Genomic DNA, 115343 nt, shown 5'->3' on the forward strand with positions numbered 1-115343 from the left:
GGCTCGGCGGCTATCATGACGCCGACGACCAGCTCTTCCAATCGGTCAATGTCTCGGCCGCGGCCACCGGCGCCACCCTGGGATTCTGGTACTGGTCCACCACCGACGAAAGCAGCGCCAGCTTCGACTACTTCGCGCTGCAGATCATTGATCCCGTCAACGGCTCGCACTACGTGGATGCGGTAGACATTGACGCGGTGCCGCCCACCGATGCCTGGCAGTACGCCAGCTACACCCTGACCCCCAGCCAGGTGACGGCCATCCGCGGCAAGACGGTGCGCGTGCGCTTCCGCGTCGTCACCGATGACAGCGTCCTTTCCAGCTTCTTCATTGACGATGTCAGCTTCGATGTGCAAAGCGGCCCGCCGGCCACTGCTACCGTCACACCAACCCCCACCGCCACCCCGATTAGCGGCGGCGGCCCCCTGCGCATCACCCTGGCCTGGTTGGACTACCCCGCCAATCCCGGCACTACGCACGCCCTCGTCAATGACCTGGATCTGGAAGTGACCGGGCCCACCGGCACGGTCTACCACGGCAACGGCGGCGGGTCGGCCGACCGCAACAATGTGATCGAAACCGTCTTCCTGGACAACGCACCCAGCGGCGCCTACACCGTGCGCGTCAAGGGCTTCAACGTGCCCCAGGGCAGCGCACAGCCGTTTGGTCTGGTTGCCAGCGGCAAGAACCTGACCGAAGGCGGCGGCGCAGCCACGGCCACACCCACCCCCACGCGCACGCGTACCCCAACGCCAACGCCCACCGGCGGCGCTTCGCAGCGACGCAGCTACCTGCCCTACGTCGCACCGTAACACAAGCCTCCGGCTTGTTTGTTACCGCGTCATCTTTGGTACACGGATTTTCACAGATCAACACAGACACGAAAGCGATCAGTGTCAATCTGTGTCAATCCGTGTACCTCTCCTGTCTGGCAAGAAATGTCAGGTATCGCGGCCGCACTCGTGGTAGACTGGCGTTCAGATCATCCGACGATTGCTCGGCCCACAGCCGGGAACCTGGCTGGCCATCGGTGACCTGGCCGTAGACGCGTCCGGGGAACCAAATGCGTGCGCAGTGTCAGCGCAGGGCCACTACTTATGGCGCCATCCCGACGCGAAACGACACTTATCCCAGCACCGGCGCCCTCCGGTGCTTTCTGAATTAGTTATCCCGCTTCCCTAAGGAGAGTACCATGTCTCACCCAATCCCGGTTCGTACCCTACTGCTGAGCCTCTGCCTCAGCCTGCTCATCTGCGCGCCCGTCCAGGCCGGTGATGATCCAACCGCCCAACCTGGCGCGCCAGAAAACCCGACCACCCTGCCCTACCCGATCCTGTTTGTCGCACAACCGCCCATCCGTTCGGACTTCACCACCATCGGCTCCACCTTCGGCAACCAGGGCACCGACATGTCAGCCGTCGCCCGTGGCGGCGACCTCTGGATCCGCTATCCGGACGGTAGTCTCAAGAACCTGACGGCCGCGGCCGGCTACGGTGCGCCCAGCGCGTTCCAGGGCGCCACCGCCATCGCCGTGCGTGATCCGGCTGTGCATTGGAGCGGTAGCAAAGCCCTCTTCAGCATGGTGATTGGCGCGCCCACGCAGCGCTACCAGTGGATTACCGTCTATTGGCAACTCTACGAGATCACCGGCCTGGGGCCTGCCGACACCCCGATCATTACCCTGGTGCCCAATCAGCCGGCCAACTTCAACAACATCTACCCGCTCTACGCCAGCAACGAGCGCATCATCTTTGTCTCGGACCGGCCACGCGATGGCGCGGCGCATCTTTACCCCCAGCGTGACGAGTACGAACTGGCGCCCACCAACACCGGACTCTGGAGCCTTGATCCCCAGACCGGCGACCTGCGCCTGCTCAACCACGCGCCCTCCGGCGATTTCGGTCCCATCATTGACAGCTTCGGCCGCGTGCTCTTCACCCAGTGGGATCACCTGCAGCGTGACCAGCAGGCCGACGCCGACGCCAACTATGGCACCGGCGCCAACTGCGCCAGCAGCTACTACGGCACCTTCAACTATTCTGATGAATCGGCCGCGGCCGTGCGCCTCGATGACCGCAGCGAAGTTTACCCGGAGCCGCGCCCCTGTCGCGGTGATCTGCTCGGCGGCACCAACCTGGCCGGACACACCTTCAACCAGTTCTTCCCCTGGCAAATCAACGAGGATGGCAGCGAAGGCGAGACCATCAACCACTTGGGGCGCCACGAACTGGCCGGCTGGATCCCGCGGGCGCTGACCGATGACCCCAACCTGATTGACTACTACGGGCAGATCGGCCGCTTCAACCCCAATCTGATCAACAACATGTTCCAAATCAAGGAAGACCCCCTGCACCCCGGCGCCTACTACGGTGTGGACGCGCCCGAATTCAGCACGCACGCCTCCGGCCAGGTCATCAGCATGACGGTACCGCCCGGGCTCGATGCCGATCATGTCGCCGTGACCTACGTGACCCATCGCGCCACCGCCAGCTATCGCCAGGATAACGACCCGCCCAACCCCAATCACTCCGGTCACTACCGTGAGCCGCTGCCCCTTGCTGATGGCACCCTGCTCGCCGTGCATACGCCGGAAACACGCGCCGAAGGCAACCAGGGCGGGCCACATGACACCCGCTATGATTTTCGCCTCAAGACCCTAACCCTCGGCGCCAACGGCTACTGGGTCGGCGGCCAATTGCTCACCACCGGCATCACCAAGACCCTGGGCTACTGGTCGCCCGACGAGTACATCAGCTACAGCGGCCCCCTCTGGGAGCTCAACCCGGTTGAAGTTCGGCCGCGGCCCATCCCCAGCCGTCCCACACCGCCGCTGGCTGCGCCCGAGCAGCAGATGTTCGATCAGGCCGGCGTCACGGTGGCGGAGCTGCGCGCCTACCTGGTGCAAAACCAGCTCGCCCTCGCTGTCAGCCGCAACGTGACCACCCGCGACGACCTGGATAAACAGCAGCCGTTCAACCTGCGAGTGCCCGGCGGCGCGCAGACCCTGGGCACAGGCGGGCGCATCTACGACCTGGGCCATCTGCAATTCTTCCAGGCCGATCAACTGCGCGGCTTCAGCGGCTGCTGTGGCGAGACGCCTTTCCCCGGTCGCCGCGTGCTTGCCCAACCCCTGCACGACGCCGCCGCGCTCAACAACAACCCACTGACCGGCGGTCCCACTGGCAGCGTCGCCGTCGCGCTCGATGGCTCGACCGCGGCCTTTGTTCCCGCCCGCCGCGCCATGACCTGGCAACTGACCGACGGCAGCGGCGCCAGCGTCATTCGCGAACGCTACTGGATCACCTTCCAGCCCGGCGAGGTGCGCGTCTGCACTTCCTGCCACGGCCTGAACACCACCGACCAGGCCGGGCAACTGCCGCCCGCCAATCCACCGCAAGCCCTGCTGCAACTGCTGCAATACTGGAAGGCTCAGCACAATGCCACCGCAACCCCCACCCCCCTCAGCGCCACGCCGACCGCGACCCCCACGCCGGCGGTCGTCACCGTTACGCCCACGAGCACCGGCGTGCCCGCATCGGCAACCCCCACGCCGTCGCCCACGGCAGCGCCCGTCACCCCGCCGCCCACGCCCAACCTACCGCCCGATCATCCACGGCTGTGGCTGCGCCCGGCTGACCTACCGCGCCTGCGCGCCTGGGCCGTGCCGTCCAACCCCATCTACGCCCAGGGCATTCAGGCCCTCGCGCTCGACTACAAAGCGCGCATGGACGATGGCCGCCTGTTCACCGAAGACTGCGGCTGCACCTTCGGCGCCTACTATGCGTACCCCGTCGAATGGGGCGCGGAACTGTTCGCCTTCATGTCGTTGATTGAAAACAGCCCGGCAATCCGTGCTGACTACGCGCAACGCGCCCGCACCCTGCTCATGACCATCATGGATCAGGCGGTGCTTGGCCCCACCCCGGAGGACAGCCATTACCGGGGCGCCAACTTCTCTACCAATATGCGCTCCCTCTTCTTCGGCGAGGCCTTCCCACTCACCGTTGACTGGATCTACCCCTCGCTGACGGCGCAAGACAAGGTCACCATTCGCACCGTCTTCTTGCGCTGGCTCAACGAGAATCTGGTCGCCACCACCTCCGGTCTCGATCACCCAGAGCCGGTGTGGCTGCTGAACAACCCGGCCCTGCTCGCGGATGCGGACCGCTTCCGCACCGCGGCCAACAATTTCTTCGATGCGCACATGAACCAGATCGGCCTGATGGCGATGTCCCTGGACGCGGCCGATGATCCGGGCAATCCAAACGTGGTTGGGGATCAGGTGCAGGATTACCTGGCGGATGCCACCGGCGCCTGGCTCTACATGCACCGTCAACTGACCCTCAGCCAGGCTGGCGGCGGCATCTCGCCCGAAGGCGCTGCCTATGGCCCCACCGGCCTCGGTCGCGCGGCCGAACTGATGCTGGCCCTCTACACGGCCGGCCAGGCCGATCCCGCCGTCTGGGGGCCGCAGGTGCAATTGGACGGCGATCCCTTCTGGGACGCGGTCATCCCCGGCCACATGCAGTTGCTCAGCCCCGTGCCCAGCATCCTGCCAGGGTTGGAGTACATGGGGCCGGTCCATCTGCCCACCGATTTTGGCGATGCGCAGGATGTCTGGATGCGCGACACGATGACCCTCTTCGGCGCCCTCGGCCTCTACGCCGATTATCGCGGCGATAGCGCCCGCCGCGACGCCATCCGCTGGGCGCAGACTCACCTGGCGCCCGGCGGCGCCGCACACCTCGTTCAGCGCGCCGGCGATTTCAACCATGTGCGCGACTGTGTGCTCTACTTCATGCTGTTCGATCCGGCCGCTGCTCCAGTCGCAGACCCACGCCCGGCCCTGCCCACCGAGTATCTTGCGCCGGGCGTCGGGCTGCTCTCAGCCCGCACCGGCTGGGATGCCCAGGCGCGCTGGTTCACCTACAAGCTGGGCTGGAACAGCATTGATCACCAACACGGCACCGGCAACATGTTCGAGTTCTACCGCAAGGGCGAATGGCTGACCAAGCAATGGGCCGGCTACGGCGTTTTCTCGGGCAACTCCGACTACAAGAACACCCTGGCTCTGCAAAACGACCCGCCGAACACCGGTATCAGCTTCTGGCAGGCCAACTACGCGCACGGCTCGCAGTACGCCTATGGCCCAGGCGGCGATCCTACCTGGCTCGCGCACAGCCTGGCGCCGCATTATGTCTACGCCAGCGGCGACGCTGCCAATCTCTACAACAACCCGGACGCCAACTCCAGCGCCATCCTGCAGGCGCAGCGCGCCATCGTCTGGCTCAAGCCTGACACTATCGTGGTTTACGACCGCGCCGCGTCAGCCAGCGCCAACCGCTTCAAGCGCTTTTGGCTCATGCTGCCGGCCGCGCCGATCATCGTTGGACATCACGTCACCGTCACCACGCCTGCCGGCCAAATCCTGGCCGTAGATACGCTGCTGCCACCCACAGCCGCCTTGAGCTTCGACAACAGCGTTCCCAACGGCGCCGGCTACGATGAAACAGCGGTCGGGGAGATGATGCACTACCGGCTGCAGGTGGAAGCGCCGGGCGGCCCGGCCGCGGTGCGCTTCTTGCACGTGCTGCAGGGCCTGGACGCGGGCGCGGCGCCCGCGCCGGTGACCGCCGTGCAAAGCGCCAGCGGCATCCCCTACGCTGGCGCGATCATCAGCGATACCGCCGTCCTGTTTCCCGTCAACTTTGGCGACAGTGGCGCGTTCAGCGTCAGCCTGCCGGCCACTGTCACCGCCTTCTTGATCACCGGCCTGCTGCCCAATGCCGGCGTCACGCTGACCGTGCAGCCGGCCGGCGCCGGCCAGACACTCAGCGTGACGCCCGGCGGCCAAACCTACCGCGCCGATGGCGGCGGCGTCCTGGCCCTGGGGCGCCTGGCCTCGCCGGCCTGCGTAGACCAAAATCAGGACGGCCGCAGCGGCGCCGATGATGTGCAACGCGTGGCCGGCTCTTGGAACACCCATCTCCTCACCCCTGGCTGGGATGCCAGCCTCGATCTGAACTACGACGGGCAAATTGACCTGCTCGATGTCACGCTGGCCGCATCCGCCTGGGATCAGGCGTGTACGGTCAACCAGATTTGGTAGGAAATGTCAAGTCTCGTCATGCTTTCATGCTTTCATGCTTTCCTTGACAGACTATCAGCACCCGCGGCATGGTTGGCACAGACGGAGCCAAAGTCAGTGTTCTTACAGAATCGCCGACCGTGGTCTGTTATAATCTCGTTACGTTCCCGAATGTTTGTACCACAGTCCCTACCATCCCGTCGTCAACCCACCAGGTGGGCGTACTCCAAGGTCATCACCGCCACATGACGCCCAAACACAGAAACCAGGCACTGGCAACTGCAAGGAGGCAGCGAACGACCTATCGAACAACATTTGGCTGACCCCTCGGATCTTTACCACGTGTCCCCTCATGCCCCCTCATATAAAGTCCAAAGACGATTGTCGGTTTCCCGCTTGGTGATGATAGCGAGGCAAGCCGGCGCGTCGAGTTTAGTTTGCATCTGTCACAGGAGGATCGTATGAGTCTCTTTAGTCGTCGCTTGCGGGCCATGAGTCTGGCCCTGATCGTCATGGTCGTCTTGGCCGGCATGCCGCTTTATGCGCAGCGCAGCCAGGAGGGCTTCGTTTCCACCGAAAACGTTGGTACCGCTGTGGCTGCAGCGCCGTTTGAAGAAGTCGCAGAGTGGTCGGACAAGATGCCAGAATTGAGCAGCGAACAGCAGGCTCAGTTGGATTTCAACATTGACCGCGTCAATCTGCCGGGACCAGCCCGTGATCTCGACTCTGCCGAGGCCAGCGATGGTCTGCAGTTGGACGTCGCCCCGGCCGCTGATTCCGAGACCACGTTGGCCGAAGCGGCCAACGCCGACAAGGCGCCGCTGGCGCCTGGCGATGCCCAGCTCTATCGTAACGTTGCCTTCGGCGGCACCATCCCCAGTGGCAATAAGTCGAACGTGCTCGAGCCCAGCCTGGGCGTCGGCGGCAAGTACGCCTTCTACAGTGGCAACTGGTTTGCCGCGCGTTCTGTTAACGGCGGCTCGACGTGGAGCTACATCAACGCGTACACCAACATGTCCGACTTCTGCTGTGACCAGATTGTGCAGTACGACAAGGCGCGTGACATGTTCCTGTGGCTGCGCCAGGGCGTAGCCAATGCCTCCGGCGTCAATCGCTTCCGCCTGAGCGTCTCCACCAACGGCGCGGCCTCCTTCTGCGCCTATGACTTTTACCCCACCAACACCAACAGCGGCTGGACGAACCAATGGTGGGACTATCCGCACATCCAATTGGGCGCAGACTACGCGTACATCGCTTACAACATGTTCAACGCCAACAGTTCCTGGACGCGCACGGTAATGCTGCGTCTCCCGCTGGATGCCCTGCGCTCCTGTTCCGGGTTCAGCTACAACTACACCTCCAGCACCTCGTGGTTCACCTTCGTGCCGGTGCAGGGCGCGGACCATGTCATGTACTTTGCGTCCAACAACCCGACCAGCTCGCCCTACAACCGCATCAGCATCTGGCGCTGGCCGGAGAATTCGACGAGCACCTACCAGGTCATCAACAGCGTGGCGGCGTGGACGTATGGCAGCAGCCATCAGTGCGGCAGCAGCAGCGGCAACTGGATGGGCCGCTCCAGCGACCGCCTCTTGGCCGGTGCACGCTACGAACTGCACCACGCCAACCTCAACGTCAACGGCCGTAAGATTCTCGGCTGGTGGTGGAATGTGCAGCAGGGCGGCAGTTTCACGCAGCCCTACATCAATGGCTACGCGGTCTACGAAGACACCCTGTCCCAGGTCAGCGGTAGCCAGGGACGGCCCTACATCTGGAGCTCCAGCTACTGCTACGGCTACCCCAGCGTGGCGGCCAATGCACGTGGTGACCTGGGCATCGTCATGGACTACGCGCAGAGTAGTGATAGCTGGAAGTCGCGCGTCGGCTACATCATCGCCGATGATTTCACCAACGCGCCGCCAGGCTTCAGCCTCCATGGCGTCATCTCCAGCAGCGCGCGCCCCTCTGACAACAAATGGGGCGACTACAACACGGTGCGCGTCTTCCAACCCGGTCAAAATAACTGGGTGGCCGGCGCTCACTACATCCCCGGCAGCACCAACTGCAGCGTCTGCAGCGCCCCGGTCTACTTCGCCTTCGGCCGCTCACGCGACTACTACAACTGGAGCCGCTGGGCTGGCTACTAAACCCTGAGATAGACCTAAGATGGCGGCGGCCCCTCGCCCGCCTCCTGAGCCACTGACGGACCAGAAGTCCGGCGTCGCACATGCGACGCCGGACTTTTCTGTGGCCTGCGCCGTGCGTCCGCAATTGAACAAATCGCGCCAGGCAAGCGTCTTGGACGCGGCTCAACGAGAGTGAGACTTCGGAAGTCTGCAAGACTTCGGCAGTCTGCGAGTCAATCATCCAAAGGAGTCAGTACAACATGATGACAACAAGACAGTGGAGCACTTTCAAGATGTGTACCATCGCCAATATCGTGGCGCTTGCCCTGGGCGCCTGCACCTTCCAGGCCCCCATGAGCAATACCGGCGGTCAAGCCGACCAAACCGGCTGCCCCACACCCACGGCTGTGATCGGAGATAGCCTCGGCGCTGAAGAGAGCGGGCAGGCCAACGCCAGCCCTGTCGGCGTAGACGACCTGACCGTTGCCGCAGGGCCAACCGAACAACTCAGCCCGGCGGAACGCGAGGCAATACTGGACCGAGTCAATCAAGGCCCAGCCCGGCCTGACAGCGCAGATACTGCGTCGGTTCCTCCTGTACCTGGCACCGAATCTCACCCCGGAGACGCAACCACAGCCGATGCAGCCACCGACCTCGATGTTGCGCCCACGCCCACCCCCTGCCCGTAGTCCGCGCTTTGGTCACGCCTCGGGCGCGACGGCCGTCCGTTGCCCATTCGGCATCGCGCCCGAGGCGCTGACCACCGATAATTTGGCGGTTGTGTTACTCCATGTTATAATCGCCAATCGTGCGTCAACACGGCAATAAACCATGTGCGAAGTCTGACCCGGCGGCCCATGCCACCGGGTTCCGCTTGTCATAAAGGGCCTGCTGCGACCGGGACTGCAAGCGTCAGAGATCATTCGACGCAAGACCAAAAAATGGCAAAGACAGACCGTAGGAATCATAAGAAGAAAGGGTCATCATGACGAATACTTTGATGCTTTCAGTAGAGCAAGAACAACTGCGCAGCGACATGCCGGCGCTGAGAATCGGTGACACGGTCAAGGTGCATCAGCGCATCATCGAAGGCAACCGCGAGCGTGTGCAGATTTTTCAGGGCGTCATCATGCGCCTGCAGGGCGGCAGCGGTGTCAATTCATCGTTCACCGTACGCCGCATTGCATCGCACGGCATTGGCGTCGAGCGCACGTTCCTGTCGCACTCGCCCCGCCTGGACAAGATCGAAGTCCTGCGGCACAGCAAGGTGCGCCGTGCCCAGCTTTACTTCCTACGTGAGCGCCGCGGCAAGTCCGCCCGCCTGCGTGAGCTGCGCGACTAGTCCGTCGTCGCCGCTCGTTCGCCGGGGTGCGGGGTGCCTTTCACTTCGCCAAGCGTGAGAGCGCAGGGATGTTCCCTGCGCTTTGTTTTTGGAGCGCGCAACTATGCCTGACCTGAGCGAAGAAACCCAGCTCTGGCAACTGGGCTACGGCACCGTGGCCGGGCTGGATGAGGTGGGCCGCGGGGCGCTGGCCGGGCCGGTGGTCGCAGCCGCCGTGGTCTTGCCCATCCTAAGCGATGTGCCGCCGGCGCTGGCTGAGGTCAATGACTCCAAGCAGTTGAGTACACGCCAACGGCAGCGCCTGGCCGTCGCCATTCACCGGGTTGCGCGTGGTGTAGGTGTCGGTTATGTGGCCGCCGCTGAGATTGACAGGATTGGCATCGTGCCGGCAACCCGGCAAGCGATGCAGCTCGCGCTCGCACAATTGCATGCCCTCGGCATGCCAGCCGATTTTCTGTTGATTGATTTCTTGACCCTGGAGCTTCCGGTGCCACAAAAAGGAATTGTCAGAGGGGACAGTTGCTCGCTCTCGATTGCCGCGGCCTCGATCGTGGCCAAGGTCACGCGCGACCGCTGGCTGACCGCTCTGCACGACACCTTTCCGGCCTACGATTTTGCGCACAACAAGGGCTATGGCACGCCTGCGCACTTGCGAGCGCTGGCCACCGTCGGTCCATGTCCTGAGCACCGACTGAGCTTTCGTCGCGTGCTGCCAACGCCCCAACCGCCGGCAACTTGGGCGGCAGAGCAGCAGGCATGACCACCGCACGCCAGGGGCTGGGCGCTCGCGGTGAATTATTGGCGGCCGCCGAACTGCAACGCCAGGGTTACACGATTCGAGCCACCAACTGGCGCTGCCGTTTTGGCGAAATTGACCTGGTGGGGGAGGATGCCGGCGTCCTGGCTTTCGTCGAAGTGCGTACCCGGCGCGGCGCCGCCTTCGGCACACCCGAAGAATCGGTCACGCCCGCCAAGCAGGCGCGCCTGGTTGCCACCGCGCAGACCTATGTCCAAACCACCGGCTGGACCGGCGCCTGGCGCATTGACGTCGTCGCCATTGTGCTCGATCACGCCGGTCACCTGCAGCGCATCACGGTGCTCCAAAATGTCGTCGGAGAATGAGACACGCCCGCCCGACCCTGCCCTGCCTCCGCTGATTGCCGTGGTGGGACCGACCGCCGTGGGCAAGACGGCCCTGGCCATCCGGCTGGCGTTGGCCCTGGACGGTGAAATTGTCTCGGCTGACTCGCGCCAGGTTTACCAGGGGATGGACATTGGCACCGCCAAGTCTACCGCCGCCGAACGAGCATTGGTGCCCCATCATCTGCTGGACATCGCGCCGCCGGAGCAGGCGCTGACCCTGGCTGAGTTTCGGGACCTGGCCTACCAAGCGATTGATGATATTCTGCGCCGCGGGCGCTTGCCCTTCCTGGTGGGCGGCAGCGGCCAGTATGTGCGGGCCGTGCTGGAAGGTTGGACGCTGACCGCGATCGCGCCTGACCCTGACCTGCGCCTCCGCCTGGAAGCGGACGCGGTCCGGCACGGGGCCGCGGCGCTGCATGAACGCCTGGCTGTGCTCGATCCGGTTGCCGCGGCGGCCATAGATGGGCGCAACGTGCGCCGCGTCATTCGGGCGTTGGAAGTGTGCCTGACCAGTACACAGCCCATCAGCCAATTGCAGACGCGACAGCCGCCGCCCTATCGGGTCTGGCAGGTTGGCCTGCAGCGGCCCGTCGCTGATCTCTACGCACGCCTCGATGCGCGGGTGGATGCTATGTTGGCCCAGGGGCTGGTGGCCGAGGTGCAGCAGGTGCGCCAGCGCGTGCTCGGACTTGGCTTGCAAGCGACCCAGCCGGCGCTGACTGGCCTGGGCTACCGGGAGATTGGGCAATACCTGGTCGGTGATTTGACCCTGGATGCGGCCGTGGTGGAAATCAAACGCAACACCCGCCGCTTCGTGCGCCAGCAACGCAACTGGTTCCGCGCCACCAACCCGGCCATTCACTGGTATGAAGCGGAACCCGACCCGACGGCCCGCATCCTGGCTGGCATCCACGGCTGGCTGACCGCGAGCGCCCTGCGCGCCGATGAGTGCTGACATTGGCGCCGATGATTTTATTATGTAAACAAGCGAGAGACACGAAAGCGAGAACCGCGAAAGGAAGGCGAACATGATCGCTGCGCAAAAAGTAACGACGTCCTGCCCTTATTGCCGGGCGTCCGTACCGGTTGAGATTCACAGTATCATTGACGTGGGCCAGAACCCCGACCTCAAGGGGCAGTTTTTGTCGGGCCGCCTGAATTCAGCGACCTGCCCGAACTGCCGACGCACTTTCCAGATGGGCGGCGCCCTGCTCTACCATGATGGCAGCAAGGACTTCCTGGGCATTTTCCTACCACACGAAATCAACCTGGCCAACAGGGATCGTCAGCGCATGATCGGCGATCTCAACCGACACCTGGTGGACAGCCTGCTGCCGGAGCAGCGCCGGGCGTATCTCTTCCAGCCCAAGGAATTCATCACGCTCAACGGTATGGTCGAGGCCATCCTGGCTGCCGACGGCATCACGCCGGAGATGCAGCGCGCCCAGCGTGAGCGGATGCAGTTGCTGGAGACCATTTTGCGCGGCGCGACCAGCGCGGACGCGCTGCAGGCCATGGCCAAAGAGTACGATGCCAAATTGGACTTGAACTTTTTCACCATGCTGGCGGCCATGGTGGAGCAATACGCAGCCGAGGGCGACACCCAGTCTGCCAACATGTTTGCCGCGCTCTATCAACAGATCCTACCGCAGACCTCGTTTGGTGACAAGGCCAGGGCACAGCAGGAAGCCGTCGGCCAGATCAACCAGCAGACCACGCGGGAGCAACTCCTGAACATGATCGTGGCCGCCGAGGACGATCAACTCGAGGCCTATGTCATGGCCGGTCGTCCGCTGATTGACTATGGTTTTTATCAAGAGCTGACCGGCCGCATCGAAACGGCGCAGGCGGCTGGCGACACCGCAACAGCCCAGCGCCTGACCTCGCTGCGCGAGCGCATCCTGGCGCTGACCGCGCAACTTGACCAGGCCAGCCGCCAGATGCTCGAAGAGGCCAGCACGTTCCTGCGCGACCTGCTGCAAGCGCCTGACCCGCAGACCCTCCTGCAGGAGAACTGGGATCGGGTGGACGATGCGTTCATGCAGGTGCTGGAGATGAACCTGGAGGCGGCGATGCAGCGCGGCAACCGTCCTGTGGCCAACCGTCTCAACGCGATCATGCAGACGATCATGCAGCAGATGCAGTCGGCGCAACCGCCTGAAGTGCAATTCATCAACGAACTACTGACCACCGAATACCCAAGCGGCACCCGCAAATTGCTGGTTGAGCGGCGCGCTGAACTGACACCTGATTTTCTGGCCGCCCTGGATGAAGTCGCGGGCATGATGGAACAGCAGGGGCAGGCCGAAGTAGCCAAGCGCCTGCGCGACGTGCGCGGGCAGGCTGCCCTGGTGGTGTGACAGCGCGTGCCATCTTGTCAATTCCACGGTGATCGTGTATAATGACGTCGTTTGTATCATGCTGGCGATTTTCCCGGTTTGCCACCGCAGCCAATGCAGGGGTCACATCATCATCAGATAGGCTCGATAGAAGACGGCGCCTTCGGCGCTGGTCTTTTTTTTGTTTCATTGCGCGCCATAGCGCGCCATAGCCCTGGTCAACGCCGTGACCACAAGAATGCACGAGAGAGGACGATGGCGAATAACAAGGAAGTATACTTGACAGTAGAAGGTATTCAGAAGCTGCGCGAAGAGCTGGAATACCTGCAGACCGTACGACGGGCGGACGTGGCCCACAAGATTCACGAAGCCAAAATGGATGGCGACGTGTCTGAGAATGCGGGCTACGACGAAGCCAAGAATGAGCAGGCGTTTGTGGAAGGACGCATCAAGACCGTTGAGCGCCTGATTGCCGGCGCGGTCATGATCGAGAGCAATCACCACAAAACCCACGTCGTGCTCGGCGCTCGCGTCACGGTACGCGATATCGAGTTTGACGAGACTGACACCTATGTGATCGTTGGTTCGGCCGAAGCTAACCCAGCAGAGGGGCGAATTTCGAACGAATCGCCTATGGGCCGCGCCTTGATGGGCGGACGGGTGGGTCAGCACAAACAGATCAACACACCAGGCGGCACCATCAACGTGGACATCGTCGAGATCGAGTGACCCGTGTTTGAAAATCTGAGCGATCAAGAGCAGGCCCGCCGCGAAAAGCTGGCGCGCTTACAAGAACTGAACATCCCTGCCTATCCCGCACGCTGCCAGCGCACCCACACGGCGCAGGAGGCAGTAGCGGCCCTGGAAGCCGCCGAGGCAACCGGCACAAGCGCGGCGACCGTCTGGTTGACCGGCCGCCTGGTGGCGCTCCGGATCATGGGCAAGGCGTCCTTCGCCCATATCGAAGACGGCAGTGGTCGTTTCCAGTTGTTCATTCGACAAAACGACGTGGGCGCTGAGATCTACGAGAATCTGCTCAAGAAACTCCTGGACCTCGGCGACTTCGTCGAGGCCAGCGGCGCCCTTGTGCGCACCAAGACGGGTGAACCGAGCTGCCAGGTGCAGTCACTGCGCCTGATCAGCAAAGCGCTGCACCCCTTACCAGATAAGTGGCATGGCCTGCGCGATGTCGAGACCCGCTTTCGCCAGCGTTACGTGGACCTGCTGGCCAATCCAGAGGTGCGCCAAACCTTTGTCACGCGGGCGCGCATCGTCAGCGCCATCCGTCGCTACCTGGATGAAGTCAGTTTCCTTGAGGTGGAAACCCCCATCCTGCAGCCGCTCTACGGCGGCGCGGAGGCGCGGCCTTTTGTAACCTATCACAACCAGCTCAAACAGAATCTCTACCTGCGCATCTCGTTCGAGCTGTACCTCAAACGCCTGCTCGTCGGTGGCTACGAGCGCGTCTATGAGATCGGCCGCGACTTTCGCAACGAAGGCATCAGCTTCAAGCACAACCCGGAGTTCACCCAGCTTGAGTTCTACGAAGCCTATAGCGACTATGGCGGCATGATGCGACGCTGCGAAGAATTGATCACGTCGGTGGCGCGGGCGCTGAACGGCCATACCCGCCTCACCTACCAGGGTCATGAGCTTGATCTCACCCCGCCCTGGCGCCGGCTGACGATGCGCGAGGCCATTCGCACGGCCACCGGGCTGGACTACGCGGATTACGCCGATGCCGCCAGCCTAGCCGCCGCCATGCGCGGTCTGGGGCATCCACCAGAAGCCAACGCCAACCGAGGAAAACTGATCGAGAGCCTCTTTGCCACGCACGTCGAGCCAAATCTGGTGCAACCGACGTTCATCCTGGATTATCCGGTGGAAATTTCGCCACTGGCCAAGAAAAAGGACACGGATCCCACCACGGTCGAACGCTTCGAATGCTTCATCGGCGGCATGGAAATAAGCAATGCCTTCTCCGAACTCAACGATCCGCTCGATCAACTGCAGCGTTTCGAAGACATGGGGCGCGCGCTGGCTGCCGGTGACGAAGATGCGCATCCACTCGATGAAGACTTCATCACCGCGCTCTGCTACGGCCTGCCGCCCACCGGTGGTTGTGGCATCGGCATTGATCGCCTGGCAATGATCTTCACCGATCAGCCCACGATTCGGGAAGTTATTCTCTTCCCCCACCTCCGTACAAAAGAAACATGAAACCAAGGCGCTGAAGAGGTATCGCCGACTTCAGCGCCGCATGACTCGATGAGGTCAACGATGCCCTATCCACTCTACGTCGCCTTCGTCTGGCACATGCACCAGCCCTACTACCGCGCGCCTGGGCAGACTGAAGCCCTGCTGCCGTGGGTGCGTCTGCATGCGGCCAAGGACTACCTCCACATGGTTGAAGTCCTGGCGAAGTACCCCGCCGTCCACGCCACCTTCAACCTGGTCCCATCCCTCACCGAGCAACTGCTCGACTACGCCGCCGGTCGCCTGACCGACCGCGTCATGTCCCTGGCGCAGCGCAGCGCCTGGACCGAGGAAGAAAAGACGTATCTCGTCAACATCTGCTACAGCGTCAACTGGCCCAACATCGCGCGCCGCTACCCCCGCTTCAACGAACTGATCGAACAGCGCGAGCGCGCCCTGCTCAATCCGCTGACCCTCAGCGATACCGACTACCGGGACCTCATCACCTGGTTCAACCTGGCCTGGACTGATCCCAACTGGTTGGAAAACGACCCTGAACTGTCCGCCCTCGTGCGCAAGGGGCGCCATTTCAGCCTGGCCGACACCATGGCCGTCATCCACAAACATCTCAAGATGTGCGGCATGGCCCTGCAAAGCTACCGCGAGCGCGAGGCCCAGGGGCAAATCGAACTGACCACAAGCCCCTACTACCATCCTATCCTGCCGCTCCTGCAAGACAATCGTCATGCCCTGCGCCATTCGCCCGGCCTGCCCTTGCCGCCGTCCGGCTACAACTTCAGCGCACCGACCGATGCCGAAACCCAAGTGCGGCTGGCCGTTGCCCATCACAGTCAGCATTTGGGTCGCCTGCCGCGCGGACTGTGGCCGGCCGAAGGCGCCGTCTCCCCGGAGATTCTGCCCTATGTCCAGGCCGCGGGCCTGCGCTGGCTGGCCTCGGATGAAGAGATCCTGGCCCGCAGTCTCGACATCCCCGTGGTTCGTGACCATGAGAAGCTCAACACCAACCCGGCCGCTTTCTACCAGCCCTATCGCCTGCTCGTTGACGACCAGCCCGGCCCCGCCATGATCTTCCGCGACCATGAGATGTCGGATCGCATTGGCTTTCTCTACCAGAACATCCACGGCGTGCAGGCGGCCGAAGACCTGGTCACCCGCCTGCAGTGGGTGCATTGGCGCCTGGGCGACACGCAGCCGTTCCTGCTGCCCATCATCCTGGACGGCGAGAACTGCTGGGAATGGTACGAACACAATGGTGATATTTTTCTCGACAGTCTTTATCAGCGCCTGCAGCAGAACCACGAACTGCGCGCCGTCACCGTCAGCGAATACCTGGACACGCACCCCACTCGCGCCACCCTGCCGCACCTGGCAACCGGCTCCTGGATTCGCGGCGACCTGACCACCTGGATCGGTGACCCTGAGCACACGCGCGCCTGGAGCGCCCTGGCCCGTACCCGCGCCGACCTGATCGCCTGGCAACAGGCGACCGTGGACATCGAGCCGGCGCAGTTGGCGCGTGCCTGGCAGGCCATCTACATCAGCGAAGGCAGCGATTGGTTCTGGTGGTATTCGCGCAACAACTCCTCCGACCAGGACCTGCTGTTCGACCAAACCTTCCGCGCCAACATGGCGGTGGTTTATGAAATCATGCATCAGGCCATTCCAGAGTGGGTGATGACACCCATTGCCCAGGGCGGCCGCCTGCTGTGGAACCATCAACAGCCAACCGCGCAGATCACCCCCAGACTGCGCGCCGCGGCGGATGCAGCCCCCGAGTGGAACGGCGCGGCCATCATCCAGGCCCGCGCGGTCAGCGGCGCCATGCAGCGCGCCGACGATCGCCCCAGCCCGCTGCAGATCATCCGCGTCGGCTATGACAACAACGCCCTGTACCTGCGCCTGGAACTTGCCACCAGCACTGCTCACACCGACATTGGCGTCAACCTGCGCACGGAAGCGCCAGGGCGGACATCCACAACGTGGGGCGTGCGCCGGATGGCAGCCGCGACGACAGCCTGGCTGCACCAGCAGACGAGCGACGGCTGGGAGCATGTAGGTACGGCGCCCACAGCCGTAGGTGAGCGCGTCATCGAAGTGGCCGTGCCCCTGGAGTCACTCGGACTGACCTTCGGGATGACCATCCATGTACAAGCCGACGCCAGCGACGACCGCCAGCGCATCGTCAGCCTGCCGTCCGAAGGCCCGCAAGCCATCCTCTTTGCGGCCCTGGCCCCACCCGCCTGATGGTTGTTTCGTGTCAATTCGTGGCAAAAGTCGGCCCGGCGGGCGTGGGGGGGGGACAGAGCTGTTAACGAGTCGAGCATATCACGCGCGGCGATCTGCCAAGAGGCAAAATTTGGGGCGGGGGTGAGCGGGCGACCGGGCCGCGGTGAATTTGGACGCTGCGCAGATTTCGAGTAAGATGGCGCTACGTGGAAAACGAACCCAAGCAGAGGAGTCAGAGAGCAGATCATGGAAGTGCTTTTATTGAAAGACGTGCCGGCCCTGGGCCATGCCGGTGACATCAAGAAGGTAACGGGCGGCTATGCGGCTAATTATTTGATCCCACGTGGGCTGGCTACACCCGCGACCGGTGGTGTACGTCAGCAGGTCAAAGACATCAAGGATGCGACAACCCGCCGCCAGACACGCGAACGTCAGCAGGCGCAATCCCTGGCCGAGCGCATGACGGCCACGACACTCACGTTCACGGCCAAGGCCGGCGAGTCAGGCCGTCTCTACGGGTCGATCACTGGCGCTGATATTGCCACCGCGCTCGAAAAGGCATTGGGGCAGCCGGTGGACAAGCGCACCATTTTGCTTGAACACCCCATCCGCGAGGTTGGCACGCACAGCGTGGGCGTCAAGTTGCTGGGGGACATTCGACCCGACGTCAAGGTTGTGGTCAATCACGAGGAGCAGTAAATCTTCGTCCGCTTTCGGGAAATGCCCGGTTGAGTCAGGGAGCCTGCGAAACGCCCGTTTCGCAGGCTCTCTTTATTGCACCGATCAGGCGCGTGGGCTGTCTAGGGTTCGATCGGTATCTGAATGCTGCCCAGGTTCTCGAAGCTGCCGCTGTCAAGCTGACGGTAGATGACGATCTGCGCCGCATCCGGACGCTGCTGATCGGGCAAGGGCAGGCGAAAAACGTCGGTGATGGCTTCGCCGGCGCTCCACGCGGTGGTGGGATACAGGCCGGCGACCGGGTGGCGTACATCGAATTGAACGAGCTGATCTGCCGCCTGCAGTGCCTGCCCCTGGCGAATGGCGCGTATGGACACCGCCCAGTCCGCGGCCGGCCGCGCCTGCGCCAGCCAGGTGACGCGCACTTCAAGGCTCGGCGTCAACGGCCTGGATGGCGCCCATCCGGGCCAATCGTCTGCGCGCTGCGGTTCGACCAGGCGCGCGGTGACGCTGAGCAAGGCCAGACCATCGCCGATGACCTGGGCGTCTGGTTTAGCGGCGGCCAGCGCGGGCGCGGCCATCACCTCAATCAAGTTGGCGCTGACGGCTCGCCAATGCGGCTGCGCTGTGACCTCCTGCGCGACCAGGGGCGCGGCCGCCACCGAAGTGAAAAGCCGCCCGCCCGTGATCAAGATGTCGCGGGCCTCCGCGCTTGTCAGCGGGCGCACGTCTGGCCGCACGCCGCCGATGATGGTCAGGTAGCGCAGGGCGTCAGCCTCGGCTGTGGTCGCCAGGATGTGCGCCGCGGACGGCGCATCCGCCAAGAGATCCCAGCCTGGCGCCAGCCCCGTGTCGGTGATTCGATCGGACTGATCGGCGCGCCCAAAGTTGAACAGCAGGCGGCTGCCCAGCAGCAGACCGAGCGCCAGCAGCAGCAGCGCCGGCACGCGGCGCGCCCAGCGGCCGCTGTACACTGCGCCGGCCGTGGCGCGCTTCCAGACCCGGTCGGCTGCCACGCCTAACCCCAACGCCAGCAGGGCATAGACCGGCATCACCACCTGGTACCAGTTGCCCAGGCGGTCAATGAAACTGAAGGCGACGTAGATGAGGGCGGCGCCGGCCAGCAGGCCACCCAGGCGCCGACCGAGGAGCGCCCAGCCCGCAAGACCGGCCAGCGTGCCCAGGGGCGTCAGCTCACGCCAGAGCAGCGCGGGCCATTCGACCGTCCACGGGGGCGTGAGCGACCAGGTCAATTCGCTGCGGCCCTGGCCGGTGCTGATGAAATGCCAGAACCAGTCCCAGGTGCTCAACCAGACGCCGCTGCCGCGCCATTCCGGATGCTGCGCGCCACGCAGGTAGATGAAGGCGTAGCTGAGCAGCGGGAGCAGGGCGATGACCAGGAGCTGAGCGAGGAAGCGCGGCCGGCGTAGGAGATCAGGCTGCTGGCGGAGCACCAGCCAGGCGATGGGTGGGACAATCGCCAGGACTGTGACCATGTGGCTGAGCGCAAGCCCCGTCAGGAGGGCGATGAGCATCAGCCAGCGGTCGGCCGCGTGAGGGGAGCCGACGGCTGCGCCTGCGCGTGGTGCAGCTTCCAGCCAGCGACAGGCGGCCCAGACGAACAGCAACGTGTGCAGCACGGCCGAGGTGTACTGTTCGGTGGTGACGGCGTAGAACCAGAAGAAGTAGGTGGTGGCGTAGATGGCGGCGGCGAGCCAGGCCAGCGGCCAGTTGTGCTGGGTCAGGCGCAGAAGCAGCCGATAGAGCAGGGCCAACGTCAGCAGCGCCCACCATGTGGAGTAGCCGGCCAGCAGGCTGACGGGGTTGACCTGGGGCAGCAGCAGGCGTCCGCCGTGGAACCAGAGCCAACCGCCCAAGGTGTAGAGCGGATAGCCGGGCGCGTTGCTTGGTCGTGCCTGCACCTGGGCATACTGGTGCGTGATCAGGTCGCCGCCGGCCAATTCACCGGCGCGCAATCCATTATCCAGCGTGGATAGGTAGAGGCAACAAGCCCCAATCAGCAGCACGATCAGCCCCATGCGGGCCGGCCGTCGCGGGTGTTGCAAGCGCGAGTGTTGATGGAAAGCCACGAAACGAGTCTGCCAGATCATGGGCTGCACTGTAGCATTGCTCACAGGCTTTGTCAACCAGCAAACGTTACATTTTAGGGGTAGTCCATGTACGCGGACTTTGACTTTGTTGCGGCGGCTTGGTGTCGCCCGGCTTATGCATTATCACAATGTGCTGGTCTATGATATACTTGCATACAACTGCTTTGCGTGTAAGCAGCGCGGAGGGATGAACGATGTTGGATCTACGAACAGAAGCGCGGCCAGTCGGCTTTGACTTCATGATGCTCGAGTTACCTACAGAGGATGGTGTCCCCTTGGAATCAAATTGGCATCGTATCGAGATGAACCTGCTGATTGACTCGCTGCACTATCATTGGCGCCAGCGCACCGACTATTTTGCCGGTGGCAACATGTTCATCTACTTCAGTGCGGAGCAAGTGCGCAATCGAGACTATCGCGGGCCTGATTTTTTCATGGTCACTGGGGTGGATGGCAGCCGTGATCGGGGCGCCTGGATCGTCTGGGAGGAGAACGGCCGCTATCCGAATGTCATCATCGAGCTGGCCTCTCCATCCACGATTCATACCGATTTGGGATTCAAGAAGGACCTGTACGAGCGGGTGTTTCGCACGACGGAGTATTTCTGCTATGACCCCGGCGGACCTGAGCTACTGGGGTGGCGTCTGGACGCCGGCGAATACCGCGCCCTGAAACCGAATGCGCATGGTTGGCTCTGGAGTCATGAACTCGACGCCTGGTTGGGCGCCTGGCAGGGCGAGTTCCTGCGCCTGCAGCAGACCTGGCTGCGTCTCTATGGGTCGGATGGGGCTTTGATTCCCGTTGTTGGCGAGGCCGAAGCCCAGCGCGCCGCGACTGAAGCGCAGCGCGCCGCGACTGAAGCGCAGCGCGCCGCGACTGAAGCGCAGCGCGCACACGAAGCCTTGCAGCGCGCTGAGGTGGCCGAGACAGAGGTTGCCCGCCTGCGAGCGCTCCTGGCAGGGAAAAACGGAACCCATGGCAACGGTTGAGCAGGCACGTCTCATGCCGGGCCAGGCGGGATCAGGCCGCACGTGGGCGCGCTGACTGAACGGAATCAGCAAACAAGAGAGTCGGCAAGCAGAGAGAACAAAGGTAGAGAGTCATGGGAGTGAACGGAAACGGATCGCGGCCGCGACAGGCATTGATTGGCATTCCGAGCGCGCGCGATCGCTCGCAGCGTTATTTTGGCCTGTCCATCTATATCCAGAATCGCATGTACGTCCAGGGCGTCACCCTGGCTGGCGGCGCACCTATTACCATCCCCTTGGAATTGGACGAGGCGACGCTGCGCACGATCTACGATAGCCTGGATGGCGTTTTTCTGCCGGGCGGAGAGGATATTGATCCCGCGCTGTACGAGGAAGAACCGCACGAACTCCTGGGCGCAGTGGACGCGGAGCGCGACCGCACCGAATCATTGCTGACGCGCTGGGCGTTGCAGGAGAACAAGCCGATCATGGCCATCTGTCGCGGCGCCCAGATGCTCAATGTGGTGGCCGGTGGCTCTCTCTTTCAGGACATCACCGCACTGCGGCCCCAGTCCGAAAAGCATGACTACTTCCCGCCCCAATTCGAGCGTTTCCGTATCAGCCACGAGATCGAGGTAGACACGGGCAGCCGGCTGCACGACATCATCGGCGGCGAGCATTCGGTCAACAGTATGCACCATCAGTCGGTCAAGGCGCTGGGCAACAACCTGCGCGCCGCCGCCTGGGCGCCTGACGGGGTCATCGAAGCCGTCGAGGCGATCAATCACCCCTTTGCCATCGGCCTGCAGTGGCATCCTGAGGAATTGGCCCCGCGCAATGATGCCGCCATGCTGCGCATCTTCCAGACGTTCGTGCAGACGGCGGTCGAGTCGCGGCGCAACGGGCACTGAGCCATCTGTGGCATCCATCGGTATTTTTGATTCTGGTGTAGGCGGTCTCTCGGTTTGGCGAGAGATCGCCTTTTTGCTGCCTGACGTGGACTTGATCTATTTTGCCGATCAGGGCTACTGCCCGTATGGACCACGCACGCTGCCCGACATTCGTCAACGTGTTGAGAAAGTGGCTCGTTTCTTGCTGGCCCAGGAAATCGAGCTGCTCGTCGTCGCGTGCAATACCGCCTCGGCCGCGGCGCTGTCGCACTTGCGCGGGCTGTTCGATCTGCCCATCGTAGGTATGGAGCCGGCGCTGAAGCCGGCCGTGGAGAAAACCAACAGCGGCAAGGTGGCGGTCATGGCGACACCGGCCACCTTTCAGGGCGAACCCTTCGGACGCTTGATGGCGCGCTTTGCGCACGGCGTGCAGGTGTTCGTGCAGCCCTGTCCGGGCCTGGTGGAGCAGGTGGAGCAGGGTGATTTGGACGGCCCGGCCACCCAGCGCCTGCTGCACCGTTACCTGGACGGTCTGCCGGCTCAAGGCGTGGATGAGTTGGTGCTGGGCTGTACGCACTACCCGTTTCTGCGCCCGGCGATCGAGGCGGTCGTTGGGGCAGGCGTCCAGGTGATAGACCCAGCGCCGGCCGTCGCCCGGCAGGCGCGGCGCCTGTGGGAGCGGCTGGAGACAAAACCGCTGACAAGCTCAGTCCCACAGCGGCGCTTCTACACCACCGGGCCGGCTGAGCGCCTTCGCCAGCAGCTCTGGCAACTGCTCGGCCCCAAAGCGGCGCACCAGGCCAACGTGCAGACAGCGTCTCTCCACGAATAACCAATTCGTGCCAATTCGTGTAATTCGTGGCGAAAATATCCCCACTTTTATCCCAAATTTATCCCAAACGCTTTTTGGGTTATTTCAGGATGCGCATTAGGCTGCAAGCTGGTAGATGATAGGTCGGTAACGGGGTGGGGGAATGGGTTTGCCGGCGGCGCGGGCGGCGTCGAGCCAGGCGTGCTTGGCGATCTCGGCTTGGGCCAGGGCATCGGCGGGGGTCAGGCCGAAGGCAGAGCACATGCGCAGATCGGGGATATCGGCGATATACCCTTCATCCTCCTCGCTGTAGAAGATGTTGATGTGATAATCTTGTGGTGTCACAGTTCCTTCGTTATTTCAGGACGTAGTACGTACCCTTCTTGTCGCCTACTTTCAGCAGGATGCCCTTGTCCACCATGTCGGCGAAATCGAGGCGCAGGGTTTCGGCGGACACGTCGGGGCACAGGTCGCGATAGTCACGGTTGGTGATGCGGGTGCTGGTTTGGATGAATTGGATGGCGCGCAGTTGGCGCTCGTTCATGTTCTGCTGCCAGACCGGGATCGGCCGCGAGGTCTGGATGTTCCTGAGCACGACGGAGAACGCGTAGGGCGTTGGTTTGAACTCCGGCTGCGGGTGGCCGTTCTTGACCATATCCTCGATCATGCGATCAATGCCCAGTCCCAGCTCTTCGATGTAGCCCCACTGGAACAGGCCGTTGACCAGACGTGGATTGCGGCTGAAGTGCTCCTCGACGATATTGTCCAGGGTGATGTAGCCGGGCAAGCCGCCGGGGCTGCTCATTTCCAGGCGGTCGTCGAACATGCGCCTCGATGCGGCGGCCGCACCCGGTAATCGCGGTGGCACACCGCGCTGACTAACGCCTCGCGCACGGCAAAGGGCGGGTATTCCGATTTTTCCTCGCGCTGCAAGCCGCGCACCACCGCCTGCACGCGCATTTCGCTCCAGATGATCTGCCACAGGCGCTCGATCAGGCGCGCCAGCGGACCGACGATCTCCTCGCGGCGGCCGTAGCCTGGTAGCCCCTGCGGCCCCCGCGCCTCCGTGCCGGTGAAGCGCACGAACACCGCGCCGCTGTGAGGAAGGAAAACCTGGGGATCGCGGCCGAACAGCAGAATGCCAACCGTCGTGGGCGCCAACTCGGGCGTCAACGCGCCGATCTGAACCAGCAACTCCTGACGCGACAGCGTCAGCTTGCGCCGCTGACGCTCCTCGCGCTTCTCGATGTATTCGGTGATGATGGCCTCGTCCAGGTCAGCCAGGGTGGCGCCGGCGATCGGCTCCGCCTCGAAGTCGCTGCTCGACTTAGTGGCCGCCAACTGCCGGATCTGCTCGCCGCCCAGTGGGCTGTTCTGCGCACCACTGCGCACGATCACCCGACCATCGGCCAGGCTGTGCAGCTCGGTGCTGCGCGGTACGAAGACGCCGACAACATCGCCCTGGCCTGTTGACACCAACTGCCACTCCGTTTTGACCGGGGGCCGGCAGTTGACCAGCGCATGGCGTAAGGCGCCCTCCACTTCTTCTTCCTGCAGATTGCCGATGACATGGCCGGCCGGCGTTACACCGAGCAGAATGTGGCCGCCATCGGTATTGGCGAATGCAACCAATGTTTCAGTCAACCGCTCTGCGTCCACTGTGGGCATACACTCAATCTGAGGGCCGGACCGGCGGCCGATGAGATGGGTCACAGACATGATGATGTTCCTATCGCCTCACGCTGTGGCTGACGCCGTCTCTTCGATTTTGCAAGGGGGGTGGCAAAGGGGCTGGCAAAGGGGCTGGTAAGGGGAGCGGCGGAAGGGCAGCGGTTGGCGTGACTGGCTCCGCCGTCGGCGCAAGCCCCAGGCGCACCATCACCGCCACTGTGTCATCCTTCTTCAACTGCACCAGGCGCACACCGCTGGACGCGCGACCGTGGCGCGGGATGTCCCTGACACGCAGGCGCAGGGCAATGCCGCCGGCGGAGAAGAAGGCCACTTCTTCATCCTCCTGCACCACACGCGATGAGACGATGCGCCCGTCCTTTTCCAGGCGTGATTGTGACAGGGTGACCACACCGCCAGTGTAGCGGCCCCTCGGCGTATACTCGCTCAGCGAAGAACGTTTGCCAAAGCCCTGCGGCGTTACCACCAGCAGATCACCGCCTGGCTCTATGACATCGAGCGATGTGACCCGGTCGCCCTCGCCCAGGCGGATGCCCCAGACGCCGCTGGCGGTGCGTCCCATCGCGCGCACCTCGTTTTCGTCGAAGCGCAGCGCCTGCCCTTTCTCCGTCACCAGGATCAATTCCTGCTTGCCGCTTGTCACCCTGGCCCAGCCGAGCTCGTCGCCATCTTCCAACGGCATGGCGATGATGCCGTTAGGCCGCACCGAACTGAATTCGCTCAGCTCCACGCGTTTGATGCGACCGCCGACGGTTGCCATCGTCACATAGGTGGCGTGTTCGAAATCGGGCACGGCTACCATCGCCGTTACCCGTTCATCTGGCGGCAGATTGATGAAGTTGACAATGGCCAGGCCCTTGCCGGTGCGGCTGGCGTCGGGCAGGTTGAACGCGCGTTCGGAATAGATCCGGCCTTTGTTCGTAAAGAAGAGCACGAAATCCAGGGTGCGCGCGCTGAGCGCCTGCACCACCTGGTCCTCGTCACGTGTATTCATGCCGACGACACCGCGGCCACCACGTCCCTGTGCCCGGTAGACACGGGTCAGCGTGCGCTTGACAAAATTGTCCTGTGTCAGCGTCACCAGGACGTGCTCTTGTGGAACGACATCCTCGTCGTCCGCGCTGCCGTCCGGCAGAATCTGCGTCCGGCGGCGGTCGCCGAATTTCTCCTTCAGTTCCAGGATGTCGGTCTTGATGATCTCCAGGATTTTTTCGGGATGATCGAGCAGTGTGCGCAGGTGGGCGATGCGCGCCATCATCTCCTGGTATTCGGCCTCGATCTTGGCTCGTTCCAGGGCTGCCAGGCGCCGCAGTTGCATGTCGAGAATGGCCTGCGCCTGCACCTCGCTCAGGTTGAAGTGGGTCATCAGCCCCGTGCGAGCATCATCGGCGCTCTTGGAAGCGCGGATGAGCGCAATCACCTCGTCCAGGAATTGCAGAGCGATGCGCAATCCTTCCAGGATATGCGCACGTTCCTGGGCCTTGCGCAGCTCGAAGCGTGTGCGCCGCGTCAGCACTTCCTGGCGGTGTTCGACATAAATCTGCAGGGCGCGGCGCAGCGAGAGCAGGCGCGGCTCGCCTTCAACCAGGGCTAACAGGTTGACCCCAAACGTACTTTGTAGCGGTGTCAATTTGTAGATCTGACTGAGCACCTTGCGCGCCGAAGCGCTGCGCTTCAGTTCGATCACGATGCGCATGCCTTCGCGATCGGACTCATCGCGCAGGTCGCTGATCTGATCGAGCCGTTCCTCACGCACCAGTTGGGCGATGCGTTCGAGCAGGGTGGTCTTGTTGAGTTGGTAGGGGATTTCAGTCACGATGATGCGGAAGCGCCCGCCCTTCGTGTCTTCGATGGAGGCCACGCCGCGCATGATAATGCGCCCTTTGCCGGTGGCATAGGCGCTGCGAATGCCCTCCGTGCCCATGATCAGGCCACCGGTGGGGAAGTCCGGGCCGCTGATCAGTTCCATTAAGTCCTCAACGGTCACGTCATCCCGCTGTTCCCATCGTTCGATCAGGTAGGCGATGGCATCGGCCAGTTCAGCCAGGTTGTGCGGCGGAATGTTGGTAGCCATGCCGACGGCAATGCCTGATGAGCCGTTGAGGAGCAGATTGGGGAGCTGGGCCGGCAGAACGGTCGGCTCCTCCAGGGAGTCGTCGAAGTTTGGCCCCCAGTCCACCGTTTCTTTTTCGATGTCACCGAGCATGTAGTCAGACAAACGGGCCAGGCGGGCCTCGGTGTAACGCATGGCGGCCGGGCTGTCACCGTCAATCGAGCCGAAGTTGCCCTGGCCGTCAATCAACAGGTAGCGCATCGAGAAGTCTTGCGCCAGGCGCACCATCGAATCGTAGACGGCCACGTCGCCGTGCGGGTGATACTTACCGAGCACTTCACCGACGATACGGGCGCTCTTCTTATACGCGGTACCCGGACGCATGCCCATGTCATGCATCGCATACAGAATACGCCGATGCACCGGCTTGAGGCCGTCACGCGCATCGGGCAGGGCGCGCGCCACAATCACACTCATGGCATAGTCAAGATACGCACTGCGCATCTCGACATCTATGTCAATAGGCTGGATTTTTCCGATTCGCGGATCAACACCGCTGGTGCCGACTTGTAGATCAACCCCGTTTGTGCCGGGTTGGAGACCCGTCAGTTCGTCCGTCAAGGCATTGCTCCCTCATCCATGCAAAAACCGCACCCGGTAACATGACCGAGGCGGCTTGTTGTTCCTCAGCGGCGTATTATAGCAAATTTCGCCTTGTTTCGCAATGTTTGTGTTTTCCACACTCCCTATGGTGACATGGGTACTCAATTTCGAAGCGCTGAGTTCGAATCGTTCATGTAAGCAGCTCGATGTCGTAGTCCACGACCTCGCAGTCGAGACGCCAGTGCTCGACGGCGTCGGCCACGGCTTGCAGCAGCCCGTGCGCATAGTCCGAGCTGACCGATACGCACGCGACGCCAATCACCGCGCGCTGCCAGGCGTCGTGCGCATCCACTTCAGCGGCCGAGACGTTGAACTCATGCCGCAGCCGCGCGAGAAGCGACTTCAGGATGCCGCGCTTGCCCTTCAAGGAACCGTTTCCTGGTAGGCGTAGCTCGAGACTGAGATAAGCGATAGATGGTGTCATGACGTCAGTTCTTGCCGGTCCACGCGGGATGGCGGTAGCGCTCGCTGAGCAGACGCTCGACGCGCTGCTGCTCGCGGGCGCTGAGTTCGCCTGGCTCGAAGCTCAGGTGCAAATGCTCGGCAAATGCGCCGGCGAGCGCGACCATGGCCGCATGGATGTCAATGGGTTTGCCCAATTCGGCTTCGACGGTGGTGGCGCGCTGACCCAGCGTCAGGCGTAGGGCCTCGCGTTCGTCTGCTGACGCCACGGCCAGGCCGTCCACCACGCGGGTGATGTCCCCGGTCAGCGGCAAGGAGCCGTGCTGTAACACCCAACCCTGGCGCCGGCTCTGTGCACTGCCGATCAACTTGCGGCCATTGACCGTGATCTCATAGGCCGACGGCACTTCGAAGCACGCGGCGCTGACATCAGCACCGGTGCGGGTGTCACCGGGCGCCTTCTTGACCGTCAGCCCCATCCGCTCCAGCCCCAACTCCAGGGCCTCGGCCAGGCGCAGATACGCATCCAGCACGCCGCCGGTCAGGCGCGGCTCGGACGCAGGGCCGGTCACGCTGTAGGTCAACTCGTCGGTGTGCAGGATGCTGCGCCCCCCAGTGGGTCGCCGGACGATGTCGTAGCCCAGGCGTTGACAGGCCGCCAGATCCACTTCTGACAAGGGCTGATTGCGACCCAGTGACAGGCATGGCGGCGCCCATTGGTAGAAACGCAGCGTCGGCAGGCTCTCACCCGCTCCGGCCGATTCGGCCAGCGCCTCATCCAGGGCCATATTGGTGGCGCCATCCAGCGGCGCGCTGCTCAGCAAGCGCCAACGGTCGGTCATGGCCGTTCGAATGGCAAGTCAACCACCTGCCCCTCGATCGTCTCGTCGCCGCTGCGCACCATGACCGCTGTCCCGGCCGTCGCGTAATCCCGTTTGACGAAGGCCAGGGCGATGGGACGTGCAAGCGCCGGCGAGTAGACGCTGCTGGAAACCGTGCCAATGCTGCGACCTTCGACCTCCAGCGCAGCGCCGGGCGCCACCATTTGCGCCAACAGCAGCCCGCACAGGTGACGCGTCACCTTGTCATAGGTGAGCTGGCGGGCGATGATCTCCTGACCGGTGTAGCAGCCCTTGGTCTGACTGATGTACGCCAGCAGGCCGGCTTCGAGCGGGGTCACGGCGTCTGTCATCTCGATGCCAGGCGCCGGCATTCCAGCTTCGACGCGCAGCCGATTGTAGGCCTCCTGCCCGATGGGGCGGGCGCCCGCGGCGGTCAGCGCCGCCCGGACCTCCGTCCAGCCCGCGGCCGGCGTCAAAAGGCGCCAAGCGTCAGCGCCTGGTCCGGGCAGGCGCACAACGGTGACCGAGTGACCGGCCAGGCTGATCTCGCGCCACTGAAAGCGCGCCAGGGCAGCGATGTCCGGTTGACCGCCGGCTGCGGCCAGGCAGTCGGGCGCCTGCGGGCCAAGTAATTCGAGCTGATGCGTCTCCGCGTTCAGGTCGGTCACCGTCACCTGATCCATGAAGAAAATCAGGCCGCGCAGATGACGCACCAACCGCTCACGCAGGGGCGGCCCGTTGAGGATGATGAAATCATCCGGCCGCGCCAGCACCGTGAGCGTATCGAGGATGCGCGCCTGCGGATTGGTCAACACCGTGATTGTGGCCTGGCCGGGGCGCAACGCCTTGACATCGTTGGTCGTCTGGCGCTGCACGAAATCAACCCGCGTCGCGCCGGAAAGGCGCAGCGCACCCATCTCCGCGCGCTCGATCAGCGCCACCGTGGCGCGAGCGGCTTCATATTCAGAGATGCCGACTCCCGGAAAGTTGGCGTCTCTATCGGCTCCCGATACAACGGGTTGTGTCATCGTGTGCAACACCTCGGCAAACACTCGAATGCTGTCAGCGGGGGCATTGTCTACTGCAAGCGGGAATAGAGTTCACTTTTCTGTTTAGGGAAACAGGCGCAATTCGTGCCCGCTTGCAGTATATCATACGGGCAGACGATTTGCCAACTTGATTTATTGGCGCACGCCGCCGTGGTCGCGATCCGCACGCAACGGCCTGCATATGTTATAATTCCGCTATCCATGCCCATGCTGCCGGGCGCAACGGGCGGCGCAGAGGTGGTCACGTGATCGAAGGCAAACGGATTCTCTTGGGTGTCAGCGGCGGCATTGCTGCGTACAAGGCGGCCTTTTTAGCCAGCCGCTTGACGCAGGCCGGCGCGCGGGTAGATGTTATCATGACTTCTGGCGCGGCGCGTTTCGTCACGTCGTTGACCTTTCAAGGCGTGACCGGCCGACCGGTACATGACGACGTGTTCGGCTCGCTGCCTGATGGCCGCATCGCGCATGTCAACCTGGCCCGAGACGCTGACCTGCTCATCATCGCACCGCTCACCGCGCACACGCTGGCCCGCCTGGCGCACGGGTTGGCAGACGACCTGCTGACTGTCACCGCCCTGGCCTGCACCGCGCCGCTACTCCTGGCCCCTGCGATGGAAGAACACATGTGGCAGCACCCGGCCACGCAGGCTAACCTGGAGACGCTGCGCCAGCGCGGCGCCTTCATCGTCGGCCCGCTCAGTGGTCACCTGGCGTCGGGCGCCAGTGGCAGCGGCCGCATGGTCGAGCCAGACGACCTGCTGAGCGCCGCGCGCTACCTGCTGGGGCGATCAGGGCCGTTGGCCGGCCAGCGCGTGGTCATCACCGCGGGTGGCACGCACGAGGCGCTCGACCCGGTTCGTTTCATCGGCAATCGCAGCAGCGGCAAGATGGGCGTGGCGCTGGCCGAAGCGGCGCTCGACCTGGGCGCAGAGGTGGTGCTGATTCACGGCCCGCTCGCGGTCTCACTGCCCTGGGGCGTGGAAACGGTGGCGGTCGAGTCGGCGCAGCAGATGTGCGACGCCGTCCTGGCGCAGCAGCCAACCACCGACGTACTCATCGGCGCGGCGGCTGTGGCCGATTTCCGGCCGGCGGCCGTGGCCGAACAGAAGATCAAGAAGCAGCCGGGCGGCGGCGGCCTGACCATCGAGCTGGTGCGCACGCCTGACATCCTGGCGATAGTGGCTGCGCAGCGCGCCCTCAGTGGACGGCCGCGGGTAACAGTGGGCTTTGCCGCGGAAACCGAAAACCTGCACGCCAACGCCCAGGCCAAGCTGGCGGCTAAAGGCATGAACCTGATCGTAGCCAATGACGTAACCGCCAGCGATGCCGGCTTTGGCGTAGACACCAACCGCGTCACCCTGCTCACCGCGGACAGCCCGCCGGAGCCATTGCCGCTGCTGAGCAAGGCCGCCGTCGCCGCGCATATCATGCAGCGGATCGCGGCGCTGCTGAGCTAGGCTTCGATTTTCGCTCTTCGCTCTGTCCCTGCCCTCACAACCGGTCCGGATACACCCCTGCCGCCAGCAGGGCTTGGATTGCGGCTTGAACTCGCGGCCGATCAGCCCGGTAGGTGACGCCGAACCACTGCTCGTGCGTGGGCAGGACCTGCACCCGCGCGGCCTGCGCCTGCACCAGTTCGCCAACGACATTAGGCAGGAATAACTCGCTGCGTAGGAGGGCTGCGTCCTCCCGGTGCAGAAAGTGCGCCAGACGCTGTTCCAGCTCGCCAAAGAGGGCGGGCGTAAAACCCCAGAAGTTCATCGAAACGTGGGTGTCGGGTGCGAGAGGCGTCCAGTCGCTGGCCTCGTGCCAGGTCTTGATGCCATCGCTGAAGGCCTGGATGCGGGTGTGCTCCTGGATGCTGATCAGGGTGCCATCGGCAGCCACCTGGCACACACCGCGGGCCACGTGTCCATGGGCAGACAGGGTATTTTGCAGTGGGTAGCCCACCATGCTGAAGTCGTAGAAGCCGGGCTGATCGCTGGCCTGGCGGAGGTGCTCGGCGATGGCCTGAAATGAGGTTGCGCCGTAGAAATCGTCGGCGTTGATGACCGCAAAAGGCGCCTGGATGGTATGGCGGCAGCACCAGACCGCGTGGCCGGTGCCCCAGGGTTTGACGCGGCCGACCGGCGCCGGCGCCCCGCCGGGCAAATCGTGCAGTTCCTGAAAGACGTAGTCCACCGCGGCTTGCGCCTCGACCATGCGGCCGATGCGTGCGCGGAATGCGTCTTCGATATCGCGGCGAATGACAAAGACGATGCGGTCGAAACCGGCGCGCAGGGCGTCATAAACCGAATAGTGAATGATCAGCTCGTCATGTGGCCCCACCGGATCAACCTGCTTAAGCCCTCCATAGCGGCTGCCGATGCCTGCGGCCATGATGACCAGGCTAATATCGGGCATTGGTTCTCTTCTCTCCTTACGTAGTTCAGCAATTCCCGCAGGGGGAAGTTTCATCCTTATCATACCCCGCACGATGAAAAAAGCCAAGCCACGCCGAGGGAACAGCAGCGAGTCGCATCATCCCTACGCAAAGCATGTGATCAGGATGAATCGGCCATCCGGTTCGGCGCAGGCCGACCTGGCGGCGGAACGCCCCTTCGCCCCGAATTCATTCGGCGGCTGAATAGTCACGCGCCAAAGCAAGAACGCCAGGACCGTCATTAGCACAGTCCTGGCGTTCTTCGTTTCGCAACAAATTTGATCGTTGACGTGCTACCTGTCGCGGAAGACCTCGGTGCCCAACGCAGCCTGGGCGGCGGCCAGACGAGCGACGGGGACGCGGAAAGGCGAGCAGCTCACGTAGTTCAGGTCAATCATGTGGCAGAACTCGATGGAGCTGGGATCGCCGCCATGCTCGCCGCAGATGCCCACTTCCAGGCCGGGCCGCGCAGCGCGACCTTCGGTGACGGCCATGCGCATCAGGCGACCCACGCCTTCGCGATCCAATTGCTGGAAAGGATTGTTAGGCAGGATCTTGTCTTCGACATACTTGAGCAGGAACTTGCCCTCGGCGTCGTCGCGTGAGTAGCCGTAGGTGGTCTGGCTCAGGTCGTTGGTGCCGAAGCTAAAGAACTCGGCCTCTTTGGCAATGTCACCGGCGGTCAGGGCCGCGCGTGGCACTTCGATCATCGTGCCAAATTTGTATTGGACACTCACGCCCTTGTCACGGCAGACCTGCTCGGCCAGCGGGCGCAGCGTCTTCTCGACGACCGACAGCTCGTTGACGTGGCCGACCAGCGGGATCATGATCTCCGGATGCACCGCCTTGCCTTCCAGGGTGATGTTGCATGCGGCTTCCATGATGGCCCGCACCTGCATGGCGATCAGGCCGGGCAGCATGATGCCCAGGCGAATGCCGCGCAGACCGAGCATCGGGTTCATTTCGCGCATGCTCTCGACGGCCTTGAGCATCGTCTCGGTCTCGTGCAGCTCAGGCCCGGTGATGCCCTTGGTGCGCAGCTCCGTCACCTTGACCAGCAGTTCTTCGAAGCTGGGCAAGAATTCGTGCAGCGGTGGGTCAATCAAGCGGATGATGACGGGGTAGCCGTCCATCACGCGGAAGATGCCTTCGAAGTCACTGCGCTGGAACGGCAGCAACTGATCGAGGGCAGCCTGGCGGATGACGTCATCCTTGGCCAGAATCATTTGTTGGACAATGGGCAGGCGCTGCTGTTCGAAGAACATATGCTCCGTGCGGCAGAGGCCAATGCCCTCGGCGCCGAAGGCACGTGCGCGCACGGCGTCGCGTGGGTAGTCGGCGTTGGCCCACACCCCCAGGCGCTTGACCTGGTCGGCCCAGCCGAGCAGGGTCTTGAGGTCCACTTCCTCGTCGAAGTTGGGATCAATCCGGTTGATGGCGCCGGTGAAGATTTCGCCGGTGGTGCCATCAATGGAGATGATGTCGCCTTCCTTGATGGTCTGGCCGCGTGCAGCAAAGGTGCGCGCTTCCAGGTCAATGCGTAGTTCTTCGCAGCCGGAGACGCAGGGCAGGCCCAGGCCACGGGCCACCACGGCCGCGTGACTGGTGGCGCCGCCGCGCTGCGTCAACACACCCTTGGCCACCAACATGCCATGCACGTCGTCGGGGTTGGTCTCCGGGCGCACCAGGATGACGGGGTAATCCTTGCTGGCCAGGGACTCAGCACGGTCAGCGTCCAGGGTGGCATGCCCGACAGCGGCGCCGGGGCTGGCGTTGAGGCCCTTGGCCACCAGGCGGCCGGCCTTCCTGGCAGTATCCTGGTCTATCGGGTCGAAGCGCGGCAGAAGGGCTGCACCACCTGGCCCGGCTCCACACGCATGAGAGCTTCTTCCCTGGTGATGATGCCTTCGTTGGTCAGATCAACCGCCACCTTGACGGCGGCGGCCGCGGTGCGCTTGCCGGCGCGGGTCTGCAACATCCACAGCTTGCCGCGCTCCACCGTAAACTCCAGGTCCTGGATGTCGCGGTAGTGGCGTTCGAGCATGTCGCAAATCTTGATGAATTCGTCGTAGGACTTCGGCATTTCCTTGGCCATGTCATCAATCGGATGCGGCGTGCGGATGCCGGCCACCACGTCTTCGCCCTGCGCGTTGATCAGATATTCGCCATAGACATGCTTTTCGCCGGTGGCCGGGCTGCGGGTAAACGCCACGCCGGTGGCAGAATCGTCGCCCATGTTGCCAAAGACCATCGTGCAGATGTTGACGGCCGTGCCCCAGTCGTGCGGCAGCTTGTTGAAGTTGCGATACTCCATGGCCGGCCGCCCAAACCACGAGTGGAAGACGGCCGCAGTGGCCTGCTTCATCTGCTCATAAACATCGTCCGGGAAATCTTCGCCCAGCGCTTCCTTGTAGATGGCCTTGAACGAGGCTACCACATCCTTGAGCTGGGCCGTGGTCAGGTCGGCGTCGGTCTTGGCGCCCACTTGCGCGCGCAGGTGCTCCAGCGCATGCTCGAACTTCTGGCGGTCCACACCCTTGACGGTGTTGCCGAACATCTGGATCAAGCGGCGGTACGAGTCCCAGGCAAAGCGCTCGTTGCCGGTCAAGCCCACCATGCCGGCCAGGGTTTGCGGATTCAAGCCGATGTTGAGCACCGTGTCCATCATGCCAGGCATGGAGACACGCCCGCCGGAACGACAGGAGACCAGGAGCGGATTGGCGGGATCGCCGTAGCGCTTGCCGGTCTGCGCTTCGACAACTTTGAGCGCCTCCAGGGTTTGCTCCCACATGCCGGCGGGGAACTCCTTGCCGGCATCAAAGTACGCGTTACAGGCTTCGGTGGTGATGGTAAAACCAGGCGGAACCGGTAAGCCAGCATTGGTCATTTCAGCGAGGCCGGCGCCCTTGCCACCCAGCAAGTTGCGCATATCCTTGTTGCCTTCGCTAAACAAATAGACCCACTTCTTTGTCATTTTTCCTCCTCGGACATAAAAAAAGAGATCAAATCGGGTCAGATCATCATCATTATAGGTCAGAAGCGCGGATTGTGCAAGGAAGCACGCACACAGGTCATAGGCCGGTTGAGGTGATTCCAACCCCAGACCCAAGGCGGTTTGACGGCGCATGAGCTTACCCATTATAATCCCGGCCCTACCAAGACAATGGACAGTGACCGCCGCGACCGTGGGCGCGGCTCTGCGGGGGAGATGCTGACCATGCGCAAAATGCGCAAAATGAACGCGACCGTGCTCTACCTGGTGTTGACGATCACCGTGGCTTTTCTGGAAGGGATGATCTTCACCGTCAGCTCCGTCTACCTGGTGACGATGGTCGGCCTCAGCCCGCTGCAACTGGTGCTGGTCGGCTCCGTGTTGGAAGCGACCGCCTTCCTGGGCGAGGTGCCGACCGGTGTCGTGGCCGATGTCTACAGCCGACGCCTCTCCATGGTCATCGGTTATGTCGTGATGGGCTGCGGTTTCATTCTTCAGGGTGCGGTACCACAGTTCGGCGCCTTGTTGGTTGCGCAGGTGGTGTGGGGACTGGGCTACACCTTCACCAGCGGTGCAACCGAGGCCTGGCTGGTGGATGAGATTGGTCAGGAACAGGCGGGGCGGGCCTTCTTGCGGGCGACGCAGCTCAGCTCACTGGCGGTGCTGCTCGGCATCGGCGGTGGCACGCTGCTCGCCCAGGTTGGAGGCCTGCAGCTCCCCATTGTGCTGGGCGGGGCCGGCCTGATCGCGCTGGCTGCGGGGCTGGCGCTGGTGATGCCGGAACAGCACTTCACGCCGACGTCGCGCGCGGATCACACCACCTGGCAGACGATGATCCACACCACGCGCAGCGGCTGGCGGGTTGTGCGCTCACGGCCGGTGCTGTTCACCCTGCTGGTGGTGGGAATGATCAATGGCGCGTTCAGCGAAGGCGTGGATCGCCTGTGGACCATTCATCTGATACAAAACCTGACCTTGCCCCAGGTGTTTGGCTGGCAGCCCATCGTCTGGATTGGGCTGATTCGGGCTGCCTGGCTCATCCTGAGCATTGCCGCGGCTGAGGTGGTGCGGCGGCGCCTGGACATGCGCAGCGATCGGGCGATTGCGCGTACGCTGTGGTGGATGACCGCGGGCATCGTGGCCGGCGTCCTGGGTCTGGCGCTGGCGCCCAGTTTTGCGCTGGGGGTGATTGCGTTGGTGGCGATCATGATGCTGCGCCGCACGATGGGGCCGATCCTGTCCATCTGGACGAATCAGCACATTGGGACTGCGGATGCCGGCGTGCGCGCCACCGTGCTCTCCATGGTCAACCAGGCGGATGCGATGGGGCAGATTGCCGGCGGGCCGGTGGTGGGCGCCGTCGGCAACTTCTCCCTGCGCCTGGCGCTGACCATGTCGGCCCTCATCCTGACGCCCGCGCTGGCACTCTATCGCCGGACGCGCTTGCCGCCATCGCAGGTGTAGCTGGCCAACACCGTGCTTCCCTGCTTCACCTGCTGCAGCCGGTTCTCCGCATCGTAAACCAGCGTGTAGGTCACGCCGCCCACCGTGCGCCCGGTCATGTTGCCGTTGCAGGACGGAATCAGCCACGAATGACACGAATTCCAGGGCCTTTTCGTGTCAATTCGTGCAATTCGTGGCAAGAATCCGTCCAGCTTTCTCTGCCACGAATTTCACTAATTTGCACGAATTTTTGGGGGCCTTTCGTGGCAATTCGTGCAATTCGCGGCAAAAATCGGACTGATTGCGCCACTCATGGTAGATCACGGCGATGGCGTCGGGAGTGATGCCATCGCCGCCTCCCACCGATCATCGAGTTTGACCAGCAACTCGCCCAACTCATCCTCGTCAAGGGCCAGCGGCGCCGCGGGGGCAATCTGGGCCGAAAATCGTACGACGAACTCGCCATATCGCGCCAGCATATGGCAGAGTTTGGCGCCTTCCGTGTTGGGCGCAATGTAACTTGCACAGGCTACATACGCCTCGTCTGCAAAATCCATTAGTGTTGTCAATTCGGGCTTTTCCTCCCAGGCGTCGTTAGCCTGTCTACCAGAATAGAACACGTCCAGTTGACGCTTGTACTCACGCTGCGCACTGCGCACGAATTCGTAACGATAGATTTCATGACCCACTACGCCGTCTCCACTCATGCCTCGTCGCGGATGCTCCAGGGCGCCATGCGAGTCTGCGGTTGGAATGATGGGCCGATTACTCCAGCCAGGAGGGAACAGCGTAGCATCCATCAGCATGGATTCAGTGGTAAAGGGCCGCAACGGCGCCGGGGCGCCGGGTGTGCAGATGAAGCTCAAGACAGCCACAGCGAGGCAAGTCGTCAGTGTCAGGACCGCCAAACGCAATCTCCGTGTGTTCATGGCGTCACCTCGGCCTGTTATCGAAATGACCAACGTCATAAGGCGCACCAGACCCCCGTACTGGAGCATAGTTCGGCGTCCCAGCCGCCAGGAAATCATGGTATTCTGCCACCTGCGCCGTTGATGATGACATTGGTCGCGTTCATGGGGTGTGGCTGTCTAGGCTGGTGGAAATCTTTTCGTCAATGGCGCGGAGGATACGCTCAAAGTCCGCCGGGGACATATTGTATTCGTTTCCAACAACTGCAGTAAATTGGGAAATATACTCACCGTACTGCCCAATAGCCGTACAGGCTGTCCACCTTTCTTCGCCTTTGATTTGGAGAGTCAGCTCTTGGAGCGTGCAGTATAGTCGAAATCGGTCGGCCACTTCGCTGTGATAGGCCGCTCCTCCCAGTTGTTCGATAGAAAAGGAAGAGTCTGGAGGTCGGAACCTCCTACGGAATTCCCAAACAGCCTCAACACTGCTTTCAAAGTTCCATATGACTTGATTAGCACCCAGAAAGTCGAGATGGTCATCTGGCGAAGCGAATCCCACATCAGCAAAATCGATTGCTCCCTGATCCATTAAGATGTCTAGACGATCTCGCGCCGAAAAAGGTGGTAAATCAACAGTCCACCCGGTTGGAAACAGGGATAGATCATCAATAAGCAGGTCCTCAGCAGGCACCCGTATGGAGCGCGCTCCACAACTTGTCAAACCGATCAACAATGCCACAGCTTGGATTAGAACTGTAGTAATTCCAGCTAGCTTTCTCATGTTGGCCTCCCTGCTGTCTAGGAGCAACTACCGGATTGCCAAGCCAGGCGTGCGCTCGATCGCATCGATGATGTCCATCGGGGTGAGCGTCAGGTTGTAGGTGTTCCACAGGTCAATACCGATCTGGATGCCTATCTGATCTGCGGGATCGTCGAATGCACGCCAGCCCTGAACTCCTGAAGTTCGTCGAGGCAAGTATTCGAGACTACGCTCCTTTACCGTATAACCGAGGCTGCTCCCGATTTGTTCGGCGCCCGCGCCTTCGAGCAATGCATCCCCCGAGAAAGCCGATGCTGTTCCCAGGTAACCATATTCGATGTTTCCCCAAACATCGTAGTAGTACTCGACCTCACCTAATGCGGCCCAATAAGGAGAGATTTTGCTGCCGCGAAATTCGGCGACTAACTTGGGCTTAGGATCCCACTCACCACCCTGGCGGACTTTCCAGGCAAAGATAGCCATGGCCTTGAGACGATTGACTTGATCGCTCATACGTGCTACTGATGGTGCGCCGGCAATTGCAGGAACTCCACATCCCATGCATTGAGAGTTGAGGTTCGCCAACTGTGAAACAGTACTTCCCTTTGCGTTGTCGTAGTATCTCGCGTTGTAGAAATACAACCCGCCCGCCACCTCGTCCAGCACCTGCCCGGTGAAGCGTCGCTGCGTCGGCGTCGTCTGATAGGGCGTCCCTCGATTCTCACCCCACGGCTTGTACCACAACTCCCCCGTGCGCACCCCGGTCGCGTCCGCCGTCACGCTGGTGCTGCCCAGGTGATCCCCGAACAGGTAGCTCACCGCACCGTTCTTGCGCAGCGCCACCCGCTGACCACCCGCCTGGTAATACTTCACCACCTCCGACACCACCAAATTGTCGAACAGCACGTTGGACGCATCGGTGCGCAGCGAAAGGTAGCTCCCGCTGAGGAGCGGCGTCGTGTCAGTCCAACTCCCCAGGTAGACGTTGTCTCGCCACACTTGCACCTTGCCCGTCAACGGATCGTAGATCACCTGGTAGCTGTGCGTCTGCCCGGCCGTATTGCTCGCCGTGAAACTGGCCCGCTGCGTGGCGGTGTTGCCGGTGCTTTCGTAGATCTTGACCGAGGTCGCATCCTGCCACACCCGGTAGCTGTTCCCCCGTTCCGCACCCGTGGTCGCACTCGCCAACAGGTACATCCCCGCATTCACGCCGCTGGTAAAGGTCGCTTGCCACCGATAGACCAGCAATTGGTTCTGCGTCTGCGCCCGGTACGCGTTGGTGTTGTTGGCGGTTCCGCTCTGCCGGTAGCCGCCGGTCGTCACCGCCCATGCCCCACTGCTCGCGCTCCAGCCCTGCGCTTGCCCATCGCTGAAGTCCTCACGATAGATCGGACTGACCTCCACCAGCTTGCTGACATAGTTCGTGATGCTGGCGCTCTCGCCGCTGCCAAATGTCGCCTGCACGCGGGCGCCGTCTGCATCGTAGAGAAAGCTGGCTGTGGCCGCACCGCTGACACTCGTCAGCCGATTCTCAGCGTCGTAGCCCAGGGTGTAAGTGCTGGCCCCAATCTTGCGCCGCCGCATGTTGCCATTCTGGTCGTAGCAATAGCTGTTGCTGCCCGCCGTCACCACCGCATGCGGCTTGCCCAGCAGGGTCAAGATGCCATCGGGACAGTCCGCTGCCTGCGCGCCGTAGGTGTAGCTCACGCCCGCCTTGCTCGTCAGGTTGCCGTTGGGATCGAAGCCATAGGTTTCGCTGTTGTAATTGCCATTCGTGCCGCCGCTCGCCACCGCGTTGGTCAATCGGTTCAGCGCATCATAGGTGAAATCCTGCAACTGTGGATTGCCGATCTTGTAATCCTTGATCCAGTCCACATTGCCGGCCGCATCATAGGCATACTCCAGCTTTTGCAGGCTCTCGTACGGGCTGGCTGTCCCTGTGCGCAGCCATTGCAGGCGAAAATTATCGCTGCGATAGCTGTAGTCGGTGGTCAGGATGCCGGCGGTGCTCCCAAGCCTGCGCAGTTCCACCTGGCCCAGCACATTGTAGGCTGTGTCGCCAACGTAGGTATTCGTACCGATGGCGGTCTTCACCAAACCCTGTGCCGCGTACGTGTAGTTGACCACCTCACCGCCGGGGTAGGTCAGGCTGGTCATCCGATCGGCCGAGTCGTAACTCCACTGCGTGACGAATGTCCCGCCTAGCGTGCCGCTGATGACCTTGCTCTCCTGCACCATCCGCCCGCGGCCGTCGTAGGTCCAACTCGCGCTGCCGGAGCCGGCGCTCATCCCTGTGCGCCGGCCCTTGCCCTTGTTGCCGCTGCCGGTATCGTCGTAGGTGTAGCTCGCCAGCAACGTTCCGTTCCCATTCGTCAACCGCTTCTGCGTCAGCCGGTTCAGCCCGTCGTAACCAAACCACAACACCGTGTTCCGGGCATCGGTCTGCGTCTGCAGATTCCCGACCGCATCGTAGGCATAACTCCACGCGCCCATGTCCGGGTCGCTCATGCTCGTCTTGCGCCCCAACAGATCGTAGGTGATATCGGTCACCGCGTTGTCCGGCCCAATCATCCGCGTCAGCCGATCCCCGATGTCATAGAAGTAGGTCGCCTTTGCATACACCGTCGCGCCCCAGTCGGGTTGCCCATTGACCGTGGCCTGGTACTGCTGCACCTTGTACAGCCGTCCCACCGCGTCGGTCTCCGAAATCGTCTGCCGGTTCAGCGCATCCAGCACCGCGGTCTGCCGATTCTGGTAGAAACTCTTGACCGTCGTGCCGTCCGGTTGGGTCACCTGCGTCACGCGGCCCAGGCTGTCATACTGATACGCCGCCTGTGGTTGCGCCCAGTCTGGCGCCCGGTACCCGCCCAACGCCGCGGTGTAGGTGTAGGGTACGCTCGTTCGCAGCACCCCCAACGGCTGGTATTGCGTGTTGACGAGGATGCTCTGACTGCTGCTCGCCGCCTCCCCCTGCGTCTGCGCCACTCGCCCCATGCCGTCGTAGAAGGTGCGACTCTCCAGGTAAGAACTCCCGCTCTCCTTCTGCTCCTGCTTCACCCAGTACGGCGACCCCGCGCCGGCGTAGTGGGTGTAGGTCAAGCGCAGCGTCGGGTTGGTCGCATCGTCGCCGGGTTTGATCATCTGCGTCTGCCGCCCCCACTGATCGTAGCTGTAGCTGGTCGTCGCCAGGTTCGGGTCCGTCACGCTCGTCACCTGCCCCAGCACCTTGTCCCAGGCGTAGGTGGTTGTCCCTACGAGCGGCGCAATCATACTCGTCGGCAAGGCGTACAGCATCGGCCAGGCGCCGGCCGTCGTATCGTAAGCGGTCGTGGTCACGTGGCCCAGCGTGTCGGTCACGATCTTCGAATTACCCCAGTCGTCGTAGAAGTATCCCGTGTCCGCCCAACTACCCCCGCAGCTCGTCTGCGCCACCCGCACCTTCGTCACATCCCCCTTGCTCGGCGTCTGTGCGTAGGATGTCTTGTTGTCATAGAAATAGCGCGTCTCCCCGTTGCACGCGCCCGTTGCGTCTTTCAGGAACTGCTGCGCCGGCCGGTTCACGATGTAGACGCTGCCACTCGTGTTGGCCGGGAAGTAGATCATCTCCTGCGAGCGGTACAGCGTTCCCACCGTGTTGCTGTAAGTGCGCACAGCCGTCACGTTGCCGTACTGCACATTACTCTGGCTCGCCACCTGGTATTCGTAGGTCGTTTTCTGACTGCTCGTCCCCAGGGTGTTGGTCGTGTCGGTCTGGTAAACCCAGTTGACTCCCTTGACCGTCGCCGTGACCCAGGTCGTTGCGCTGCTGTTTTTGATGATCCAGGCTGAACCGTTGGCCCAGGTGGCATTGCTGCCCGTGACGCCGCCAAACGTGTACTTGACGCCGTCTGGCGACCACACCTCCCATTTGTTCCCGCTATCCAGGTTCCCCGCATGCGCAATGCGCACGAAGCTCTGCGGCTCGGTCTGCCAGCCATCCGTCGTTTGTTTCAGCTCGAACCCGCCGCCCGCATACCCCAGGAATGCCCGGGCCGGCGTCCCATCCTGCGCCAGAGACATTGTCACCTGCCCCAGGCCGTTCAGCGACCACCCCCAGCCCACGAAACTGGCCTGGCGATTGAACGTGATCGCATTCAATGCATCCTGATTCACATGTTGTGGCGTTGCGGTTGGCGTTGGCGTGTTCCCCGGTGTCGCTGTGGGTTCGACGGTGGCCGTAATATCATACGACGACGACCCCTGGCGGATACTGTTCACCCCTTCGCTGCTGTAGCCCAGGCTCAGATTCAAGCCCAGCCCGCCCGGCCCCGGCGGCAGCGCCAGCGGATAGCCCAGGCTGCTGTTGCCGCTCCACTCGTCGGTCACGAACCCATGCACCGTCGGCAGATGCTGCGCACCGTAGCTGAGCGATGCCGGTGCGCCCAGGCCAAACAGCCCAGGGCCGTCCAGCCGCGCCGTCAACTGCCGACCGGCCACACCCATCTCGCTGTCGAGCACCTGCCACGCCTCGGCCGCATCCTCCCACCGGTACAGGCGGATGGTCTCCGTCAGCGCCGCGCTCGGTGGGAAGCGATAGGTCAAACTGACCAGGCTCTCGAACGCTGTCACCGCCGCGCCCTGCTCATCCTGTGCCTCCAGGCCAAAGTGCATCGTCAGCCAGGCCGGCGTCTCGCCCACCCGCGGCTGCGGCAGATAGCGCAGCAGCGTCCGTTGGCTCACCGCGCCCGGCCGCGCCTCCACCTGCACCCGTCCATCCGCACTGAGCAGCACCCCGCCCTCGCCCGGCGTCAACCACACCTCATCCAGCCCAGGCGTCGCCGTCGGCGTTGGCGTACACCCCTCATCATCCTGGCAGGGCGGCGGTGTGGCCGTCGGCGTTGCCGTGGCCGTCGGCGTCGGCGTACACTCCTCGTCTTGGCAGGGCGGTGGCTCTTCCGTGGGCGTCGCCGTCGGCGTGGCGGTCGGCGGTTCTTCCGTGGCCGTCGGCGTCGGCGTACACTCCTCATCCTGGCAGGGCGGCGGCTCGACCGTCGGCGTGGCGGTCGGCGGTTCGGCCGTGGGCGTCGGCGCACAGTCCTCGCCCAGGCAGGGCGCCGCGGTGATCGTGATCGCCGCACTGGCCTGCACCCCCGCGCCCACCTCCTCGCTCACGATGGCGACCGTGTTGGTGATGACCTGCCCGCTGACCGCGCCCAGCGCCTGCGCCTGGAACGTGCCGGTCAGCGTCGCGCCCGCGGCCAGTTGACCGATGACCCATTCCAGTCGGCGTTCGGCCTCCAGGTAGCTGAAATTCCCCTCCCCGGCCGGCCAATAGGCCAATTCCAGCGGCAGGGTGTCGCTCACCACCAGCCCGCCCAGGTCGCGGTCGGCCAGGGTGTTGGTGATGACCACGGTGTAGGTGATGACGCCCGCCGGCTCCACCTCCTGCGGCGCCGCGGCCAGCGTCAACTGCACGACCGAAGGCGCCGGCGTCGCACCGGGGTCGGAAATGAGATCGAAATTGGGATCAGGGGACATGAATTTAGCAGCGGTATTTATCTGGGGGGGGGGGGGTAGCAGCAGCCGCCGTGGAAAAGAGCAGACTGCACACCACCAACAGATGAACCAACGACGACAGGCGCGGCGCGAGCCGGCCGCGAGACAGGAAGGTGTGGTGAAGAGAGATGAAATAGTGAGGAACACCAGCGTAACATAACAACGGACTCCTTTCGTGCAGCAATCGAAAACGGATGGGGTCAGGGACATTTTCCTGACTGCTGAAGGAGGTCGCGGGCGGGAGAGAGCGCGCGGCGCTCTGTCAAGAGGCAAAATTTGGGCGTAGCAATTCCGAATTGGGCAGACGATTGACCACAAGGAACGCATAGAACACAAAGCAACGGCAGAAGATTCGCAGATTGGCGACGTCTTTGCGCTCTTTGCGTTCTATGTGGCAAGGAGCCGCCCATCTGTCTCTGCCACGAATTTCACTAATTTGCACGAATCGAGCTTCTGCCTTCGTGTCAATTCGTGCAATTCGTGGCAAAAATCCGCCAACCTCGCTCGCCCGGAAGTCATTTGGTTGGCCGCCCGATTGATGCTATACTCTCGCTTCGGTGTCCCCACGCAGCCGGCAACGGTCATGGTGGACAAACGTCATTCTGCCCATGGTGATGTCACCTTGAACGAACCATCACGTCCAACTTTTTCATGGCGCTCGCGCGAGATGCTCAGCGGGTTGTTCATGTTCACGGCGCTGCTCTTCCTGGCCTTCGCGGCCGGCTTCGGCGCGCACTGGCTGCTGACACGCGCGTCCGGGACAGCCAGTGACGCGCCAGGTTCGGTGACGATCCTCACCGATGCCCAGCGCCTGCTGCGCGACAATTTTCTGGGCCAGCCGCCGGCCGAGACCACGCAGGTGTACGGGGCCATCCGCGGCCTGGTGGAGACCTATCAAGATCCGTACACCGTTTTCATCGAGCCGCAGCCGCGGGCACGGGAAAAAGATCAACTGCGCGGGCGCTTTGGCGGCATCGGTGCGTACGTGGCAGTCAGCACCACCGGCCAGGTCTTTCTAACCCCCATGCCGGGACGACCGGCCGAGAAGGCGGGCATCCAGGCCAACGACGAGCTGCTGGCCGTGGACGGCAAGAGCGTCAGCGGCAAAAATCGTGACGAAGTGGTGGACATGGTGCGCGGCGAGGTCGGCACCCAAACGACGCTGCGCATCGGGCGCGTCGGCGCCGACCAGCCGTTTGACCTCGTCGTCACGCGTGAAGAGATCGAAAACCCGTCTGTGGAGTGGCGCTTGTTGGAAAATGACCCCCGCACCGGCTACGTGGCGCTGCACATCTTTGGTGAACGCAGCGTGCAGGAACTGAAAGACGCGATCAACGACCTGCGCGGGCAGGGCGCGCAGCGCCTGATCCTGGATCTGCGACACAACCCCGGCGGCCTGCTGGAGACGGCCGTAGATGTCGCCAGCCAGTTCCTCGCCAGTGGACGTGTGCTCAATGAACGGCACGCGGACAGCGAGACGACGTACGATGTGCGCGGCGCTGGCGTGGCGCGGGATCTGCCCCTGGTCGTCCTGACTGATGAGGGCACCGCCAGCGCCGCTGAAATTGTGGCCGGCGCCCTGCAAGACGCCAAACGCGCGCCGATCATCGGGGCCAAGACCTTTGGCAAAGGCTCGGTGCAGCTCGTGTTCGATCTGCGCGATGGTTCATCCCTGCACGTGACGACCGCACGCTGGTTCACACCGGCCTATCAGCAGATTGACGGCAAGGGCCTGACGCCCGACGTGCCGGTGGTCACTGGTGACGCGGCAGCCGGCGGCGATCCGGTTCTGGACGCTGCGCTGGCCTGGTTCGATAAACCATGAGACTGAGGCTTGGGCGACTGCAAGTCGCTGCAACCATGACGAAGTCCACCGGCGTGGACTGGCGAGGAATCTGGCAATGACTTCATCTAACTTCACACGCTGGTTGCTGGCCGGCTGCCTGGTTGTGGCGCTAACCACCACTGCCTTTATGGCCGGGCTGGCCACCGGCTTTGGGCTGGGGCGCTGGACTGCGCCCGCGGTCGTGGTTGCCCCCGCCGCGCCGCAGGAGTCACCGGCAGCCGTCGTCGAGGCGCCGCGCGTCACCGCGATTCCCGCGGCCACCCAGGCGCCGCCCGCCATGCTCCCCACCCCCAGACCAGCCCCCTCGGCCACACCGCAACGGGCGCCGCAACCGGCGGGCACGATCACCGCGCAGGACAAGGAACTCAAGCTGTTCTGGGAGGCCATGACCCTGTTACAGGATGGCTTCTACGGCGACGTGCCCAGCGGCCAGAATCTGCAATATGCGGCCATTCGAGGCGTGGTCAGCAGCCTGGACGATCGTTTTACCAGCTTCATGACGGCTGACGAGGCGCAACGCTTCGAGGACTCCCTGGATGGCAGCTTCGAGGGCATCGGCGCGCAGGTTGACAAGACCGAGGACGACAAAGGCGCACGCATCGTCGAAGTCTACCCTGGTTTTCCGGCGGCCACGGCCGGGGTGCGGCGCAATGACATCATCACTGCGGTGGACGGCCAGGATATCGGTCCCCTCAGCCTGACCGAGATCATCTCGCACATTCGCGGGCCACGCGGCACCACCGTCATCCTGACCATCCGCCGCGAGGGCGAGGACGCACCGCTGGAGATCAGCGTGACGCGGGCGCGCATCGAGATTCCTGTGGTGGAATCGAAGATGTTGGCAGGCAACATCGGTTATGTCAAACTACAGGAGTTCAGCCGGCCAGCGCCGGAGCGTCTGAAGACGGCGCTGAAGGAGCTGCTCGATCAGGAGCCGGTGGGCCTGATCCTGGACCTGCGCGGCAATCCCGGCGGCCTGCTCGATGTCGCGGTGGAGGTTGGCAGTCAGTTTGTGGCCGCAGGCGACATCCTGATCGAACGGAAGAAGGATGGCAGCGAGGAGCACTTCAGCGTGCGCACCGGCGGCTTGGCTATCGGAGTTCCGCTGGCGGTGCTGGTCAATGAAGGTTCGGCCAGCGCCAGCGAGATCGTGGCCGGCGCGATTCAGGACGCCGGGCGCGGGCCGTTGGTGGGAACCAAGACCTTTGGCAAAGGCTCCGTGCAACTGCCGCAGACCTTGAGTGATGGCTCCATGCTGCGCGTCACCATCGCCCACTGGTTCACCCCCAAAGGCCGCGGCATCCACGGCACTGGCCTGGAGCCAGACATCCCCATCGAACTGAGCGAACAGGATCGCAGCGCCGGCCGCGACCCGCAGTTGGACAGGGCCGTCGAATACCTGCGCGCGCAATAGTGAGTAAGGGGAGAAATTGGTGACGAAGAACGAAGATCAACGCAACCGCACGCTGGCGACCAATCGCAAGGCGCACCACGATTATTCGATCGAAGAGACCTACGAGGTGGGTTTGGCCCTGGTCGGCACGGAGATCAAGTCGCTGCGCGCTGGGCAGTGCAATCTGAAAGATGGCTATGCGGTCATTCGCCAGGGCGAAATCTGGATGCTGAACGTTCACATTTCACCCTGGGCGGGCGGCAACCGTGAGAACCATGACCCGCTGCGCGAACGCAAGTTGTTGCTGCATCGGCGCGAGATCAACAAGCTGGCGAGTCGCGTGGCCGAACGGGGCTGGACACTGGTACCTCTGCGTATTTATCTCAAAAGCAACCGGGCCAAAGTGGAATTGGGCCTGGTGCGCGGTAAGAAGCAGTACGACAAACGGGAGGCGATTGCCAAACGCGACAGCGACCGCGATGTGGAGCGCGGGGTCAAAGACTATCAGCAGGAATAGGCGTGCTCAAGGCCTCTCGCTGCGCTCGGCCGACGCGGGCGGTGGTGGTTTTTCTCCTTGCTCACCCAGCGCCAACCGTTGGATGCGCGCGGCCAGGTCTGGCGGCGGAGGCGCTTGCTCGGTAGTCGGCACAGCAGCGGGCGGGTGCGCGGGCTTGGCGGTCGTGGCCGCGGACGGCGCGGGCGCTGCGCTGACCGCGGCGGGCGCACGCGCGGCCTCTTGCGCCAGTTTTGCCAGGCGCTGACGGCCGCGTGCGATGCGCTGCTGCAACGCACGTTCTTCGGCCTGCAGCTCAGCTGCTGACTGGCGCAGTCGGGTGACGTGCCGACCAAGTTCCTGCGCCAGGGTCTGCATCTGCGTACACTCGGCCTGCAAGGACTCGGCTTCCACGGAATTGCCCGCGCGCGTCGCGGCGTCCAGGCGCTGCTGCACCTCAGCCACACGCGCCTGGGCCTGCTGCCAGGCTGTTGCCGCCTCTTGCTGGCGGGCGTTGGTGTCAACCCACAGTTCTTGTTGCTGTGCCAGCCGCGCCTGCGCCACCTCAATGTCGGTCGCCAGGCGATCTTCCTCTGGCACGTGCGTGTCGCGGTCGAGTAAGTGATGAAAGACGGCACGAATGCCGCTTGTGATTCGGTCTCGTAGCCTCATGGTTTCCCTCTCAGTGGGTAGTCAGCAGGCGATCCACGGCTTCGGCCAGGCTGGCCATGTTGTTGACCTCGAACACGGCGCTGCAGAAGGGCAGGTAGCGCAGCATGTCGCTGTCACCGCTGCCCCACAGCAACGACGATTCAGGCGTCAGCCAAACCAGCCGCCGCGACCGCCGCTTGATGTCGCCGAAAGCCTCAAGTTCAGGGTTGTTGTAGTTGTTGCGCCCATCGCCCACGATGATGACCGTGGTGCGGTGGTCAATGGCATCCAGGAAGTCGCGCTGGAAGTGCAGCAGGCTTTGGCCCAGGTCGGTGTTGTAGGAGCCGGGCTGCAAACGATTCAGCACATGCTCAATCGCCACGTCAGGGCGGAACTCCGTGAAGTCGGCCGTGATCTCTTGAATGTCATCAATGAAGGCAAAGGAGCGCGCCTGCGCCACCTGGTCTTGCAGGTCATACATCAGGCGCAGCATGAACTCAACCACGGAGCGCATGGAGGTTGAGACATCGCAGATGAGCAGAATCTTCGGCTTGATCTGGCGCCGGCGGTATTTCAACTCCAACGGCACCCCGCCATACTTCAGATTGGTGCGCAGCGTGCGTTTGACATCCAACTGACCGACCCGGCCGCGCCGCTGGCGCAGGGCGGCCCGGCTGCGCAACTGCGCGGCCAGGCGCTGCACCTGCTTGCGCAGTTCATCCGCTTCGCGCTCGCTGAGCGATTGAAAGGGGCGCTGTAAGAGATCGTCGTTGCGCTGCGCCTCCCGCGGCTCATTGAGCGCATTGCGCACAATGCTGGCACCCACATGTTGACTGACCTGCTGGCGCAGCGCGTCCTGGTTGGCCTGCACCAACTGGCGCAGACGATCCAGGGAACGCTTAGTCATGCCCATCCGATCCAGCAGCTCCCACAGTTCCTTGAGCGCCTTTTTCACCTCATCATGCCCCGCGGCGCGCAGCAGTCGGCTGGTCAGCCAGGGCTGTTGATACGGGTGCGTGGCATGGTTCAGCCCGACCATCTGGCCCAACTCCTCCAGTTCTGCTTGCGTCAGCGATTCCCCGCGCAGCAGGCGCTCCAGTTGCTGGCGCACGTTGCCGGTGAACTGACGGATGGCCTGGGCCAGGCGCTGCAAATCGGCATTTGACAAGTCCTGGGTGGCGTCCAGCAGCGGCGGCCCGCCCAGGCCAAAAAATTGTGGGAACAGCCGCTCGAACGTCGCCAGGTCCTGAGGCTCTTTGACGAGCGTGGCCCGCAGCGCGATGCGAAAGCGGTCACGATCCTGGACGCCCAGGGTTTCCACAGCGCGAAAGGCATCGGCGCTCTCCGCCACGGAGATACGCACGCCGGACGTGCGCAAGCCGGCGATGAATTCCACCATGCGTTCTTCCATCTAAAATCCCTCTAACTAATCCCTCTAACTAATCCCTCTAACTAATCCCTCTAACTAATCCCTCTAACTAATCCCTCTAACTAATCCCTCTAACTAATCCCTCCGAACCAACGGGCCTAGTTGTCCCACCCTTGCCGGCGCTTGCCCGATGGACGCGGCTGGAAGTCAGTGCTGCTGGCGCTGCTGGGCAACCCGCGCTGCACCCGCAGCACATCGGCTTCGTGTTTGAGCAGCACCGTCAGCGTGCTGTCCAACATTTTTTGATCAATGTGCTTGGCGTTGAGCGTGACCAGGGCTTTGGCCCAATCGAGTGTCTCGCTGATGCTCGGGCGTTTCTTGAGGTCCATCTGGCGCATCTGCTGCACCATGTCCACGGCCTGGCGAGCCAACTGCGGCGCCAGGTCAGGCACTTTCAAGCGCACAATGGCCAGCTCATTTTCCAGGTCGGGGTAGCTGAGGAAGAGGTAGAGACAACGCCGCTTGAGCGCCTCGCTCAGTTCGCGCGTGTTATTGCTGGTCAACACCACCATCGGTTGATGCACTGCGGTCACCGTGCCCAGTTCTGGCACGCTGACCTGGAAATCGCTCAGCACTTCGAGCAGAAACGCCTCGAAGGCCGCGTCGGCGCGATCAATTTCATCAATCAGTAGCACAACCGGTTCCTGCGAGGTGAGCGCCAACAGGAGCGGGCGCGGCAGCAGGAAGCGTTCCGAGAAGAAGACGTCATCTTCCAGGGCCAGGCGGTCGGCGGCCTCGACCAGAGTCTGGGCGTCGGCCAGCAGATTGGACAGCTTGTCGCGCAGGAGTTGCGTGTAGAGCATCTGCTTGGCGTATTCCCACTCGTACAGGGCCTTGGTTTCATCCAGGCCCTCGTAGCATTGCAGGCGGATCAAGCGGCGTCCGCTGGCAGCAGCCCAGGCTTTAGCCAATTCGGTCTTGCCGACGCCGGCCGGGCCTTCGGCCAGCACCGGTTTGCCCAACTGCTCGGCAAGATAGAGCACCGTGGCAATGGCATCCGATGCGATGTAACGTTGCTCACTCAACTGAGCACGGGCTGCGGTCGGATCTTTGAACATGAATTCCTCGTGGATAGTTTAGGTTTGGGGGCGTTTGGGTCAAGAGCCGGCAGATATCGGGTCAATGACAGGCGCCAGATCGGGGCGCAAGGCCATGATTTGCGTGCGCAATTGGGCCGCGCGGCGGCGCAGGTCATCGGCCTGCGCCGCGTCGGTCTGCTCCACGCGGCGCAGGCGCGTCTTGATGAAGGCCAGGTCAACCAATTGGCGCTGAAACAACGCAACACGCCGCGGCGCGCCGGCCCGCCACAGCGGCAGCATAGCCAGGCGACGCACGGCGCGGGCGCTGAACGTCAGCATGGCCTGATATTCTTGTGGCTGCAGCAAGATGCCGACCTCGTCCGCCAAGCCGTCGCGCAGCCAGCGGCGCTCATTGTCCCATGTCAGGATGACGATCAGAACCAGAAGCCAGAAGCCGCCCCAATCAGCCAGCACGCCGACGAAAAACGGCAGGATGGTGACATCGGCCAACTCAGCGCCCAGGTTGTGCAGCCCGTGAAAGAAAATGGCCGCGGCCAGGCCAAGCACAGGAAACAGCCAGCGGGCGACGCGCCGTCGGCTCAGCGCGGCCAGGCCAAAACCGATCCCGGTACACGCGGTGAAGAAGGCGTGATTGAATCCGAAGACGAAGGCGCGCAGCATGACCACCACGGCCCACCAGCCCCAGCCCTGCTCAGCGAACGCGCCGATGAAATAGAGCACGTTCTCGGTCATGGCGAAGCCGAAACCGATGACGGCCCCGTAGACGATGCCGTCGAGGATGCCGTCGAACTCGCGCGCAGCCCAAGTGGCGACGGCCAGCAAGGCCAGGGCCTTGAGAACCTCCTCCACGATGGGCGCCACCAACGCCGTAGAGGCCGCGCCGCCAATGACGGTCCGATCGAGCATGCGCTGCGAGGCGCTGTCGAAGGTTCCCTCGATCACCAGGGCGGCCACTACGGCCGGCACAGCGCCCCAGAAGAAGACCGTCAACAGCAAGGGCAGAGGCTCACGCTCGTGGCGGTCGGCCCACCAGACGAGCAGGGTATAGAGCACGGTGGGCACCAGGGCGGCGAGCAGGGATGCAGGGATGGCAATCAACATCAGGTTGCGGCCTCAACAGAATGAATCACGGTCTCACCAGGATCAACGCGGCGACAGGAAGATAGGAGCCGAGGGCGGTGGTCAACAGGCACGCATGGCGACCGACGCCGAGATCAGGCCGGCGGTTCGAAGCCGGTCAGGCGCTTATTCCATTTGGCGTAGGTGCTGGCAAAATGGGGCCACAGCCCGCTCAATGCGCCCAGGGCCTGCGCCTGGCTGAGGCTGTGCAGAAAACTGGCGCGCTCATCGGCGAACGGCGGCATGAGAAGGTAGCCATGGCCGATTTCGCCCAGGCTGTGCGCATCACTGCCGGCCGTGATGAGTTTGCCATAGCGCCGCGCCAGCGCCAGCGCTGCGTCGTTGTCGTCACGGTAGAGGCAGCGGGCATTGAAGACCTCGATGGCGTCTACCTGATCAATGAAGCGCCGTGCGTTCGCTTCGCCCAGCGCGGAGCGGCGAAACGAGTCGGCCGGATGCGGGATGCTAATCACGGCGCCCTGTTCGCGCAGGCGGGCCAAGGTCTCCTCAGGCGACAAGCCCTTGGGTACTTCCTCCTGCACGAAGTAGGCGATGAATTCGCCGGCGCTGCTCTTGACCTCTTCGCCAATGATGATCAGATCGGGCGCCAGGCGCTTGAGGTAACGGGCGCCCTCTACGTTGTTGTGCTCGGTGATAGCCAGCTTGTCAAGGCCGCGCACCCGTGCGGTCTCGATGATGGCACGCGGGTTCATCAGGCAATCGCGTGAAAACCAGCTATGACAGTGCAGATCAACCTTCCACAGTTCGGGCATACGCTCCATCCATTCTACGCTTCATCCATTCTACGTGTGTTGCGATTCTGGCGTGAGTATACAGCAAACGGGGCAGAAAGTCCAACACTTTACCGGTAACGCATACGCAACCTTTGCTGGCGCCGGACGTCCTTGTTCTTGCATATCCAGGCAGAGGATGCTCAGACATCCCGACTTGGTAAGGTTGACTGCGGTTGTCTGGCCGCAGTCAGCCCACACTAAGCGCCGCAGGATGCTTGCAGCATGGGTGAGCATCACACGTTTGGGGACATGACCGGCCCGCGACGCTGCGAGCGGGACGCCTGCACTCCCACAAACCCGTGACGCTCTCAGCAGGGTCTCTTGTCACGCAGCCAATCGCCTGTTATAATGAGGGTGCCCGATGATTGCCGCACAGTTCTCCCCGCTTGGAAGCCTATGACGCCCATAACTACTCCCTCCCACACGAATATCCTGGCCAGACTCAGCCGCGTGGCGCGCGAAAGCGGTACGGTGGCGCTTTGGCGCGAGGCATTGCCGTGGCTGTGCCAGGTGTGCGGCGCCCAGGGCGGCTCGATGGTGTTGGAGCGCCCGCCCACCCGTTTCCGTCATGGGGTGATCCCGCTCGCTACCGGTCTGCTGATTGACGCCTGGGAAGACACCGTCCTGACGGCGAGCCATTGGGTACCCAGCGCCGATCAATCCTTGTCCACACCCACACCGTTGGAGCCGATGACCACCGCCGGCATTCCCATGCTGCAAATACTGCTTGAGGATGGCCCGGTGATCCAGGGTGGCTTGAGCCTTGTCTACGGCAGCCTGGCAGAGATGAACGGGCCGCTGGCGGATACGGCGAGTGCCCTGGCCGGCACCGTCGGTCAACTGGCGGCGCTATCGGCCGAGCTCCAGTCATCGCAGCGGCGCTTGACGCAGCTCAACCTCCTGCAAGAAGTGGGCCAGTCTATCGCCTCGTCGCTGGACCTGGCCGACGTGCTGCGCGAAACCACCAACCTGGCCGCCAGTATGCTCGACGCCGAGGGTGCGGCGCTGCTGTTGATAGATGAAGATCAACAGGAGTTGATCTTCGCGGTGCCGGTAGGCGAAAAAGAGCACGAACTACGCCAACAGCGTATGAACATCAACGAAGGCGTGGCCGGCTGGACGCTGCGCCGCGGCCAGGCGGTCATCGTCAACGATGTGCGCAACGATCCCCGTTTCACCAAGTCGGTTGACCAGGCTACCGGTTTTCTGACACGCTCGATTCTGTGTGTACCACTACAGGCCAATGCGCGCATCGTCGGTGTGCTCGAAGTGGTCAACAAGCGCAACAATCAGCCCTTCACCCAGGAAGACCAGGAATGGGTGAGCGCGCTGGCCACGCAGGCGGCGGTAGCCGTGGCCAATGCCCAACTCTTCGCACGTGAGCAGCAACGCGTGAGCGAGCTGACCGCCTTGAACCAGGTTGCCGCCACCCTCAGCCAATCGCTCGACCTGGACAAGATGCTGGAAGCGGCGCTGACCAATGTGCTGACCGTGGTGCGCGCCGACGCAGGCAGCATTGCCCTGCTGGACAGCAGCGGCAAAAACCTGGACCTGCGCACGGTGTATGGCTTCGACCGGAATCTGCAGATGTTGCCCCGCAAAGTTGCCGTCGGCTCGGGTTTGCAGGGAAGCGTGGCGGCCAGCGGCGAGATGGTTGTCGTCCATGACCTGGCGGCTGATGCCCGTGTCGGCGAGGAATCGAAGGAAATTCTGGCCCGCACCGGTTTGCGCGGGGCGGCCATTCTGCCTGTTCGTTCGCGCGGGCGGGTGCGTGGCGTGCTGTCGGTCATGGTGCGGCGCACGCGCCATTTCAGCGCCGAAGAATTGGCCCTGCTGACCTCCATCAGTCAGCAGATCGGTGTGGCGGTGGACAATGCCAACCTGTACACCGACCTGCGGGAGGAGCGTGACCGCATCATTGCGGTTCACGAGAAGGTGCGTCACGAGCTGGTGCGCGACCTGCACGACGGCACGGCCCAGGTGTTGTCGGCGATGATTATGAACATGGAGGTGGTCAAGCGCACGGCCGCCTCACGGCCAGAGCTGTTGCCGCGTGAATTGGCCTATCTGGATGATCTGACACGCCAGGCCAACCGGGAGATTCGCCAGCTCTTGTTTCAGCTACGCCCGGTGATTCTGGAGACCCAGGGCTTGGCTGCCGCGATTGCCGTCTATGCAGAACAACTGCGCCGCCACGAGTCCTATGCCCTGTATCTCGAACTCTCGACCGGCGATTTCAAGCTGACCTCACAGGCCAGCGGCACGGTCTTTGCCATTGTGCAGGAAGCGCTCAACAATATCAAGAAACATGCCCATGCGAGCACTGTTTGGATTCAGGTTTGGGTAGAACGGGATTACTTGCACGTCACGGTGACGGACGATGGCACAGGGATCAACATGGCCGCGATCAATGCACAGTACGATCAGCACGGCAGTTTTGGCCTGCTAAACATACGCGAGCGAGCACGGCTGCTGGATGCCAAGTTGGAGTTCGTCTCACCGCGTCCCGACGCGTGCAACGGGACGCAAATCCAGCTTATCGTGCCGATGGATCGTCTGCTGCATGATAAGGATGAAGGATGAAACGATAGTTCGCCCCAACTGAAGTGCCGGATCGCAGCACCTGTTTTCCCAGCATTTGCGCGTCTGTCGTTTTCGGCAAAGCCGAATACATCCGAATTACCCGCAAGGCAAACGCCTTCGTCCGCTCCGGCAAAACGAATTGATGGTTGTTCCTATTCTTCTAGCGATATGCAGGCGTGCGCCCAGACTCCAATCGTCCTCTACGGGCACGCCTTGTTGGCATTGTCTTGATGAGGGCGCGGAGAATCGCGTTGACGGATTCAGGCGTCGTGAAAACCTCGGAAATATCCGGGTCAAGCATGACTACCACCTGGCTTTTGTCCACCTGCCCCGCGAACCGGTTGGGGCGAGCCTTGCTGTAGTCGAAGTCGTATTCCGGCCGCAGTTCATCGGCGGCGTCTTGGTTGAAATTAGGTGTTGTCGGCATTGACACAGTCGGACTCAGATGTCACGAATCTAAGCTGGTATGGCGATGTACTCAGCGAATGAACGCGCCTGGGGCACTGGGAGTTTGTCTTCCAACAGTCCGCGCACATGCATCTCAATGGCTTCGTGCATGTTGCGCGCGGTCTGATCCCGGGTCTTGCCGGTTGCCACACAACCGGGCAGATCCGGCGAGTATGCCGAGTAGTTACCATCCGCTTTTTCGATTATGACCAAGAAGCGATGCATATCGTGGAACTCCCCAGATCTTCTCCCCCTGTCTGTATCGTACACCCATTTCGGCCGTTCGACTGCCTCAGCCTTCATTGACTGACACAGTCGGGTCACTACTTCACCCCTGCTCTGGGGCAGATGATTTCCACCATTTCTCCCTTGTAAAACACGATCGTATGCTCATCAGGTTCTGAGTCGCCGAGATAAATCTTCTTCTTGTGACTCATCTTCTTGGCCTCCCGAATCGTGTTTTCAAAGAAATCCGACTGATGCCCACAGTCGCACTGATATGAGGAAGGATAAATCTCTTTTGGCACTGATGGCTCCGCCTCTGGTCTGCTCGATCCTCTACGCATTATTTTTCAACCGTTCGACGGTCTCAGCCCTCATTGGCACAGCCGGATGCGCCCCGTACAACCGCAGCGCTACAGCGTTGATTTCGGCTGCCCCACGGCGCCACATTGTCCAGCCTAACGGTTTGCGTTAGCTGCGGTGGGTGGGAGGGTGGATTCACCCTTGAAACGGGAAAAATCCAAAGCCAGACAAATGCCCAAAGAACGCGGCGCGTACCCACCGTTAGCTGCACGCTTTGTTGGGCGGTACTCACTTTGTTGACTTTTCCAGTGCGTGTTCGATATCCTTTACGCGATGGTAGCTGGAGTGACCGTCAAGATCAAAGGGCCATTCCGGTCGGCGCTCCCTGTCACTGAACCATGCTTCAGGTGTATCTTGAAGCGCAGCCAGCGCATCCTCCTGAACTTGCCTGTGCCAAGCCAAAACCTCCTGTGGGGAGCGATCTCGCCAACGCTCGTAGATGAGGTGGTTCCCATCCGTCCAACTGAGTCCTTTCTCCTCCACCGGTATGGGTTGTTTCTTAATTTTTCTGACCACGTCAGCCTTCCAATGGGCAATATGCGCTAGTGCATCTTTCACTGTCCAAGGGTCTTTGGTCTCGGGTCTGGTTAGCAATCTATTCCAATCCTCATCGGTAAGGTTATTGACCAGACGATCCAGGCGTTCGAACTCCCGAATAGTGCGCTTGATTACTTCCTCGCGAGAATGACGCACAAGAACGAACCTCCTGCATATTCTAATCCTGCTCGAGCTCTGGCTGCATGTGCCGCCTAACGGCTGGCGTTAGCTGCGGTGGGTGGGAGGATGGACTCACCCTTGAAACGGGAAAAATCCAAAGCCAGACAAATGCCCGAAAACACGGCGACTCCCACTTGTCGGCTGCACGCTGTGTTGGGCGGCAATTTGATTCTATCCATTATCGAGTAGCACGTTCTGAGGACCTTGTGAAAGCGACAATGCCACTGCTTATCAATAAAAGAAACGCGGTAGGTGCCCAGATGGCTCGCTCATCGGCACTGGGTGTGATCAGATTGAGGACAAGACTCAGGGCTGCAAAGGCGACAACGAACCAGATGAGCCAGCGTGAGACACGCGACCATTTAGGTAGCATGACTTCTGCCCTCGCGAGGACAACCGCGGCCATCGCAAGAAGCAACGCGGCTTGGACAAGCGCTGCGATGCGTAAAGCAGGTGGAAATTGACCGGGGAACGCGCCGCCCATGGCAAACGCGCCCCAGGGAGCACCTGCCGCCAACGCGATCTGAAAGGCAACGACCGCTAAAGAAATGATTGCATAAGAAAGTGCTGCGATGCGTCTCAATGTCATAGGAACTCCTTACGAGGATACACCATTATCGTCTGCCGCTCAACGCCAACCGTCAGCCACCGGGGCCGCCAACATCGTCAACCGGTCCAGATCCTCCCCGATCGGTGTGCGGAATGTTGGGCAGCGGCGCCCCGAGCCCGACCTGACCGAACGGGCCTGGGCAAACCTGCGACCCCTTCCATTCCAACCGCCTGCCCGTGAACGGCCGTCGAAGGACCGCCCAACGCCAACCGGTCTCCAATCTCCGGTCTCCGGTCTTCGGCAGACCCGCCCAACGTTCCGCGTAACCCGCGTGGCCTCTGCTACGCTTCGGCCACGTCGGGTTCACGCGGTGTTAGCCCGCCCCCTCAGCGGTCATTATGCACAACTAATGCGTTTGGTCTGCCCACTCCCACCAGAGGAGAGTGCCAACAAGTCCAGCGACGCTGGTCAGAATGACAACCACATAACTGACCATTCCAAGGTCTTCACCTTGAACGTACAAAGCGGGCACAGACCAGGGAAAGTATTCTCCCCATCCGGCGGCATTGGTGAGTTGCGCCAGGACCATGGCAAGTATCATCACGCCGATTGGCGGCAAATAACCATGCCATGCGCTTGCCGCGAACGCGATCGGCGTTACGAGTGCGATGGTTAAACATGCGCCTGCAACTACCATAGCCCCGCTTTGTAGAAAAACCTGTGACGATACTTGCGGAAGTTTCAATGCCGTGCCAATCAAGAGAGTAATGAGACAGGTGGTTGCAGTCACTGCGGTTGACCAAATCGCAATCACGATGAATTTACTCAAAACAATGGTGAATCGCGCAGTCGGCAGCGCCAGCAAATCTTTTACCGTTCGGTCAGAATACTCACGACCGAACACCCAACTGGCAATGAGACCAAAAAGAAAGGCGCCGCCTGCTCCAACTGCCAGTGTAAGAAATCGAAGATACGTTGGCCAGTCGGCGGCGCCCATCGTCAGTTGTGCTTTGGCGCTGATCAGTCCAACGCGGCGCGCCATTTCAGGATCTTTCAGGACGATCATAAAGAATCCGCCGCCTAACGGAACCATCGCAAATCCAAGCGCAGTAAACAATGGCATTTTGGATCGGCGCGCTTTGAGAAATTCGACCCAGATTGCCTGAGCGAGGTTATTCATCTTGCGCCTCCTTCCTCCATGCCGACAAGTCGCAGAAAATAATGCTCCAGGTCTTCTTCTTCGACATTGAGCATGGTCGGCGCATGACCTGCGTTTACAAGTCGAATCGCAATATCATCTGGTCGTTTGATTGCCATATCGTTCTTCATCTCGATTGTCCCATCCGAAATAATATCGGCGGAGAATCCAGCATTCACAAGCACTGCACGCGCCGCCTGATTATCTCGTGTGCGAATGACAAGTTGTCGCCGCCGATTGCGTTCAAGTTCATCCACATCGAGTTCCTGCAACAATCGCCCTTGATGAATAATGCCAATACGTTTCGCCAGCCGCGACACTTCACCCAGATTGTGACTCGACATGAAAACAGTAACGCCCTGTTTTGTCGTTAACTCGATCAAGAGATTGCGGATTTCAACAATCCCTGCTGGGTCCAAGCCATTGGCTGGTTCGTCAAGGATGATGAGTTCCGGATTGTGCAACAGCGCCTTAGCGAGACCGAGACGCTGTGCATTGCCATGCGATAACGTGTTCGTGCGTCGATCCGCATATGCGTGCAAACCCAGTTGTCCGATAACGCGATCAACCGCTTGCGGTTCGGTGCCAGGACGAAGACGCCGCATCGCTTCCAGATTTTCGCGTACGGTGAGTTCTGGATAGGCGTCCGCAGTCTCAACCAAATATCCAACCGAGCGCCATGGTTTTCTCTCGCCAACGCGAACCCGCGTACTTAGCACATGCGCTTCACCTGATGTTGGTTTGACCATTCCAAGTAACAGGCGAATCGTCGTTGTTTTGCCTGCGCCATTAAGACCCAGGAACGCGTAGATTTCGCCTTTGGCAACGCGCAAAGACAAGTCATCAACGGCGGTGACATTGCCGTATCGTTTCACAAGGTTGTTCGTTTCGATGACCGTGTGCATTTTGTCCTGAACAGCGGTAGTTAATCATTGGGGGTTGGGGATATGGGGGGGGGAGCCCAAAGTTTTTTTGCGCCGGGTGGCCCGCGGCCACACACCCGGAGAAAACCCCGTTCCCCCCCCGCTGTTGATGAAAACCCCCCAGAGGGGGCGCGGCCCCGCGACTTGGGGGGGGCCCCCTAAAGAAAAGGCCGGGCCTGCCTCTGTTTACCTTTGCAAAGGCTGCCATTTCCATCTTCTATCCTGCTTGGTGATATGCCCTAAACTGGGAAACGGAGAAAAATGAAAAGCCAGGACCAAGGCGTTTTGCTCTGCTGCACGTGGATAAATGGCTTGTCTGGTCGCAACTGTCTGCTCAGGAATTTGGTCTAGCTGAGAATACCATTCTGGATATTCAATCTGGATTGGATGGAGGGCGACATCAACCATATCAAGCAGGTATTCTCCACGTGACGCAACCTCAACGGCTATATGTCCGGTGGTATGTCCCGGCGCAGCAATAACCCGAATACCAGGAACAATCTCGGTTTCTTTATCAAGCGTCTGGAGTTGTCCGGCAAGTGGCGGAAGTTTCTGGCGGGCAATGCTGGCCGCCCACTCAGAAGACTCCCTCAGAGTTGTCTCTGTGGTCCAAAAATCCCATTCATCCCGCCACATATAATACGTGGCCTCTGAAAATGTTACATTCCCCGTGCCATCAACACATCCACCAATATGGTCGGCATGGCCATGTGTAAGAATCACGGTGTCAATGTCTTGTGGCTGAAAGCCTTCCTCGCGTAGTAGTGGCAATAACTGCCCTCCGTATTCGCTGCCCGTTCCAAAACCGGTGTCAACCAGTACGACATTGTTCGGTGTTTTGATAAGCAGACAGGTCCACGTAGAAGGTAAATAGTCAGGTTCATGACCATAGCGTTGGAGGACTTGCAGGAGTTCATCTTCTGGGGCGTTGGCGAATAACATATGGGCATTGCCGACAAAGCCCCCGTCATTGACGACCAAACATTGAAAATCTCCAATTTTAAGACGATAGCTGTCCCCCATTCTCCTACTCCTTAAAATGTTCTCTCGCTTCGCGGTTTGTCATTTGGCCGCCCAACGCGCCCCGCTTGAAACACCGCCGGTGGACGGGCATCCTCAGATTGACGGCGAACGGTGGAGTGCCGCCCGTCGCACGATCGCACATTTTCGCCATCCGCAATACCCGTGTTTAGAGTTCGTCCTGCAACTCCTCATGTGAAATGTCGCAATCGCGCAGTATTTGAGCGAGTAAACCACGTCCAATGGTTTCCCCACGATGCACCGGTACTACCGTGCCGCGCCCATCTGCGTGTCGGAGGAAATGATGACTGCCCTTGATGCGGATCACGTCGAAGCCCAACTTGCGCAAGGCCTTGATGAGTTGCGCACCGGAGACTGAAGAAAACGTACTCATGCCATGACCGCCACGCGTTGTATCCCAATGAATTCATTGGTTATGGGTTCCTGAACCTCCAGGCAGAGCTCGATCGCCTCCTTGATGCGCTTCATCAGGACATCCAACGATTTCGCTTGGGTATGACAACCGCGTAACGCGGGCACGGAGGCTACAAAGTAGCCATCTTCATCCTTCTCGATCATCACGCTGAATTCTCGCATCATGTTTCCCGTCTCCAAGGTTGTAAGGCTCTATCGCTGTCTACGCTCTATCCTACCACGACTTGCGCCTCTGCGCTAGCGGATTCAAGAAGTTCGGAAGAAGGTGAGGCTCTACCTAAAAGGCGGCGCGTGCCGGCAATTGCCGGACGCGCCGCCCATCTTATCACGGAGAGCGCAGAGAGCGCCCAGGTTCCGATTCCCGCGGCGTTCTCCGCGCCCGCTGCGGTAAAAAATCCGCTCCCTATTCCTTCTCGGCCGCCTCGCGCTTGGCCTCGGCAATGATCGCCTCGGCCGCGTGCGCCGGCACCACTTCATAGTGTGAGACCGACATGGTGAAGACGCCGCGCCCCTGGGTGATCGAACGCAGGTCCGTGGCATAGCGTTGCATCTCAGCCAGCGGCACCTGGGCGGTCACAATGCTGCGCCCCCGCTCCTGGGTCATGCCATGCACACGAGCGCGCTTGGTGTTGATGTCGCCCAGCACATCGCCCATGTACTCGTCCGGCACCGTGATGGCTACGTCCATGATCGGCTCCAGCAGCACAGGGTTGGCCTGCTGAAGCGCGGCCTTGAAGGCTTCGCGGCCGGCCACCTGGAAGGCAATATCCTTCGAGTCCACCGGGTGCATCTTGCCATCGAATACTTCCGCCCGCACATCCACCACCGGATACCCGGCGATGGCGCCCGATTCCAACACCGACTTGATACCCTTTTCGATGGAGGAGAAGAAGGAGTTGGCAATGACGCCGCCGAAGACGCGATCGGTGCTGAACTCGAAACCGGCGCCACGCGCCAGGGGTTTGACCTCCAAGTGTACCTCGCCAAACTGACCGGCCCCGCCCGTCTGCTTCTTGTGGCGATACATGGCGCTGGCGTTCTTGGTGATTGACTCCTGGTACGGCACCTTGGGAATGCTGGTCTCGACGCCAACCCCGAACTTCGATTCCATGCGGCGGATGGCAATATCAATGTGTGTGTCGCCCATGCCTTCGAGGATGGTCTGCTGAGTGGTCAGTTCCTGGCGCCAGCGCAGGGTGGGGTCTTCTTCGCTCAGGCGAGCGAGTGCCGGCCCCAACTTGGCAGAATCGGTCTTGGTTCTGGGCGAAATCGCCACTGAGAAGAGCGGGCTCGGATAGCTCGGCTTCGCCATCTGGATCTGGGCCGACTTTTCGCACAGGGTGTCCGACGTCGTCGTGGCGGTCAACTTGGCCACCGCGCCAATGTCACCGGCAACCACCGCGTCCACATTGGTGTGCTGTTCGCCACGCGGTATGAAAAGCTGCGGAATGCGCTCTTCTGCCTGGCTACGCGGGTTGAACGCCCGTGAATCAGAGTGCATAGTGCCCGAGAAGACACGGAAGAAGGTCACGCGGCCGACATAGGGATCGGCGACGGTCTTGAAGACGAGGGCGACCAGGGGGCCAGCGGGGTTTGGCGCCAGCATGATGGTTTCCTCGGTGGACACCTTGACAGCCGCGGTTGCGGCCGCGTCCGCGGGCGAAGGCGCCAATTGCACCAGCGCGTCCATCAAGGCTTGGACGCCCAGGTTGGCGCTGGCCGCGGTACACATCACGGGAATGATGGAGCCAGCGCGGATACCGAGGCTAAGACCCAACTGGATTTCCTCGGGCGTCAGTTCTTCGCCTTCGAGGTATTTCATGATCAGGTCGTCGTTGCCTTCGGCGGCGGCTTCGATCAGCTGTGTGCGTGCCTTTTCAACCTCGGCCTTCAGGTTGGCCGGAATATCCTGCACATCACCCTTGGAGCCAACGAAGGCCTTCATCTGCATGAGGTCAACCACGCCCTGGAAGTCATGCTCCTTGCCGATGGGGACCTGCAAGGCCACGATGGCGCCGGCAAAGTGTTCGCGCAACGATTGCAGGGCCTTCTCGAAATTGGCGTTCTCGCGGTCCATCTTGTTGACCACGATCAAACGTGGTAAGTTACGCTCATTGAGGTAACTCCAGGTCAACTCAGTACCCACTTCTGCTCCGGCCACCGCATCCACCATGACAAGGCCGGCATCGGCCACGGCCACGGCCGCGACCACATCGCCTGCAAAATCGGCGTAACCCGGCGTGTCAAGCACGTTGATCTTGCTGCCCTTCCATTCACATGGAATCACCGACGTGTTGATCGAAACGTGGCGCCGCTTCTCTTCATCGTCCCAGTCCGAAACGGTTGTGCCATCTTCAACCCGGCCGAGGCGTGTCGCGACGCCCGTATCAAAGAGCATCGCCTCACTGAGAGACGTTTTGCCGCAACCACTGTGCCCAACCAGGGCGATGTTGCGGATATTCTTCGTCGGAAAAGTCCCCATCAATCCTCCACTGATACGTCCGTTTTCTGTTATGACCTTAACTGCCCACCCATTTTTGATATCGAACATGGGTCCTGCTGGCAGCGTCGTGTTGAGGTCAGGTGCGTGCATGATATGCCGCCAGCTTGATAGGCTGACGGCAACAACTGAATTTTAACCGAGAATACAAAAAATGTCAATCATGATACGAATCAGGGGCGCCCATGCGGTAACCGGTGCGTTCCGTCATTCGTTATGAGGCTGTCACCCTTGGTTCCTGCCTGGCAACCAGCATCAGCTTCCGTGTACAACAGCCCACGCAAGTGGGCTTCGCAGTCGTTGCAGCGACTTGCAGTCGCCGGGCGCGTTTGCTCATCGGCGTTTTACGTATCACATGGCACATGGTATAATGGCGCCGTCGCTGTGGTTGGCATAGCTGCCGCCCGGCCTGACCCCGACCCATACGGCCCGACACGTCGGTGGGCCGATTTTTTCGCCAAAATCTATCCCCGTCGGAGGAGAGTCCGAGTTGTTTAGCCCACTCAACTGGCTGTTAGGCCTGTTTTCCCTGGATATCGGGATTGACCTGGGTACCGCCAATACCCTGGTCTGCGTCCGCAACCAGGGTATTGTCATCAACGAACCGTCTGTCGTGGCCATCGAGAAGAAAACCAAGAAAGTCCTGGCTATCGGCGCCGAGGCCAAGGAGATGGTTGGCCGCACGCCGGCCAACATTGTGGCGGTGCGCCCCTTGCGTGACGGCGTGATCTCCGATTTTGATGTCACCGAGCAAATGCTCCATCATTTCATTCGCAAAGTGCATGATCGCTCGCTGCTGCGCATCCCGCGTCCGCGCGTGGTGGTTGGCATCCCCAGCGGTGTCACCGAGGTTGAGAAACGCGCCGTACATGATGCGACCATCAGCGCCGGCGCGCGCGAGGCTTACCTGGTTGAGGAACCGATGGCGGCCGCCATTGGCGCCGGCCTCAAGGTGACCGAAGCCAAAGGCTCGATGATCGTTGACATTGGTGGCGGCACCACCGAAGTGGCAGTCATTGCCCTGGGCGGCATCGTCGTGGCCCGTTCCATTCGCGTGGCCGGTGATGAGATGGACGAAGACATCATCGCGTATGCCCGCCAGAAATACAACATGCTGATCGGTGATCGCACGGCCGAACAAGCCAAGATTCAGGCCGGTTCCGCCTACCCCCTGGAGCAGGAGATCACCCACACGCTGCGCGGCCGTAATCTGATCACCGGACTGCCGGAGGGCATCGAGATCAGCAGCATCGAGATTCGCGAGGCCCTCCGTAACTCGGTCAGCGTCATTGTGGAAGCCGTCAAGTCTGCCCTGGACGACACCCCACCAGAACTGGTGGCCGACTTGATGAGCGGTGGCATTGTGTTGGCGGGTGGCGGCGCCCTGCTGCGTGGCCTGGCTCAACGCCTGAGCGAAGAAACCAAGATGCGCGTCTACGCAGCGGACGACCCCATGACGTGTGTGGCCAAGGGCGCGGAGAAAATCCTGGAATCGCTGGAAGACCTGCGCAAGGTGTTGACCAGTATGCAGCGCGGCAGCACCATTCACTGATCCGCCCAGGAAGTCACCTGACAAATCTGAACGATAGACGCTGGTGAATCGCATCTATGCCTGAATTGACATGACTCAAGCCAATCGACGCGCCACCCCGCGGCGCCTGTTCATCTTCGTGGGGGTCTGCGCCCTGCTCATGCTCCTCGACCTGAGCGGCCGACTGCTGGCGATCAAAGGGCTGATCTTGCGGCCGGTGCTGCCCGTTCAATCTGGCTTGACCAGTCTGGCAGGAGGAGCCCGATCGGTCGTCAACCTGGTTCAGGACTTGGGTACCTTACGCCAACGCAATCAGGACTTGCAGGAGTTGGCGGACCGCCTGACCGTGGAGAACGTGCGCTTACGCGACGTTGAAATCGAAGACGAGAACCTGCGCCGCCTGTTAGATTTTCGCCAGAGCAACCCCAACTTCGCAATGCGCGGCGGCCAGATCGTCGGGCGCGTGCTGGGCCGTGATCCCAATTTTCTGAAGTACCTGGTGATTGATCTCGGCAGCGAGCAGGGCATCGCGCCGGGCATGCCGGTGATGAGCGATGTGGGGCTGGTCGGGCGCATCGTCGAGGTGAGCGCCAGCAGCGCGAAGGTGCTGCTCATCACCGACCCCGGCAGCGCAGTCAATGCCCTGGTGCAAGGCTCGCGTGTGTTGGGCGTGCTGCAGGGCGTAGACGGCGGCAACCCCCAGATCAAATACTTGACCCAGGATGCGGTCATCAGTCCCGGTGACATCGTGTTGACTTCGGGCCTGGGGGGCAGCCTGCCCAAGGGTTTGGTCATTGGCCAGATTCTCAAGGTGCGGCATCGAGATTACGAGATGTTCCAGGAGGCAGAGGTGCGTCCCACGGTCAACTTTGGGCGCCTCGAACTGGTCCTGGTCATCACTGACTTCACCGCGGCGGACGCAGGCTCAACGTCGCCCTGACTGGTAAACCGTGGATGAACCTATACTTCTTGGTGCCCATGCTGGCCGCAATCGGCCTGCTACAAACCACCTTCGTTCCCTACCTCAGCCTCTTGGGCGCAAAACCCAACCTGATGCTGTTGGTAGTGGTGGCGTGGACACTGATCGCCGGCAGCCGCGAGGGCCTGTGGTGGGCATTCATTGGCGGTCTATGGCTCGACCTGCTAGGCGGCAGCCCGCTCGGCGCCTCAGCGCTGGCGCTGGTGGCTGCTGCCTATCTGATCGGACAGGGCGCAGGTGCCATCTTTCGCGAACGACTGCTGATTCGAGTGCTCAGCGGCCTGGCTGCCGGTCTGGTGTACGGCAGCGTACTGCTCGGTCTGTTGGCCCTGGGCGGCCGCCCGGCCGATTGGCCGGCCACGTTGGTCAGAGTCATCGTGCCCGATGCGCTCTACAATGCCATGCTACTACCGGTGGTGTACGTGCTGGTTCTGGCCGCAAGTCGTCGCGTTGGGTCGCGACGATGGGAAGTGTGAGGCGCGCGCGCCAACCTGGGCGACGGCAATCATCAACGTGAACCAAATACAAGCAGCGATCATTCGCACATTTCTTTATCGCATCGTCATCCTCCTGGCCTTCATCGTGCTGGCGGGCCAACTGTGGCGCTTGCAGATCAACCAGGGCGCTACGTTGCGCGCACGGGCCGATCAAAATCGCTTTCGTGAGGTGTCGGAGCCGGCTCTGCGCGGCGTCATCTATGACAGCCAGGGGCGCACCCTGGCACGCAACCGCCCGACGTTTGCCGTGGCTGTGGTGCCGGCAGATTTGCCTGACGATGAAGACGCACTGACCGCTGAACTTCAGCGCGTGCTTGATCTGTTGACCATGCCGATTCAGGCCGTCATCACGCCGACGGCCACGGTGATGCCGGAGGCCACCGTGCCACCGACGCGGGCGCCGGCGCGGGGCCGTGCCACAGCGACGCCCAACGCAACCGCAACAGAGGTTGCACCCGCACCCGCACCCGCCCCGCTGCGTCTGCCGGTGTCCGCACGGAAGGTGGCAACCCTGCCGCGTGCGGACGTGATCGCCCAGGTGATACAGGCCGTTGAAAATGCGCGCCTGGGCAGCGCCTTTGCACCGGTCACGCTGGTGGTGAACCTGTCCGTCGAGACTGCCTTTGTGATCGAAGAAGCGCGGCACACCTTGCCCGGCGTGGTCGTATTGGCCAGCGCCGAACGAGAATACCTGACCGGCGCGCTGACAGCCGATCTGATCGGCTACATGGGGCCAATTCCGGCCGAGCAAGCCGAGGCGTATCGTGACAGGGGCTATGCAAGCAACGACTGGGTTGGCTATGCGGGTATCGAGCGTTCCTTCGAGACCGAGATGCGGGGCCAGGCCAGCCTGCGTGAGATCGAGGTGGACGTCGCTGGGCGCGAGATTTCCACGATCGGCAAGCCCGCGCCGGCGGTGCCGGGCCATAACCTGGTGTTGACCATTGACATGGACTTGCAGCAGGCCATGGAGGCGGCGTTGCGCCGCGGCCTGGAAGCAGCCCATTCGTCATCCGGCGCGGCTGTGGCCATCAACCCCCAGAATGGCGCCGTGCTCGGCATGGTCAGCCTGCCGACGTACGATAACAACCTGTTTGCCGATGGCATTACAACCGATGAGTACGCGACGCTCAGTGAAGACAAACACCGCCCCCTCCTGAACCATGCCATCAGTGGCATCTACCCGCCTGGCTCGACGTTCAAGACGGTGCCGGCGGCCGGCGCGTTGCAAGAGGGCGTCATCACCTCGCGCACCCGCTTGCAGGACAACGGTATTATGTGGCTGCCCAACAAATTCTACCCTGACGACTTCAGCAAGGCGCAACCATTTTACTGCTGGCTGTACAAGTATGGGGGAGGCCATGGCGCAATCACGGTGGCCGAAGCGCTGGCCGTCTCTTGCGACGTCTTTTTCTATCAGGCCGGCGGCGGCCTGCGTGATTTTCAGGGCCTCAACGCGGACCGCATGGCCGACTACGCGCGTGCCTTTGGCTACGGTGAGGTGACCGGCATTGACCTGCCGGGCGAGCATCCGGGCCTGATTCCGAGCGATCAGTGGAAACGCCTCACCTATGGCGAAGGTTGGGTCACTGGCGACACCTACAACATGTCCATCGGCCAGGGCTTCGTTTTGGCAACCCCGCTGCAAGTGGCGAACGCAACCGCGGCCGTGGCCAATGGCGGCGCCCTCTACCGGCCCCAGTTAGTGGCGAGCATAACGGACGCCGAGGGCGCGGTCGTCATGGAGATGCAGCCGGAAATGATCCGTGCGCTGCCGGTCAAACCGGAACACATGGCTGTGGTGCGCGAAGGCATGTTTGGCGCCGTCAACTGGGCAAATGGCACCGCACCAGGCGCACGCGTGGCGGGGGTTGCAGTGGCCGGCAAGACCGGGACGGCCGAGTTCTGGGACCCGGAGATCGGCTACGATGCCAAAGGTTTCCTGCCGACGCATGCCTGGTTCATGGCCTTTGCCCCCTTCGACAACCCGCAAATTGCGGTCGTTGCCTTTATCTACAATGGCGGCGAAGGGTCCGCCGTGGCGGTGCCGGTGGTTTCAGAGATTTTGCACTACTTTTTCAAGGTGCCGATGCCGCCCGGCAACCCCTATCAGCGGCTGCAAGTGGGAGATTGAGCGCGTTGGATCGTTCATGGTCAGCATATGGCAACCAGTAGCAGCGAACAGTCAGTTCAGATCAAGGGCACCAGCAGCGGGCTGGTCATCACTCTGCCCAATGGAGACCTGGTCGCAGTGTTGGCCCAGCTTGCTGAGCGCCTGCAGGCGATGGGGTCTTTTGTCAAGGGCGGGCGCGTGGCGGTGGAGATTGGCGCCCGCGCGTTGAACGAGCCTGACATTGCAGACATCGGTCGCCTGCTGGAAGCCCACCAGGTGAGTTTATGGGCATTGTTGAGCGAGCATCCGCCCACACGACAACTGGCTGCCAATCTCGGCCTGGCCGTTGACCTCGCGCCACCGTTGCGTCATAACGGCAACGGCCAACCGGCGCCGGCGGCGGGACCGCCGCCTGGCGTCGAGCCGGTGCTGCACGCGGGCGAGGATTTCTCCGCGTTGCTCGTGCATGGCACCCTGCGCGGCGGGCAGAGCATCGAACATCCGGGCGCGGTGATCGTGATGGGCGATGTCAACGCTGGCGCGCAGGTGGTGGCCGGCGGTGATGTGGTGATTTGGGGCCGCCTGCGCGGAACCGTTCATGCCGGCGCCGCGGGTAACCGAGCGGCCGTGGTCTGCGCGTTGGTGTTACAGCCCACGCAACTGCGCATCGGCGACACGATTGGCCGCGCGCCCGACCCCATCGGCCAGCGCTGGCGCCTGCATTTGCGGCCGAGCCGGCCGGCCCCCGAAGTCGCACACGTCAGCGATGGCGCGATTGTGGTAGAACCCTGGGATCAAGTGAAGAGTTGGTGAAAGAAATAGCATGGGAGCAACCGTCATAACCATTACCTCCGGCAAGGGAGGCGTCGGCAAGACAACCACCACGGCCAATTTGGGCGTGGCACTCGCACTGCAAGGCATGCGCGTCGCCGTCATTGACGCCGACATCGGTCTGCGCAATCTGGACGTCGTCCTCGGACTGGAGAACCGCATCGTCTACGACCTGGTGGATGTGGTGGAGGGCCGCGCGCGCCTGCGCCAGGCCCTGATTCGCGACAAACGCCTGACCGAACTGTATCTGTTACCGGCCGCACAGACGCGTGACAAGAACGCAGTCTCCGAGAAACAGATGATCGCCCTGACCGACGAGATGCGCGCGGAGTTCGATTTCATCCTGGTTGATTCGCCTGCCGGCATCGAACAGGGCTACCGCAACGCGATTGCGCCGGCCGACCGCGTCATCATCGTCACCACGCCAGAGGTTTCAGCGGTCCGTGACGCCGATCGCATCATCGGCCTGATCGAAGCCGCGCAGAAAGGCCCTGGCGACCTGCTTCTCAACCGCCTGAATCCAACGTTGGTGAAGCGCGGAGACATGTTGAGCGCCGACGATGTGATCGAGATTCTGTCCATCAACCTGCTCGGCATCATTCCTGAAGACCCCCAGATCGTCGTGACCACCAATCGGGGACAGCCAGCAGCCCTGAACGGTGATTCCCCGGCCGGGATGGCCTATCGCCACATTGCGCGGCGCGTCTTGGGAGAAGACGTACCGCTCATGCCGGCGCGCGATCAAACCGGGCTGTTCGGTCGGCTGGCACGTTTCTTTGGGGGAAGTGGGCAGTAGATGTTAGGAGAAACGCCATGAACGTCATCGAACAACTGCGCAGATTCTTCAGCCCCGAACCTCCGAGCCGTGAGGTGGCCAAAGAGCGCCTCAAACTCGTCCTGGTGCATGACCGGCTGTCGCTCTCGCCAGCGCTCATGCAGACCCTGAAGGATGAGTTGATCGCCGTCATCTCCAAATACGTCGCCATTGATCCGGCCGGGGTCGAGGTCACACTGAGTCAGTCGCGTTACGATCAGCGCCTGGTGGCCGACATTCCACTGGCGCCGCTGGCGCCGCTGCCGCCGCCCGATGATCCTGCCGCGCCAACCGCGTCAGGCAGCCGACCGCGCCGCCGATCCAGGCCGGCCAGTCCGGTCCACAGGCAAACCACCTGATGGCGCGCGCCTGGCGCAACTTCGACTGGACGCTGCTCGGCATCACGCTGGTCATGCTGGTGATCGGCGTGGTCATGGTGCGCAGCGCCACGATCAACACACCGGGATTAGAGGACATGGTCCGCCGGCAAATCACCTTCTGCCTGGCCGGGCTGGTCATCCTCTTCGTCGCGGCCAGCGTGGATTACACGCTCGTCGCCACCGCGCCCACGCTGACCTATCTGATTTTGGTTGGCCTGCTGGCGCTTGTAGAGATCGTCGGCATGACGCAGGGCGGCGCACAGCGCTGGGTGGAAATTGGCCTCGCGGTGCAGCCGTCCGAGCTGGCCAAGATCCTGGTGGTGATCATTCTGGCACGCTTCCTGGCCGACCGTGAACAGGCGATGAGACGCATCAGCACCTACCTCGGCGCGGTGCTCCTGCTGGCGCTGCCGCTGGTGCTCATTTACCTGCAGCCGGACCTGGGTACGACGCTCTCCATCGCCTTTGCGGGCGGCGTCATGCTGCTCATCGCCGGGCTGCCGCTCATCTACGCGGCGCTGACTGGCGTGGCCGCCGCGGCCGTGGCGCCGCTGGCCTGGTTGTCCATGCAGGACTACATGCGCAACCGCATTCTGCTCTTTCTCAACCCGGCGGGCAACCCGGACGACTTCTACAACGTCAACCAGGCCCTCATCAGCATCGGCAACGGCGGCATCCTGGGGCAGGGGCTTTTCCACGGCAGTCAGAGTCAACTGCACTTCTTGCGCGTGCGCCACACCGACTTCATCTTTTCTGTCATCGCCGAAGAACTGGGCTTTGTGGGCGCGGTCATCGTACTCATCCTATTCATTCTGCTGCTCCTGCGCCTGCTGCGCATCGCTGACCTGGCCCGCGATAGTTTTGGCCGCCTGCTGGTCATCGGCATGACCTCCATCATCTTCTTCCAGGCCGCGGTCAATATCGGCATGAACCTGAACCTGCTGCCTGTGACCGGCAAACCGCTGCCCTTCATCAGCTACGGAGGCAGCTCGCTGCTCATTTTCATGCTGAGCATCGGCCTGGCCGAAAGCGTAGCCATGCGCTATCGCAAACTGGAGTTTTAAGTCAGAGCGGCGAAATCGCCTGATGGGCGTCGGGCGTACCTGGCGCAATCGCGCAGGATGCCTGAACAGTTACGCCCGGGGAGACAACGATGTCCACACTTCTTTTGCAGCACGCCGATGTGCTGGTCACTATGGACGCGCAGCGGCGTCAGATCAAAGATGGTGCGCTTTTTGTGCGCGATCAGGCCATCGAGCAGGTGGGGCCGACGGCCAGCCTGCCCGCCAGCGCCGACACCGTCATCAACGCCCGCGGCATGATCGTGCTGCCGGGCCTCGTCAACACCCACCATCACCTCTATCAATCACTCACCCGCGCCCTGGCGCAGGACAGCGTTCTCTTCGACTGGCTGAGGACCCTCTATCCCATCTGGGCGCGGCTGACGCCGGACGCGGTCTACCTGGGCGCCAAGCTGGGCCTGGCCGAGCTGATGCTCAGCGGCTGCACCACCAGCAGCGACCATCATTACCTATGGCCGCACGGCAGCCGCATTGACGACGAAATCGAGGCCGCAGGGGAGCTGGGCATCCGCTTCCACGCCAGCCGCGGCTCCATGTCGCTGGGCGAAAGCCAGGGCGGTCTGCCGCCCGATTCTGTGGTTGAAGATGAGGACGCTATCCTGGCCGACTGTCGCCGCGCCATCGAGACCTTTCACCAGCGTGAGCGCTTCGGCATGGTGCGCATCGTCGTCGCGCCCTGCTCACCCTTCTCCGTCACGCCTGATCTGATGCGCGAGAGCGCCGCGCTGGCGCGCAGCTACGGCGTCAGGCTGCACACGCATCTGGCCGAGACGAAGGATGAAGAGGAGTTCTGCCTGGCACGCTTTGGCCGGCGACCCGTTGCCTATGCCGAAGACCTGGGCTGGACCGGGCGCGATGTCTGGCATGCGCACTGCGTCCACCTGAGCGAGGCTGAGATTGACCTGTTTGTTCGCACCGGCACCGGCGCCGCACACTGTCCCAGCAGCAACATGCGCCTGGGGAGCGGCATTGCGCCCATTCGCCGCCTGCTCGATCGCGGCGCGTCCGTGGGCCTGGGCGTGGATGGCAGCGCCAGCAACGACGGCGCCCATCTCCTGGGCGAGGCACGGCAGGCCATGCTCCTGCAGCGCGTGCTGGGCAATCCGGCCGCGCTGACCGCGCAGGAGGCGCTCGAACTCGCCACCCTGGGCGGCGCGGCCGTCCTCGGTCGTGACGACATCGGTGCGCTCGCCCCCGGCATGGCCGCGGACTTCATCGGGCTGAACCTGAATCGCCTGGCCTACAGCGGCGCCCTGCACGATCCCCTGGCCGCCGTCCTCTTCTGCGCGCCGCAGCCGGTGGACCTCAGCGTCATCAACGGCCGTGTGCGCGTCCAAGAGGGCCAGATCGTGGGCCTGGACGCGGCCGACCTGGTGGCGCGACACAGCGCCGCCAGTCGGAGGCTGGTGAGGGGAGAGTAGAGAGCGGAGATTGGAGATCGGAGATTGGAGATCGGTGACCGACGAGCAATCTGCGTGTAGCGGTTGGAAACCGTAACCGGCACGTGGTGCCAGTTGGCAACTTGTGTTACCGCGCGGCCTTGTGCAAACGATTTGATTTTGGTAGAATACGGGGCAAGTAGTGAAAATGCAGCGATGAAGGGTGGAAGCTGATGAGCATGAAAGCGATCAATCTCGCACAGACAGTCAATTACTTCAGGCAGATCCCGCTCAGCGGCCAAGACCTGCGTTTCTGGTTTGTGGCCCGAGAAGGGTCGCCCCGAGGCTATATGCGCAGTCTGCTCCGAACAGTGAATGAACCGGTGAAACTCCTGTTTGTGGGCCATCGCGGCAGCGGCAAGTCCACCGAGCTGAACAAGCTGGCCGAAGAATTGAGCGACAAGTTCTACACCATTCATATTGACATCCGCGCCATCACCGGTCGCACCACGCCAGAATATGAGGATGTCATGCTGGCAATGAGTACGCAGATTGTTATTTTCTGCATCGAACACAACCTGGTACGTACTCCGCTCGTTGAGCCAGTGCGGCAGGGCTGGGAAAGCCTGCGCGACTGGTGGCTGCAGGTGGTCGCCGGCTTGCCCATCCGCCCCGCATCTGCCGAAACCACGATCTCAGCGCAGGTGAAAACGCTTCTGGGCGACATCGAGCTGAGCGCGCGTCAGTCCTCAGCCGCAAGGGAGCAGCTCAAGTTCCAAATCAACCAACAGATGCCCGATTTAATCCGTCATCTTAATTGGGTGATTGCCGAAGCCGAAAAGAACAGCCAAAAGCACCTGCTCATCGTGGTCGAAGGTCTGGACAAGGTGGATCTGGAAGCGGCGACGCAGATTTTGGCCAGCGCCGACGATTACCGCCCAACGCCCGCCCGGCGCGCGCTTCCGATCTACAACGAGGGGGGGGTGACTTCCCACCCAGAAGGGGACGTTGCGTGACCGCGGGGGGGGGGGTCGTCTGATCGAGCCTGGCGTTTCTCCGCGGCGGCGCCAGTGGCTTGTCTTTGCGCTAACCCACGAACAGGCCTAATCCCGGCCGAGGATGCCCGCAGCCCACGGCGCGCCGTGAAGCCCTGGCCCCCCTCAGCCGCCGCGACCTGACCGTACTGCGAGCGCGGCATGGGGACCGCCGCCTGACCAACGATACCGATGAACAGCGGCTGATCTACAACGGCAGCCTGATCGAATACGACAACGACGTTCAGTGGTGCGATGCCCACCCGGCGTTGTGGAGCTTGTTGGAGCAGGCCGATGATGACAACCCAGATGACAACGGCCTTGACTGACTTCTCAGCTACGGCCACTGCGTCCGAGCTGCATCGCCTGGTCATCCTGCTGAACCTGGCCGAAGGCGCATGGGCGCTGGCGATCTACGAAGATGGCGCCGTGCGCCGGCAGGTGATTGCGGATTTGCGGCCGGCGCTGGCGCCGCTGGCGTTGGTGGAAATCTCCCTGGCAGGCAACTCCGCAAATGTCTTGGACCACATGCAGCAAGCGGCGCAGACCGCGAGACAGCCTGCACCCGTTGTTTCATTTAACGATGTGAGCCACGCCTTTCCGGCCCTCTTTGGCCATCTTGACGTTCAGCGTGAAACTCTGGCGCGCGCACCGCATCGCCTGCTCTTTTGGCTCAGCGAAGGCGAGCGTCGTGAATTGGCCCACAGCGCGCCCAATTTCTACTCACGCCTCAGCGGTGTATTTCGCTTTCCGGGGCGCGTGGGTCCGCAGGCAATGGTCCTTTCGAATCCGCCGCTGCGTGTCACGCCGGGGGAGAGCAGTGGCGCAGGGGCTCGGCGCCGTCCCCGCGTGCCGGTTGTAGATGAACGTGATCGCCAACAGATCATCGCCCGACAGAAGAGCCGGCTCGACGCGCTGCGCGGCCGTCCGCGGCCCGACTGGAAAGCGGTTGGCGATGCCTGGTATGACATGGCCGGGCTACACGAAGAAGAGATGCCGCGACGCTGGGATGTGGCCGCAGCCTCCTATGCCGAAGCCGCGCGTGCGTATACCAACGCCGGGCAAACGGCCTGGCAGGCCGAGGCGCTTTTCCAGGCCGCAGATGCCGCCCGACGCGTCTACGCGACTGAGGCCAGTCTTGACTATGCGCAAAATAGCCTGGCGCTGTACCGCCTCCTGAGCGACGGCAGCAGCACACCGCAGACGATTCTACTGGGCGAGGCCAACACGCTGAAGGTCATCGGCGACGTGCAGCAATTTCGTGCCGACCGGGAGGGTGCGTTGGCGTCGTACGGGCAGGCGCTCGACCTGTTCCGCCAGGTGGGCGACCGGCTGGGCGAGGCGAACGTGCTGAGGGCCATCGGCGACGCGCAGCAATTTCGTAAAGAAATCGAGGGTGCGTTGGCGTCGTACCGGCAGGCGTTGGAGCTGTATCGCCAGGTGGGCGACCGGCTGGGCGAGGCCAACGCGCTTAGGGCTATCGGCGACGCGCAGCAATTTCGTAAAGAAATCGAGGGGGCGTTGGCGTCGTACCGCCAGGCGCTCGACCTGTATCGCCAGGTGGGCGCCCGGTTGGGCGAGGCCAACACGCTGCAGGTCATCGGGAATCTATCCCGCACAGCGCAGCAGTACGAAGAAGCTAAATCGTTATACGATAATTCTCTTACGCTCTATCAAGCCATCGGCGAGCGGCAAGGCGAGGCCAACAGCTATCTGGAGTTGGCGCGCCTTGCTCTGGTGCAAGGAAACGCCAGGCCAGCGCAGCAGTACGCGCAGCAAGCCATCGAACGCCATACGGCTAACGGAGATCGCTACGGCGGGCGCTGGACCACGAGACGCTGGCGGCTGCGTGCCGGGCCGCCAATGAACCCGCGGCCGCCATGGATGCCATGCAGCAGGCGGCCGCGTTGTACACCGAGATTGGGTTGACCGGGAAAGCCGCGTCCGTGGGCAGCGCATTAGCCGATCTACTCGCAGAGCAAGATCGTCTTGAGGAGGCGTTGGCGGTCTCGGCGACCACGGTGGAGTCGGCGCCGGACGTCGCCATGTAGCGTCGCAACTAATGCGAGCAGAGAGCGGGGGCAAGCCATGTGGTTTGAAAGATTGACCGATTTTCCTGAAGTGTCACCTCATCAGGTTCGCGAGAAGATCGCGGTGGACGGGAAGATGTTGATTTCGCATGTCAACGGGAGGGCCATGGTCCACGGCCAACTGGAGACCCCGACCCTGGGCGAGCTGCGAGAACGTGTCCATGCGAGTGGGTATCAGAGCGGGAAAATGTCAGTCCGTGAAATCGTGGCTAACGTGCAGCAGTTGCACACAGAGGTCGCGAATGCCGGCGCGCTGTTTCAGGTCGCCTCCCAGTTCAATCTGCTGGAAATGGTCTCTCCAGACGTCACGCCAGAGCGAGGTGTGGGCATCTATGACCATGACCATACCCAGGGGCCAGCGTGCGCGATTGCGGCTGGCGCGGGAACGATCTATCGCAACTACTTTGCCATGGTCAATGGACAAATCGGCCAATCAGCAAGCAACCAAATTGATTGCCTGGCCGATGTTGGTGCTGCGTTGGGCAATACTGCGGGCCGGCTGTGGGAAATGCGCAACGGTTATGCGTTGGCATCGCAGCGGGGTCTGGCTGAAATTACCCATCGCCTGCAAGCCTCAAGCGAGCGTGAGCTTGATGAATTGCGACAACTGTTGCGCATCGGCCTCCAGTGGAATACGCAAGTGACCCTCGATAAGGCCAAACACACCGTCTCTCAAGCCTACTGCTCGGCCCTACCAGTGACCTATTCCACGCATCCCGCGCCTCTGTGGGCGGCGTTTGCCCGGCTCATTCTTGAGGCAGCCTATGAGGCCACGATCTGCGCAGGCATCTTGAATGCGCTCAGCAGTGGCAACAAAAGCGTATTTCTCACCTTGCTTGGCGGTGGAGCATTTGGCAATACAACGGAATGGATCATGAGCGCGATCCAACGCGCCTTGAACCTTAACAGATACGCCGATCTCGATGTGGCCATCGTCAGCTATGGCGCGTCCAATCCCCAGGTCCAGCAACTCTTGCATCAATGGTCATAGGCGCCGCGCGACGCAGGCGGGATGGCTGCCCCCTACTCCTGCTCGAACACCGTCCCCAGCGCGGCCGGCGGTGACGTCTGCAGGGCGCGCAGGCTGCGCACGAGGATGCGGCGCAGGCCGTCCGGCAAGCGACCGAGGCTGCGCTGCAGCCACTCGGCGTTGCCCAGTGTGACCAGCACCAGGGTCAGGATCATCAGCGGGAAGGGCAGTGTGGGGAAGAGCTGCGTGGGCACGTTGGGCATGGCGCTCTGCAGGGTGTTGGCCAGGGTCTGCAGGGTGACGAAGGCGTACGCACCCACGGCCGCGCGCAGGGGCCGCCAGCCGCCAAAGATGACAATCGCCAGCGCAATCCAGCCCGTGCCTTCGATGCCGTAGGGCCGCGCCCAGCCTGGCTTGACCAGCAGGGAGAACGCGGCGCCACCCAACCCCACCAACGCGCCGCCCGCCAGGGTGTAGACGTAGCGCATGCGGGTCACATTGACGCCACGCGCAAACGCGGCCGCGGGCCGTTCACCCAGCCCTTGCAGCTTCAGGCCGGGCTGCGTCTTGTTCATGTAGAACCAAACCAGGAAGATCGCCAGCAGACTCAGATAGACCATCGGGTCCTGATCGAAGAAGATGCGGCCGACGACCGGCAGGCTGACCAGGCCGGGGATGGGCAGGTGCTGCACCTGTGGGCCGGGCACGCGCGTGTACGCGTTGCCCAGCACATAGGCCAGGTCACGCGTGAGCAGGGTCAGAATGAAGCCGGTGGCAACCTGGGGCTGATGCAGGGTCAGGCTGATGACGGCAATCACCCCGGCCACCAGCGCGCCGACGAGCATGGCCGCGGCCATGCCGAGCAGCAGGCTGCCGCTGACCGTCGCAACAATGAACGCGGTCATGGCCGACAGCAGGATCGAGCCATCGAGCGACAGGTTGATGACGCCCGCCTTTTCGGTGATGGTCTCGCCCAACACAGCGAAGATGATCGGCGGCGCCGCGGCTAACACCGAGGCCAAAAGAATGACGATGTCCATGGTCGTTGTCCCCGTCAAGGCTGCGTTCTACGATTTACGCTTGAAGAGCCGCGCTTGCAGGCCCTGCGTGATGAGCACTGAGAGCACAAGCAGGCCCTGGATGACCCCGCCGAGGGAGGAGTCGAGCTGGCGCTGCAAGGCGAGCTGCAGGCTGCCCATGGCGATGGCGGCAAAAAAGACCGAGATGGGCACGCTCCACGCCGCGCTGAGGTTGGCCAGCAGTACGACCAGGATCGCCAGAAAGCCATAGCCGCCGGAAATCAGCGGGAAGAGGTTGTGCCGGGCGCTGGTACCGACGATCAACACCCAGCCGGCCAGGCCCGCGAGCGCGCCGCAGATGGCAAAGGCCAACAGCATGTGGCGGTCGGTGGAGACGCCCAGGGTGTAGGCGGCGCGCACGTTCTTGCCGATGGCCTTGAGCCGCAGGCCGAAGTAGGTGCCGCGCAGCGCAACGCCGACCACCGCAATTGCCGCCAGGGCCAGGAGAATTTCCACCGGGCTGACCTGGAAACCGGGAAAGGCCGGCAACCACAACGATGGCGGAAATGGTTCGGTGCCGCTGGTGGAGCCGATGCCCGGGCGCTTCCAGGGACCGAGCACGAGGTAGACGGTGAGGCTGCCGGCGATGAAGTTCAACCCCAGGCCGCCAAAGATCTCGTTGACATTGCCGTAGCGCTTGAGCAGGCCCGTCAGCACCCCCCACAGCGCGCCGCCCAGCGCCGCGCCCAGCGCGGCCGCGATCAGCGTCAGGGCAGGCGGCAGGCTGGGCTGCAACCAACGCAGGACGCCAGTGGCGAAGATCGCTCCCAGCACCACCTGGCCTTCGATGCCGATGTTCCACAGGCCCGCGGCGAAGGTGACTAAGAGGCCGGCCGCGCACAAGAGCACCGGCGCCCACGCAGTCAGGACATAGGCCAGGCGCGCGGAGGAGCCAAACGCCCCGTTGATGATCAAGCCAAAGGCATCGAGCGGCGACGCGCCGATGGCGAGCAGGATCAGGGCAGAGAGCGCCAGGGCCGCCAGCATGCCACCGACGCGCAAAGCCCATTCTGCCAGGCTGGTGCCCGGCCGCGAAAGTGTGTCACGCAAAGCCCTTCCCTCCTATCAGTTCCCCCAACTGCTCCACCGTGGTCAGGCGGGAATCGAGCGGTCCCACCACGCGCCCGCCAAAAAACACCAGGAGATGATCGCTGCGGTCCAGCAGTTCATCCAGGTCGGCCGAGGCGAAGACGATCGCCATGCCCGCGCGCGTGCGCTCCTGCAGCAGCCCCCAAATGTATTCGATGGACTCCATGTCCAGGCCGCGCGTGGGCTGCTCCATCAGCAGCAGGCGCAGGTTGAGCGGCAGCAGGCCAAGCAGGGTGCGCTGCTGATTGCCGCCGGACAGCGCCTCCACCGGGCTGGTCGGCGTCCCCTTGATGTTGAACTGCTTGATGCGTGCCACCGCGGTCTGGCCGGCCTGCTGCCAGTTGACCAGGAATGGCTGCTTTCGTTCGGTCAGGGCCACATGCTCGGTCACGGTCAAGCCGGCCACCAGTCCCTCGGCCAGGCGATTGGCCGGCACGTAGGCGACCCCCGCTTGCAAATAGACCCGATACGCACGGTTGGTCATGTCCTGGCCGCCAATGCGGATGCGGCCGGCGGTGGGGCGCAGCAGGCCGCCCAGGGCTTGCAGGAGCAGCCGCTGGCCGCTGCCCTCCAGCCCGGCCAGGCCGATCACCTGCCCGGCCAGCAGTTCGAGCGACAGGTCGTTGACCTCCAGGCGCCAGTCGCTGACCGTCACGCGATCCAGCGTCACGATCGGTTCGCCCAGCGGCAGAGCCTCGCGCTTCTTGAAGGTGATGACCTGACCAAACATCATCTGCACCAGCCGCTCCGTGGGGCAGGGCATGGTCGCCTCGCCTGTCAGCTTGCCCCGCGCCATCACCGACACCTGTGTACACAGGTCTTCCACTTCTTCCAGCTTGTGCGAGACGAAGATCACCGTCTTGCCCTGCGCGGCCAGCTTGCGCAGCGCGGCGAAGAGCTTGGCCCTCTGCTGCGCGGAGATGGCGGTGGTCGGCTCGTCCAGGATGAGCACGCGCACGCCCAGCCAGAGCAGGCGTGCAATCTCGAGCTGCTGGCGTTCACCGATGCTCAGGCTGGCGACCTGGGCGTCGGGATCAATCTTGAAATCGAACTGGATGCAGAGGTCTTGCAGAGCCTGGCGCGCGCTGGCCCGGTCGGGCAAGATGCCGCCGGGGCTGCCAACGAGCAGGTTGTCGAGCACGCGCAGGGCCGGGAAATCGAGCGGGTCCTGGTGCAGCATGCCCACGCCCAGGCGCACCGCCTCGGCGGGGGAAGTCAGAGCCACCGGCCGGCCGTCGAGCACGATCTCACCGCTGTCTGCAAAGATGAAGCCGGTCAGCACCTTCATGAGCGTGCTCTTGCCCGCGCCATTTTCGCCGAGAATGCCGTGGATGGTGCCCGGTTCGATGAGCAGGCTGATGCCGTCGTTGGCGCGCACCGGCCCGAAGTGTTTATGGATGTTGCGGAGTTCAACTTTCACAGCAGCGGCACCCGATCTGGGAGGTCATGAGGAAGGCTGAACGAGGAGTATCTCGTCCGCTGCGGGCGGGGGTTGGGCTGAGAGTTCAACCTTGCCTGGGCGAAGGCCAGGCAAGGTTGGAAAAAAGCACTTACTTGCTGGGGCCTTCCATGCCCTGGAGCAGCTGCGACAGGTACCACACCTGGAGGTCGGTGGCTGCCTCGCCATCCTTCAGGAAGGCCGAGCCGTCCTGGAAGTTGAGCGGCCCCTTGAACAGGGCGATGGAGCCATCGGCCAGGCCCTTGATGAACTTGTCCACGTTGGCTGCCGCGTCCGCGCTCAGCGCCTGGCCCTTGACGAAGCCAACCGCGCTGGTGTCTGCGTTGTTGATGTTGGCCCAGTCCGGCGCGTTCCAGTCCCAATACTGCGCCCATTTGCCATCTGCGGCCATCTGTACGGCCTTGAGGTAGGACGGCCCCCAGTTGAAGTACGGCACGCCCAGGCAGATCGCTTCAGCTTCTTTGCAGGCGTCCTCGTAGTCGTAGGGTATGGTCCAGACCTTCTTGCCGGCCTGCGCCATCTTGCCGCCCTCGACCAGCGCCTCCGTGGTGTCAATGCCGGAGAGGACCACATCGTAGCCGTTGTTGTAGAAGTCGTCTGCCACCTTGGTGGGGTCGAGCGTCTGGCCAGGGATGTTGAACCAGAAGCCGATCCAGGTCACCTTGAAGCTGAGCGCCGCGGCGTCCTTCTTGGCGAATTCGGTCCAACAGTAGCGGGCGCCCAGGTACGCCGAAGCGGTCAGGCGCCGCGTCTCGTCGTTGATCAGGGGGCCAAGATAGCCGATCTTGCCGGTCTGCGAAGTCAGCGCGGCCGCACAGCCTGCGATCATCTTGCCGTACTCCATGCGACCCATGAAATTGCTCAGGTTCTTGGGCGCCTTGAAGTCCTTGCCATCTTTCCAGGCATGGTCACCGGAGACGTTGACAATCGGCAGGTCCGGATGCTTGATGGCGGCTTCGAGGGTGCCGTCCTTGAAATCGTCCGAGGTGGTGAAGACGATCTTGACACCCTGGCCCACGAGGTCATCCACCAATTGCGGCACGGTGACGCCGGGCTTGGCGCCGGGGTTGACGTTGTCCACGTAAACCATCTTGGCGCCGGGGATTTTCGATTCGATGTACTTACCGGCCTGGTAGTGGGCCTCGCTCCAACCATGATCGTTATACGGGCCAACCAGAATCAGGCCAAATTTGAACTCGGTGGCGGCCGGCGCCTTCGTTGGCTCGACTGCAGCCGTGGGTGCGGCCGGTGTGGCAGCCGGCGTGCAGGCGGTCAGCAGAAGCGCGGAGATCAGGAACAGGGCCATCAGATTCACAAGACGTTTGGAAATCATACACTCTCCTCCTCAAGTTGCTGTAAAATGCTCGGGCAAATGGCGTTGCGTGCAGGCAAGCGCCTGGACAAAGATCGCGGAGGGCACAAGAAATGCAGGGGAGTAGACTCCAGATGCAGAGAGATTATAACATAGGGCAGATGATTCTCAAATTTCGATTTGGAGAGCGTCAATTGATATAATCAAGATAGGAGGATTGAATCATGAACATGCAAGAACGATTGGCGGCGGCGCGCGGGGATGTAGAGGCTGACCTGGTGTTGCGCGGCGGACGCCTGATCAATGTGTTCTCCGGCGCCATCGAGGAGACCGATATTGTGATCGCCGGCGAGAATATAGTGGGCTTTGGCAGTGGCTACCCGGCGCGCGAGGTGCATGACCTGGATGGCGCGTTCGTGGCGCCCGGCCTGATTGATGCGCACGTCCACATCGAAAGCTCGCTGTGTACCGTGCCTCAGTTCGCCCGCGCGGTCGTGCCACATGGCACCACCACCGTGATCACCGACCCGCATGAGATTGCCAACGTCCTGGGCCTGGACGGTATCCGCTACATGCTGGAAACGGCCAAATACGGCCCCTTGACGGTTTATGTCAATGTGCCATCGTGCGTGCCGGCCACGGCCATGGAAACCACCGGCGCACGCCTGGAGGCGGAAGACATCGCCGACCTGCGTCACAACCCCTGGGTGCTTGGCCTGGCCGAGGTGATGAACTATCCCGGTGTCATCAGCGGCGATGAAGGCGTGCTGGCCAAGCTGGCCGCGTTTCATGGCCGGCCAGTGGATGGACACGCGCCGGGGGTCAGCGGCCGTCAACTCAACGCCTATGCCAGCGCCGGCATCGGCTCCGATCATGAGTGTACCACGGTGGCGGAGGCGCTGGAGAAACTGCGCCGCGGCCTGTTCATCCTGATTCGTGAGGCCACCAACGCGCACAACCTGCAGACGCTGCTGCCGCTGATTACCCCTGCCACCAGCCGGCGCATCTGCCTGTGTACCGATGACCGCCAGCCGGCCGATCTGCTCGACCTGGGCGGCATTGACTACATGATACGCCGCGCGCTGCAGGCCGGCATCCCGCCGGTCACCGCCTTCCAGATGGCAACCCTCAACCCTTGCGAGTGGTTTGGCCTGCATGACCGCGGCGCCGTGGCGCCCGGCCGCGTGGCCGACCTGATCGTTTTCGAGTCATTGGCCGATTTCAGAGTCAAGCGCGTCTACCGCGCCGGGCAGGTCGTGGCCGAAGATGGGCGTATGCTGCCCTGGTCAGGCAGCGCCATGCAGCGCCAGCCTCGCGTGCGCAGCTCCATGAATGTAGATTGGGACACCCTCGACTTTGCCATTCCGGCCGCCGGCCGCGCCGTGCGCGTCATTGGCGCGATCGAAGATCAACTGATCACCGAGCACCTGATCGAGCCGCCCACCCTGGCCGGCGGGCTGGCCGTGGCGGACCCGGCGCGTGATCTGCTCAAGATGGCGGTAATCGAGCGGCATCAGCACAGCGGGCATGTGGGCAAAGGCTTCATCAAACGCTTTGGCTTGACTCGCGGCGCGCTGGCCGGCACCGTCGCGCACGATCATCACAACCTGGTGGTGATCGGCGCAGACGACCGCAGCATGATGACCGCGGCGCGCGCGGTGGGTTCGATGCGCGGCGGCCTGGTGGTGGCCGAAGGCGACAAAGTCCTGGCGCAACTACCGCTGTCGGTGGCCGGCCTGATGTCGGATCAGCCCATCGAGGCGGTGCGCGGGAGCTATGATCAATTGCTCAGGGCCGCGCACACGTTGGGCGCCACCCTGCACGACCCCTTCATGGCAATGAGCTTTTCCGCCCTGGAGGTGATCCCGCACCTCAAGCTGACCGACCTCGGCCTGGTGGATGTGGACGAGTTCAAGTTGGTGCCGCTGTGGGTGGAGTGAAGAGTCGCCGGCAGTCAGGAAAATGTCCCTGACCCCATCCGTTTCGATTGCTGCACGAAAGGAGTCCGTGGTCATGTTACGCCGGTGTTCTACTTTCTCTTTTCTATCTTCTACTTTCTCTTTTCTATCTTCTACTTTCTCTTTTCTATCTACTACTTTCTCTCCCCTCTCCTCCCGACATTCTGCTCGCGGCCGGCTCGCGCCGCGCCTGTCGTCGTTGGTTCATCTGCTGGTGGTATTCAGCGTTATAGTATTGGGCGTGCTCGCAGTCGCCTGCGGACCTGCCGGTGACTCGTCGAGACGCCCTCCTCTACTACCGATGCAACCCCAGTCGTCGCTGCCTTCCGCAGTTGCACCGACACCTGACCCATCCGACGCCGCGATCTGCGCCAGGTATCCCACGCCACCCTATCCAATCAGTCTGACGCCTTGTCCTGAATACTTGACGCCGCCAGCCGAGCCTATCGAAATTTTCACCCCTGCACCGCGCCCAACCCCTATCGTGCCTATCGTCATCGTTGGACCACAGATGAGCACGGCTAGAGGTAATACCTTCAGGCCGGTATTCATTTCCAAAGACTACACAGGGTCAGGCGAGTTGTGCGATATGCGCCCGTCTCCTGATGGACAGAAGGTTGCTTTGCATCTGTGCAACACTGAAGGCATGTCACTGGTAATCATCGCTCCTGTGAATGGGGGCAGAGCCGTGGGAGAGGCGAGAGGTGGTTGGTTCCGCGGCTGGTTTCCAGATTCCAATCAATGGCTATTGATGGGCGACCATTTGGAGGTACTGAACAGTGACACAGGCGAGGCCCGCAGGATCACGCCCGAAGGTGAAACCGTGACCGACGCTGCCGTGTCGCCAGACGGGAAAGCCGTTGCCTACACGATCATTCAGGGTGACAGGCTGAAGATTATCGACACAGCTGGCAACCTACTTCGCGAGATACTCGCCCCTTCATCCAAACCTGGTGATAGACCAGAAGGTATCACTTGGTCCTCTGACGGACTGCTCATCGCTTATGTCTGGGATCAAACTGTCATTCAGTTTAACAGCTTTGGCCCCTCTGGGTGGCAGAAACTCAAACAGGTGAGCAGCGGCAACTCAGCCCTGATAAAATGTTTGACGGTTTCCCCATTTGGGATGCACAGAGTCATCAGGTCCTTGTTGTCCGACGGGAGAATATGGAAGACCGGTCAGCGGACTTCGATCTGAGCAAATTAATCAGCAACCTGTGGATTGTAGACGCGGACACGCAAGAATGGCGTCAGTTGACTGACCTCAATGGTCAAGGGGCTTGGTCGCCGATTTGGACGCCGGATGGCTCAGCGGTGGTGTTCATGTCGAATATGGGTAACCAACTTAACAGCTGGCTAATCAACGTCGACGACCGTAGCTTACAGCAATTGACCTTCGACAGTCCAATAATGCCTCGCACCCTGAGCGTGATACCGTAGGGGGTCTCCGAAAATGAAACACACGTCTCGCCTCGCAGTTTTCTGTTTGTTGGTCGTTGCTGTGATCGTTATCTCTGTGCAATCGCCGCAGGTGGCTCAGTCTCAAGGAGGTGAACCTCGCTTCTCCTTTCCGAGCGCGCGACGTTTTGCTATCACGTCTTACTTTGACCATACTCATCCTGATGTACTCTATAACACCATCGACGACGAGATAGCGACTTATACCACTGAACGAGGGTTGCGTTCCAATAACTGCTTTGATTGTTTCTGGTCAGGGACCGTACAGGTTTGCGGATATTACACGGTTCTTCAAGACGCAGCCAACTGTGGCGCGGCTGGCGGACGACGTATCTACTACGATATGCACCCGGCCATTGATTACGGCTTTCCCTTGAACACCGCAATCGCCGCCACTGCGCCCGGTACAGCTTATCGGCGCACAATCCTCGGCTCCGCTGTTGTGATTGACCATGGGAGTGATTATTGGACCAAGTACGGTCACGTCGATCCCAATTCTCGGATTGCTGACGGTACTCAGGTCATACGTGTGCAACAGATTGCGCTCAGTAGCAACACGGGCACAGGGGCCGCCCATCTGCACTTCGAAGCCCGATACAGCGGCGAAAATAGCACCGTATTCGATCCTTACGGCTGGCGGGGGACTTGGTTCACTGACCCCTGGAACCAACCACCTGGGCATACCGAATCTTGGTGGCGCAGCGGCGACCCCATTCCAATGGGCTACCGTGATCAAAACCACAACACTCAAGGCCCTTATCAACTCACCGGCGTGATGGAGAGCAAATGGTACGATCTGAACGGCTTGCCGGGTTCGCCCATTGGTAATCGAGGTAGCAACAATTGTCCTGGCAGCTACGGCGACTGCCAGTTTTTCGAGAGAGGGTATCTCCGCTGGGATTACATCAACAATGTGACCCTCTATTACGACTACGCCTCAACCGTGGTCAGTCAAGTGTTCTATTTTCAGACGAGTAACTGGAATACAACTCTCTCCATCCAGAATATCAGCGGCGTTTCGGCTCAGGTCAGCGTTATCTTTGTGGAAAATGGCCGTGTGATTGACTCGCACACGTATTTAGCCTTGCCCAGCAGCTCCACCTGGATACTGAGCGCACAACATGCACTTCAAGATGTGACCAGTAGCTTTGCGGGCGCCGCTGAAGTGTATTCCAACCAAGCGTTTCAGATCACTGTGGCCCATCAACCTGCATTCAGCAATACGTTCGTGTCAACGATTATGAACAATTACTGATTGAGTAGTTGGCATGGGCATATGGGACATCGGACGCGGGCCAGGAATCGCTCGACACAATGTCCCACCTTTCTGTCAGGCATTTAGACGGGAAGCGGGGATGAGAGAGTGGGTACGATGCGACCAACCCGACGCTGCGGTTCAGCTACACCCACTACGCGGGAACGTCATCGCCGTACTGGGTGAAACAGGAGCAGAAGGAGAGCGGATCGAACTACCTGGAGAGTCGCACCTTCTACGATGGGATGGGCCGCGTGGTGCAGACACAGGCCGAGGCGGCGGACAGCAGCCAGAGCATCCTCGTCAACACGCAGTACCAGCCGTTGGGAGTGTTGCGAGCGAGCGTACACTACACCGTCACGGGCAGTCTGGGTGGGTATCGGACGCCGGACTGGAATCAGACCAAGACGCAAACGACCTACGATGCGCTGGGCCGCGTGACGCAGGTGACGCAGCCGGACGGGACGATGGTCAAGAGCTTCTACCAGAACCGGCAGACGGCGATGCTGGATGCGCTGAATCGGCAGACGATCTCGGAGACCGATGCGGTGGGGCGGCTGTACCGGGTGCAGCAGTACCTGGCCACGGTCAATGGGCAGCCCGACTGGGGCGCGACGGTGTATGCGCACTCCGTCTACACCTACACGGTGAGCGACCAGCTCGAGCAGATGACCGGGCCGGATGAGGCATTGACCGCGATGACTTACGATCTGTTGGGCCGCAAGACGAGCATGAACGATCCGGACATGGGCGCGTGGCAGTATCGCTACGATGCGGCGGGCAACCTGGTGAAACAGCGCGATGCGCGCTACCAGGCGATCTGCTTCTACTACGACGGCCACAATCGGCTGGTGGGCAAGACCTATCATGCGGGCATCAGCAACCTGGACACCCTGACGTGCAGCGGGGCTTATGCCGTCGGCTTCAGCTACGACAGCACGGCGAACGGCAACCTGGGCAAGGGCCGACGCACGGGCATGAACGATCCATCGGGCAGCAGCGCCTGGGCCTATGATCTGCGCGGCCGGGTGATCACCGAGACCCAGGTGATCAGCGGTACAGGGGGCGGCGCCTTCGTGACGGCCTGGTGGTATGACTCAGCCGACCGGCCGCTGTGGCAAAAATATCCCGGCGGCAACGCGGGCCAGGTGGGCGAGCAGATGAATTTCACCTACACCACCCAGGGGTTGCTGCGCCAGGTGCGGAGCAACGGCAGCACTTACTATGTGGGCGAGACGCTCTACAACGCGTTGGGCCAGGTGACGGAACGCTGGCTGGGCAGCACGACGGGAGTGGTGCAGCAGCTCTACACCTACACCGCGGCCGAGAACTTCCGGCTGGTGACGCTGAAGACCGGCAACGCGTCCCCCTACACCAACCTGCAGAACATCAGCTACACCTACGATGACGCCGGCAACGTGTTGAGCATCATTGACATCGCAGCCTACAACGGCCCTCCGCCAACGCCGCCGGCCACCCAGACGCAGAGCTTCAGCTACGATGCGCTGCACCGTCTGAGCACCGCGCAGGCCAGTGGCGCCACGGGGTACGGCGGTTACAGCCAGAAGAACTACGGCTACAACGCCATCGGCAACCTGACCCACTTCGAGAGCACGACGCAGAATCAGTACTATCAAGACGCGGCGCACAAGCATGCGGTGACGCACATCGGCGGCACGGCGCCCGGCAACCAGAAGTACTGGTACGACGCCAACGGCAACGCCACGCGGCGCATCAGCGGCAGCCAGGACATCACGCTGAGTTACGATGCTGAGAACCGGCTGACAGCCATGAGCGGCGGTGTCACCTCGAGCTACGTCTACGACGGGGACGGGAAGCGGGTCAAGGAGACGGCCGGCGGCGCAACGACGGTCTACATCGGGAACACCTTCGAGTGGACGGGCAGCACGGCCACGATGAAGAAGTATTACTACGCCGGCGCGGTGCGGGTCGCCATGCGCACGGGGGTCAGCCCGGGCACGGTGAATTACCTGTTGGGCGACCACCTGGGTTCGCAGGCGCTGACGCTGACCAGCGCCGGCGCGCGGCTCAACACCAACACCGAGCTGCGCTACATGCCTTACGGCGCTGCACGCTATACCGCTGGCACGACGCCGACCAGCTACAACTTCACGGGTCAGCGCAAGGATAGCAGCAGCGGTTTGCTGTTCTACAACGCACGGTGGTATGATCCGACGGTCGGGCGGTTTCTGCAGGCGGATACCATCATCCAAAGCAACGCCCGGGATGCCAAGCCCATTCTCCCATTGATAGTGTCCTATGCCGAGCCGGGTCTGGTGGCGCATTGGAACGAATTCCAGCGAAGCGGTCGTCAAGCCATCACGCCACATGATTCGCAGTTGCTTAACCGTTACACTTACGCCCGCAACAACCCTCTGTCCTATCGAGATGATACGGGTCACGTGATCTGGTGGGTGGTCGGCGGCATCGGTGGGGCTGTTGTCGGCTTTGGCGCCTATGCCCTGACGCATCAGGATAACTTCGACTGGGGGCAGGCTGCGTTGTGGACGGGCGGCGGCGCGGTGGTTGGCGCGACGTTCGGCGCGGGTGCGCAGTGGGTGGCCGGTGCGTTGACGGCGGAAGCTGCGGCGGCGACGGGAACCGCAGCCACCACAGCAGGCGTAGCTGCAAGCTCACCAACAGGACAGCGCACGATTCTCTGGCTGGAGAATCAACTGCCCCGAGTGCAGCACATCATGGCGCAGAAGCACGCCTGGGACAAGCTCGTGAACCTCGGTGGCAATCTGCAGCAAGATTATCAGGCTGTGCAACCGTATCTGAGTCAGGTTGTTCAAACTGGGGAACGTACGATCATGGAAGGGGGTAGCGTGCAGTATCGCGCGTTTATCAACGGCCAAGAGGTAATCGTAAGGGGAATTGAACTCGCAAATGGGGCTTTCCAAATCGCGGACGCGTTTGTCAAGACAGTGACGAGGTGAACATGAATGTAAGCATTGAACTACTTAGAGAAGCGGGCAAGTGTCGTGATGAACGACGTTATACTGAAGCAAATCGTCTGTATTTGCAGCATCTTGAGATTCACGGCCTCGCCTCCGATATCTTAGAAGCACTGGCACAAGTCGAGTTCTCAATGAGCATCGTGTCGCCTGATGCCGAGAACACTCACGGAAGAAAGGCTATTGAATGGATCAGCCAAGCGATCACCTTAAGGCCCAACGAGCCGGAGTATCTTTTTTTGTATGGGGTACTGTTAGAGCATGCACTCCTGGATTATCAAGCAGCTGCCGATGCTTATCGGCACGCTCTGCGGTCAGAGCCCCTCTTTGTACCAGCACTAGATAGACTCGCAGCGCTCTGTGGCGTTCCAGAGGATGTCGTATCGTTGGAAGAAGGGATTCTCTGCCGCGAGCAAGCGATCCGGATTAGTCCGACTCGCTCGGGGTGGCTTCGCTTGGGGCAGTTGTATGAGTGGGCTGGTCGTGAAGCAGACGGCGAGCAGGCTGCGGTCAGAGGACTGACCGCAGCACTAGAAACCGATACCATTAGATACTGATCCCTCGCAGCCAGCGCGTACCGGAGCAACCGCTATTGCTATGACACCAACGGCAACCAGACGGTGCGCCGGATAGGCAACAAGCTGCATCTGCTGACCTACGACGCGGAGAATCGCCTGACCGACCTGAGCGGCGGTGTCACGGCGAGTTACGTCTACGACGGGGACGGCAACCGGGTCAAGGAGACCATCGGCCCGACTTTCGGCCACGAATTGCACGAATCGAAACGAAAGGATCCTGAAATTCGTGCAAATTAGTGAAATTCGTGGCTGCTTCTGCTCTGCAACGGCAACATGACCGGGCGCACGGTGGGCGGCGTGACCTACACCCTGGTCTATGATGCGCAAAAGGTGAGAAGGGGAGAGGCGGTGATTGGCAGCAACACGACGGTGTACGTGGGGGGCGATCTACGAGAAGATGACGAGCGGCATCAGCACAGCGGGCATGTGGGCAAAGGCTTCATCAAACGCTTTGGCTTGACTCGCGGCGCGCTGGCCGGCGCCGTCGCGCACGATCATCATAACCTGGTGGTGATCGGCGCAGACGACCACAGCATGATGACCGCGGCGCGCGCGCGGTGGGCGCGATGCGCGGCGGCCTGGTGGTGGCGGAAGGCGACAAAGTCCTGGCGCAACTACCACTGTCGGTGGCCGGCCTGATGTCGGACCAGCCGATCGAAGCGGTGCGCGGGAGCTATGATGATTTGCTTGCGGCCAGACGCGGCCTGAGCCTGTCGAAGGGCGCTGGCCGCGTCGCTTCGACAAGCTCAGGCCGCGTTTCAGGGGATGCCCGTTCAGCCTCAGCAGTTCCAAATGTAGCACACATTCAACCACAAAGAGCACAGAGAACACAAAGAAACGGCAGATCAGACGCAAATCGGCAACCTCTCTGCGTTCTTTGTGATCTCTGTGGTTAAAAACCAGGCTACATTTGGAACTGCTGGTTCAGCCTGGCCCTGACCAGCCCCATGCCGCGGACACGCGTTGGATGTCCACGATAGTGATCTCACCGTCGTGATCTCCGTCAAACACCCGACTGTAGTTCCACTGGCCCTGGCCAGCCAGCCAGTGATCCGCGATCATGGTAATGTCCAGGGTTGTCACCATCGAATCGCAGTTCAGATCGGCCCAGTAGCAATCGGTGCGCACCGCGGCCATGTGGGCGAATGACCCCAGGGAGGCCTTGGTCATGTTGGTCAAGAAGGTCTGGTCGTAGTACAAGGTGCGATCGTTCGCCGTGTGGTAGTAGGCATTGAAGTCGGCCGCGATGATCCCGTCTGACCAATAGTTCTCGATCACTAAAAATGCAGGAATGCCCACGTTCCAAAATGACGCGTGATCGCTGGCGCCTGTGCCGTTGCTGTAGATCACCGGCGCCAGGTTGATGCCGTACGCGCTCACGACATCCGCGTAGACCTGCGCCAACTCCACGCTGCCCGCCACACCGCTATTGGCATGTAGGTCCATGTTCGGCCCGCCCGTATTATCCCACGCGATCATGTCCATGTTCAGCACGCCGCGCACATCCTCGTTCTGCACCATCTGGGCATAGGCCGCGCTGCCGTACAATCCTTGCTCCTCGCCGGTGAACAGGATGAAGCGCAGGGTGGCGTCGAAGTGATAGGGCGTGAGAATCTCCGCGGCTTGCAGCACCGCAATGGAGCCGCTGCCGTTATCGTCCGCGCCGGGCGCCAAACCGCTGTACGGCATGTCATCCAGGTGGGCGCAGATGATGTAGATGCCTGCGCCCGGACTCAGGCCTGGCTTTTCCGCAATCACATTGGGTGGGCGCGACGCGTTCCAGGTGTGAGTGCTGACGGTCAGGCCCAACCGCTGCAGGCGTTCGATCATGTAGTTGACCGCCTGCGTGACCGGCGTGCCGCTGGTCGTGTAGCGCGTGGTAATGACATACGGTTGGCCGTTGATCAGGGCCGGCGTCTGCCCGCTCAACTCGTTGGCGTAGGTCAGCAGGCGCGCTAGATTGACCTGGTCCATGATCTCCTGCACCAGGGGCAGCGGCGTGACGGTGATCGGCGCCGGTACAGTAGCACGCGGCAACAGGCGGATCGGTGAGTCCAGCAGCCAGGCGTGGTGGCTGGCGTGGACCTCCGCGCCGGTCGGCAGTCGCCACAGAGCGCGACTTTCATCCGCGTAGAGCAAACGGCCGCCAGCAGACAGGTCGTCATGCGCGGCTGGCCCCGCCATGTCCACCATCATGTAGCGCGCCGTGTCGGCGTCGGCGTCCAGGATTTCGGTGGCAAAACCGTGAGCGGATAGCCAGGCCAGGCCAGATTCAGCGGCGCGGGCCAGGATGTACGGCTGCGGCAGGGATTCACGCGCCAGCGCCGTCAAGGGCGCGTGCGCCAACTGCACCGCGTCAGTGTCCGGCGCCAGCAGCCAGATGCGTACCAGCACCTGCGGGGGGGAAGCAGAAGCTGCCAGTCCCGCGCGTGCGCCAACGGTCAACAGTAGAACAACAACCAACCAGCGAACGATGGATAGCTTCGAAGACATGAAATGACCTCGCAAATTTCTTAGTCAGCACAAGAGTAGAATCCTCGCATGGGGACCATGCCCACAGTCAGTATACCCGATTCTCGGCCGCTTGTCATCTTGCCCCAAGCCCAATCCAAAGACCCTCCGCGTTGACAGGCCAACGCTTGGCGGCGGCAACGACACCCAGCAGGGTGCGCGCCTTGCAGACGCGCACCCTGCGAGTGTGTGAGTCAAACGGAAGACACGCTACATCCTGACGCGCCGTGGAATGGAATCATAGGCGAATTCTAAACGAACCTGGATTGTGCGCCCCTGTCCAGGAATCCATACCCGATTTGCCACACGGCATTACACCAGAGGAGAATTCCATGAACCATATTCCGAACCGTCGTTTCCGTCGTTTCCTTCGTTTCCTTGCCATGCCCCTGTTGATCGCGGCGCTGCTCACCAGCGTGCTGAGCATCCGTTTCGACGCGCCCGCGCGGGCGGCAGTTGACCCGCAAACGGAAGCGCCGCCAGCCAGTCAGCCAAACCAACCCTCGGTGGCCGTAGACACCGCCTTTAGCTATCAGGGTCAGCTCCGCAGCTTGGGAACGCCTGTCACCGCGGCCTGCGACTTTCAGTTCGGTCTGTGGGACACCCTGGCAGGCGGCACGCAAGTTGGCTCCACGCTCACCCTGCTGGCCGTACAGGTCACCGGCGGACTTTTTACGGTCGAGCTTGATTTTGGCGATCAGTTCAGCGGCGAGAAGCGCTGGCTGGAAACAGCCGTCTTCTGCCCTGGTGATGCCGGTTACACCGTACTGGCGCCCCGCACCTCGTTGACTGGCTTCCCCTATGCGCTCAGCCTGCGTCCCGGCGCAATCGTGCAGGGCGATGGCAATGTCCTCAACGGGGTCAGCCAGACCGGTTACGGGGTGACGGGCAGCACGCAGACCGGTTACGCCGGCGTGTACGGCGCCAGTAACAGCTACGGCGTGTACGGCCTGGTGAACAACGCCGATCCTGGCGCGGGCGTTTTTGGGCGCAATGACGGCGGCGGCTACGGTGTGTTCGGGCAGAACAGCGGCGCCGGTTCGGGCGCGTTTGGCCTGAGCAGCAGCGGCACGGGCGTCGCGGGCACAAGCAGCAGCGGGGTCGGCATGGCTGGCACGAGTAACAGCAGTTACGGGGTGACCGGCAGCACGCAGACCGGTTACGCCGGCGTGTACGGCGCCAGTAACAGCTACGGCGTGTACGGCCTGGTGAACAACGCCGATCCTGGCGCGGGCGTTTTTGGGCGCAATGACGGCGGCGGCTACGGTGTGTTCGGCCAGAACAGCGGCGCCGGATCGGGCGCGTTTGGCTTGAGCAGCAGCGGCACGGGCGTCGCGGGCACAAGCAGCAGCGGGGTCGGCATGGCTGGCACGAGTAACAGCAGTTACGGGGTGACCGGCAGCACGCAGACCGGTTACGCGGGCGTGTACGGCGCCAGCAGCGCGGGCTACGGCGTTTATGGCTTGATCAGCGGCGCGGCGCCGCGCGCCGGCCTGTTTGGGCGCACCCTGTCCGGCGATGGCTACGGCGTTTTTGGGCAAGGCGACAGCGGCGCAGGCGTCTTTGGTCTTTCCGCCACGGGCGTGGGCGTCTACGGCATCAGCACCGGCGGCGGCTATGCCGGCCGTTTCGACGGCCGCGTGCGCGTCAACGTGCTGGAGATTGCCGGCGGCAGCGACCTGGCCGAACGTTTTCAGCAGAGCGGCACGGCTGCGGCTGCACCGGGCACGGTGATGGTCATTGACGAAGGGAACGCGGGCCATCTCAAGGTCAGCGATGCCGCGTACGACACAAAGGTGGCCGGCATCGTCAGCGGCGCGGGTGATGTGCAGGCCGGGTTGACCCTGGAGCAGGAAGGCGTCCTGGAAGGCGACCTGACGGTGGCAATTGCGGGCCGCGTCTACGCACAGTGCGAGGCCCATTCCGGCTCGATCCAGCCCGGAGACCTCCTGACCACCTCCTCGGTGGCGGGTCACTGCATGAAGGCGACCGAGCGCACGCTGGCGGCGGGCGCGATCATTGGCAAGGCCATGACCGGTCTGAAGTCCGGCCAGGGCCTTGTGCTGGTCCTGGTGAGCTTACAGTAACGGGAGGACGCAAACACCATGGACATCAAATTCCGATTGCTGGCCTTGCAGAAACTGGCCGGCTGCGCGCTGATCGTTTTGGTCAGCGTGGGCTTGATTGGGATCGCGGCGCTGCACCCCGCGCACGCGCAAGACGCCGCGCCGCCCGTACTGGATGACGCGTGCAGCAAACAGGCGCCCAACCCGCTGCCGTTTCATGTGCAACCCCTCTCCATCGCCTCTGGCTACCATCGCGGCGCGGCGGTCGGTGCGGCGGCCCCGACACACAAGATCCCAGGAGCGCCCTGGCGCAGCGCCCCCGGGCAGCAGCCTGCCTTTCAGACTGAGGTGAAGATCGCGGACGCCATCTGGCTGCAGCTCCGTTTTGGCCGGTCAGCGCTCGGCCGCCACAGCTACATCCTCTTGACCGCGCAGGCGGACGGAGGCCAGCAGCCGCTCGCTGCGTCCAGCCTGGCCGAATGGCAGAATCAATCGGCCTTGTTCAACGGCGAAAGTGTCACCGTGGCTCTGTACGTGGCGCCGGGCGATGAAGGCGTTTTCTTCGAGCTGACCGAAGCTGTGGTGGGCGAGCCAACGTCCGCTGCCGCCAACAGCGCCGCGCCGGGCGGCCCTACGCCCGAATCGGTCTGCGGCGCCGATGATCGCGTATCGTCTACCGATCCGGCTGTGGGTCGCCTCGCGCCGATAGGCTGCACCGGTTGGATCGCGTCGAACGGTTCCTTTCTGACGGCAGGACACTGCAATCGTCCCACCATGACGATTCTGGAGTTCAACGTGCCGCAGTCCCTGGCGAATGGCACGACCGTGCAGGCGGCTCCGCAGGATCAATATCCCGTCGTGGCCGGTTCGATCGTGTCAATGGAAGGCACGGGAGATAACGATTGGGCCGTGTTCAATGTCGGCCGCAACGCCAACACCAATCTCCTGCCGGTGCAGGCCCAGAACGCCTTCTATCGCCTGTCAACGGACCTGACGCCGGCTACGATTCGGATCACCGGTTATGGCGTGGATGGCCCTGCCCCTTGCTTCGGCGATCGGCGGCAGCCTGGCTGCACGATTCCAACACCGACGCCCGTGCCGCTCAACTCCAATAATCAGACTCAACAAACGAATGCCGGCCCCAGCCAGGGATTGACGGGAACGCACTGGGAATACGAGGTAGACACGCAGGGCGGCAACTCCGGCAGCCCGATCATTCAGGATGGCGCGAACTGGACCGTCGGTATTCATACTCATGGTTCTGGGGCCATGTGCCCCTCGGCCTACAACGGCGGCACCGCTTTCAACAATGCAGGATTGGCCGCGGCCATCACCACCTTCCCCGGCCCCAACGCGATCTACGTGGATCAAAATCATCCCGTCAATATCCTCCTGCAGGCGGGCACGCCGTTCCGACCCTACAAGTCGGCAGCAACAGGCTATGCGCAAACGGCTGACAACGGCATTCTGAGCATCGTCGCCGGCTCCTACAACGAAACGCTCACCCTCAACCGCCCGATGAGCGTGGTGGCCCCGGTTGGCACAGTCATCATCGGGGCGCCATGACCTGGCGCGGAGATCAAGCAGCGATGCGAATCGAAAAAGGAGGCATCATGATGAGCAAGCGCGGGCAACGCGTCATGGTCCTGGCGTTGATGGTGATGCTGCTGAGCGCGGGGCCAGTCCTGGCGCAAACAGGCGGGACGTATGACCTGACCTGGGGCAATATCGGACCCGGCGGCGCCAGCAGCGGCGGAGATTACACGATGGAGGCATCGGCCGGTCAGCCGGACACCGGCGCGGCCAGCGGCGGTGCGTACACGCTGATGGGTGGATTTTGGCCGCCGGCCGCGGCTTGTTCGCTGCCAGGAGACATCAACCAGGATGGCAGCGTAACCGTGCTCGACATTCAGGCCGTGGCCGTGGAATGGGGCACGCCGACCCCTGCTTTTCCCTACGATCAAGACAACGACGGCGACGTGGACATCCAGGATGTCATGCTGGTCGCAGCACACCTGGGTGAAAGCTGTTAGCGGCGCACCGTCTGCATCGCCCTGGATGAGCTGGGCCAACGCATGACGAGGAGGCAATCATGTCAGAATGTCGGGGGGCCGTGCAAGGACATGGATAAACGCACCATGTTGTGATTTGACGGTTCGCTGTGTCTCAGGTATACTGTGCCTTGTTCTTGAAAAAGTAGACCCGGTTTGTTAAACGCTGTCCGGACTCGTGTTCCGAACAGCGTTTTTTTGTTGGGCTACACTGACCCGACGTGTCCCTGCGGTCGCTCACATCGGTACGATATTGACCGCTACTTTAGGAGTATTATGAGTTTCTCACAGTTTGGACTCGACTCACGTCTGCAACAAGGCGTGGCTTTGTTGGAGTTCCATCAACCAACCCCGATTCAGGTCGCCGCCATCCCCGTGGCCTTGACCGGACAAGATATTTTAGGCTCGGCCGAAACCGGCACCGGTAAGACGGCCGCCTATTTGTTGCCGCTGCTGCAAAGGCTGCTGACCACGGCTACCCACAGCCGACACCCACGTGGCCTGATTCTGGTGCCGACGCGCGAGCTGGCCCTGCAGGTTGCCGAGCAGGCAACACAATTGAGCACCCGCACCAACCTGCGCATGGCAACCATTTACGGAGGCGTTTCGCTCATAAGCCAGGAAAAAACCCTGCTGTATGGCGCCGACGTCATCATCGCGACGCCTGGGCGTTTGCTCGATCATGTCGGGCGACGCAACATCGTCTTTAGCGCCCTGGAAGTGCTCGTCCTGGACGAAGCCGACCGCATGTTGGACGTGGGATTCCTACCCGACCTGCGACGCATCGTGCGCCTGCTGCCGCGCACGCGGCAAACCATGCTGTTTTCGGCCACGTTACAACCGATTTTACGACTCGCGGCGGAGATGACGCAGCAGCCGGTCCGCATCGAAGTAGAAAAGGTGGTCACGCCCGCAGCGATCCAGCAGACCTTGCTGACGATGCCCGAGCATCTCAAGTCGCGGGCTGTGCAGCAACTGTTGCGTCAGGACGACATGCAAAGCGTGCTGATTTTTGCTCGCACCAAACACCGGGCTGATCGCCTGGTCAGTGACCTGGGACGCGCCGGAATCTCAGCGGCGGTCATCCACAGTAACCGCTCGCAAAGCCAGCGCATTGCTGCCCTGGAAGCCTTCCGTGAGCAGCGGACGCGTGTGTTGGTCGCAACCGACATTGCTGCGCGTGGCATTGACGTCGAGGGCATTTCGCATGTCGTGAACTACGATATGCCGATGCAGGCTGGCGATTACGTCCACCGCATTGGCCGCACAGGTCGCGCCCATGCCAGCGGAACGGCCTACACCTTCGTGACTGCCGCAGATGAGGGCATGGTCCACAAGATCGAGGCCGTATTGAAGCAGAAGATTCAGCGGCGCCGGCTGGAAGGCATTGACTATGACACGCCGGCGCTGAGGATGCCTGATGCCGAAGCAATTCGTCGCTACGTCGAGGCAAATCGTCACGGTGGAGCGAGCCGGTACGCCACGGCTCATTGAAGCAAGGGTGTCCCCGTGATTGAGGATCGGGTGTATCCGTGCCCGCGCAGTGAGCTGTTGTCACAACGATTCATTCGTGCGTAGGATGGCGCGATAGGACGGCTTGGCTTCGAACCAGGCCGTCCAGGTCTCGGCCGGCACAGTCAGCGGATGCCACTGATAGTTCCACGGTTGGGTGGGGCGCCGGCCGAGCCAGTGCAGGCGCCGGGAGTGCAGCACGCCCGCCCACATGACTTGGCTTTCGTCGTTCAGGATGGTCAGATGTTGGCCGTCGCCCAGTTGTACAATCCCTGCGTGCAGCCAACCTTCTGTGCGGCTGCCGCAGAAGCGCTCATCCTGAAAGATATGCCACGGCATCTCCTCCATGCCCTGCTCCCAATACTCGCTAATCCAACCAGTCTGTGGCGGCGCCAAGCTCAGCGTGGTCATCGCACATCACCTCCAGGGTGCAGATTCGTTGCGGTCCCGAGCATGGCCCGAACCGCCTGACCGATGGCTATTTTGCCACAAATGGCACAGATTCGCACAAATTCCCTTGTTCCCTTTCGTGTCAATTCGTGTCATCCCTGGCGGGGGTTCCGGCCTGCCACGAATTTTCACGAGTCGAATCATGCTGTGTCCGGCTGCAGGAATTCCAAATGTGGTCGCTGAAGACATCTGGACTGGAATGGAGGCTTTAGCCGGTTATTGGGCACCTGAGAACCCTGTGGCAGACCGGCTGAAGCCTCGATTCCGGGTACATTTGGAGGCTTAGCCGGCGGGGGGGGGGGGGGGGGGGGGGGGGGGGGGGGGGGGGGGGGGGGGGGGGGGGGGGGGGGGGGGGGGGGGGGGGGGGGGGGGGGGGGGGGGGGGGGGGGGGGGGGGGGGGGGGGGGGGGGGGGGGGGGCCGCGGGCCGGGGGGGGGGGGGGGGGGGGGGGGGGGGGGGGGGGGGGGGGGGGGGGGGGGGGGGGGGGGGGGGGGGGGGGGGGGGGGGGGGGGGGGGGGGGGGGGGGGGGGGGGGGGGGGGGGGGGGGGGGGGGGGGGGGGGGGGGGGGGCGGGGGGCGGGGGGGGGGGGGGGGGGGGGGGGGGGGGGGGGGGGGGGGGGGGGGGGGGGGTTGGGCTTTAGCCGGTTATCGGGCACTTGAGAACCCTGTGGCAGACCGGCTGAAGCCTCGATTCCGGGTACATTTGGATTTGCTGTACTCGCGTACTGGCGCTTGCCAAATGCCAGAAACTGCGGTAAAGTCCGTCCAGTAAGCGAGGAGTGACCATCATGAGTATCGCCAAAATTGCAGATCTACCTACCGTGCAGCCGTCCTATCCGCTGCCTGCCGGCGTCATGGTTCCCCGCAAAGCACCCAAAGCCGAAATCTACTATCCCGAATCGGATGGAAAACCTATGGGCGAGACCGACTGGCACATGACCGTGATCATGTATCTGCGCGAGGCGCTGCGCTATGTCTTTCGCGCCGACGAGCGGGTCTACATTGCTGCGGACATGCTCTTCTACTACGTGGAAGGCAGGCCGCGCGTCTTCAAGGTGCCCGATGTGTTCGTGGTGAAAGGCGTTGCCCGGCATTCGCGGCGCATCTACAAGCTGTGGGAAGAGCAGGCTGCGCCATGCGTCATCTTCGAGATCTCGTCACGCGACACCCGCGAAGAAGATGTGGGATCGAAGCAGGTGTTGTACGAGCAATTGGGGGTCAAGGAGTATTTTCTTTTCGATCCGCTGGGGGAGTACCTGGACCCACGCTTGCAGGGGCTTCGCCTGAGCGGGCGTTTTTACACGCCGATTCCATCAGCTGCGGACGGCGCCCTGATCAGCGACGAGCTGGGGCTGATCCTGCGCCCAGAAGAAGAGATGCTGCGCCTCGTGGACCCATCCACGGGCCGCGCGATTCCGACCACCGCCGAAGCGATGGCCCAAGCCCAGGCCGAGGCGCTGCGAGCACAGGCTGAGGCGCGGCGGGCACAGGCTGAGGCGCGGCGGGCGCAAACTGAAGCCCAGCGGGCGCAAACTGAAGCCCAGCGGGCGCAAACTGAAGCCCAGCGAGCGCAAACTGAAGCCCAGCGGGCGCAGATCGAAGCCCAGCGGGCTGATCGGGCGGAAGCGGAGCTGGCCCGTGTCCAGGCAGAACTGGCCCTCCTGCGGGCGCAAGCGCAGGGCGAATAATTCTCCACCTGACTAAAAGCAGCAGTTCCAAATGTAGCCATCCATGTGACTGGCCAGCGCCAGGCCGTCCTGGTGGGCGCGACGCGTCCCGTAGGGACACCTGACCTTAGCAACGGATTGCGCTCGGGGCGGCCTCATTCAATCGTCCCTACGGGACGACGGGTGTGGGGGGGCATCGCTCGCTCAAGTCAAGGTGCCCCTACGGGGCGCCGCATTTCCAAATGTAGCTTTCCAACGCCCACAATCCCTCTTGCTGCCCACCTATCTCGGGGATTTTGGGCCAAAACCACCCGAATGAGGAGCGCAGGCCCATTTACGGGCAGCCATTCCGTTCACATTTGGAATTCCTGGACTAAAAGACAGACCGATGAAAGACACAGCGCGAACCTCCAAAGAGAAGGAGCAGGACGACATCGTCCTGCTCCTTTGTCAGGGGGGGCAGCGGGCGCGGTGAGCGCCGCGTGCTTCCTGGGGCGCTGAAAATGAGTGGGTTTACACCTTGTAGTTCGTCAGCGCCTTCATGTAATTGGCTCGCTCGAACGCGCCCGGCTCCGCGACCGAACGCTGGCTCAGGCTGCCCTTCATCTGTTCGATGGATTCATACTCGTGCTCTTCCATCCACCAGGTAACGCTCTTCAGCAGCCAGTCAATCTTGGCAATGCTCGACTTCAGCAGCAGTGAGCAGACGTTAGTCACATCTGCACCGGCCATGATCGCCTGCAACACATTTTCCGGCGCGTGGATACCACTGGTGATCGCCATGGAAGCCTTGATGCGACCATACAGGATCGCGGCCCAGCGAATGGGCACTCGCGATTCGTCCGGTGTGCTGAGCACGATGTGCGGCACCACTTCCAGGGCTTCGACATCGAGTTCAGGCTGGTAGAAGCGGTTGAACATCACCAGGGCGTTGGCGCCGGCCTCGTCCAGGCGGCGGGCAAAGTTGGGGAAGGCGCTGAAGAACGGACTGAGTTTCATGGCCACCGGTATCCTGACTGTGGCCTTGACCGCCTTGAGCACATCAACATAATCCTGCTCCACGGCCTGCGCACTCATCTCAGGGTTGGTCGCCAGGAAGTAGAGATTCAACTCCAGTCCGTCCGCGCCCGCCTGTTCCATCAGGCGGGCGTAATCAATCCAACCGCCCAGGCTGACGCCATTCAGGCTGGCGATGATCGGAATGTTGACGGCCTGTTTGGCCCGGAAGAGATGTTCCAGGTATTCGTTGGGCCCGAGGTTGAACTCGTGTGCGGTGGGGAAGTAGCTAAGCGCCTCGGCGTAGGAGTTACTGCCGTAGGAGATGAAATGATCGAGCGCAAGCGACTCATGTACGATCTGTTCTTCGAACAGAGAGTACATGACCACGGCGCCGGCGCCCATGTCTTCCATGTGGCGGATACTGTCAATGCTCCTCGACAGCGGTGACGCCGAAGGCACGATGGGATTGCGCAGTTTCAGCCCCATGTAAGTAGTTGAGAGGTCCATAAGTGCGTCCTTTCTGTAATCGTGTGTCTGGCCGGATGCAGCGCCCGCCCGGGGCAGCCGCCACATCCGGCCACAAGTTCCTTGCGTCAGGCGTTTCCGGTGCTGTCACCTTCATACTTGATCGAGGCCATCTGCTCGTACAAGCGCCAGCGATCCGTCACATCGCGCTGGGCCTGCTGCATGAGCTGGCGCGCCTCAACCGGTTTGGAGGCGGTGAGCATATTATAGCGCGTTTCCTTGTAGGCGTAATCCTGGAAGGAGATCGAGGGCGCCTTCGAGTCCAGGCGCAGGGGATTGTGTCCTGCGGCCGCGTCGGCCGGATTGTAACGGAAGAGCGGCCAATGACCACTGGCAACCGCCGCCTTCTGCTGATCACTGCCCACCCGCATATCGTAGCCGTGCGCAATGCAGTGGCTGTAGGCGATGATCAGGCTGGGGCCGTCATACGCTTCGGCCTCCAGGAAAGCCTTGATCGTCTGCGCATCATTGGCGCCCATGGCCACACGCGCCACGTAGATGTAGCCGTAGGTCATAGCAATCATGCCCAGGTCCTTCTTCGGCGTCCGCTTGCCGGCTGCTGCAAATTTGGCTACCGCGCCACGGGGCGTGGACTTGGAGCTTTGCCCGCCGGTGTTCGAGTAGACTTCGGTGTCGAGCACCAACACGTTGACATTTTGACCAGAGGCCAGAACATGATCGAGACCGCCGTAGCCGATGTCGTAGGCCCAGCCATCGCCGCCCACAATCCACAGGGAGCGTTTGACCAGGTTCTCAGACAGACCCAACAACAGGACAGCCTGCGGCAGGTCGGAGCCGGCCAGGATGGACTTGAGCTGTACCACCCGCGCCCGCTGCGCCCGGATGCCGTTCTCCTGGCTCTGATCGGCCGTCAACAGCTCATCCGCCAACGTAGGGCCGATCAGGTCGCGCAGTTGCTCCACCAACTCGCGGGCAAACTGCGCCTGTTTGTCCAGCGACAGCCGCATGCCCAGGCCAAACTCGGCGTTGTCCTCGAACAGGCTGTTCGACCATGCCGGACCGCGCCCGTCTGCATTTTGCGACCAGGGCGTCGTCGGCAGGTTGCCGCCATAGATGGACGAGCAGCCGGTGGCATTGGCCACCACCAGGTGATCGCCGAACAACTGGGTGAGCAGCTTGATGTAGGGCGTCTCACCGCAGCCGGCGCAGGCGCCCGAATACTCGAAGAGCGGCTGCAACAACTGCGATCCCTTGACCGAGTCTACTTTGACCAGGTCGCGGTCAATCTCCGGCAGATCGAGGAAGAATTCGTAGTTGACACGCTCCGCATCACGCAGCGGCAACTGCGCCTCCATGTTGATGGCCTTGAAGCGCGGCTCCTTCTTGTTCTTGGCCGGGCAGATGTAGACACAGGCGCCGCAGCCGGTGCAGTCATCCGGCGCCACCTGGATCGTGCAGAGCATGTCCGGGAACTCCTTGCCGATCGCCTTGTGGGTCTTGAAGGTGTCCGGTGCGCCGGCGGCCTGTTCCTGCGGGTAGAACTTCATGCGAATGGCCGCGTGCGGGCAAACCAGAGCGCACTTGCCGCACTGAATACAGACATCCTCATCCCACGCCGGGATTTCTTGCGCAATACTGCGCTTTTCCCACTGCGAGGTGCCCGTGGGATAGGTGCCATCCGCAGGCATCAAGGAGACCGGCACGCTGTCCCCCTTGCCCGCCATCAGCATGGCTGTCAGGCCCTGGACGAATGCCGGCGCTGCGGCTGATACCGCTGGCGGCCGGGCCACGGTGCTGGTCACCTGCGCAGGCACCGTCACCTGGTACAAATGCTCCAGCGTGTAGTCCACCGCGGCGAAGTTCTGCTGCACAACGGCCTCGCCCTTCTTCTGGTAGCTGTTGCGAATGGCGTTCTTGATGGCTGCAATCGCCTCGTCGTGCGGCAGCACGCCGGAGATGTCGAAGAAGCAGGTTTGCATGATGGTGTTGATGCGCACACCCATGCCGGTCTCACGGGCCACCTGGTAGGCATCAATGACGTAGAACTTCAGGTGCTTGTCAATGATGGTCCGCTGCACTTCACGCGGCAGATTGTCCCACACATCCTCCGGGCCGAACGGGCTGTTGAGCAGGAAGGTCGCGCCCGGAGCGGCCTTTTCCAGCACATCGTAGCGCTCCAGGAAGTTGAACTGATGGCAGGCCACGAAATTGGCGCTGGAAACCAGGAACGGCATGTGAATCGGATCCGGGCCAAAGCGCAGGTGCGAGACCGTCACCGTGCCCGATTTCTTGGAATCATAGACGAAATAGCCCTGCGCATAATTGTTGGTCTCGGTGCCGATGATCTTGATACTGTTGTGGTTGGCGCCCACGGTGCCGTCAGCGCCCAGGCCATAGAAGAGGCAGCGCACCACACTGGCCGGCTCAAGATCAAAGGTTGGGTCAACGACCAGGCTGGTGTGGGTCACATCGTCCGTAATGCCCACGGTGAAATGATTCTTGGGCGCCGCCTTGTCCATCTCATCATAAACGGCCTTGACCTGGGCCGGCGTAAATTCCTTGCTGCCCAAGCCGTAACGTCCACCGATCACCTTGACGAAGCGGCCCGTTTCGAACAGGGCTGTGATCACATCCTGGTACAACGGTTCGCCCGCGCTGCCCGGCTCCTTGGTGCGATCGAGCACCGCAATCGTCTTGACCGTCGGCGGCAGTGCAGCCACCAGATCAAGCGCGCTGAAGGGCCGGAACAGGCGCACTTTGACCACGCCCACCCTGGCTCCACGTGCGTTCAGGTAGTTGGCCGTGGTCTCGGCCGTCTCGCCGCCTGACCCCATCACCACGATGACCTTCTCCGCATCGGGCGCGCCCGCATAGTCGAACAGATGGTACTGGCGGCCGGTCAGCTCGGCAAAACGATCCATCTGTTTCTGCACGATGGCCGGTGTAGCCTGGATGAACGGGTTGACCGTCTCGCGGCCCTGGAAGTAGACATCGGGGTTCTGCGCGGTGCCGCGCATGAAGGGATGGTCAGGGTTGAGACCACGCGCCCGGTGCGCCGCGACCAGGGAATCATCAATCATCGCCCGAATGTCGTCGGTGTCGAGCTTTTCGATCTTGGTGACTTCATGGCTGGTGCGGAAGCCATCGAAGAAATGAATGAACGGCACCCTGGCTTCCAGCGTGGCGGCATGGGCAATCAGCGCCAGGTCCATCACCTCTTGCGCGGCGCCGCTGCACAACAGCGCCCAGCCGGTGGCACGCGTCGCCATCACATCGCTGTGATCGCCAAAAATGGAAAGGCCCTGCGCGGCCAACGAGCGCGCGGCCACATGGAACACCGTCGAGGTCAACTCGCCGGCGATCTTGTACATGTTGGGGATCATCAGCAGCAGACCCTGCGAAGCCGTGAAGGTGGTGGTCAGCGAGCCTGTCTGCAAAGCCCCATGCACGGCGCCGGCCGCCCCGCCTTCGCTCTGCATCTCGACGACCAGAGGCACGGTGCCCCAGATATTCTTTTCCTCCTGGGCTGACCAGGTGTCGGCCCATTCTCCCATCACGCTGGACGGGGTGATGGGATAGATGGCAATGACCTCACTGGTCTTGTGCGCAATGAAGGCTGCAGCTTCATTGCCATCAATCGTCGTTATCTCGCGCATGATTTGTCTCCTCAGAAAATCAGTTTGTGTGTAAGCGCCCTTGCTTGCCGTGGGGTGTGTCTATTTCGCTACCTGATTATGTCGAATCGGCCAGGGTGAATCTGGCCTGGGGAGTCCGCTACACCGGTCCGGCGGTTGTGCGTCTTTGCGCAACCGGCGAACGCCTTTCTGTTATAGTATGCAGGCAGGCATGTCGCAATGATACAAGTCATGTCTAAGGCAAATCGGGAGGGCTAGAATGAAATGCGCAGGGCAAAGGAAGAAGAAGAAAGGCAGAAGAGCCAATGACGATTTTACGCCTGCCGCTGCCCGGCGGCCAGACAACCATCATCAATCAACGGCCAGAATCAACCACCATCATGCTGGACGCGCAAACGATGTTTACGTTCGACGCGGCCGGCCGTTTGCATGGGGCCTTCGTGCAAGGAAGCACCTTTCGCCGCAGCCTGGCCAATGCGATCCTGGAAAAACGCCCGGGCCCGCCCGCGGGACTATCGTCGCGCCAGCGTCGCTTTCTGACCCCTGCTGAGGTGCAGGCGCTGGAGCAGCGCGCGTATGACACCGCCGCGGAAGTGCTGGCGCATATCCAGGATCAGGGCGATGCTTCTGCAGGCCAGGCGCCGGCTGCAATCCTGGCCGCCCTGGCACGCGTCGCCTCCTGCAATTATGACAAGTTAGAAGATGAACGCGAGGTCTACGAACGTCTCTACAAGCCGGTGACGATCCTGCCGCCCGACCAATACCTGGCGCTCTATCTGCAAGCCACCGAGGGCTGCGCCTACGATGCGTGCAGCTTCTGCGGCTTCTACCGTGATCGGCGCTTCCACGTCAAGACGCTGGCGGAGTTCCGGGCGCACATGGACGCCGTACGCGCCTTCTTCGGCGAGGCCCTGACCCTGCGACGCTCCATTTTCTTGGGCGATGCCAATGCGCTGATGATTCCGCAGGCCGCTTTGTTGCCCCTGCTGGATGCGGTTAACACGGAATTCGTGATCGCGCCGCCGGGCTTGACAGGATCGGCCTTACGCGCCTGGAAAGAGGCCCATCCGCAGCATTTGCAGGGCATCTATTCCTTTGTAGATGCCTTTTCGACCCGGCGTAAGACCGTGGAGGACTGGCGCGCCCTGGCCGCGCGCGGTCTGCGGCGCGCCTATATCGGGCTGGAGACAGGCGATCCTACGCTGCTGCGCTTCCTGGGCAAGCCCAACACGCCTGCCGAAGCGCAAACCCTGATTGCCCACTTGAAAGAGGCCGGCGTGGCGGTAGGCATCATCGTGTTGGTCGGCGCCGGCGGCCAGACCTACCAAGAGGCGCACATCACCGCGACCACCCGGCTGATCAACGCGTTGCCGCTCGACGCGCACGATCTCATCTACTTTTCAGAGTTGATGGACTATCCGACTGCAACCTACGAGGCGCAAGCGACCACGGCCGGCCTGCGCCTGTTGGCGGCCAGCGAGATTGAGGAACAAAGTCGGCGTCTGCGCGCGGGCTTGCGCTTCTGGCGCCAGCCCGGCGCGCCCAAAGTGTCCCTGTACGACATCCGCGAGTTCATCTACTAACCTGAAAATAGGCCTGTAGCGCAATCCGCCGGATTGCAGCGCCCCGCGCCACGGAGGCAAGCCAGCGGCTTGCGCTACATTTTCATCCACGGTTGTGCGCCCCGCGCATGAGCGACTGACTTGAAAACAGCCCTGTAACGCAATCCGCCGGATTGCGGCGCCACGGAGGCAAGCCAGCGGCTTGCGCTACATTTTCATCCACGGTTGTGCGCCCCGCGCATGGGCGACTGACTTGAAAACAGCCCTGTAACGCAATCCGCCGGATTGCAGCGCCCCGCGCCACGGAGGCAAGCCAGCGGCTTGCGCTACATTTTCATCCACGGTTGTGCGCCCCGCGCATGGACGACTGACTTGAAAACAGCCCTGTAACGCAATCCGCCGGATTGCAGCGCCCCGCGCCACGGAGGCAAGCCAGCGGCTTGCGCTACATTTCATCCACGGTTGCGCCCGCGCATGGACGACTGACTTGAAAACAGCCCTGTAACGCAATCCGCCGGATTGCAGCGCCCGCGCCAGGAGGCAAGCCAGCGGCTTGCGCTACATTTCATCCACGGTTTGCGCCCCGCGCATGGACGACTGACTGAAAACAGCCCTGTAACGCAATCCGCCGGATTGCAGCGCCCCGCGCCACGGAGGCAAGCCAGCGGCTTGCGCTACATTTCATCCACGGTTGTGCGCCCGCGCATGGGCGACTGACTTGAAAACAGCCCTGTAACGCAATCCGCCGGATTGCAGCGCCCCGCGCCACGGAGGCAAGCCAGCGGCTTGCGCTACATTTTCATCCACGGTTGTGCGCCCCGCGCATGGACGACTGACTTGAAAACAGCCCTGTAACGCAATCCGCCGGATTGCAGCGCCCCGCGCCACGGAGGCAAGCCAGCGGCTTGCGCTACATTTTCATCCACGGTTGTGCCCCCGGGGCATGGGCGACTGACTTGAAAACAGCCCTGTAACGCAATCCGCCGGATTGCAGCGCCCCGCGCCACGGAGGCAAGCCAGCGGCTTGCGCTACATTTTCATCCACGGTTGTGCCCCCCCGCGCATGGGCGACTGACTTGAAAACAGCCCTGTAACGCAATCCGCCGGATTGCAGCGCCCCGCGCCACGGAGGCAAGCCAGCGGCTTGCGCTACATTTTCATCCACGGTTGTGCCCCCGCGCATGGGCGACTGACTTGAAAACAGCCCTGTAACGCAATCCGCCGGATTGCAGCGCCCTGCGCCACGGAGGCAAGCCAGCGGCTTGCGCTACATTTTCATCCACGGTTGTGCGCCCGCGCATGGGCGACTGACTTGAAAACAGCCCTGTAACGCAATCCGCCGGATTGCAGCGCCCCGCGCCACGGAGGCAAGCCAGCGGCTTGCGCTACATTTTCATCCACGGTTGTGCGCCCCGCGCATGGGCGACTGACTTGAAAACAGCCCTGTAGCGCAATCCGCCGGATTGCAGCGCCCCGCGCCACGGAGGCAAGCCAGCGGCTTGCGCTACATTTTCATCCACGGTTGTGCGCCCCGCGCATGGGCGACTGACTTGAAAACAGCCCTGTAACGCAATCCGCCGGATTGCAGCGCCCCGCGCCACGGAGGCAAGCCAGCGGCTTGCGCGCCATTTTCATCCACGGTTGTGCGCCCCGCGCATGGGCGACTGACTTGAAAACAGCCCTGTAACGCAATCCGCCGGATTGCAGCGCCCCGCGCCACGGAGGCAAGCCAGCGGCTTGCGCTACATTTTCATCCACGGTTGTGCCCCCCGCGCATGGGCGACTGACTTGAAAACAGCCCTGTAACGCAATCCGCCGGATTGCAGCGCCCCGCGCCACGGAGGCAAGCCAGCGGCTTGCGCGCCATTTTCATCCACGGTTGTGCCCCCGGGGCATGGGCAACTGATGGATTACTGTCCCAGGAAGGGAAGATACGACGAGTGGCACGCTTCACTTCCCGTGGAAACCACGTTGGAATAGGTCATGTCATGACCCTGCCGATCCACGGGCAAGACCCGAAAGAAGCAAAAGTCGTCAAGCAACTCAGTGATATCGGTGCTCGTCTCGAAACTGGTCTTGATCTGCGTGCCCACCAGAGAAATGACGACCCGCGGCGTCACGCCGCCGTAGATGCGGTAGAGGGCCACTTCGGTGGCGCCGTTCCAACTGGCGTGCAAGTGCGTCCGGCCATCCGCGACGGTGGCAACCAGGGTTGGGGGCCACGCGGGATGGCCTGTCCAGGGAAAGCGGTAAGACCGGTAGCTCTGATGCCCCGGGCCCATGGTCAGTTCGAAGGCCTTCACCCCATCCGCTGTCACTTCGGTCAACGTCGGCAGCCCGCTGCCCCAGCCGATCACAGTATTGCCGTTGGGCCGGCGCTGAGCATTACCCATGCTGTCGCCGTAGGTGTCTGGCGCGTTGCGATATTCCCAGACCAACGTGGCCGTCAGGTGTTCTTCATCCAACACATACTCCAGGGCGCGGGAGTATTCGGGATTCAGGTGGTTGCCATTATCGTACAGGGTGTAGTGCCCATTGGGCTGCACGCGAATGTCGTGTTGATGGGAAAAGCCGCGGCTGTCGTTGATGAAGGTGAACTGGTTGCGCTTACCGCCCCAGCGCCACATGACGGCGCCGGTCTGGCGATTGATCTTGGTCACCTCGTCCACATGGCGGCCGGAAATCAAGATGTTGCCGTCCAGGTCGCTGGTCACGGTGTTGCCGTGAACGTAATCAATCACCGGGGTCGTCAGGCTGACGTTGGTGTCGGTGATGGCGAAGTGGTCCCAACTGCGCCATTCGAACAGGATGTTGCGGCTCGGGTCCAGCTCCTGCACGACCAGGCCATAGACCGTGGCGGTAGGAAAGCCGCCGGGCACAATCTGACTCATGTCAATTTGCTGCGGATCGTAAACAAGGTAGCGCTGGTTGCCGTTTGGCATCAGCTCGAAGTCATGCTGGTCGGTCCAGCGGAGCTTGGCATAATAGTAGCCGACGGTGGCGTAGGTGGAATCCAGGATGCGGAAGCGCCCCACGCTGCGGTCGTAGAAGGTCAACTGGCCGTTGGGCCACTTCCTGAAGTCGGTTCCGGCCTGGTTGGGCGGTAGTTTCCGGTAATAGACAGGCTCGCCCTGGTTGTCTACCATCATCACATAGGGCGCGGCCGTTGGCAAACCGGGGCCGGTGAAATCGGTGATAAAGACAAAACCGTCAGCCGCGGCCTCGGAGGCCGGCACGGTCACCGTGATGGCCGGAAAATCGGCCGGCACGGTCACATAGCGGGGCGTCGCGTCCGGGTTCTGTTCGACGGCTGACCGCGGCGCGGGCGCGGCGATCAGGTCAGGGTCTGCGGCGATGGCGGTTTCATCTGGCGGCCTGTGTGCGGCCAGCGGCGGCATGGCGGAGATGGTGAATTGGAACGAAACACCCTGGATGGCGCGGCCGGCCTGCGTCTGCAAGCCAGGATGCACCGTCACCGCCACCGTTTCACCGGGCGTAAAGGGCTGCGCAGGCTCGAAAATGACGGTCTGGCGATCGTCGGCCAGAATCGTGCGCCCAGGGTGCGCGCCGCTCTGCGCGCCAGTCACCTGGAACAGCCCGGCGCGTAACAGGCTGGCGCGCTCGATCTCCTCTCCCTGCCGAATGGCGATGGCCGCGTTGGCCGAGACAAACTGAGCTGCAGGCTGAGGCGAGATGTAAACCAGGGTCAATGGCTCCTGACCAGGAGAGGCCAGGGCCGAGAACAGCGTCAGGCCGGCGGTCAAGCCGAGGGCCAGCGCCAGCAACAGTTTCAGATTCGGGTTCATAATGTTCCTCTTGTTGAAAGAATCGGTGACTGCTCACCCTGCAAGTTGATTTGGACAGGATGAACAGGATGAACAGGATTCTTGCTCTGGGGTGTGCAAAACTACCGCCACGAGAGTTCGAATATCCTGTCAGTCCGTAACTGCTCACCCTGCAAGTTGATTTGGACAGGATGAACAGGATGTACAGGATTCTTGCTCTGTGGTGTGCAAAACTACCGCCACGAGAGTTCGAATATCCTGTCAATCCTGTGAATCCTGTCTGAATTTCCTATCTGAATTCCAGGCAGACCCAGCAGTTACAAAAATCGAGCGCGGGTGTTACCACTCCTGCCACAGGAGGCGCACCTGGGCGCCGGCGTGGACGCGGGCGGCAGATCGGCGGTCGTCGCCGTCGCGGCAGGCGGGGTCACAGACGCAGGAGCGGGCGAGCCGGCGGCCGGCGTCTGCGTCACGCAGCCGGCGAGCAGCCCTATCAGCACGAGGGCGATACCGCAGGCGTTACGCACCTTCGCTAACAGCTTGCTGGAATACACAGAAGCGCACCATCCCTTGGTTTGGTTCATGTACCAGTCAACGTTTTCTCGATACGGCGGTCGGGCACGAGCCACATGATGGCCACCAGGACGAATAGCCCGAAAGCCAACCAGGAGCTGGCAAGCGCCAGCGGAATGGCCGCGGCATAGGCGACCACCGACACCTTACCCTTGACGTCTCGACCGAGCGCGGTTGCCAGCACGGAATCCGTGCCATGCGCGGCGATGAGAGCGCGGGCCAGGATGTAATAGGCGATGGAAGCAAATAGGAGGACCACACCATACAAAGCCACGGGCCAGGGGGCAAACTGGTTTTCGCCCATCCACGCGGTGACGAAGGGAATCAGCGACAGCCAGAACAGCAGGTGCAAGTTCGCCCACAGAACCGCCCCGTCCACATGCCTGATCGCCTGCAGCAGATGATGATGGTTGTTCCAGTAGATACCGACAAAAACAAAACTGAGGACATAGCTCAGAACCACGGGAATGAGTGGAATCAGCGCATTCGGCGTCGCGTCGTGCGGCACCTTCAATTCCAACACCATGATCGTGATGATAATGGCAAGCACCCCATCGCTGAAGGCTTCCATCCGGCCCTTCGTCATCTTGATTCTCCTTGTCAATCGTATATTGTGGCTACAGGTAACTGCCCAGCCAGGCAGTGAGAATGGTCTCGATAGCGCCCGGAGTGCCCCCCTGCCCCCAATCCTGGGGGAGCCGAATGCTTTTCCCCCCAGGATTGGGGGGCAGGGGGGCCGCCTGAGCAGTTACGATAAGATACTAATCCGCCGCGGGCGCACTGTCATCCGCAGCCAGCCACGCGCGCACGGTGGCGGCGTGAGGGGATTCGATGGCTTCGAAGATGGCGAGGGCCTGTCGCCAGCAGTCGTGCGCCTGGTTCAGGTTGCCAAGCCGCTTGTAGGCAATTCCCAGGTTCGCCAGATCATTCCCCTCGCCGCGGCGGTCGCCGATCTCCCGGCTGATCGCCAGGGCTTGCGTGGCGAACTCGATCCCCCGCCGCGTCTCGCCCAAAGCCCAATAGGCCCCGCCCAGGTTGCCGAGATGATTCCCCTCGCCGCGGCGGTCGCCGATCTCCCGGCTGATCGCCAGCGCCCCCTCGTAGAACCCGATCGCCCGCCGCACCTCGCCCAAAACCCAATAGGCATTGCCCAGGTTACCGAGCCTGTTCCCCTCGCCGCGGCGATCATATCCAGGAAGGGCGCCTGTCCGACCGGGCCATCGCCCTGGTGGTCAAGCGTTGTGCCCAGGCGGCCGGACTCGACCCCGACCAGTACAGCGAGCACAGCCTCCGCGCCGGCTTCGCCACCACCGCCGGCGAGAAGGGTGTCGAGGAACGCGACATCCAGCGCCAGACCGGCCACAAATCCGTGCAGGTCCTACGCGGCTACATTCGACACGGCTCACTCTTCAAGCGCAACGCCGCGGCCCAGGTCGGCCTGTGATGCCGCCTGCGCGCCTGACTGTCACCTTAGCGACCAGGTCTTACCTCGTGTCATCTCGCGCCCCATGTTCAGCCGTGTTTGGGGTATTACCATCTACCCGCAGATCGCGCAGCAGCCGCTGCAGACCGTGCTGATACGAGGTCGGCTCGTTCCAGTGCGTGAAATCGCCGATGTGGCGAATGCGTCGAATGTCGCCGGCCCAGGCTTGGTCGGTCTGCATGACGTCATCATCAAGGCGGATCGGAAAGAGAACCGTCTCTTTCTGCTGGCGCTCGCGTTCAAAGGCGCGCTCGACTTCCCCTTCCACCCAGTCGCTGGCGATCGAATGGCGAGACAGAATGATCAGGAGCTTGTCAAGACGCCCGATGGCGGTATAGATGGTTTTGCGGATGCGGTCGCCTATGGCCATATCTTCCGGAGCGTACCAGCAGGTGACGCCGGCGGCCACTAGGTCGCTGTACAGTTGATCGGCGAAATGCTGGTCTTGGCTGGAATAGCTGATAAAGCAGGAATGATACTCGCCGGTGGGTGCTGGGCTGGGGACAGGCGCCGGGCGCTGACTGGCGGGTGACGTGGACACCGGCGCTGCAGACGCGGGCGGCGTCGCTGAGGGCGCCGCCGATGGCGGTGGCTGTTGGAGTAGATCAAAGAGCTGCTGCACCTGGCCTTGCAAGGTCACCAGTCGGTTGACCACAACCTGGTTGGCGAGTGGACTGTCCGGCCGGCTGGCTTCGGCGATCAGAGCGGCACTGAGACCTTGCTGGAAGGCAAGCAAGCCCCACCCGAAGTCGAAACGGATATTGACCAGGTCGGCAGGCCCGCCGGCATCGTTCCAGCGCGCGGCCAGGGCCGGGACATCGAGAGGCGCGCCGGCCAGGCCCAGGTCGAGCAGTGCCTGCGCAACGGTGGGCTGGCCCAGGAAGCGGCCGATAACATTGCCGACCACCGCCAGCTCGGCCTGACTGAGGCCCGAACCTGCGGTGCGCAGCATGGCCTTGAAGCCGGCCTGGTACGCGCTTCAGCGCTCGTTGCTGCGGATCGCCCAGGACCCGCCTGCCCAGCGCCATGAGCAGCGTCTGGGTGAAGCCGGCAGCCAGGTTGACAAGGAAGTCTTCGATGATCGGCATAGCGGTCAACCCTGCGCGGCCTTCAGGTCGCGCATGAGACGGTCAAAGGTGGCGGCATAGGTGTCATGCTCCTTCCACCGCGTGAAATCCCCGATGTGCCGCGTGCGCCGGATATCCGCCGCCCAGGCCTGATCGGCATCCATGATCGCATCATCGAGGCGGATGGGAAAGAGGATGCTTTGCCCCGCATGGCGGCGTTCCTTCTCGAACGCGGCTTCGACCTCACTGGCGACCCAGTCGCTCTTGACTGAGTGCTCCGAAAGGATCAGCAGCAGTTTATCATGGACCCGGATCGCCTCATCAATGCGCTGGCGGAAAGGATCACCGATCTTCATGTCCTCCGGCGCAAACCAACAGCGGACGCCCTTGGCCTGCAAATCGGCGTGCAGCCGCTCCGCAAACGTCTGATCCTTGCTGGAATAGCTGATGAAACAGGAGTGGTACTGATTCGCTTGTCCGCCCTGTGACTTTAGAAAGTCAATAAACTTATCCGGCACGCCACAGCCGCGCAGGAAAACCTCCGGGATTCGTCCCCTGGAGCGATATACGGTATCAATCCCGATTGTCGAAGGCCCCTGATGCACCACTGACTCCAGCCCCTTTACTTCGCTCAGATCCACATCACCGAACGCTGTCCCAGAGATGATGGCCCCGCTGAAGTCCGCCCTGCCGAGGTACGCCCAGTCAAGGTTCGCTCCGCCCAGGTTCGCCCCCGAGAGGTCCGCGCCATCGAGGTCTGCCACATCGAGGTAGGACCCGCGAAGGTCTGCCCGGACGAGATCTGCCTGGCTGATGCGTCTCCCGCTGAGATGCACACCAACCAGGTTTGCCTCCCTAAGGTTCGCTCCGACAAGGAGCCCCCCACCGAGCTCCGAATCGCTGAGCTCAGGCCGGACGTTGGGGTGCTCTTCTCTCCACCGGTTCCACCGCTCAACACCCTCTCGCAAAACGCGAAGTTGTTCCCAATTTGCCACGAGCACCCCCTTTGTCAGGCGTCAGGAGGCAGGTGTCAGGTATGGCTGTCTTCTAGCCCCTGACCCCTATCTCCTGACGCCTGCCCCCTCTATGCCTCCGCAATCGCCTTAAACGCCGCCTGCGACGGGTCCGAGTAAAAGTCCACCCGCAGCTTATCGAGCAGCTCACCGGGGATCGTCCCGAAGTCGGCGGCGTTGACCGTCGGGATCAGCACCT

Annotated in this window: 93 protein-coding genes and 2 pseudogenes (2 of these 95 cut by a window edge); 49 read left to right on the top strand and 46 right to left on the bottom strand. The window is 62.1% G+C overall.

Annotated features, from left to right (window positions below):
- The 13 genes from IPM84_27270 to IPM84_27330 form a co-directional block, all read left to right on the top strand.
- On the top strand, positions 1-812 hold the 3' end of the coding sequence (locus IPM84_27270; GenBank protein ID MBK9096390.1) for a S8 family serine peptidase. 2149 nt of this gene lie to the left of the window's left edge; only the last 812 of its 2961 coding nucleotides appear in the window; its start codon lies off the left edge, out of view; it ends in the stop codon at positions 810-812.
- A 380-nt stretch (positions 813-1192) separates the two neighbouring features.
- Positions 1193-6109, top strand: coding sequence for a hypothetical protein (locus IPM84_27275; protein MBK9096391.1), 4917 nt, complete (start codon positions 1193-1195; stop codon positions 6107-6109).
- A gap of 440 nt (positions 6110-6549) precedes the next feature.
- The gene (locus tag IPM84_27280) at positions 6550-8235 is read left to right on the top strand and encodes a hypothetical protein (protein MBK9096392.1); all 1686 of its coding nucleotides are present in this window, start codon (positions 6550-6552) and stop codon (positions 8233-8235) included.
- Between the two features lie 239 nt (positions 8236-8474).
- Positions 8475-8903: a hypothetical protein gene (locus tag IPM84_27285; protein MBK9096393.1), complete on the top strand. Its 429-nt coding sequence runs from the start codon at positions 8475-8477 to the stop codon at positions 8901-8903.
- A gap of 296 nt (positions 8904-9199) precedes the next feature.
- Complete coding sequence (gene rplS / locus IPM84_27290) at positions 9200-9556, top strand: 50S ribosomal protein L19 (protein ID MBK9096394.1); 357 nt, start codon at positions 9200-9202, stop codon at positions 9554-9556.
- Between the two features lie 103 nt (positions 9557-9659).
- A complete protein-coding gene (locus tag IPM84_27295; protein MBK9096395.1) occupies positions 9660-10316 on the top strand; it encodes a ribonuclease HII in 657 nt (218 codons plus the stop codon).
- Entirely contained in the window at positions 10313-10678 is a 366-nt protein-coding gene (locus IPM84_27300) for a YraN family protein (protein MBK9096396.1), read from the top strand. Before IPM84_27295 ends, IPM84_27300 begins: the two co-directional genes overlap by 4 nt.
- Entirely contained in the window at positions 10662-11654 is a 993-nt protein-coding gene (miaA, locus tag IPM84_27305) for a tRNA (adenosine(37)-N6)-dimethylallyltransferase MiaA (GenBank protein ID MBK9096397.1), read from the top strand. The genes IPM84_27300 and miaA overlap by 17 nt, the downstream gene beginning before the upstream one ends.
- Positions 11655-11727: 73 nt before the next feature.
- Positions 11728-13059, top strand: coding sequence for a hypothetical protein (locus IPM84_27310; GenBank protein MBK9096398.1), 1332 nt, complete (start codon positions 11728-11730; stop codon positions 13057-13059).
- A gap of 234 nt (positions 13060-13293) precedes the next feature.
- Positions 13294-13767, top strand: coding sequence for a transcription elongation factor GreA (gene greA / locus IPM84_27315; protein ID MBK9096399.1), 474 nt, complete (start codon positions 13294-13296; stop codon positions 13765-13767).
- A 3-nt stretch (positions 13768-13770) separates the two neighbouring features.
- Positions 13771-15258, top strand: coding sequence for a lysine--tRNA ligase (lysS, locus tag IPM84_27320; protein MBK9096400.1), 1488 nt, complete (start codon positions 13771-13773; stop codon positions 15256-15258).
- Between the two features lie 60 nt (positions 15259-15318).
- Positions 15319-17499, top strand: coding sequence for a glycoside hydrolase (locus IPM84_27325; protein MBK9096401.1), 2181 nt, complete (start codon positions 15319-15321; stop codon positions 17497-17499).
- A 228-nt stretch (positions 17500-17727) separates the two neighbouring features.
- Positions 17728-18180, top strand: coding sequence for a 50S ribosomal protein L9 (locus IPM84_27330; GenBank protein ID MBK9096402.1), 453 nt, complete (start codon positions 17728-17730; stop codon positions 18178-18180).
- Positions 18181-18281: 101 nt separating this feature from the next.
- On the opposite strand, the gene IPM84_27335 is transcribed toward IPM84_27330, so the two are convergent.
- Positions 18282-20294 carry a DUF2723 domain-containing protein gene (locus IPM84_27335; GenBank protein MBK9096403.1) on the bottom strand — a complete coding sequence of 671 codons (2013 nt, stop codon included), beginning with the start codon at positions 20292-20294 and terminating at the stop codon, positions 18282-18284.
- Between the two features lie 170 nt (positions 20295-20464).
- Here IPM84_27335 and IPM84_27340 point away from each other — a divergent pair, with 170 nt between their 5' ends.
- The 3 genes from IPM84_27340 to murI all read left to right on the top strand — a co-directional run bounded on the left by IPM84_27340 (position 20465) and on the right by murI (position 22960).
- Positions 20465-21259: a Uma2 family endonuclease gene (locus tag IPM84_27340; protein MBK9096404.1), complete on the top strand. Its 795-nt coding sequence runs from the start codon at positions 20465-20467 to the stop codon at positions 21257-21259.
- A gap of 113 nt (positions 21260-21372) precedes the next feature.
- A complete protein-coding gene (locus IPM84_27345; protein MBK9096405.1) occupies positions 21373-22149 on the top strand; it encodes a gamma-glutamyl-gamma-aminobutyrate hydrolase family protein in 777 nt (258 codons plus the stop codon).
- The gene (murI, locus tag IPM84_27350) at positions 22079-22960 is read left to right on the top strand and encodes a glutamate racemase (protein MBK9096406.1); all 882 of its coding nucleotides are present in this window, start codon (positions 22079-22081) and stop codon (positions 22958-22960) included. Before IPM84_27345 ends, murI begins: the two co-directional genes overlap by 71 nt.
- 96 nt (positions 22961-23056) lie before the next feature.
- Here murI and IPM84_27355 read toward each other — a convergent pair whose 3' ends face one another.
- The 7 genes from IPM84_27355 to IPM84_27385 form a co-directional block, all read right to left on the bottom strand.
- Positions 23057-23284 (bottom strand): type II toxin-antitoxin system HicB family antitoxin, encoded by a 228-nt coding sequence (locus IPM84_27355; GenBank protein ID MBK9096407.1) that lies wholly within the window; start codon positions 23282-23284, stop codon positions 23057-23059.
- Between the two features lie 10 nt (positions 23285-23294).
- Positions 23295-23765 (bottom strand): hypothetical protein, encoded by a 471-nt coding sequence (locus tag IPM84_27360; GenBank protein ID MBK9096408.1) that lies wholly within the window; start codon positions 23763-23765, stop codon positions 23295-23297.
- Positions 23741-24658 (bottom strand): putative DNA binding domain-containing protein, encoded by a 918-nt coding sequence (locus IPM84_27365; GenBank protein MBK9096409.1) that lies wholly within the window; start codon positions 24656-24658, stop codon positions 23741-23743. The genes IPM84_27360 and IPM84_27365 overlap by 25 nt, the downstream gene beginning before the upstream one ends.
- A gap of 10 nt (positions 24659-24668) precedes the next feature.
- A complete protein-coding gene (gyrA, locus tag IPM84_27370; protein ID MBK9096410.1) occupies positions 24669-27185 on the bottom strand; it encodes a DNA gyrase subunit A in 2517 nt (838 codons plus the stop codon).
- A 289-nt stretch (positions 27186-27474) separates the two neighbouring features.
- Positions 27475-27768 (bottom strand): DUF503 domain-containing protein, encoded by a 294-nt coding sequence (locus tag IPM84_27375; GenBank protein ID MBK9096411.1) that lies wholly within the window; start codon positions 27766-27768, stop codon positions 27475-27477.
- 4 nt (positions 27769-27772) lie between these two features.
- Positions 27773-28588, bottom strand: a complete 816-nt coding sequence (locus IPM84_27380) for a lipoate--protein ligase family protein (GenBank protein ID MBK9096412.1) — start codon at positions 28586-28588, stop codon at positions 27773-27775.
- Positions 28585-29616, bottom strand: coding sequence for an aminomethyl transferase family protein (locus tag IPM84_27385; GenBank protein MBK9096413.1), 1032 nt, complete (start codon positions 29614-29616; stop codon positions 28585-28587). Before IPM84_27385 ends, IPM84_27380 begins: the two co-directional genes overlap by 4 nt.
- A 266-nt stretch (positions 29617-29882) precedes the next feature.
- On the opposite strand from IPM84_27385, the gene coaBC reads away from it, so the two are divergent.
- The gene (gene coaBC, locus IPM84_27390; protein ID MBK9096414.1) at positions 29883-31094 is read left to right on the top strand and encodes a bifunctional phosphopantothenoylcysteine decarboxylase/phosphopantothenate--cysteine ligase CoaBC; all 1212 of its coding nucleotides are present in this window, start codon (positions 29883-29885) and stop codon (positions 31092-31094) included.
- 34 nt (positions 31095-31128) lie between these two features.
- Here the strand turns inward: coaBC and IPM84_27395 are convergent, their stop codons facing one another.
- Both IPM84_27395 and IPM84_27400 read right to left on the bottom strand, forming a co-directional pair.
- The gene (locus tag IPM84_27395) at positions 31129-32040 is read right to left on the bottom strand and encodes a nucleotidyltransferase (protein MBK9096415.1); all 912 of its coding nucleotides are present in this window, start codon (positions 32038-32040) and stop codon (positions 31129-31131) included.
- 312 nt (positions 32041-32352) lie between these two features.
- Positions 32353-35033: pseudogene (locus IPM84_27400) on the bottom strand (pyruvate, phosphate dikinase).
- 243 nt (positions 35034-35276) lie between these two features.
- Here IPM84_27400 and IPM84_27405 point away from each other — a divergent pair.
- Complete coding sequence (locus tag IPM84_27405; protein ID MBK9096416.1) at positions 35277-36515, top strand: MFS transporter; 1239 nt, start codon at positions 35277-35279, stop codon at positions 36513-36515.
- Here IPM84_27405 and IPM84_27410 read toward each other — a convergent pair.
- The 4 genes from IPM84_27410 to IPM84_27425 all read right to left on the bottom strand — a co-directional run bounded on the left by IPM84_27410 (position 36479) and on the right by IPM84_27425 (position 43679).
- The gene (locus IPM84_27410) at positions 36479-36694 is read right to left on the bottom strand and encodes a hypothetical protein (GenBank protein ID MBK9096417.1); all 216 of its coding nucleotides are present in this window, start codon (positions 36692-36694) and stop codon (positions 36479-36481) included. The genes IPM84_27405 and IPM84_27410 overlap by 37 nt on opposite strands.
- Before the next feature lie 120 nt (positions 36695-36814).
- A complete protein-coding gene (locus tag IPM84_27415) occupies positions 36815-37402 on the bottom strand; it encodes a hypothetical protein (protein ID MBK9096418.1) in 588 nt (195 codons plus the stop codon).
- 163 nt (positions 37403-37565) lie between these two features.
- On the bottom strand, positions 37566-38183 hold the full coding sequence (locus IPM84_27420; GenBank protein ID MBK9096419.1) for a hypothetical protein: 618 nt from the start codon (positions 38181-38183) through the stop codon (positions 37566-37568).
- A gap of 27 nt (positions 38184-38210) precedes the next feature.
- Positions 38211-43679 carry a DUF11 domain-containing protein gene (locus IPM84_27425; protein ID MBK9096420.1) on the bottom strand — a complete coding sequence of 1823 codons (5469 nt, stop codon included), beginning with the start codon at positions 43677-43679 and terminating at the stop codon, positions 38211-38213.
- A 640-nt stretch (positions 43680-44319) separates the two neighbouring features.
- On the opposite strand from IPM84_27425, the gene IPM84_27430 reads away from it, so the two are divergent.
- The 3 genes from IPM84_27430 to smpB all read left to right on the top strand — a co-directional run bounded on the left by IPM84_27430 (position 44320) and on the right by smpB (position 47453).
- Positions 44320-45522, top strand: coding sequence for a S41 family peptidase (locus IPM84_27430; protein MBK9096421.1), 1203 nt, complete (start codon positions 44320-44322; stop codon positions 45520-45522).
- Positions 45523-45598: 76 nt separating this feature from the next.
- Complete coding sequence (locus IPM84_27435) at positions 45599-46957, top strand: S41 family peptidase (protein MBK9096422.1); 1359 nt, start codon at positions 45599-45601, stop codon at positions 46955-46957.
- A gap of 19 nt (positions 46958-46976) precedes the next feature.
- Complete coding sequence (gene smpB, locus IPM84_27440) at positions 46977-47453, top strand: SsrA-binding protein SmpB (protein MBK9096423.1); 477 nt, start codon at positions 46977-46979, stop codon at positions 47451-47453.
- A 6-nt stretch (positions 47454-47459) separates the two neighbouring features.
- Here smpB and IPM84_27445 read toward each other — a convergent pair whose 3' ends face one another.
- From IPM84_27445 to IPM84_27465, 5 genes are all read right to left on the bottom strand, one after another.
- Positions 47460-48101, bottom strand: a complete 642-nt coding sequence (locus tag IPM84_27445; protein MBK9096424.1) for a hypothetical protein — start codon at positions 48099-48101, stop codon at positions 47460-47462.
- 10 nt (positions 48102-48111) lie between these two features.
- Positions 48112-49479 (bottom strand): VWA domain-containing protein, encoded by a 1368-nt coding sequence (locus IPM84_27450; protein ID MBK9096425.1) that lies wholly within the window; start codon positions 49477-49479, stop codon positions 48112-48114.
- Positions 49480-49607: 128 nt separating this feature from the next.
- The gene (locus IPM84_27455) at positions 49608-50567 is read right to left on the bottom strand and encodes a MoxR family ATPase (GenBank protein MBK9096426.1); all 960 of its coding nucleotides are present in this window, start codon (positions 50565-50567) and stop codon (positions 49608-49610) included.
- Between the two features lie 39 nt (positions 50568-50606).
- The gene (locus IPM84_27460) at positions 50607-51650 is read right to left on the bottom strand and encodes a PrsW family intramembrane metalloprotease (protein ID MBK9096427.1); all 1044 of its coding nucleotides are present in this window, start codon (positions 51648-51650) and stop codon (positions 50607-50609) included.
- A gap of 113 nt (positions 51651-51763) precedes the next feature.
- On the bottom strand, positions 51764-52441 hold the full coding sequence (locus IPM84_27465) for a PHP domain-containing protein (GenBank protein MBK9096428.1): 678 nt from the start codon (positions 52439-52441) through the stop codon (positions 51764-51766).
- 417 nt (positions 52442-52858) lie between these two features.
- Here IPM84_27465 and IPM84_27470 point away from each other — a divergent pair, with 417 nt between their 5' ends.
- Entirely contained in the window at positions 52859-55045 is a 2187-nt protein-coding gene (locus IPM84_27470) for a GAF domain-containing protein (GenBank protein MBK9096429.1), read from the top strand.
- Here the strand turns inward: IPM84_27470 and IPM84_27475 are convergent.
- The 12 genes from IPM84_27475 to fusA form a co-directional block, all read right to left on the bottom strand.
- A complete protein-coding gene (locus IPM84_27475) occupies positions 54999-55178 on the bottom strand; it encodes a four helix bundle protein (GenBank protein MBK9096430.1) in 180 nt (59 codons plus the stop codon). The two genes, IPM84_27470 and IPM84_27475, sit on opposite strands and share 47 nt — an antisense overlap.
- 27 nt (positions 55179-55205) lie before the next feature.
- Positions 55206-55472, bottom strand: coding sequence for a hypothetical protein (locus IPM84_27480; GenBank protein ID MBK9096431.1), 267 nt, complete (start codon positions 55470-55472; stop codon positions 55206-55208).
- Between the two features lie 29 nt (positions 55473-55501).
- Positions 55502-55717, bottom strand: coding sequence for a type II toxin-antitoxin system HicB family antitoxin (locus tag IPM84_27485; protein ID MBK9096432.1), 216 nt, complete (start codon positions 55715-55717; stop codon positions 55502-55504).
- A gap of 98 nt (positions 55718-55815) precedes the next feature.
- On the bottom strand, positions 55816-56019 hold the full coding sequence (locus IPM84_27490) for a hypothetical protein (GenBank protein ID MBK9096433.1): 204 nt from the start codon (positions 56017-56019) through the stop codon (positions 55816-55818).
- Positions 56020-56305: 286 nt separating this feature from the next.
- Positions 56306-56770 carry a DinB family protein gene (locus IPM84_27495; GenBank protein MBK9096434.1) on the bottom strand — a complete coding sequence of 155 codons (465 nt, stop codon included), beginning with the start codon at positions 56768-56770 and terminating at the stop codon, positions 56306-56308.
- 202 nt (positions 56771-56972) lie between these two features.
- The gene (locus IPM84_27500) at positions 56973-57383 is read right to left on the bottom strand and encodes a hypothetical protein (GenBank protein MBK9096435.1); all 411 of its coding nucleotides are present in this window, start codon (positions 57381-57383) and stop codon (positions 56973-56975) included.
- 367 nt (positions 57384-57750) lie between these two features.
- Entirely contained in the window at positions 57751-58524 is a 774-nt protein-coding gene (locus IPM84_27505; protein MBK9096436.1) for an ABC transporter permease, read from the bottom strand.
- Complete coding sequence (locus IPM84_27510) at positions 58521-59447, bottom strand: ABC transporter ATP-binding protein (GenBank protein ID MBK9096437.1); 927 nt, start codon at positions 59445-59447, stop codon at positions 58521-58523. Before IPM84_27510 ends, IPM84_27505 begins: the two co-directional genes overlap by 4 nt.
- 204 nt (positions 59448-59651) lie before the next feature.
- Positions 59652-60488: an MBL fold metallo-hydrolase gene (locus IPM84_27515; protein MBK9096438.1), complete on the bottom strand. Its 837-nt coding sequence runs from the start codon at positions 60486-60488 to the stop codon at positions 59652-59654.
- 166 nt (positions 60489-60654) lie between these two features.
- Complete coding sequence (locus IPM84_27520) at positions 60655-60879, bottom strand: type II toxin-antitoxin system HicA family toxin (GenBank protein ID MBK9096439.1); 225 nt, start codon at positions 60877-60879, stop codon at positions 60655-60657.
- A complete protein-coding gene (locus IPM84_27525; GenBank protein MBK9096440.1) occupies positions 60876-61085 on the bottom strand; it encodes a type II toxin-antitoxin system HicB family antitoxin in 210 nt (69 codons plus the stop codon). The genes IPM84_27520 and IPM84_27525 overlap by 4 nt, the downstream gene beginning before the upstream one ends.
- A gap of 238 nt (positions 61086-61323) precedes the next feature.
- Positions 61324-63402: an elongation factor G gene (gene fusA / locus IPM84_27530; GenBank protein ID MBK9096441.1), complete on the bottom strand. Its 2079-nt coding sequence runs from the start codon at positions 63400-63402 to the stop codon at positions 61324-61326.
- 538 nt (positions 63403-63940) lie between these two features.
- On the opposite strand from fusA, the gene IPM84_27535 reads away from it, so the two are divergent.
- The 13 genes from IPM84_27535 to IPM84_27595 all read left to right on the top strand — a co-directional run bounded on the left by IPM84_27535 (position 63941) and on the right by IPM84_27595 (position 77141).
- On the top strand, positions 63941-64972 hold the full coding sequence (locus IPM84_27535) for a rod shape-determining protein (protein MBK9096442.1): 1032 nt from the start codon (positions 63941-63943) through the stop codon (positions 64970-64972).
- Between the two features lie 70 nt (positions 64973-65042).
- Positions 65043-65891: a rod shape-determining protein MreC gene (mreC, locus tag IPM84_27540; protein MBK9096443.1), complete on the top strand. Its 849-nt coding sequence runs from the start codon at positions 65043-65045 to the stop codon at positions 65889-65891.
- 14 nt (positions 65892-65905) lie between these two features.
- The gene (gene mreD, locus IPM84_27545) at positions 65906-66406 is read left to right on the top strand and encodes a rod shape-determining protein MreD (protein ID MBK9096444.1); all 501 of its coding nucleotides are present in this window, start codon (positions 65906-65908) and stop codon (positions 66404-66406) included.
- Between the two features lie 37 nt (positions 66407-66443).
- Positions 66444-68561 carry a penicillin-binding protein 2 gene (mrdA, locus tag IPM84_27550; protein ID MBK9096445.1) on the top strand — a complete coding sequence of 706 codons (2118 nt, stop codon included), beginning with the start codon at positions 66444-66446 and terminating at the stop codon, positions 68559-68561.
- 27 nt (positions 68562-68588) lie between these two features.
- Positions 68589-69353: a septum site-determining protein MinC gene (gene minC / locus IPM84_27555; GenBank protein ID MBK9096446.1), complete on the top strand. Its 765-nt coding sequence runs from the start codon at positions 68589-68591 to the stop codon at positions 69351-69353.
- Between the two features lie 10 nt (positions 69354-69363).
- Entirely contained in the window at positions 69364-70167 is an 804-nt protein-coding gene (gene minD / locus IPM84_27560; GenBank protein ID MBK9096447.1) for a septum site-determining protein MinD, read from the top strand.
- Between the two features lie 17 nt (positions 70168-70184).
- Positions 70185-70544: a cell division topological specificity factor MinE gene (gene minE / locus IPM84_27565; protein MBK9096448.1), complete on the top strand. Its 360-nt coding sequence runs from the start codon at positions 70185-70187 to the stop codon at positions 70542-70544.
- The gene (gene rodA / locus IPM84_27570) at positions 70544-71629 is read left to right on the top strand and encodes a rod shape-determining protein RodA (GenBank protein MBK9096449.1); all 1086 of its coding nucleotides are present in this window, start codon (positions 70544-70546) and stop codon (positions 71627-71629) included. Before minE ends, rodA begins: the two co-directional genes overlap by 1 nt.
- Before the next feature lie 89 nt (positions 71630-71718).
- Positions 71719-73068: an 8-oxoguanine deaminase gene (locus IPM84_27575; GenBank protein MBK9096450.1), complete on the top strand. Its 1350-nt coding sequence runs from the start codon at positions 71719-71721 to the stop codon at positions 73066-73068.
- A 197-nt stretch (positions 73069-73265) separates the two neighbouring features.
- Entirely contained in the window at positions 73266-74042 is a 777-nt protein-coding gene (locus tag IPM84_27580) for a hypothetical protein (GenBank protein MBK9096451.1), read from the top strand.
- Positions 74043-74354: 312 nt separating this feature from the next.
- On the top strand, positions 74355-75989 hold the full coding sequence (locus IPM84_27585) for a tetratricopeptide repeat protein (protein MBK9096452.1): 1635 nt from the start codon (positions 74355-74357) through the stop codon (positions 75987-75989).
- Positions 75968-76111: a hypothetical protein gene (locus IPM84_27590; GenBank protein ID MBK9096453.1), complete on the top strand. Its 144-nt coding sequence runs from the start codon at positions 75968-75970 to the stop codon at positions 76109-76111. Before IPM84_27585 ends, IPM84_27590 begins: the two co-directional genes overlap by 22 nt.
- A gap of 37 nt (positions 76112-76148) precedes the next feature.
- Positions 76149-77141 carry a hypothetical protein gene (locus IPM84_27595; protein MBK9096454.1) on the top strand — a complete coding sequence of 331 codons (993 nt, stop codon included), beginning with the start codon at positions 76149-76151 and terminating at the stop codon, positions 77139-77141.
- A 32-nt stretch (positions 77142-77173) separates the two neighbouring features.
- On the opposite strand, the gene IPM84_27600 is transcribed toward IPM84_27595, so the two are convergent.
- From IPM84_27600 to IPM84_27615, 4 genes are all read right to left on the bottom strand, one after another.
- Positions 77174-78160, bottom strand: coding sequence for an ABC transporter permease (locus tag IPM84_27600; GenBank protein ID MBK9096455.1), 987 nt, complete (start codon positions 78158-78160; stop codon positions 77174-77176).
- 27 nt (positions 78161-78187) lie between these two features.
- The gene (locus IPM84_27605) at positions 78188-79186 is read right to left on the bottom strand and encodes an ABC transporter permease (GenBank protein ID MBK9096456.1); all 999 of its coding nucleotides are present in this window, start codon (positions 79184-79186) and stop codon (positions 78188-78190) included.
- Between the two features lie 55 nt (positions 79187-79241).
- Positions 79242-80708 carry an ATP-binding cassette domain-containing protein gene (locus tag IPM84_27610; GenBank protein ID MBK9096457.1) on the bottom strand — a complete coding sequence of 489 codons (1467 nt, stop codon included), beginning with the start codon at positions 80706-80708 and terminating at the stop codon, positions 79242-79244.
- Positions 80709-80838: 130 nt separating this feature from the next.
- Entirely contained in the window at positions 80839-82080 is a 1242-nt protein-coding gene (locus IPM84_27615) for a BMP family ABC transporter substrate-binding protein (protein MBK9096458.1), read from the bottom strand.
- 203 nt (positions 82081-82283) lie between these two features.
- Here IPM84_27615 and ade point away from each other — a divergent pair, with 203 nt between their 5' ends.
- From ade to IPM84_27650, 7 genes and pseudogenes are all read left to right on the top strand, one after another.
- A complete protein-coding gene (ade, locus tag IPM84_27620) occupies positions 82284-83999 on the top strand; it encodes an adenine deaminase (protein ID MBK9096459.1) in 1716 nt (571 codons plus the stop codon).
- 529 nt (positions 84000-84528) lie between these two features.
- Complete coding sequence (locus IPM84_27625) at positions 84529-85215, top strand: PD40 domain-containing protein (GenBank protein MBK9096460.1); 687 nt, start codon at positions 84529-84531, stop codon at positions 85213-85215.
- 255 nt (positions 85216-85470) lie between these two features.
- The gene (locus IPM84_27630; protein ID MBK9096461.1) at positions 85471-86730 is read left to right on the top strand and encodes a M23 family metallopeptidase; all 1260 of its coding nucleotides are present in this window, start codon (positions 85471-85473) and stop codon (positions 86728-86730) included.
- A 182-nt stretch (positions 86731-86912) separates the two neighbouring features.
- Positions 86913-89690 (top strand): hypothetical protein, encoded by a 2778-nt coding sequence (locus IPM84_27635; protein MBK9096462.1) that lies wholly within the window; start codon positions 86913-86915, stop codon positions 89688-89690.
- A 2-nt stretch (positions 89691-89692) separates the two neighbouring features.
- Positions 89693-90265 carry a hypothetical protein gene (locus IPM84_27640; protein MBK9096463.1) on the top strand — a complete coding sequence of 191 codons (573 nt, stop codon included), beginning with the start codon at positions 89693-89695 and terminating at the stop codon, positions 90263-90265.
- Between the two features lie 63 nt (positions 90266-90328).
- Entirely contained in the window at positions 90329-90523 is a 195-nt protein-coding gene (locus IPM84_27645) for a hypothetical protein (protein ID MBK9096464.1), read from the top strand.
- Positions 90524-90559: 36 nt separating this feature from the next.
- Positions 90560-91182 (top strand): annotated as a pseudogene (locus IPM84_27650) (hypothetical protein).
- Positions 91183-91210: 28 nt separating this feature from the next.
- On the opposite strand, the gene IPM84_27655 reads toward IPM84_27650, so the two are convergent.
- On the bottom strand, positions 91211-92779 hold the full coding sequence (locus tag IPM84_27655) for a M28 family peptidase (GenBank protein MBK9096465.1): 1569 nt from the start codon (positions 92777-92779) through the stop codon (positions 91211-91213).
- 350 nt (positions 92780-93129) lie between these two features.
- On the opposite strand from IPM84_27655, the gene IPM84_27660 reads away from it, so the two are divergent.
- The 4 genes from IPM84_27660 to IPM84_27675 all read left to right on the top strand — a co-directional run bounded on the left by IPM84_27660 (position 93130) and on the right by IPM84_27675 (position 98408).
- The gene (locus tag IPM84_27660; GenBank protein ID MBK9096466.1) at positions 93130-94884 is read left to right on the top strand and encodes a hypothetical protein; all 1755 of its coding nucleotides are present in this window, start codon (positions 93130-93132) and stop codon (positions 94882-94884) included.
- An 18-nt stretch (positions 94885-94902) separates the two neighbouring features.
- A complete protein-coding gene (locus tag IPM84_27665; protein MBK9096467.1) occupies positions 94903-96429 on the top strand; it encodes a trypsin-like serine protease in 1527 nt (508 codons plus the stop codon).
- 47 nt (positions 96430-96476) lie between these two features.
- Positions 96477-96896: a hypothetical protein gene (locus IPM84_27670; protein ID MBK9096468.1), complete on the top strand. Its 420-nt coding sequence runs from the start codon at positions 96477-96479 to the stop codon at positions 96894-96896.
- Positions 96897-97190: 294 nt separating this feature from the next.
- The gene (locus IPM84_27675) at positions 97191-98408 is read left to right on the top strand and encodes a DEAD/DEAH box helicase (GenBank protein MBK9096469.1); all 1218 of its coding nucleotides are present in this window, start codon (positions 97191-97193) and stop codon (positions 98406-98408) included.
- 60 nt (positions 98409-98468) lie between these two features.
- Here the strand turns inward: IPM84_27675 and IPM84_27680 are convergent, their stop codons facing one another.
- Positions 98469-98837, bottom strand: a complete 369-nt coding sequence (locus IPM84_27680) for a hypothetical protein (protein ID MBK9096470.1) — start codon at positions 98835-98837, stop codon at positions 98469-98471.
- 891 nt (positions 98838-99728) lie between these two features.
- Between IPM84_27680 and IPM84_27685 the strand changes: the two genes are divergently transcribed.
- Positions 99729-100562 carry a Uma2 family endonuclease gene (locus IPM84_27685; protein MBK9096471.1) on the top strand — a complete coding sequence of 278 codons (834 nt, stop codon included), beginning with the start codon at positions 99729-99731 and terminating at the stop codon, positions 100560-100562.
- A 492-nt stretch (positions 100563-101054) separates the two neighbouring features.
- Here IPM84_27685 and IPM84_27690 read toward each other — a convergent pair whose 3' ends face one another.
- A complete protein-coding gene (locus tag IPM84_27690; GenBank protein ID MBK9096472.1) occupies positions 101055-102047 on the bottom strand; it encodes a dihydroorotate dehydrogenase-like protein in 993 nt (330 codons plus the stop codon).
- Between the two features lie 86 nt (positions 102048-102133).
- Positions 102134-105682, bottom strand: a complete 3549-nt coding sequence (gene nifJ, locus IPM84_27695; GenBank protein ID MBK9096473.1) for a pyruvate:ferredoxin (flavodoxin) oxidoreductase — start codon at positions 105680-105682, stop codon at positions 102134-102136.
- A 284-nt stretch (positions 105683-105966) separates the two neighbouring features.
- On the opposite strand from nifJ, the gene IPM84_27700 reads away from it, so the two are divergent.
- Positions 105967-107244 carry a radical SAM protein gene (locus IPM84_27700; GenBank protein MBK9096474.1) on the top strand — a complete coding sequence of 426 codons (1278 nt, stop codon included), beginning with the start codon at positions 105967-105969 and terminating at the stop codon, positions 107242-107244.
- Positions 107245-109133: 1889 nt separating this feature from the next.
- Here the strand turns inward: IPM84_27700 and IPM84_27705 are convergent.
- From IPM84_27705 to IPM84_27720, 4 genes are all read right to left on the bottom strand, one after another.
- The gene (locus tag IPM84_27705) at positions 109134-111029 is read right to left on the bottom strand and encodes an aryl-sulfate sulfotransferase (protein ID MBK9096475.1); all 1896 of its coding nucleotides are present in this window, start codon (positions 111027-111029) and stop codon (positions 109134-109136) included.
- Between the two features lie 296 nt (positions 111030-111325).
- Positions 111326-111592 carry a hypothetical protein gene (locus IPM84_27710; protein MBK9096476.1) on the bottom strand — a complete coding sequence of 89 codons (267 nt, stop codon included), beginning with the start codon at positions 111590-111592 and terminating at the stop codon, positions 111326-111328.
- The gene (locus IPM84_27715; GenBank protein ID MBK9096477.1) at positions 111589-112167 is read right to left on the bottom strand and encodes a DUF1211 domain-containing protein; all 579 of its coding nucleotides are present in this window, start codon (positions 112165-112167) and stop codon (positions 111589-111591) included. The genes IPM84_27710 and IPM84_27715 overlap by 4 nt, the downstream gene beginning before the upstream one ends.
- Before the next feature lie 175 nt (positions 112168-112342).
- Positions 112343-112705, bottom strand: a complete 363-nt coding sequence (locus IPM84_27720) for a tetratricopeptide repeat protein (GenBank protein MBK9096478.1) — start codon at positions 112703-112705, stop codon at positions 112343-112345.
- 104 nt (positions 112706-112809) lie between these two features.
- Between IPM84_27720 and IPM84_27725 the strand changes: the two genes are divergently transcribed.
- Positions 112810-113025: a tyrosine-type recombinase/integrase gene (locus IPM84_27725; GenBank protein ID MBK9096479.1), complete on the top strand. Its 216-nt coding sequence runs from the start codon at positions 112810-112812 to the stop codon at positions 113023-113025.
- 40 nt (positions 113026-113065) lie between these two features.
- Here the strand turns inward: IPM84_27725 and IPM84_27730 are convergent, their stop codons facing one another.
- The 3 genes from IPM84_27730 to brxL form a co-directional block, all read right to left on the bottom strand.
- Entirely contained in the window at positions 113066-114016 is a 951-nt protein-coding gene (locus IPM84_27730; protein ID MBK9096480.1) for a TIR domain-containing protein, read from the bottom strand.
- 141 nt (positions 114017-114157) lie between these two features.
- Positions 114158-115126 carry a toll/interleukin-1 receptor domain-containing protein gene (locus IPM84_27735; GenBank protein ID MBK9096481.1) on the bottom strand — a complete coding sequence of 323 codons (969 nt, stop codon included), beginning with the start codon at positions 115124-115126 and terminating at the stop codon, positions 114158-114160.
- An 89-nt stretch (positions 115127-115215) separates the two neighbouring features.
- Positions 115216-115343, bottom strand: the 3' portion of a protein-coding gene (brxL, locus tag IPM84_27740; GenBank protein MBK9096482.1) for a protease Lon-related BREX system protein BrxL. Its footprint extends 1957 nt past the window's final position; 128 of the gene's 2085 nt are visible here — the last part of the coding sequence; its start codon lies beyond the right edge, outside the window — the gene reads right to left on this strand; the stop codon is at positions 115216-115218.

Origin of the sequence: Candidatus Amarolinea dominans (genome assembly GCA_016719785.1) — a bacterium.
Classification (GTDB): Bacteria; Chloroflexota; Anaerolineae; order SSC4; family Amarolineaceae; genus Amarolinea; species Amarolinea dominans.

Bases quoted from the DNA above. Each gene is read 5' to 3' on its own strand.
- miaA (MBK9096397.1), top strand. From the start codon at position 10,662: ATGTCGTCGGAGAATGAGACACGCCCGCCCGACCCTGCCCTGCCTCCG.
- IPM84_27655 (MBK9096465.1), bottom strand. From the start codon at position 92,779: ATGTCTTCGAAGCTATCCATCGTTCGCTGGTTGGTTGTTGTTCTACTG.
- IPM84_27710 (MBK9096476.1), bottom strand. From the start codon at position 111,592: ATGAACCAAACCAAGGGATGGTGCGCTTCTGTGTATTCCAGCAAGCTG.
- nifJ (MBK9096473.1), bottom strand. From the start codon at position 105,682: ATGCGCGAGATAACGACGATTGATGGCAATGAAGCTGCAGCCTTCATT.
- rodA (MBK9096449.1), top strand. From the start codon at position 70,544: ATGGCGCGCGCCTGGCGCAACTTCGACTGGACGCTGCTCGGCATCACG.
- IPM84_27460 (MBK9096427.1), bottom strand. From the start codon at position 51,650: ATGTTGATTGCCATCCCTGCATCCCTGCTCGCCGCCCTGGTGCCCACC.
- IPM84_27365 (MBK9096409.1), bottom strand. From the start codon at position 24,658: ATGTCTGTGACCCATCTCATCGGCCGCCGGTCCGGCCCTCAGATTGAG.
- IPM84_27510 (MBK9096437.1), bottom strand. From the start codon at position 59,447: ATGCACACGGTCATCGAAACGAACAACCTTGTGAAACGATACGGCAAT.
- mreD (MBK9096444.1), top strand. From the start codon at position 65,906: ATGAACCTATACTTCTTGGTGCCCATGCTGGCCGCAATCGGCCTGCTA.
- IPM84_27340 (MBK9096404.1), top strand. From the start codon at position 20,465: ATGTTGGATCTACGAACAGAAGCGCGGCCAGTCGGCTTTGACTTCATG.
- IPM84_27330 (MBK9096402.1), top strand. From the start codon at position 17,728: ATGGAAGTGCTTTTATTGAAAGACGTGCCGGCCCTGGGCCATGCCGGT.
- IPM84_27575 (MBK9096450.1), top strand. From the start codon at position 71,719: ATGTCCACACTTCTTTTGCAGCACGCCGATGTGCTGGTCACTATGGAC.
- IPM84_27420 (MBK9096419.1), bottom strand. From the start codon at position 38,183: ATGAGAAAGCTAGCTGGAATTACTACAGTTCTAATCCAAGCTGTGGCA.
- IPM84_27595 (MBK9096454.1), top strand. From the start codon at position 76,149: ATGTGGTTTGAAAGATTGACCGATTTTCCTGAAGTGTCACCTCATCAG.
- minC (MBK9096446.1), top strand. From the start codon at position 68,589: ATGGCAACCAGTAGCAGCGAACAGTCAGTTCAGATCAAGGGCACCAGC.
- IPM84_27345 (MBK9096405.1), top strand. From the start codon at position 21,373: ATGGGAGTGAACGGAAACGGATCGCGGCCGCGACAGGCATTGATTGGC.
- rplS (MBK9096394.1), top strand. From the start codon at position 9,200: ATGACGAATACTTTGATGCTTTCAGTAGAGCAAGAACAACTGCGCAGC.
- IPM84_27435 (MBK9096422.1), top strand. From the start codon at position 45,599: ATGACTTCATCTAACTTCACACGCTGGTTGCTGGCCGGCTGCCTGGTT.
- IPM84_27680 (MBK9096470.1), bottom strand. From the start codon at position 98,837: ATGACCACGCTGAGCTTGGCGCCGCCACAGACTGGTTGGATTAGCGAG.
- IPM84_27700 (MBK9096474.1), top strand. From the start codon at position 105,967: ATGACGATTTTACGCCTGCCGCTGCCCGGCGGCCAGACAACCATCATC.
- IPM84_27525 (MBK9096440.1), bottom strand. From the start codon at position 61,085: ATGATGCGAGAATTCAGCGTGATGATCGAGAAGGATGAAGATGGCTAC.
- IPM84_27395 (MBK9096415.1), bottom strand. From the start codon at position 32,040: ATGCCCGATATTAGCCTGGTCATCATGGCCGCAGGCATCGGCAGCCGC.
- IPM84_27580 (MBK9096451.1), top strand. From the start codon at position 73,266: ATGAAAGCGATCAATCTCGCACAGACAGTCAATTACTTCAGGCAGATC.
- IPM84_27625 (MBK9096460.1), top strand. From the start codon at position 84,529: ATGAGCACGGCTAGAGGTAATACCTTCAGGCCGGTATTCATTTCCAAA.
- IPM84_27405 (MBK9096416.1), top strand. From the start codon at position 35,277: ATGCGCAAAATGCGCAAAATGAACGCGACCGTGCTCTACCTGGTGTTG.
- IPM84_27600 (MBK9096455.1), bottom strand. From the start codon at position 78,160: ATGGACATCGTCATTCTTTTGGCCTCGGTGTTAGCCGCGGCGCCGCCG.
- IPM84_27455 (MBK9096426.1), bottom strand. From the start codon at position 50,567: ATGTTCAAAGATCCGACCGCAGCCCGTGCTCAGTTGAGTGAGCAACGT.
- IPM84_27465 (MBK9096428.1), bottom strand. From the start codon at position 52,441: ATGCCCGAACTGTGGAAGGTTGATCTGCACTGTCATAGCTGGTTTTCA.
- fusA (MBK9096441.1), bottom strand. From the start codon at position 63,402: ATGGGGACTTTTCCGACGAAGAATATCCGCAACATCGCCCTGGTTGGG.
- IPM84_27630 (MBK9096461.1), top strand. From the start codon at position 85,471: ATGAAACACACGTCTCGCCTCGCAGTTTTCTGTTTGTTGGTCGTTGCT.
- IPM84_27360 (MBK9096408.1), bottom strand. From the start codon at position 23,765: ATGTTCGACGACCGCCTGGAAATGAGCAGCCCCGGCGGCTTGCCCGGC.
- IPM84_27325 (MBK9096401.1), top strand. From the start codon at position 15,319: ATGCCCTATCCACTCTACGTCGCCTTCGTCTGGCACATGCACCAGCCC.
- IPM84_27500 (MBK9096435.1), bottom strand. From the start codon at position 57,383: ATGACATTGAGACGCATCGCAGCACTTTCTTATGCAATCATTTCTTTA.
- gyrA (MBK9096410.1), bottom strand. From the start codon at position 27,185: ATGCGCAGTGCGTATCTTGACTATGCCATGAGTGTGATTGTGGCGCGC.
- IPM84_27670 (MBK9096468.1), top strand. From the start codon at position 96,477: ATGATGAGCAAGCGCGGGCAACGCGTCATGGTCCTGGCGTTGATGGTG.
- murI (MBK9096406.1), top strand. From the start codon at position 22,079: ATGCCGCCATGCTGCGCATCTTCCAGACGTTCGTGCAGACGGCGGTCG.
- IPM84_27280 (MBK9096392.1), top strand. From the start codon at position 6,550: ATGAGTCTCTTTAGTCGTCGCTTGCGGGCCATGAGTCTGGCCCTGATC.
- minE (MBK9096448.1), top strand. From the start codon at position 70,185: ATGAACGTCATCGAACAACTGCGCAGATTCTTCAGCCCCGAACCTCCG.
- IPM84_27470 (MBK9096429.1), top strand. From the start codon at position 52,859: ATGACGCCCATAACTACTCCCTCCCACACGAATATCCTGGCCAGACTC.
- IPM84_27505 (MBK9096436.1), bottom strand. From the start codon at position 58,524: ATGAATAACCTCGCTCAGGCAATCTGGGTCGAATTTCTCAAAGCGCGC.
- IPM84_27730 (MBK9096480.1), bottom strand. From the start codon at position 114,016: ATGCTGCGCACCGCAGGTTCGGGCCTCAGTCAGGCCGAGCTGGCGGTG.
- IPM84_27665 (MBK9096467.1), top strand. From the start codon at position 94,903: ATGGACATCAAATTCCGATTGCTGGCCTTGCAGAAACTGGCCGGCTGC.
- greA (MBK9096399.1), top strand. From the start codon at position 13,294: ATGGCGAATAACAAGGAAGTATACTTGACAGTAGAAGGTATTCAGAAG.
- IPM84_27480 (MBK9096431.1), bottom strand. From the start codon at position 55,472: ATGCCGACAACACCTAATTTCAACCAAGACGCCGCCGATGAACTGCGG.
- IPM84_27605 (MBK9096456.1), bottom strand. From the start codon at position 79,186: ATGCTGGCGGCCCTGGCGCTCTCTGCCCTGATCCTGCTCGCCATCGGC.
- IPM84_27450 (MBK9096425.1), bottom strand. From the start codon at position 49,479: ATGGTGGAATTCATCGCCGGCTTGCGCACGTCCGGCGTGCGTATCTCC.
- IPM84_27615 (MBK9096458.1), bottom strand. From the start codon at position 82,080: ATGATTTCCAAACGTCTTGTGAATCTGATGGCCCTGTTCCTGATCTCC.
- IPM84_27705 (MBK9096475.1), bottom strand. From the start codon at position 111,029: ATGAACCCGAATCTGAAACTGTTGCTGGCGCTGGCCCTCGGCTTGACC.
- IPM84_27715 (MBK9096477.1), bottom strand. From the start codon at position 112,167: ATGACGAAGGGCCGGATGGAAGCCTTCAGCGATGGGGTGCTTGCCATT.
- IPM84_27380 (MBK9096412.1), bottom strand. From the start codon at position 28,588: ATGACCGACCGTTGGCGCTTGCTGAGCAGCGCGCCGCTGGATGGCGCC.
- IPM84_27425 (MBK9096420.1), bottom strand. From the start codon at position 43,679: ATGTCCCCTGATCCCAATTTCGATCTCATTTCCGACCCCGGTGCGACG.
- IPM84_27685 (MBK9096471.1), top strand. From the start codon at position 99,729: ATGGTTCCCCGCAAAGCACCCAAAGCCGAAATCTACTATCCCGAATCG.
- IPM84_27515 (MBK9096438.1), bottom strand. From the start codon at position 60,488: ATGGGGGACAGCTATCGTCTTAAAATTGGAGATTTTCAATGTTTGGTC.
- minD (MBK9096447.1), top strand. From the start codon at position 69,364: ATGGGAGCAACCGTCATAACCATTACCTCCGGCAAGGGAGGCGTCGGC.
- IPM84_27295 (MBK9096395.1), top strand. From the start codon at position 9,660: ATGCCTGACCTGAGCGAAGAAACCCAGCTCTGGCAACTGGGCTACGGC.
- IPM84_27275 (MBK9096391.1), top strand. From the start codon at position 1,193: ATGTCTCACCCAATCCCGGTTCGTACCCTACTGCTGAGCCTCTGCCTC.
- IPM84_27300 (MBK9096396.1), top strand. From the start codon at position 10,313: ATGACCACCGCACGCCAGGGGCTGGGCGCTCGCGGTGAATTATTGGCG.
- IPM84_27445 (MBK9096424.1), bottom strand. From the start codon at position 48,101: ATGAGGCTACGAGACCGAATCACAAGCGGCATTCGTGCCGTCTTTCAT.
- IPM84_27585 (MBK9096452.1), top strand. From the start codon at position 74,355: ATGATGACAACCCAGATGACAACGGCCTTGACTGACTTCTCAGCTACG.
- IPM84_27640 (MBK9096463.1), top strand. From the start codon at position 89,693: ATGAATGTAAGCATTGAACTACTTAGAGAAGCGGGCAAGTGTCGTGAT.
- IPM84_27285 (MBK9096393.1), top strand. From the start codon at position 8,475: ATGATGACAACAAGACAGTGGAGCACTTTCAAGATGTGTACCATCGCC.
- IPM84_27520 (MBK9096439.1), bottom strand. From the start codon at position 60,879: ATGAGTACGTTTTCTTCAGTCTCCGGTGCGCAACTCATCAAGGCCTTG.
- mreC (MBK9096443.1), top strand. From the start codon at position 65,043: ATGACTCAAGCCAATCGACGCGCCACCCCGCGGCGCCTGTTCATCTTC.
- IPM84_27660 (MBK9096466.1), top strand. From the start codon at position 93,130: ATGAACCATATTCCGAACCGTCGTTTCCGTCGTTTCCTTCGTTTCCTT.
- IPM84_27485 (MBK9096432.1), bottom strand. From the start codon at position 55,717: ATGCATCGCTTCTTGGTCATAATCGAAAAAGCGGATGGTAACTACTCG.
- IPM84_27375 (MBK9096411.1), bottom strand. From the start codon at position 27,768: ATGACACCATCTATCGCTTATCTCAGTCTCGAGCTACGCCTACCAGGA.
- IPM84_27675 (MBK9096469.1), top strand. From the start codon at position 97,191: ATGAGTTTCTCACAGTTTGGACTCGACTCACGTCTGCAACAAGGCGTG.
- IPM84_27690 (MBK9096472.1), bottom strand. From the start codon at position 102,047: ATGGACCTCTCAACTACTTACATGGGGCTGAAACTGCGCAATCCCATC.
- IPM84_27310 (MBK9096398.1), top strand. From the start codon at position 11,728: ATGATCGCTGCGCAAAAAGTAACGACGTCCTGCCCTTATTGCCGGGCG.
- IPM84_27385 (MBK9096413.1), bottom strand. From the start codon at position 29,616: ATGACACAACCCGTTGTATCGGGAGCCGATAGAGACGCCAACTTTCCG.
- ade (MBK9096459.1), top strand. From the start codon at position 82,284: ATGAACATGCAAGAACGATTGGCGGCGGCGCGCGGGGATGTAGAGGCT.